Here is a 114,575-nt window from a genome sequence, read left to right as displayed (position 1 = left end):
CGCGGCTGCCGGATCCGGGTCACTCTTCCGGGAACGGAGTCCGGCCGGAGCTGACGGCCCGTGGCGTAGGGTCGGTGCCGGAAGCACACGAACGGCGGTGCACCGCCCTGATCAGGGGGGTGTCCCCGGTGCGAGTCGTACCCGCGAGCGGGCAAACCCCGTGTGTTTCCCGCCAAGTCATACCGCGAAACCCGTCGGCGAATGTGACGTGCGCTACCTGTAGCCCTCCCGGACTGCACCAAAGGTCACAAGAGGCGTAGCCTTTATTTCCGCTGTCCACCACCTTAGGAAGCGGAAGAGGGCGGTTGCCGCCGTGTCGCCACAGTCCCCCAACAGCTCGAACATCTCGACCGACCAGGACGGTCAGGGCAAGTCCCCTGCCGCCGCGTTCGGTGCGAATGAGTGGCTCGTTGACGAGATCTACCAGCAGTACCTCCAGGACCCGAACTCGGTAGACCGGGCCTGGTGGGACTTCTTCGCCGACTACAAGCCCGGCGCCACTGCCGCCCCGGGCCAGTCGACCGAGGCCCCCGCCCCCGTACCGCCCACCCAGGAGACGCCCGTGGCCACCCCGGCGCCCGCCCAGCCCGCGGCCCCGGCCGCCCCGGCGCAGCCCGCCGCGACCGCTCCGGCCCCCGCCAAGGCGGCCCCGGCGCCCGCGAAGGCCGCTCCCGCCGCGAAGCCGGCCGCCGCCAAGCCCGCCGCCGCGAAGGCCACCGAGGCCTCGGCCGGCCCGGAGCTGGTGACGCTGCGCGGCCCGTCGGCCGCCGTCGCGAAGAACATGAACGCCTCCCTGGAGCTGCCGACGGCCACGTCCGTCCGCGCGGTCCCGGTGAAGCTGCTGTTCGACAACCGCATCGTCATCAACAACCACCTCAAGCGCGCCCGGGGCGGGAAGGTCTCCTTCACCCACCTCATCGGGTACGCGATGGTGCAGGCCCTCAAGGCCATGCCGTCGATGAACTACTCCTTCCAGGAGAAGGACGGCAAGCCGACGCTGGTCAAGCCCGAGCACGTCAACCTCGGCCTCGCCATCGACCTGGTGAAGCCGAACGGTGACCGCCAGCTCGTCGTCGCCGCCATCAAGAAGGCCGAGACGCTCACCTTCTTCGAGTTCTGGCAGGCGTACGAGGACATCGTCCGCCGCGCCCGCAACAACAAGCTGACGATGGAGGACTTCACCGGAGTCACCGCGTCGCTGACGAACCCGGGCGGCATCGGCACCGTTCACTCCGTGCCGCGTCTGATGCCCGGCCAGGGTCTGATCATCGGCGTCGGCGCCATGGACTACCCCGCCGAGTTCCAGGGCACCTCGCAGGATGCCCTGAACAAGATGGGCATCTCCAAGGTCATGACGCTGACCAGCACCTATGACCACCGCGTGATCCAGGGCGCCGCCTCCGGCGAGTTCCTGCGGATCATGAGCCAGCTGCTGCTCGGCGAGAACGACTTCTTCGACGACATCTTCAAGTCGCTGCGGATCCCCTACGAGCCGGTCCGCTGGCTGCGCGACATCGACGTCTCCCACGACGACGACGTCACCAAGGCCGCCCGGGTCTTCGACCTGATCCACTCCTACCGGGTCCGCGGCCACGTCATGGCCGACACCGACCCGCTGGAGTACCACCAGCGCAAGCACCCCGACCTCGACATCATCGAGCACGGCCTCACCCTGTGGGACCTGGAGCGCGAGTTCGCGGTCGGCGGCTTCTCCGGCAAGTCGATGATGAAGCTGCGCGACATCCTCGGCGTGCTCCGCGACTCGTACTGCCGCACCACCGGCATCGAGTACATGCACATCCAGGACCCCAAGCAGCGCAAGTGGATCCAGGACCGTGTCGAGCGGCCGCACAACTCGCCCGAGCGCGAGGAGCAGCTGCGCATCCTGCGCCGGCTGAACTCCGCCGAGGCGTTCGAGACGTTCCTGCAGACCAAGTACGTCGGCCAGAAGCGCTTCTCGCTGGAGGGCGGCGAGTCCGTCATCCCGCTGCTGGACGCGGTCATCGACTCGGCCGCCGAGTCGCGGCTGGACGAGGTCGTCATCGGCATGGCCCACCGCGGCCGCCTCAACGTCCTCGCCAACATCGTCGGCAAGTCCTACGCGCAGCTCTTCCGGGAGTTCGAGGGCAACCTCGACCCGAAGTCGATGCACGGCTCCGGCGACGTGAAGTACCACCTGGGCCAGGAAGGCGTCTTCACCGGCCTGGACGGCGAGCAGATCAAGGTCACCCTCGCGGCGAACCCGTCCCACCTGGAGACGGTCGACCCGGTCATCGAGGGCATCTCCCGCGCCAAGCAGGACATCATCAACAAGGGCGGCACGGACTTCACGGTCCTGCCGGTCACCCTCCACGGTGACGCCGCCTTCGCCGGTCAGGGCGTGGTCGCCGAGACGCTCAACATGTCGCAGCTGCGCGGCTACCGCACCGGCGGCACGGTCCACATCGTCATCAACAACCAGGTCGGCTTCACCGCCGCCCCGGAGTCGTCGCGTTCGTCGATGTACGCGACCGATGTGGCCCGCATGATCGAGGCGCCGATCTTCCACGTCAACGGCGACGACCCCGAGGCCGTCGTCCGCGCGGGCCGGCTGGCCTTCGAGTTCCGGCAGGCGTTCAACAAGGACGTCGTCATCGACCTCATCTGCTACCGCCGCCGCGGTCACAACGAGACCGACAACCCGGGCTTCACGCAGCCGCTGATGTACGACCTGATCGACAAGAAGCGCTCGGTGCGCAAGCTCTACACCGAGTCCCTCATCGGTCGCGGCGACATCACGCTGGAAGAGGCCGAGCAGGCGCTCCAGGACTTCCAGGGCCAGCTGGAGAAGGTCTTCGCCGAGGTCCGCGAGGCCGTCGCGGCCCCGGGCGCGGCCGAGGTGCCGGACCCGCAGGCGGAGTTCCCGGTGGCGGTGAAGACCGCGATCTCCCAGGAGGTCGTCAAGCGCATCGCCGAGTCGCAGGTCAACATCCCCGACCGGGTCACCGTCCACCCGCGTCTGCTGCCGCAGCTGCAGCGCCGCGCGTCGATGATCGAGGACGGCACGATCGACTGGGGCATGGGCGAGACCCTCGCCATCGGCTCCCTGCTGCTGGAGGGCACCCCGGTCCGCCTGTCGGGCCAGGACAGCCGCCGCGGCACCTTCGGCCAGCGCCACGCGGTGCTGGTCGACCGGGAGACCGGCGAGGACTACACCCCGCTGCTGTACCTCTCGGACGACCAGGCGCGCTACAACGTCTACGACTCGCTGCTCTCGGAGTACGCGGTCATGGGCTTCGAGTACGGCTACTCCCTGGCCCGCCCCGAGGCGCTGGTCATGTGGGAGGCGCAGTTCGGTGACTTCGTCAACGGCGCGCAGACCGTCGTCGACGAGTACATCACCGCCGCCGAGCAGAAGTGGGGCCAGACCTCCGGCGTCACGCTGCTGCTGCCGCACGGCTACGAGGGCCAGGGCCCGGACCACTCCTCGGCCCGCATCGAGCGCTTCCTCCAGCTGTGCGCGCAGAACAACATGACGGTCGCCATGCCGACGCTGCCGTCGAACTACTTCCACCTGCTGCGCTGGCAGGTCCACAACCCGCACCACAAGCCGCTGGTCGTCTTCACCCCGAAGTCGATGCTGCGTCTGAAGGCCGCGGCGTCGAAGGCGGAGGAGTTCACCACCGGCGGTTTCCGTCCGGTGATCGGCGACGAGAAGGCCGACCCGCAGAAGGTCAGCAAGGTGCTGCTCTGCTCCGGCAAGGTCTACTACGACCTGGCCGCCGAGCGGGACAAGCGCGGTGCCGACGACGTCGCGATCATCCGGCTGGAGCGGCTGTACCCGCTGCCCGGCAAGGAGATCCAGGCCGAGATCGCCAAGTACCCGAACGCCGGCAAGTACCTGTGGGTGCAGGAGGAGCCGGCCAACCAGGGTGCGTGGCCGTTCATCGCGCTCAACCTCATCGACCACCTGGACCTGGCGGTCGGTGCGGACATCCCGCACGGTGAGCGTCTGCGCCGCATCTCGCGGCCGCACTCCTCGTCGCCCGCGGTCGGTTCCGCCAAGCGTCACCAGGCGGAGCAGGCCCAGCTGATCGCGGAGGCGTTCGACGCGTAGTCGACCGCCCCGGTGATCCGGGACATCGCGCAGGGCCCGTCCCCACGAGGGGGCGGGCCCTGTGCCGTACCTGTCCGCGGCGGCGTGCGGCGGGCCCGTCCCCGGGGCGGGCGGCTGCGCGGCGCCGTGTCCGGCCTGCCTATCCTGGCCGGGAACGTCCTACTGACCCCTGGTGGAGAACCCGTGTATTTCACTGACCGCGGCATCGAAGAGCTGGAGAGCCGGCGCGGCGAGGAGGAGGTCACCCTCGGCTGGGTGGCCGATCAGCTGCGTACGTTCGTCGATCTGAACCCGGACTTCGAGGTGCCGGTGGAGCGGCTGGCGACCTGGCTGGCGCGGCTGGACGACGAGGACGACGAGGAGTAGCCGCAGACGAGACGCGCCCGGCGGGGCGACGGGACCGGGGCCGGCGGCCGGGGGGACATCCCTCGGCCGCCGGCCCCGTCGCGTGGGCGTTCGACTTCTCTCTTGACTTCGCCCGAGCGCGATATATCGTGTGTAGCGAAGACGCGATATGTTGCGTCGTTGCGGCCATCTTGCCGCTGTCTTGCTGTTGTCGTGCGTCGTTGCCGTCGCGTGTCACCGCAGTCGTGCGTCGTTGTCGCCGTGCGTCGCTCTTGTCGTGCGTCGCTCTTGTCATGCGTTGTCATCCAGCCGGGGGGTCGGAATGTCCAACGAGTCGAGTTTCGGTACGTCGAGTTCTTCCGCGTCCGGGTCCGGTGCGCCGGGGCCCGAGGACGCGCAGGTGCGCTATCCGCTCCGGGTGGCCGAGCCGCGCACCCTGGAGATCGGTGAACCCGTCCGGGCCCTGGAGATCCGGGTCTGCGGCGGCGCGGTCAATGTCGTGGGGTCGGCCGAGGAGGGCCCGGCCCGGGTGGAGATCGGCGAGGTCAAAGGCCATCCGCTGACCGTCTCCGTCCAGGACGGCACCCTCTCCGTCGGCTATGACGACCCGCCGTGGAAGGGTCCCTGGAAGAGCCTGTTCACCTTCCTTCGCGGCAAGGGGTGGCGCGACCACCGGGCGGAGGTATCGGTGACCGTCCCGTCCGCCACCCGCGTCGACATCGGCTCGGTCGGCGCCTCGGCGGTCGTGACGGGCGTCGCGGGCCCCGCCCGGGTCCACACCGTCTCGGGCGACAGCACGCTCGTCGGGCTGACCGGCGAGGTGCGCGCGGAGACCGTCTCGGGCCGGGTCGAGGCGCAGGGCGTCACCGGCGGTCTGCGGTTCCACTCCGTCTCGGGCGATCTGACGGTGCTGGACGGCGGCGCGGCCACGGTGCAGGCGGAATCCGTCAGCGGTGACATGGTCCTCGACCTCGATCCGTCGGACCGCGGTGCGGACATCCAGCTGACCAGCGTCTCCGGCGAGGTGGCGATCCGGCTGCCGGAGCCGGCCGACACCCGGGTGGAGGCGGGCACCACCAGCGGCACGTTCTCCAACGCCTTCGACACCCTGCGGGTCGGCGGCGGGTGGGGGGCGAAGAACCTCAGCGGAACGCTCGGCTCCGGAGCGGGCAGGCTGAAGGTCACCACCGTCTCCGGCGGCCTCGCGCTGCTGCGCCGCCCGGTCTTCGAGTCCGGGGACGGCGGCCGACCGGGCGACGGCCCGGCCACCCCGTCCACCGAGAAGAAGGTGCTCTGACCATGCCTCCCGTCTTCGCCCACGGCCGCCTGCGCCTCTATCTCCTCAAGCTCCTCGACGAGAATCCGCGCCACGGCTACGAGGTCATCCGCCTGCTGGAGGAGCGTTTCCAGGGCCTGTACGCGCCGTCGGCCGGCACGGTCTATCCGCGGCTGGCCAAGCTGGAGGCCGAGGGCCTGGTCACCCACGCCACCGAGGGCGGCCGCAAGGTCTACTCCCTCACCGACGCGGGCCGTGCCGAGCTGGCCGGACGCGGCGGCGAACTGGCCGAGCTGGAGCTGGAGATACGCGACTCGGTGGCCGCGCTGGCCTCCGACATCCGGGCGGATGTGAGCGGTTCGGCGAGCGATCTGCGCCGCGAAATGCGCGAGGCCGCCCAGCAGGCGCGGGCCCAGGGCCGCTCGGGCGCCGACGGCGGGGGGCCGGAGTCCGCCGCCGACGGCCCGTTCGGCGACAACGAGGCGTGGCGGCAGGCGAAGGAGGAGTTCCGCCGCGCCAAGGAGGAGTGGAAGGAGCAGGCGCGCCGGGCGAAGGACGAGCGCCGCCGCGCCGAGCAGGAGGCCCGCCGCGCCCGCGAACAGGCCCGCGCGGCCCAGGCGTTCGCCCGGGAAGAGGTGCAGCAGGCGCTCCGCCGGGTCCAGGAGCAGGCGCAGGAGCGGGTGCGGTCCGGCGACTGGGCGGGCGCGGTCCGCGAGGCCCTCTCCGAGGTCTCCCGCGAGGTGGGCCGCTTCACGGGCGGGCCGCACGCCGAGGACCACACGGGCCGGGAGGGCACCGCCCGCCCTGCGGAGGACGGCACCCGCCCGAGCGGGGAGCGCCCGCACGGGGCGCCTGCGTCGGGCGCCGGTGCGCCGGATGCCGGTGCATCCGGTGCATCCGGTGCGTCCGGTGCGTCCGGTGCGTCCGGTGCGTCCGGTGCGTCCGGTGCGTCCGGTGCGTCCGGTGCGTCCGGTGCCGGTATATCCGACGACCGTGCGCAGGATGAGGGGCAGGCGGGTCCGGGCGCGGGCCGTGCGGCCGGGCGGGCGCGGGCCGGGGAGCCGCCGTTGCCGGAGTGGGCGGACGAGCCGCCGGGCCCCGATCCGGCCCGCGACTTCGACCGGCTGCTGGACCGCTTCCGCGACGACCTCCGGGACGCCGCCCGCGACCACGGCATCACCCCCGAGCAGGTACGCCGGGCCCGGCGCCGGCTCGCGGAGACCGCCACCGACATCGGCGGCCTGCTGCGGGGACCGGAGAAGTAGGGGGAAGGGAGAGGCGGAAGGGGCGGGGAGGGGGCGGGGGGCGGGGCCGGGGGAAGCGCAGGCGGAGCGGCTGAAGGAAGCGGCCCCCGGGGAGCCGCAGTTGGGCGCGGAAACGGGGGTGTGCAGAGCGTGCAGAGCGTGCGGGGTGTGCGGAGCGCGCGGAGTGTGCGGGGTACCCCTGCCCCATTCGCCTGCTCCCGCCCGCTCCCTCCGCCGACCCCGCCCTCCCGGCGCCCTCCCGGCACCTTCCGCCCCCGCTCCCCGTCCTCCGTACCTTCCGCCCTCGTCGCCCTCCCCGCTCCCCCTTCCCTCCCGATGCTCCGCGCCGCTCTCGGTCCCTCTCTCCTCCTCCCCACCTCCCCTCACGGAGAGTTAGTCATCGCGGCCAGGATTTACGGCACGTAATCGGGGAACGTCATGTGTCGCACGGTTTTTCGTCCGGTGCCGGTATGGGTTCCCGGATCGGCGTCCGGGCGGCGGCCGTGTGCGGAGCGGGACGCCTTGTGCGGCCCGCTGTCCGTGCGGGGCGCGAGTTCCGTACGGCATCCGCCGCCCCGTACCGGCACCACACGGTCCGCGGACGCGCCCGAGGCGTGGACCCCTGGCCCTCGCGGCGCGCGCCAACGGCCGTTTCCGCCCTGCACGCACGCATCTCCGCACGCACGCATCGTGAAGGCCATGAGGTACAGCGATGTCGGACTACCTTTCGGTCGCCCGCCGAATGTGGCGGCAGCTCGAACCGCTGCACGCCACCGCCTACTCCGCCCCCGAGGCCCAGCGGGTCGCGGCGGGTCTCGGTTACGACACCACGTCGTGGCGTCCCGGCTACTTCGCCTGGCGCACGGCTCCGTTGGGAGCCGCGGGTCCGGAGCTGGTGACGGCGACGTACTGCACCTTCGCGCCGCGGCTGGTGGCCCAGCACGTACCGCGGATCTGGGCGACGGCCCGGCCGGGTGCGGTGCTGGACGCACGGTTGCGCGCCGTGGACCGCGCGCTCTCCCGGCTGCTGGGCGACCTGCTGGCCGGCCCGGAGGTGGCCGAGGCCGCCCGGTTGGCGCGCCGTGCCGCGGAGAACGCCGACGCCGTGGCGCGGCCGCTCGCCGCCGCCAACCGTGATCTGCCGTGGCCCGGGCCGCCGCATCTGGTGTTGTGGCAGGCCGCGGCGGTGCTCCGGGAGCACCGCGGTGACGGCCATCTCGCGACCCTGCTGACCTGGGGTTTGGACCCGTGCGAGGCGCTGGTGTCGCATGCCGCGGCGGGCGGCGGGCACGGTCGTTGCGGCTGGGCCGCACCGGCGTCCGCCGCCGCCCGCGGGTGGAGCGCCCAGGAGTGGAGCGACGCCCATGACCGGCTCGCGGCGCGCGGCTGGATCGCGCCGGACGGCAGCGCCACACCGTTGGGGCTCCAGGAGCGGGAGGCGATCGAGCGGATGACGGACCAGCTGGCGGCCGGGCCCTGGCGCGCGCTCGGCCGGACGGGCGCCGAACGCCTGAGTCTGCTGCTGCGCCGGATGAACCACGTCCTGCGCGCGGCGGGCTTCCGGCCGCAGGAGGCGGGGCCGGCGTCCGTACCGCCGTGTCCCCGGCGGGAGATGCCGCCGGGGCGGGGCGCTGCGGGGGCCATGGGCGCTGCGGATTCCGTGCGCGCCGCGGTGGCGGCGCCGCGCACGCCGGCGCCGCGGTTCTCCGCGTTGCCCCCGTCGTCGCCGTCATCGCCTTCATCGTCGCCACCGTCCTTGGCGCCGCCTCCGGCGGACCGGTCGGCCGGCCCGTCCGCCCCGGCGGTGGCCGCCCTCGCGGCGCCCGGCGGTACGCCGTAGCCGCCACGGCCCCGGCCCGGCGTCCAAGACGGCGCCAGCCGGAAGACGCGCCCCGGACAACCAGACCCCCGGGTCTCCAAGCATCCGGGCATCCGGGCATCCGGGCACCGGACATGGGATGCCGGGCACCCAACCCCCTTGACCTCAACCGCACTTGAGGAAGCAGACTCCGGACGAAACGGCGGCGGACGGCGGGGCGCCATGAACCCGTCCCGTCGTACCGCCGCCCCATGACGAACGGAGCATGCGATGCCCAGGACCTCCGCCTTTTCCGATGTGCGGCGGGCCGATGCCGCGACCGCGCTGATCAGCAGCTGGATCGTGCCGGACCCGGCGGTTCAGGTCGCGGCCGCCGATGCCGTGCTCGACGCATGGGAGGCGCAGGAGCGGCCCGACGCGATGCTGTCGCTGACGGCGTTCCTCAGCCTCGACGGCACGGAGGTGCTGCACCACGCGCAGTGGACGGACGACGAGGCGCACCGGGAGTGGGCGCGGGCGCACCGGCCCGCCGCGCTGGCGCCCGTCGACGCGGCGATCCCGGGCATCCGGCGGCCCGGTCTGGTGCGCTACCGGCTCGGCGGCAGCCATGTGCCGGACGGGGTTCCGGCCAGTGCGCCGGAGTTGCTGGTCACGCCGGTCTTCACCACGACGGGGCCGGAGGCGCAGCACGCGCTGACGGACACCGTGCTCGACGCGCTGGCCGAGGCGCAGGTGCCGGGGTTGCTCGGTGCGTATCTGTTCCGGAGTCAGGACGGTTCCCGGGTGCTCAACCACGCGGAGTGGACGGATCTCGCGGCGTGGCAGGCGTTCGCCGACAGCCCGGCGCCGGCCCGGATCGCGGCCCGGATCGCCGCGCTGGACGGCGTCACCCCGGACTCCGGCGGCCCGGACGGCGTCCGCCGCTACCGCCTGCACGGCGGACTGGTCAACGTGGCGCCACCGGCCTGACCGGGTCCCGGGGGGCGCCGCCCGGAAGGCCGGTCCCGGAACGCCGCCTTTGGCACGCCGCCCGGGAGGCCGCCCCCGGAACAACTGGCCCTGGCGCACCACTCGGAACGCCGGTCCCGGAACGCCACCGGGAGGGCGGGCCCCGGTGCGCCCGCCCGAAGAGGCCCCCTCCCGGAACGCTGCCCGCGTGGCACCGGTCCCGGTGCGGGCCACCCGGAGAGGACCGCTCCCGGAACGCCACTCGCGCAACAGCAGCCCCGGTGCGGCCCCTCGTCCCCGCCCGGCAGCGGCCCGGTCAGCGTCCCCCGTCCGCCGTCCCCTCCCCCACCAGCGTGATCACCGCGGCGACCCCGCCGGTGCGCAGCTGGGCGGCGACCCCGCCCGGCAGCAACACCGCGTCGTAACAGCCGAGTTCGACCACCGCGCCACCCGAGGTCACGACCGCGGCCACCGAAGCCGTCGCACCCGTCACAGCCGTCGCCGTACGGTCCGGAACCGCAACCGCAGCCGTCGCCGTACCGCCCGGGACACCGGGCCCCTCCTCCGTACCGTCCGGGTCGCCGGGCCCCTCCCCCGTCCCGTCCGGCAGGGCCACCACCATCGTCCGGCCGGGCGCGGCCGACAGGGTGCAGCCGCCGCGTACGACGCCGACGTCGGCGCCCGCCCGGCCCTCCCGCGTCATGACGTTGAGGTTGACGACCGGCCCCGCCACCAGGCGGGAGTCGGTGGCGGCGGCGCCGGGGAAGGCGAAGGGGGTGTGGCGGGGCAGCGGTGGGTGGGTGGTGCCGTCGACGGTCAGGTGGAGTCCGGCGCCGTCGGCGACGGTGAGGATGCGGCGGATGCCGGGCAGCGGGGAGTAGGGGCCGTCGCGGGTGACGTCGGCCAGGCTGATCCGCCAGTCGAAGGCGTCCCAGCCCGCGCCGTCGGGGTGGGCGGCGATCTCGCGCGTCACCCCGCCGCCGTTGCTCCACGGCGCGGCGACCCGGTCCGCCGCCCGCAACACGCGCATTCCCTCACCCACGGGGCCCTCACTCTCCGCCGTCCCACTCGAACCACCAGGCCGGCAGCCCGTCAGCGCATCAGTCGAGCAATCTGTCACACCGTCACACCGTCAGGACGACCTTGCCGAACAGGTCGCCCTCCGCCATCTTCGTGAAGCCCTCGCGCGCCCGGTCCAGCGGCAGGGTGGAGTCGATGACGGGGCGGACGCCCTTGGCGGCGCAGAAGCTGAGCAGCGACGCCAGCTCCTCCTTGCTGCCCATCGTCGAGCCGACGACCTTCAGCTCCAGGAAGAAGATCCGGTTGAGTTCGGTGCGCTCGGGATGGAAACCGCTGGTGGCGCCCGAGATGACGAGGGTGCCGCCGGGGCGCAGCGACTTGACCGAGTGCGACCAGGTGGCGGCGCCGACCGTCTCGATGACCGCGTCCACCCGGTGCGGCAGCCGCTCCCCGCTGCCGAACGCCGCCTCGGCGCCCAGCTCCACGGCGCGGCGCCGCTTGGACTCGTCCCGGCTGGTGGCGAAGACCCGCAGCCCGGCGGCGGCGCCCAGCACGATCGCGGCGGTCGCCACGCCGCCGCCCGCGCCCTGGACGAGCACGCTGTCGCCGGGCTGCACCCCGGCGTTGGTGAAGAGCATGCGGTACGCGGTGAGCCAGGCGGTGGGCAGGCAGGCGGCCTCCGCGTAGGTCAGCTCCTTCGGCTTGGGCAGGACGTTCCAGCTCGGGACGGTGACCTGTTCGGCGAAGGTGCCCTGGTAGCGCTCGGTGAGGATGGAGCGGGGCTCGCCGGGGCCGACGCCGTGGCCGGTCTGGCCGATGACGGAGTGCAGGACGACGTCGTTGCCGTCGGCGTCCGTCCCGGCGGCGTCGCAGCCGAGGATCATCGGCAGCGCGTCCTCGGTGATGCCGACTCCGCGCAGCGTCCACAGATCGTGGTGGTTGAGGGAGGCGGCCTTGACGTTGACGGTGGTCCAGCCGGGGCGGCTCTCCGGAGCGGGGCGTTCGCCCAGTTCGAGGCCGTTGAGCGGCTGGTCGCGGTCGATGCGCGCGGCATAGGCAGCAAACATGAGGCCAACCTAGGCGGCGGACGGCCGTCACGGTACGGGGTGGAGCTGTGACGCGCGCCGCGTGGGCGGAGGGAGTACGGGAGCGGGCCGCGGTTCGGCCACCGGCCGCCGCGCCCGCGCGACGGACCGGCCCGCCCGCGCCACCGCCCGCAACGGGCCGGCCCCCACCCACGGCAGGGCCCCACCCGCAGCAGACCGGCCCCACCCGCAGCAGACCGGCCTCACCCGCAGCAGACCGGCTTCATCCGCAACGGGCCGGGCCCGCACCCCCCGTGGGAGGCGCGGGCCCGGCCCGTCGGCATCTGCGGCGGGGCGCCGCGGCGCGCGTCAGGCGCGGGCCACGCCCTCGGCCCGTGCGGCGGCGGCGACCGCGGCGGTGACCGCCGGGGCGACGCGCTCGTCGAACGGCGAGGGGATCACGCACTCGGCGCTCAGCTCGTCGGCGACGACGGAGGCCAGCGCCTCGGCCGCGGCGAGCTTCATGCCCTCGGTGATGCGCGAGGCCCGCACCTGCATCGCGCCGGCGAAGATGCCGGGGAAGGCGAGCACGTTGTTGATCTGGTTCGGGTAGTCGCTGCGGCCGGTGGCGACGACGGCCGCGTACTTGTGGGCGACGTCCGGGTGGATCTCCGGGTTCGGGTTGGCCATCGCGAAGATCAGGGAGTTCTTCGCCATGGTGGCCACCGCGGACTCGGGGACCGTGCCGCCGGAGACACCGATGAAGACGTCCGCGCCGTCGAGGGCGTCCTCCAGCGAACCGGACAGCCCGCCCTTGTTGGTGAAGCCGGCCACCTCGCGCTTGACCTCGGTGAGGTCGCCGCGGTCGGCGGAGACGATGCCCTTGCGGTCGCAGACCGCGACGTCGCCGATGCCCGCCTCGATAAGGATCTTGGCGATGGCCACACCGGCGGCGCCCGCGCCCGAGATGACGGCGCGCAGCTGGCCCAGCGTCCGGTCGGTCAGCTTGGCGGCGTTGCGCAGCGCCGCGAGCGTGACGACGGCGGTGCCGTGCTGGTCGTCGTGGAAGACCGGGATGTCCAGCCGCTCCTGGAGCTTGCGCTCGATCTCGAAGCACCGGGGCGCGGAGATGTCCTCCAGGTTGACGCCGCCGAAGGAGGGCGCCAGCCGAACGACGGTCTCGACGATCTCGTCGGCGTCGGTGGTCGAGAGCGCGAGCGGCACCGCGTCCACGCCGCCGAACTGCTTGAAGAGGATGGCCTTGCCCTCCATCACCGGGAGGGACGCCTCCGGGCCGATGTCGCCCAGGCCCAGCACCGCGGTGCCGTCCGTGACGACCGCGACGACCTGGGACTTCCAGGTGTAGTCGTGCACCAGCTCGGGCCGCTCGGCGATGGCGCTGCAGACCTTGGCCACGCCGGGCGTGTACGCGAGGGACAGGTCGTCCCGGTCGCGGACGGGGACGGTCGCCTGGATGGCCATCTTGCCGCCGCGGTGCAGCGCGAAGGCCGGGTCGAAGGAGGCACCGACGCCGTCGGCTCCCTCGTCGGTGCTGTCGCTGCGAGGATTGACGATCTCCGCTGCCACTTTATGGAACCCCTTTGTTCGTAAAAATGTTGAGGGTGGCCACCCCCGGTTGGGAGGTGGGCGGGCACCGCGTCCGTTCCCGGTGCGCCGGATGGCCGGTGCGCGGGGGGAGGTACGGACGCCGGGCGCGCCGCACACGCGCCCTGAGCCCCGGATGAGGGGTGTAACGCACCTTTCTACCGGACGGGCGTGGCGGGCGACGAGCCAGATCCGTCACCCCGGCCCCGGCATATCCGGCAATTGAGATCAACGGGACGGATCCCCGGAAGGGTTAGGGGTCGTCGTCCATATTCCGAGACGTCCGGCCGGGCGGGCCGGGCGGACCCCGGGCCGTCGATCCCGGTCACCGCACGGCAGCGGAGCAGGCCGGGCTGAACGCCTCTCGTCCGTTATCCGATTTTGACCTGAACGGCAGTCCGATTACCGGATCCCTGATGGCAGGATTCCGTCCATCGATCGAGGTCGAGGGGGCTGCGAGCCCTCCTTCCCGGCCGTTGCCCGCCGGCTTTTCCCCACCCGCAGGAGGATCAGCATGACCGCACGTCCCACCCGTCGCACGGCCTCCGGCAGGTCTCGGACAGCCGTGGCCGGGGCGACCGCGGTCGCGGCAGCGCTGCTGCTGACGGCCTGCGGGGACCAGACCGACGCGGCGATCGCCCGCCGTGAGGCGGTGAAGAATCGTGACACCAGCGCCCCGCTCTTCAAGCTGCTCCCCAAGGACATCCAGGAGAAGGCGCTCATCCAGGTCGGCTCGGACATCACCTACAAGCCGGTGGAGTTCCGCAGCGACGGCGCGGTCGAGGGCATCGACCCGGATCTCGCGGCCGTGCTCAGCAAGGAACTGGGCGTCAAGCTGAACTTCAACAACGCCACCTTCGACACCCTCATGGGCGGCATGAAGTCCAAGCGGTACGACATCGCGATGTCCGCGATGACGGACACCAAGGAGCGCCAGCAGGGCATCGACTCCAGCACCGGCAAGAAGATCGGTGAGGGCGTCGACTTCATCGACTACCTCGACGTCGGCGTCTCGATCTACACCCAGAAGGGCAAGACGCAGGGCATCGACGGCTGGGACGCCCTGTGCGGCAAGAAGATCGCGGTGCAGCGCGGCACCGTCTCGCACGACCTGGCCAAGGACCAGTCGAAGAAGTGCGAGAAGAACGGCGAGCAGCCGATAGCCATGGAGGCGTTCGACAACGACTCCGAGGCCCAGACCCGGCTGCGGACCGGCGGCGTGGACGCGGTCTCCAGCGACTACCCGGTCGCCGCGTACGCCGTGAAGGTCTCCGGCCACGGCAACGACTTCCAGATGGTCGGCGGCGCGCCGGTGAAGGCCGCGCCGTACGGCATCGCCGTGCCCAAGGGCAGCGAGAAGCTGCGCGACGCGCTCAAGGCGGCGCTGGAGCGCGCCATCACGTCCGGCGCCTACGCCAAGGTCCTCGACAAGTGGGACGTCAAGGAAGCGGCGGTGACGGAGGCGAAGCTCAACGGCGGTTCCTGACCGCCGCGCACCCGCCTTTGCACCCTCCCGCCGATCCGCTGAACCTCCGAAAGGCAGCATCCGTGTCAGTCGACGTCGAGAAGTCGGACCGGTCCCCGGCCGGCACCCCGTCCCCGCCAGAGTCCATCAAGGCCATCCCCGTCCGCCACTACGGCCGCTGGGTGGCGGTGGTCGTCGTCCTCGGAGTGATCGCGGCGCTCGTACGGGCCTTCGCCTCCGGGAACGTCAACTGGGGCGCCATCCCCGAATACCTCTTCAACGCGGACATCCTCAAGGGTCTGCGCAACACCCTGCTGATCACCGTGCTGTCGATGGTCATCGGCGTGGTGCTCGGCGTGATCCTCGCGGTGATGCGCCAGTCGAAGAACTGGGTGACCTCGTCCGTCTCGTGGTTCTACATCTGGTTCTTCCGCGGCACGCCGGTCTACGTCCAGCTCTTCCTCTGGTTCAACCTCGGCCTCGTCTTCCAGTACATCGACATCATGCCGATCTACAAGGACGAGTGGTCGGACTTCATGACGCCGTTCCTGTGCGCGCTGCTGGGCCTCGGGCTCAACGAGGCGGCGTACATGGCGGAGATCTGCCGCGCGGGCCTCAACGCCGTCGATGAGGGGCAGACCGAGGCGGCGCACGCGCTGGGCATGAGCCACGCGAAGACGCTGCGCCGGATCGTGGTGCCGCAGGCGATGCGGGTGATCGTCCCGCCGACCGGCAACGAGGTCATCAACATGCTGAAGACCTCCTCGCTGGTGATCGCCGTCCAGTACTACGACCTGTTGCAGGCGGCGCAGAACGTCGGCCGGGACTCCGGTGTCGTGGTGGAGATGCTGATCCTCGCCGCCGCCTGGTACCTGATCGCCACGACGGTGCTCAGCATCGGCCAGTACTACCTGGAGCGGTACTACGCCCGCGGCGCCAGCCGCCAGCTGCCGCCCACCCCGCTCCAGCGCGCCAGGGCGAAGCTGGCCGGGAGCTTCCACCGCGCCGGAGGTGCCGCATGACCGCCAGCAAGTCCGCCCCCGCCAAGGGCTCCGGGGCCCCGATGGTGAAGGCCGAGGGCGTCCACAAGTCCTTCGGCACCGCCCACATCCTCAAGGGCATCGACCTGGAGGTGGCGCCCAAGGAGGTCTTCTGCCTGATCGGCCCGTCCGGTTCCGGCAAGTCGACGTTCCTGCGCTGCATCAACCACCTGGAGAAGATCAACGCCGGGCGGCTGTCGGTCGACGGTGAGCTGGTCGGCTACCGCGAGCAGAACGGCAAGCTCTACGAGCTGCGCGACCGCGAGGTGGCCGCCCGCCGCCGCGACATCGGCATGGTCTTCCAGCGCTTCAACCTCTTTCCGCACATGACCGCGGTGGAGAACATCATGGAGGCGCCGGTGCAGGTCAAGGGCGAGTCGCGGGCATCGGCCCGGGAGCGCGCCACCAAGCTGCTGGACCGCGTCGGCCTGAAGGACAAGGCCGGCAACTACCCCTCGCAGCTCTCCGGCGGCCAGCAGCAGCGCGTCGCGATCGCCCGCGCGCTGGCGATGGAGCCGAAGCTGATGCTCTTCGACGAGCCGACCTCGGCGCTCGACCCGGAGCTGGTCGGCGACGTCCTCGACGTGATGAAGGACCTGGCCGCGGACGGTATGACGATGGTCGTGGTCACCCATGAGATGGGCTTCGCCCGCGAGGTCGGCGATTCGCTGGTCTTCATGGACGACGGCGTGGTCGTCGAGTCCGGCCACCCGCGCGACGTCCTCGGCAAGCCGCAGCACGAGCGCACCAAGTCGTTCCTGTCCAAGGTGCTGTGAGGTCCGAGGCGCCGTGAGGCCGGACCGGGACCCGCCCGGTGGATCTGCGGAGGCGGTACGGGCCCTGGGCGCGTACCGCCTCCGGTGCGTCCGGGGCCGGAGGCGGTGCGCGGGCGGGCTCAGTGCACCGAGAACCCGCCGTCGACGAAGAGGCTCTGCCCGGTGACGTAGCCGGAGGCCCGGCTCGCCAGGAACACGGCGGCGCCCGCGAAGTCCTCGGCCAGGCCGTTGCGGCCGGTCAGGGTGCGGGCGGCCAGCGCGGCCACCCGCTCCGGGTCGGACGACAGCCGGGCGTTGAGCGGGGTCATCACGAAGCCCGGGACCAGCGTGTTGCAGGTGACGCCGCGCGGGGACCAGGCCTCGGCCTGCGAGCGGGTCAGCGACTCCAGCGCGCCCTTGGAGACCCCGTAGGCGCCGCTCTGCACGAACGCCCGGTGTGCCTGCTGCGAGCTGACGTGGATGATCCGGCCGAAGCCCCGCTCGGCCATCCCGGGGCCGAACCGCCGCCCCAGCAGATGGGGCGCCTCCAGGTTGACCGCCATGGTGGCGTCCCAGACCTCGTCGGTCATCTCGCCCATCGGCGGCCGCAGGTTGATCCCGGCGCTGTTGACCAGGATGTCGGGCTCGCCGAAGACCGCGGCCGCCTCCTCCGCCCCGGCGCGCACTCCCTCGCGGCTGCCCAGATCACAGCTGACCGCGGCGGCCCGGCAGCCGTCGGCGGTCAGCTCGTCGACGGTGGCGGCCAGCTCCGCCTCCCGGCGCGCGACGACCACCACGCGCGCCCCGGCCCGCGCGAGCGCCCCGGCGATCGCCCGCCCGATACCGGAACTGCCGCCGGTCACCACGGCGTTCAGCCCCTCCAGCGAGAACAGTCCGGCGAGGTAGGCGGGGGGCGTCTGCGGCGCATGCGGCGTCTGAGGTGTCATGGACGCACCATATGCGCCGTCCGGCGCACGGCAGCGATCCGTCCCGGCCTCCGGACACCGGGTCGGCCGTACAGCAACGGGTCGGGCCCGGGGCAGCCGTACAGCAACGGGTCGGGCCCGGGGCGCCCCCCAAGAGCGCGCCCCGGGCCCCGCCCCGGCTCACTTCAGCCCGAGCACCAGCGCATCGCTCGGCGACCGCCACACCGTCCGCGCCTCGGCGAAGCCGGAATCGCGCAGGACCTGGGCGTGCCACTGCGCCGAGGGAGTGTCGCCGTCGGCGTGCTCCCCGTAGATCTCGAACCGCTCGGCGGTCGGCCCGGCCAGCAGCGGGTCGGCGGCGGCCAGCTTCCACCAGTCGGCCCAGTCGACCGCACCGGCGGCCTTGGCGCGGTCCATCCGGGCGTGGCGCTGGGCGCGGTCGGCGGCGTTGATCCGCGGGGTGGTCTCGTCCGGCATGTGGTCGGCGTTCATGAACACCCCGCCGTCGCGCACCACGCCGCCCAGCTGTCCGTAGAGCCCGCGCAGGTCCTCGGAGTAGAACCAGTGCAGCGCGGTGGCGGTGAGCACCGCGTCGTACGAGTCGTGCGGCAACTGCGCGGTCCAGGAGGGGTTCTTGAGATCGGCGCGGACGAACCGCACCCGCGCGTCACCGGCGAAGTACCCTTCGGCGATGGCCAGCAGCGCGGGATCCAGATCGACGCCGACGCTCTCGGCCTCCGGGAAGCGCTTGAGCAGCCGGTCGGAGATCGAGCCGGTGCCGCAGGCGAGGTCGAGCACCCTGGGAGCGGTGCCCACCAGCGCCTCGACCATGTCGAGCATCACCCGGAACCGCTCCTCGCGGTCCGGCATGTACCACTCCTGCTGCCGGTCCCAACTGTCCTGCCACGCCTGCCAGTCGGCCCCGGCCACGGTCTCGGTCATCACGAACCCCTTCCGCGTGTAATACCCTCGTAGCCACAACACCCATTACGGCTACCTGCCCGGAACGATAGCCCGCCCCCGTAAGGACTACAAGTGGAACTGGCCTATTACTCGGACTATGCCGTGCGGCTCGTCAACACCGAGGAGCCCGAGCGCGGCAGCGACAGCCTGACCTCCGTCGAGGCGGTCCGGGCGCTCTTCGGGCCCGCGCAGCAGATCGCCCGGCGCGCCACGGAGAGCGATGTCACCCGGCTGCGCACGGTCCGCGGCCGGCTGCGGACCGTCTTCGAGTCGGCGGCCGACGGGGACGAGGTCCGCGCCGTCGACCTGCTCAACGCGCTGATGATGGAGTTCCCGGTCAGCCCGCAGATCTCCGGCCACGAACTGCGGGACGCGGACGGCCGCCCCGACTGGCACCTGCACATCGCCGACCACGCGGCCAACGCGACCGCCGGCTACACCGCCACCGCCTGCATGGGCCTCGCCTTCCACCTCACCGAACTGGGCGTGGACCGACTGGGTGTCTGCGAGGCCCGCCCCTGCCGGAACGTCTACCTCGACACCTCCACCAACCGCTCGCGGCGCTACTGCTCCGACCGCTGCGCGACCCGCGCCAACGTCGCCGCCTACCGCGCCCGCAAGAGGCTGGAGAGCGAACGCGCCGCACGCAGCGGACGCACCGCCGACAGCGCCCAGGACACCACCGCCAGCGGCGAGCGCTGAGCCCCCAGCGGCCGCAGCCGCACCCGGGCACGCGCCACCACCAGCTCGTCCGGCACCGCCCCGAACTCCCGGCTGTCGTTGACCACCCGCGGGTTGTCGCCCCGCACCCACCAGCCGCCGCCGCGCCGCTCCACGGCCCGCTTGACGATCAGCAGGTCCTGCCGGAACGGGTGCCGGACCACCACCACGTCACCCGGCCGGACGGCCGCGCCGTAGTGCAGCAGCAGCCGGTCGCCGGGCCGGAGCGTCGGCAGCATCGACGGGTTGTACACCTCGGCCAGCCCGAACACCGGCCCCCCGCGCCGCGCCGGCCCGCCGCCGTCCGCCCCACCGCCGTCGCCGGGCCCGCGCCCGTCCACCCGCTCGGGCATCCCAGCCCACCTCCCGGTCCGGCCCGGTCCGGCGCCCACCGAACCATTCCTCCAGCTCACCGGTCCATCCTCCATCAGTCCCGGCGGCTGACCGGACTCCGGCCCGACGGGTGCCGGACTTTTGCCCTAAGACCCCCGGGCCGCCCGAGAAAACCGTTCCGGCACCGAGTAATCTCGCCCGTGAGAAGACGATCACGAGGAAGGACTGAACATGCTCTCGCGCCTGTTCGCCCCCAAGGTCAAGGTCAGCGCCCACTGCGACCTGCCCTGCGGTGTGTACGACCCGGCCCAGGCCCGTATCGAGGCCGAGTCGGTCAAGGCCGTCCAGGAGAAGTACCAGGCCAACGAGGACGCGGACTTCCGCACCCGCGCCGTCCTGATCAAGGAGCAGCGCGCCGAGCTGGCCAAGCACCACGTCTCGGTGCTGTGGAGCGACTACTTCAAGGCCCCGCACTTCGAGAAGTACCCGGAGCTGCACCAGCTGGTCAACGACACCCTCAAGGCCCTCTCGGCCGCCAAGGGCTCGAACGACCCGGCCACCGGCCAGAAGGCCCTGGACCTGATCGCCCAGATCGACAAGATCTTCTGGGAGACCAAGAAGGCCTGATCTTCGGATCGCCCCACGACGCCCTGCGGGTGGTGCACCTCCGCAGACCGGCGTCACCCCGAAGGGGCCCTGCGGTTTTCCGCCGGGCCCCTTCGGCATCGAGGGCGGGAACGGGGCAAGAGCGCCGTTCCGGCCCCTGCGGGTGCGGCCGGGCGATCCACCGGGCCGCACCTGTGCGCGTGACACGACGTCACGCAGCCGGCGTCACACTTCGTAGCGGCCGGTCTCCAGGAAGTACCGCAGCTCCTCCGGGGTGCCGTCGATGACCTTCTCGGCGGCGGCGCGCAGTGCGGGGCTGCTGGCCGGATCGGCCAGGATGCGGGCGACCGCCACGCGGTCGTCCTCGGCGCGGGCCAGGCGCAGGCCGGTCTCCAGGAAGGCCCGCAGCGCCTCCGGCGTACCGTCGTCCAGCGCCTCGTTGGCCTCGCGCACCACCGCCCGGCCGGAGTCCTCGGCGCCCAGGATGCGGGCGATCTCGACGCGGTCGTCCTCGGCGCGGGCGAGGCGATAGCCGGTCTTCAGGAAGGTGCGCAGGTCCTCGACGGTGCCGTCGAGGGCCTTGTTCGCCTCGCGGACGACCGCGCGGCCGCTCTCCTCGTCGCCCAGGATCCGCAGGACGGCGATCCGGAGGTCGTCGTCGGACATCTCGTCGACCGGCGTGCCGTCGGCCGGTGCGACGGACGCCGCCGCCACGGTGCCGGGCGCGGCCGACGGCGCCGCGGAGGCCGGGGACGCCAGGAGCAGGGCGGGCGCCAGGGCGGCGGACGCGAGGAGCAGGGCGGCGCGAGTGGGTCTCACGGGAGTGCCTCCAAGAGGGTCACGTGGGGGGCGCGGCCATTCTGACCTGGGGTGACACACACGGTCAATGGCCGAAATCCACCGGCATTCCGGGGTTTCGCACAGTCAGGGGCAGGGCCGGCGGCGGGTGTTGGGCGGTGTGGCGGTCGGGCCCCTACGCCGAAGCCAGCCTCCGCGGCAGCGCCCCGTCGCCCTTCCGTACCAGCCACGCCCGGTACGCGCTGCTGGACCAGGCGATTTCCGTGTACGAGGCGGTGAGGTCGGCGAAGAGGGCCTCGGGCGGGGCGGCGAGGGGGGTGTCGGAGCGGCAGGCCATGAAGAGGCGGACGGCGAGGGGGTCGCCGCGCAGGGGGCGGATGTCCATGCCGTGGCGGGGGCGGGAGGTCGGCTGGCAGGGGGTGACGACCTCGCCGGCGGCGACCAGATCGGCGGCGGTGAGGTAGTCGCCGTGCACGACGCGGGGGTTGACCCCGGCCGCCGCCCAGATGCGGCGCAGCCCGGCCCATTCGCCGTCCACGGTCGGGTCGACCATCCACGGGTCGCCCGCCAGGTCCGCGAGGTCGACGACCTCCTTGGCGGTGGCCGGGTGGGTGGCCGGCAGGGCGATGAACTGCGGTTCGCGGGCGATGAGTTCGTACTGGACGAGGTTGGCGGGGACCCGTAGCGGCGCGCCCTCGACCTCGTGGACGAAGGCGGCGTCGAGCTGGCCGGTGGCGACCATCTGGAGCAGCGCGTTGGCGGAGACGTCGATGCGCAGGGCGGGGTCGGTGGCGGGCAGGCGGGCGCGCAGGCGGCGCAGCCAGCCGGCGACGGCGCGGCTGCTGGTGCTGCCGATGCGCAGCCGGGCGCCCTGTTCGCTCACGGAGACGGCGGTGATCTCGTCCACCAGGGCGCGCATGTCGGCGACGATGGGGCGGGCGCGGGAGAGCACGACGTGGCCGAGCGGGGTGGGGCGGCTGCCGGTGGCGGCGCGGAAGAAGAGCTGGCCGCCGAGGGCCTTTTCGATGCGGTGCAGCTGTGTGGTCAGCGACGGCTGGGTCATGCCCAGCTGACGGGCCGCCTTCCGTACGCTGCCGGAGTCGGCGATGGCGCACAGGGCTCGAAGATGCCTCACCTCTAGCTCCACGCGGGGAGCATAGCCATGCGCGATGGCGTCACACCAGACTCCTGAACCGCCATGAACTGCCCGTTTTCCCTGGGGTATTGCGCCGTCCTATTGCCTCCTGGCATCTCCGTCCGGCGGGTGAACTGCGTCCAGACTCGGCGGCACCAAGAAATCCGGGGCCCCGGCCGCCGCCCCACACGGCGGCCGTAGCCCTCGGAAATTAAGGAGCCCCCACATGAGATCTCCCAAGACGGCGCTGTCGGCAGCGCTCGGCCTGGGCCTCGCCGCCGCCCTCACCGCGGCGGTCCCGGCGTCCGCGACGCCCTCCTCCCCCGCCTCCCACCGCTCCACGCCCGCCTCGGTGGCCGCGTACAACGGTTCGGCCGAGCAGAAGGCCGACACCAAGGCGTTCTTCGACGCCGTGGTGAAGTCGGCGGCGAAGAAGCTGAAGGCCAACCCGCACCTGCAGTCGGTCACGGTGACCTACGACGCGAGCGCCGCCCCGACCTTCGCGAGCCAGATATCCCAGGCCGCGCAGATCTGGAACAGCGCGGTCTCCAACGTCAAGCTCCAGTCGGGCAGCGGCGGCGACTTCCAGTACCGCGAGGGCAACGACCCGCGCGGTTCGTACGCCAGCACCGACGGCCACGGCAGCGGCTACGTCTTCCTGGACTACGCGCAGAACCAGCAGTACAACTCGACCCGCGTGGTGACCCACGAGACCGGCCACGTGCTCGGCCTGCCGGACCACTACGAGGGCCCGTGCAGCGAGCTGATGTCCGGCGGCGGCCCCGGCCCGTCCTGCCAGAACACGCAGCCGGACGCCAACGAGCGGGCGCAGGTCGACCAGTTGTGGGCGAACGGTCTGGCGGGGCTCCTTCCCAAGGCGTCCTGACCCGTCCGCCCGACGCACCGGTGGGCGGGCCGTCCTGACGCCCCGTTCGGCCACGCCTCCGGTGCGGCACCCCGGCACGGCGCCCCGGCGCCGTGCGGCTTCCGGCAGGGGTTCCCCACCCGCCTGCCGCGTCCGGCCCGCCGCGCCCCGGCCGCCCGCGCCCCCACCGGCGCGGGCCACCGGCGGACAGGGTCCGGACCCGGTGGCGGTCCCCGTTCCCGGACCACCGGGCGGCCTCGCGTACGGCCGCCTCGTGCCCGTCTTCCCCGTACGCGGCCCTGTGGCGGAGTCCTTCGCGGACTCCGCCGCAGGTGCGTGTGCGGCCGGTGTCTTTTGACAGCCGCAAACATGGGATGTTCCCATGACCGGAAGAATGCGGCGGGCCCCTGGACGGTCCGCCGTCCCGGTCCGAGGAGAGGACGCCGCGCCGATGCCGCTGCGCAGTACCGCCCGTACCAGCCTGGTCGGCCTCGTCATCGAGCAGCTGGAGGCGCTGATCGCGGGCGGTGAGTGGCCGGTGGGGACGAAGATCCCGCCGGAGCCCGCCCTCGTCGAGCAGTTGGACGTCGGCCGCAACACCGTCCGCGAGGCGGTCCGCGCGCTGGTCCACACCGGGCTGCTGGAGGCCCGGCAGGGCGACGGCACCTACGTCCGCGCCCGCAGCGACTTCGGCGCGGCGGTGCAGCGCCGGCTGCGCCGTGCGGAGAATCTGGAGGCCTACGAGGTCCGGGCCGCGCTGGAGCGGGACGCGGCGCGCCATGCGGCGGTGCGGCGGACGCCCGCGGATCTGGCGGCGCTGCGGGAGTCGCTGGCCGAGCGGGTGCGGACCTGGGAGTCCGGGGACACCGACGCGTTCGTGGCGGCGGACGTCCGCTTCCACCAGCTGATCGCGCAGGCCGCGCACAACGGCGTGCTGTCGGATCTGTACGCCCATCTCAGCGATGCGCTGCGCGCCACCTTGTACGCGGTGCTCGCCGCGCATGTGCCGGACGGGGTGCACCACCAGCTCGACGGGCACACCGCGGTCGTCGACGCCATCGAGGCGGGCGACGCGGACGCCGCCGAGCGCGCCGTGCTGGCGCATCTGACCGAAGCGAGGGACGCGCTGCGCGATGCCTCGGGCGACGGCGCCCGGGCCGGCGGGCGCCCGCACACCACCGGAGAACACCGTGCCTGACCCCGCAGCCACCGTCGCCGACGGCCCGATAACCACCGCGCCGCCGCGCCCCCGGGCCGAGGGGCCCGCGGCCGTCCCCACCGGGCGCCGCGCCCTGTACCTGGGGCTGGGCGTCGTTCTGCTGGCGCTGAATCTGCGGCCCGCGCTGGTCGCCGTGTCGCCGCTGGCCGGGACCATCCGGGACGACAGCGGGATGTCGGCGGCGGCGACGAGTCTGCTGACGGCGCTGCCGCTGCTCTGCTTCGGGCTGCTGGCGCCCCTCGCGCCGCGGCTGGGCCGGCGCCTGGGCACGGAGCGGGCGCTGCTCGGCACGATGGCGCTGATCGGCGCCGGGACCGCGCTGCGGCTGGTGGACTCGGTGGTGGCGCTGTTCGCCGGGACGGTCGTGATCGGCGCCGGGATCGCGGTCGCCAATGTGCTGCTGCCCGGCCTGATCAAGCGGGACTTCCCGGCCCGCGCCGGGCTGATGACCGGCCTGTACTCGATGTCGCTGTTCGGCGGCGCGGCGCTGGCCGCCGGGGTGACCGTCCCGGTGCAGCGGGCCGCCGGGCTGAGCTGGCAGGCGACGCTGGCGTGCTGGGGCGGCCTCGCGGTGGTGGCGCTGGTGTGCTGGCTGCCGCAGACGGGCGCCCGTGGCCGGGTTCCGGCCAGGGCGGCGGGCGCGGCGGCGCACCCGGTGCGCGGCCTGTGGCGCTCCCCGCTCGCCTGGCAGGTCACCGGCTACATGGGCCTGCAGTCGCTGAGCTACTACGCGGCCGCCGCCTGGCTGCCGACGGTGCTGGCGGACGCCGGGATGCCGGCGGGCGACGCCGGGTGGATGCTGTCGTACTCGTCGCTGCTGGGCATCGCGGGATCGTTCCTCGCCCCGGTGATCGTGGGGCGGCGGCTGCGCGCCGGGGCGCTCGCCGCGGTGAGCGCGCTGCTGTGCGCGGCGGCGTTCGCGGGGCTGCTGGCGGCGCCGGTGGGCGGCGCGTACGCGTGGATGACGCTGCTCGGGCTGGGGCAGGGCGGGGCGATCAGCCTGGCGCTGCTCTTCATCGTGGAGCGGTCCCCGGACGCCCGGCACACCGCGCAGCTGTCCAGCATGGCGCAGTGCTTCGGCTACATCCTGGCGGCGAGCGGCCCGGCGGTGCTGGGCGGGGTGCACGATGCGGCGGGCGGCTGGACGGTGCCGCTCACGGTGCTGCTGGCCCTGCTGGTGCCGCAGATCGCGGCGGGCTTCGGGGCGGGCCGGCCGCTCCATGTCGCAGGACGGCCGGAGTAGGGGCGGGACTTCGAGGTCACAGCCACCCGTTGCGCTTGAACCCTCGGTGGATCAGCCAACACAGGCCCAGGGTGATGGCCATGACCAGCGGATATCCGTACGTCCAGTCCCGCTCCGGCATGTACGTGAAGTTCATGCCGTAGACGCCGCAGACCATGGTGGGGACGGCGAGGATCGCGACCCAGGCGCTGATCCGGCGCATGCCTTCGTTCTGGGCGACGGTGACCTGCGCGAGGTGGGCCTGGAGTATCGAGTTGAGGAGGTCGTCGAAGGACGTGATCTGTTCGACGACCCGCTCCAGGTGGTCGGTGACGTCCCGGAAGTACGTCCGCAGCCGGGCGTCGACGTACGGCATCGGCCCCGTGACCAGCTTCTGCAGCGGGCGGTCGAGCGGGGCGACGGCGTGCTTCAGCTCAAGGAGTTCGCGTTTGAGCTGGTAGATGCGGCCGGCGCCGCCGCTGCCGCTGCCGCGGACCGAGAAGACCTCGCTCTCCACGTCGTCGATGTCGTTCCGGATCTCGGCGGCGACGTCGAGGTAGTCGTCCACCACGAGGTCGGCGATGGCGTGCAGGACGGCCGACGGGCCGATGGCCAGCTGTTCGGGGTCGCGCTCCAGCTGTTCGCGGAGCGGACCGAGGGAGCCGTGGCCGCCGTGCCGGACGGTGATCACGAAGTCGGCGCCGGTGAAGACCATCAGCTCACCGGTCTCGATGACCTCGCTGGTGTCGGTGAGCTGCTCGTGTTCGATGTAGCGGACGGTCCGGAAGACGGTGAACAGCGAACCGTCGTACAGCTCGATCTTCGGGCGCTGGTGGGCGAGGACGGCGTCCTCGACGGCGAGCGGGTGCAGTCCGAACAGCTCGACGATGCCGGCGAACTCGGTCTCCGTCGGCTCGTGCAGCCCGATCCACACGAATCCGGCGCCGGAGCGGCGCACCCGGCTCAGCGCCTCACCGGCCGGGTGATCGCCGGGCTGCCGTACGCCGTTCTCGTACACGGCGCAGTTGACGACGGCGGTGCCGAGCGGGGAGCGGGCGGGGTGGCTGAGGTCGACCCCGCGGGTGCGCGGCTGCGGCAGCCGGACGGCGCGGCGGAGGCTACGGATCATCGACACCGGCTCAGTATGGCGTCCCGGCCCGCCGGGCGGCAGGGACCGGGGACGCGGAACGGCGGGGCACGAACGCCACAGAAGCGGCCGCCACGCCGTGGTGGAATACCCCTGGGGGGTATACAGTTGGAGGCAGAGGGACGCCGGTGAAAGCCGCCGTCCCCACCCCGGGAGCGTTCGCGGTCCCCGGTTCCGGTATCCCTGTGAGGAGTACGGCATGAAGGCACCGACCACCCCGGTCCTGCTCGGCGGCTACGCACTGATCCTGCTGGTCGTGCTCGCCGCCGGGTTCGGAATCGGCCGCGCCACGGGCGCCCCGGCGCCACCCGCGCCTCCCGCGCCACACAGCGCCCCGCATACCCCCCACCCGTACGCACACCACGAGGAGCAGCCGTGATCACCGTGCCCGGAGAGCAGTACATCGAGCTGGAGATCGGCGGGATGACCTGCGCCTCGTGTGCGGCGCGCGTCGAGAAGAAGCTCAACCGCATGGACGGCGTCACCGCCTCGGTCAACTACGCCACCGAGAAGGCCCGGGTCTCCCTGGAGGAGGGCAGCGCGCTGGAGACCGCCGACCTCATCGCCACCGTCGAGAAGACCGGCTACACCGCCGCGGTCCCCGCGCCGCCGGAGCCGGAGGCCGCCGACGCCGAGGAGGAGAAGCCCGCGGACGACGGCCTCACCGCGCTGCGGCAGCGGCTGCTGACCGCGCTGGTGCTGTCCGTCCCGGTGATCCTCATGGCGATGGTCCCGGCGCTGCAGTTCACCAACTGGCAGTGGCTCTCGCTGACGCTCGCCGCCCCGGTGGTCGTCTACGCCGCCTGGCCCTTCCACCGCGCCGCCTGGACCAACCTGCGGCACGGCGCCGCCACCATGGACACCCTGATCTCCATGGGGACGCTCGCCGCGTTCGGCTGGTCCCTGTGGGCACTGTTCTTCGGTACGGCCGGGATGCCCGGCATGCGCCACCCCTTCGAGCTGACCCTCACCCGCGGTGACGGCGGCGGCTCGATCTATCTGGAGGCCGCGGCCGGGGTCACCACGTTCATCCTGGCGGGCCGCTACTTCGAGGCCCGCGCGAAGCGGAAGGCCGGGGCCGCGCTGCGCGCCCTGATGGAGCTGGGCGCCAAGGACGTCGCGGTGCTGCGCGACGGCCGGGAGGTCCGCATCCCCACGGCCGAGCTGGCCGTCGGCGACCGCTTCGTCGTCCGCCCCGGCGAGAAGATCGCCACCGACGGCAAGGTCACCGAGGGCTCGTCCGCCGTGGACGCCGCCCTGCTGACCGGCGAGTCCGTGCCCGTGGAGGTCGGCCCCGGCGACACCGTCACCGGCGCCACCGTCAACGCCGGCGGCCGCCTCGTCGTCGAGGCGACCCGGGTCGGCGCCGACACCCAGCTCGCCCGGATGGCGCGCATGGTGGAGGAGGCGCAGAACGGCAAGGCCGCGGCCCAGCGGCTGGCCGACCGGATCTCGGCGGTCTTCGTGCCGATCGTCATCGCGCTGGCCGTCGGCACCCTCGGCTACTGGCTCGGCACGGGCGCCGGGGCCACCGCCGCCTTCACCGCCGCCGTCGCGGTGCTGATCATCGCCTGCCCGTGCGCCCTGGGCCTGGCCACCCCGACCGCCCTGATGGTCGGCACCGGCCGCGGCGCCCAGCTGGGCATCCTGCTCAAGGGCCCGGAGGTGCTGGAGTCCACCCGCGCCGTCGACACCGTCGTCCTGGACAAGACCGGCACCGTCACCACCGGCGTGATGACGCTGACCGGCGTCCACCTCGCCGACGGCGTGGACCGCACCACCGCGCTGCGGCTGGCCGGCGCCCTGGAGCACGCCTCGGAGCACCCGATCGCCCGCGCCGTCGCCACCGCGGCCGAGGAGGCGGTGTCCGGTGCGCTGCCGGCGCCCGGGAAGTTCGAGAACGTCCCCGGGCTCGGCGTCCGCGGCGAGGTCGGCGGCCACACCGTGCTGGTCGGCCGGGAGCGGCTGCTGGCGGACGCCGGGCTGACGCTGACCGAGCCGCTGGCGACGGCGAAGCGGCAGGCCGAGGAGGCGGGCGCCACCGCCGTCGCGGTCGCCTGGGACGGCGCGCCCCGCGCGGTGCTGGTGATCGCCGACGCGGTCAAGGAGACCAGCGCCGAGGCGGTCCGCCGGCTGCGGGCGCTGGGGCTGACGCCGGTGCTGCTGACCGGCGACAACCGCGCGGTCGCCGAGGCGGTCGCCGCCGAGGTCGGCATCGACGAGGTCATCGCCGAGGTGCTGCCGCAGGACAAGGTCGCCGTGGTCGAGCGGCTGCGCGCCGAGGGCCGGACGGTCGCCATGGTCGGCGACGGCGTCAACGACGCGGCGGCGCTGGCCACCGCCGATCTGGGCCTGGCGATGGGCACCGGCACCGACGCCGCCATCGAGGCCGGGGACCTCACCCTGGTCCGCGGCGACCTGCGGGCCGCGGCGGACGCCATCCGGCTGGCCCGCGCCACCCTCGGCACCATCCGCACCAACCTCTTCTGGGCCTTCGGCTACAACGTCGCCGCCCTCCCGCTGGCCGCCGCGGGCCTGCTCAACCCGATGATCGCGGGCGCCGCGATGGCCTTCTCCTCGGTCTTCGTGGTCGGCAACAGCCTCCGCCTGCGCCGCTTCCGCGCGACGGCGGAGTGACGGATACGGAGCAGCCGTACGGAGGCGGGGCCCGGGCCGGGGAGGCCGGGGCCCCGCCTCCGTCGTACCGGACGGCGTACGAAGCGGCGTACGCAACCTCGTACCGAGCGGCGCACGGAACCGCGTACGGAATGCGGCCGGGTGCGCGTACCGGACACGTCCGGGCGCCGGGGGCGTGCACGATCGCCCCGCGCGCCCCCGGGCGACCGGACGACGCCTGCCGGGCCCGGCCCGGGAGGCGTCGGGTCCCTCCAGAGATGACGGCGGAAGATTGGCGGTTCTCGCAAGGGGCGCCCGGCCGCCGCGGGTCACACTGGTCGCACGACACCGCAGGTCCGAAGGGGATGAGATGCCGGGTTCACGCGTTCTCGCGGTCGGCCACCACCAGCCGCCGGGCGTCCTCACCAACGACGATCTCGCGTCGATGGTGGAGACCGACGACGCCTGGATCCGCAGCCGGGTCGGCATCCGCACCCGGCACATCGCCGGGCCCGACGAGACCGTCGACTCGATGGCGGCCCAGGCGGCGGCGAAGGCCCTCGCCTCCAGCGGCGTCCCGGCAGAAGAGATCGACCTCGTCCTCGTCGCGACCTGCACCGCGACCGACCGCAGCCCCAACACCGCGGCCCGCGTCGCGGCCGCCCTCCAGCTCGCGGCGCCCGCGACGATGGACATCAACGTCGTCTGCTCCGGCTTCACCCACGCCCTGGCCACCGCCGACCACGCCATCCGCGCCGGCTCCGCGCGGTCGGCGCTGGTGATCGGCGCCGAGAAGTTCAGCGCCGTGACCGACTGGACGGACCGGACGACCTGCGTGCTGGTCGGCGACGGCGCGGGCGCCGCCGTGGTCACCGCGTCCGAGGAGGAGATGATCGGCCCGGTGCTGTGGGGTTCGGTCCCCGGCATGGGCCACGCGGTCCGTATCGAGGGCGAGCCGGCCCGCTTCGCCCAGGAGGGCCAGACCGTCTACCGCTGGGCCACCACCCAGCTGCCGGCCATCGCCCGCCAGGTCTGCGAACGCTCCGGCATCGCCCCCGCCGACCTCGCCGGGATCGTCCTCCACCAGGCCAACCTGCGGATCATCGAGCCGGTCGCCCGGAAGATCGGCGCGGTCAACGCCGTCGTCGCCCGGGACGTCGTGGACTCCGGGAACACCTCGGCGGCGTCGGTGCCGCTGGCCCTGTCCAAGCTGGTCGAACGCGGCGAGATCACCACCGGCGACCCCGTCCTCCTCTTCGCCTTCGGCGGCAACCTCTCCTACGGCGGCCAGGTCATCCGCTGCCCCTGACCGGTCCGGACGCCGAAGGCGCAGCTCAGGGCACCTCGCGCAGATACACCGCACCGCACAGGAAGCAGAACGGCTCGCCCTCGGGCTCGCCCCAGCGGTCGGCCGGCTGGGTGGCGGCGGACTCGCTCAGCATCCGGCCGCACATCGCCTTGATCCCGTCGCGGCGGACCATGTGCCAGTTCTTGACCTCGGCGTCCGGCCCCGGCTCCACGCCTTCCTCGTACTCCGCCCGCATCTCGTGCTCCATGACGGTGCACCTCCTACGTCTCCTACGCCCACGATGCGCCAGGAAGATCGCCGCCACAACGCGACCGGAGCCGCGGGCGCCCGGCGGGCCCGCCCCGGGGGCTCAGAACACCGACCAGCCGGTGAGCGTCGTGAAGTGGTCGAGCGCCGCGGCACCGGCGACGGAGTTGCCCCGCCGGTCGAGCCCCGGGCTCCAGACGCACAGCGTGCAGCGGCCCGGCACGACGGCGAGGATCCCGCCGCCGACGCCGCTCTTGGCGGGCAGCCCCACCCGGTAGGCGAACTCCCCCGCCGCGTCATAGGTGCCGCAGGTCAGCATCACCGCGTTGATCCGCTTGGCCTCCCGCGCCTCCAGCAGCCGGCTGCCGTCCGTGCGCAGCCCGTGCCGGGCGAGGAAGCCGCCGGCGGTGGCCAGATCGCGGCAGCTCATCTCTATCGAGCACTGCCAGAAGTAGTGCTCGATGACGCTGGGGACCGGGTTCTCCAGATTGCCGAACGACGCCATGAAGTGCGCGAGCGCGGCGTTGCGGTCCCCGTGGTCGGCCTCCGAATCGGCCACCGCCTGGTCGAACGCCAGGTCCTCGTTGCCGCTCTCCTCCCGCAGGAAGTGCAGCATCGTCGTACTGGCGTCACCGGTGAGGGTCTGGAGGCGGTCGGTGACGACGAGCGCGCCCGCGTTGATGAACGGATTGCGCGGAATGCCGTTCTCCCACTCCAGCTGGACCAGGGAGTTGAACGGCGTGCCCGACGGCTCCCGGCCCACCCGGGACCAGATCTCGTCGTCGTGCGCATGCGCCATCACCAGCGCCAGCGAGAAGGTCTTCGAGATCGACTGCACCGAGAACGGCGTCTCCCAGTCGCCCGCCCCGTACACCGAGCCGTCGATGTCGACCAGCGCGATGCCGAAGCGGTCCGGGCTGACGCGTTCGAGCGCCGGTATGTAGTCGGCGACCTCGCCCTGCCTCACAAACGGCCGCGCATAGGCCGCTACCTCATCAAGAACGGCCTGGTAGTCCATATCGGACACGCTAACCCGGCCGTTCCCGCGCCCCGCGACGGGGCCCGCCTTCGCACACCCGCCACCGGGCCCGGCCCCCGGACGCACCACCGGCCACCGGCCTCCGGCCCGCCCAACGGCCCGCCCGCCTCGCGTCCTCCGCCCGGGTGGCCGAGCCTGACACGGGGAACCCGCCGACCGGACGGGCCGTTGATCCCCACAAGACCGATCGTTCACAGGAGGCAGTGATGGCAGGGTTTCTCGACCGCGCCAAGGAGCAGGCCCAAAGCGCCCTCAATCAGGGCAAGCAGAAGGTCGACGAGGTCCAGCAGCAGCGCGCCGGCAACGACCTCCTCAAGAAGCTCGGCGCCGCCTACTACGCCGAGCGGCGCGGCAGCGGCTCCCCGGACGCCACCCAGAGCGCCCTGAGCGCGCTGGAGGCCCACATCAGCGCGCACGGGGACGGATTCCTGCGGGCGTAGGGGCGGCGGCGGGCATCGGCCGGGCCGCCGCCACACTGGTAGGCGTGTTCGATGATGTCGCCGATCCCGACAGCCTGTGCCCCCGGCTTCCGTCACCGCTCCAGGAAGTGGCGGAGCCGGCGTTCGCACGGCACGGCGTGCGGCTGCTGCTCAAGCGGGACGATCTGATCCACCCGGCGCTGCCGGGCAACAAATGGCGGAAGCTGGCGCCCAACCTGCGTGCCGCGGCGGAAGCCGGCCGGCGCACCCTGCTGACGTTCGGCGGCGCGTACTCCAACCACCTGCGCGCCACCGCGGCCGCCGGCCGGCTGCTCGGTTACCGGACCATAGGCGTCGTCCGCGGCGAGGAGCTGGCCGCTGCGCCGCTCAACCCCTCGCTGGCCCGGTGCGCGGCCGACGGCATGCGCCTGCACTTCATCGACCGCGGCACCTATCGGCGGGCCGGCTCCCCGCAGGTGCTGAGCGCTCTCCGCGACCGGTTCGGCGACTGCTACGTGATACCGGAGGGCGGCAGCAACGCCCTCGCCGCGCAGGGCGCCGCGGAGCTGGGAGAGGAGCTGCGCGGCGAGGCCGACGTGGCGGCGGTGGCCTGCGGAACCGGCGGCACGCTCGCCGGTCTCGCGGCCGGACTCGGCGCCCGCGGCCGCGCCGTGGGCATCGCCGTCCTCAAGGGCGGCAGCCCCCACTTCCTCGGGGAGACGGTGGCCGGCCTGCAACGGGCCGCGTTCGGCGACCGGCGCGGCGACTGGCGCGTGGAGGCTCGCTTCACCTGCGGCGGCTACGCCCGGACCACCCCTGAGCTGGACTCCTTCGTGGCCGCGTTCGAGCAGCGCCACGGCATGGCGCTGGAGCGCGTCTACGTGGCCAAGCTGCTGCTCGGCCTCACGGAGCTGGCCGCGGAGGGCGCCTTCGCCCCGGGCGCCACGGTGGCCGCCGTGGTCACCGGCACCCCGTAGCCCCTCACCCCCGCTCCTCCCGATAGGCCGCCGCCTGCTCCAGATCGAGGCGGCGGAGCAGGGTGCGCAGCATCTCGTCGTCGATGCGGCGGGTGTCGCGGAGGCGGACGAAGACGCGGCGTTCGGCGTCGATCATCTCGCCGGCCAGCCGGCGGTACGTCTCGTCGGCGGATTCGCCGGTCGTCTCGTTGACGGCGCCCAGCCGCTCCCAGACGGAGTTGCGGCGGCGCTCCATCACGGTGCGCAGCCGGTCCTCCAGAGGTCCCGGCAGGGCGTTGCGTTCGTCGGCGAGCAGGGCATCGAGGCGTTCCTCGGCGGCACGCGAGGCCTCGTTCTGGGCCTGCGCCTCGGCGAGGGTCTCCGCCCGCGCGTCGCGGCCGGGCAGCTTCAGGGCGCGGATCAGCGGCGGCAGCGTCAGGCCCTGGACGACGAGGGTGGCGATGACGGTGGTGAACGTCAGGAAGAGCACCAGGTTGCGGGCGGGGAACGGCCCGCCGTCGTGCACCGTCGCCGGGATGGAGAAGGCGATGGCCAAGGACACCACGCCCCGCATCCCGGCCCAGCCGACGATCAGCGGCGCCGCGACGGTGACGTCCGGCTCCCGCTCCCGGATACGGGCCGAGGTCCGCGGCAGATAGGTCGCCGGGAAGACCCACACGAACCGCGCCACCACCACCGCCACGAAGACCAGCGCCGCGTACTGCGCCGCCTGCGCGCCGCTGAACTCCCCCAGCCCGCGCAGCACCACCGGCAGCTGGAGCCCGATCAGCGCGAAGACCGCGGACTCCAGCACGAACGACACCATCCGCCACACCGCCGCCTCCTGGAGCCGGGTCTCGAAGTCGACCTGCCAGGAGCGGTGCCCCAGGTGGACGGCGATCACGACCACGGCGAGCACCCCGGACGCCCCGATCTGCTCGGCGGTGGCGTACGCGACGAACGGGATGAGCAGCGAGAGGGTGTTCTCCAGCAGCGGCGACGTCCGCAGCCGCAGGCGCAGCCAGTGCAGCGGCACCATCAGGACGAGGCCGACGCCGATGCCGCCCAGGGAGGCGACGGCGAACTCCTCGAACCCGTCGGCCCAGGTGGCGCCCGCGCCGACCGCCGCGGCCAGGGCCACCTTGTAGGCGGTGATGGCGGTCGCGTCGTTCACCAGGGACTCGCCCTGGAGGATCGTGGTGATCCGGCCGGGCAGCCCCAGCCGGCGGGCGATGGCGGTGGCCGCGACGGCGTCCGGCGGCGCGACGACGGCGCCCAGGACGAGCGCGGCGGTCAGCGGCAGGTCCGGGATGGCCAGATGGGCGAGGAAGCCGACGGCGAGCGTGGCGAAGAGGACGTACCCGACGGAGAGCAGCGCCACCGGCCGCCAGTTGGCCCGCAGGTCCAGGTAGGAGCTCTCCAGGGCCGCGGTGTGCAGCAGAGGCGGCAGCACCAGCGGCAGCACGACGTGCGGGTCGAGGGTGTAGTCCGGCACCCCGGGGACGTACGAGGCGACGAGCCCGGCGGCGACCAGCAGCAGCGGCGCCGGGACGGGCGTGCGCCGGGCGAGCGCGGCGACGGCCGCGCTCCCGGCGATCAGCAACAGCAGCGGCATGACGTCCATCGGCCCGACCCGTCCGTCCCCTGAGGCACCCCGGCGACGGCCCGCCCGCGCCGCCGCCGTTCTAACCTGGCCATCATGAGCGAGTGTCCGCACGTCCGTGATCTGCCACGCGCCGAACCCGCCCCGCTGAGCGACACCTGCCCGGAGTGCCTGGAGGTGGGCAGCCACCCCGTCCAGCTGCGGCTGTGCCTGGCGTGCGGCCATGTCGGCTGCTGCGATTCGTCGCCGTTCCGGCACGCCACGGCGCACTTCGAGGCGACCGGCCACCCGGTGATGCGCTCCTTCGAGCCGGGCGAGTCCTGGCGGTGGTGCTTCGTCGACCAGCTCCTGGTGTGAGGGCGGCGGGGCCCGGCCCCGAAACGCACTGCGGCCGCCGCGCGCCGGCCCCGGCGCGCCCCCGGCCCGGCCACGGGGTCGGCCCGCTGCCCGCCCCGCCCGAGCGCGCCCGGTCCCCGTCCACCGGCCTCCCTGCCGGTCCGCCACCGGCGCGGTTTAGCCTGGCGGCATGATCCGCGAAGCAGCCGTCGCCGACGTCCCCGTCATCCTGGCCATGATCCGCGAACTCGCCACGTACGAACGCGCCCCCGAGGCGGCGCAGGCGACCGAGCCGCAGCTCACCGAGGCGCTCTTCGGGCCGCAGCCCGCGGCCTTCGCGCTGATGGCCGAGGAGGACGGCGAGCCGGTGGGCTTTGCCCTGTGGTTCCGGAACTTCTCGACGTGGACGGGCACGCACGGTGTCTATCTGGAGGACCTCTACGTCCGCCCCGAGGCGCGCGGCGCGGGCCACGGCAAGGCGCTGCTGGCGGCGCTCGCGGAGATCTGCGTCGCCCGCGGCTACGAGCGTTTCGAGTGGTCCGTCCTGGATTGGAACGAACCGTCCATCGGCTTTTACCGGTCGATCGGCGCGCAGCCCATGGACGGATGGACGGTCTTCCGGCTCACTGGAAAGGAACTGCACGCCCTCGCGGACACCACGAGGGTCAACGGAGCGTCACCGTCGAGGATTTGACACCCTCAACCCCCTAGCCACTGTGCGTACTGGTGTGTTTACAATCAGTGACGACAGCGGTTCCGGGAGCCCCCGGATCCGTTCGCATTCCGGACGACGGCCGTGCTCCGTCCGGGCGACACCGGCCCGCGGATCGCGGTAGCGTCACAGCCGAACCCTGTGCTGCGCCGCGCCACCGCCCCTTCCTCGGGAGGACCGGCCGGACGCCCGGCGCGGCGCAGTGGCCACGCACATCAGCTCAACTCGTATCAGCTCAATCCAGCTTGTGCCACCTTGGAGGTGAGGGTGTCCCAGATCGCAGGCGAGCCCGGGACCCAGGACTTCGTGGAAGTCCGGCTGCCCGCTGCGGGTGCCTACCTTTCCGTGCTGCGTACGGCCACTGCCGGACTCGCAGCCCGCTTGGACTTCACCCTCGACGAGATCGAGGACCTGCGCATCGCGGTGGACGAGGCGTGCGCGATCCTGCTCCAGCAGGCCGTCCCCGGCTCCGTGCTGAGCTGCGTCTTCCGTCTCATCGACGACGCGCTGCAGGTGACCGTCTCGGCGCCGACCACCGACGGCCGCGCACCCGAGCGCGACACCTTCGCCTGGACGGTGCTCTCCGCACTGGCCGGCAAGGTCGACTCCGCCGTCGCCGAGGACCGTACGGTCACCATCAGCCTCTACAAGGAGCGCGGCGCCGGTCCCGGACCGTCATGACCGAACAGGGGGCCCCGTGAAAGATCTCGAACGCGGCGCGGGGATCGCGCCGGGTGCGACCATCCCGGACCAGCAGGCCCGGCCGCACCCGACGGGCGCGGACGACCCCGGCAGCCGGCCGGACGCAGCGGAGCAGGCAGAGCGGGCGGACCACATGGACGACAGCGAGCAGCAGGGCGAGCGGGCGCAGCACACGCCGCGCCCGCCCCAGGAGACCCCGGAGGAGCCGCAGGGCGCCCCGGAGCCCCCGCACGCCCACGAACCGGCACACGCCCACGACCCGCACGACCGCAGCGGTGCCCGGGCGATGTTCCACGAGCTGCGAAAGCTCCCCGACGGCTCCCCGGAGCGCGCGGAACTGCGCAACACCCTGGTGCAGATGCACCTCCCGCTGGTCGAGCACCTGGCCCGCAGGTTCCGCAACCGCGGCGAGCCCCTGGACGACCTCACCCAGGTCGCGACCATCGGCCTGATCAAGTCCGTCGACCGCTTCGACCCGGACCGCGGTGTGGAGTTCTCCACGTACGCGACGCCCACCGTCGTCGGCGAGATCAAGCGGCACTTCCGGGACAAGGGCTGGGCGGTCCGGGTGCCGCGCCGCCTCCAGGAGCTGCGGCTGTCGCTGACGACGGCGACCGCCGAGCTGTCCCAGCGGCACGGCCGGGCGCCGACCGTCCATGAGCTGGCGGAGCATCTGTCGCTCTCCGAGGAGGAGGTCCTGGAGGGCCTGGAGTCGGCGAACGCCTACTCCACCCTCTCGCTCGACGTCCCGGACACCGACGACGAGTCCCCCGCGGTGGCCGACACCCTCGGCGCGGAGGACGAGGCGCTGGAGGGCGTGGAGTACCGCGAGTCCCTCAAGCCGCTGCTGGAGGATCTGCCGCCGCGCGAGAAGAAGATCCTGCTGCTGCGGTTCTTCGGCAACATGACCCAGTCGCAGATCGCCCAGGAGGTCGGCATCTCGCAGATGCACGTCTCCCGGCTGCTGGCCCGCACCCTGGCCCAGCTGCGCGACCGTCTCCTCGTCGAGGAGTGAGGCCCCGGCCGTGACGGCCGAAGGGGCGGGATCCGTGCGGATCCCGCCCCTTCGCCGTTCCCGTCCGCTACTCCCGCGGGCCGATGCCGAGCGCCACCGTCGCCGTCGGGTTGACCAGCAGCCCGAGGACGGTGAACGCGGCGACCGCCAGCGCGACACCGGCCGCGATCAGCGCACCGCCGGCGCTGATCAGCGTCCAGGCGACGGGCAGCGCCACGATCTGGGTGATCATCGAGGGGCCGCGGCTCCAGCGGCGCAGCAGCCACAGCCCGCGGGCCGCCGCCAGCGGCAACAACGCCAGCGCGAGCACGGTCACGGCGCCCGTGACGGCCTGCTGCGGACTGTCGGGCGAACCGGTGACGCCCTCGATCAGCAGGGAGACGCCGAGGGCCGCCAGCGCGACGCCCTCCACGGCGGTGAGCACCGCGGCGGCGCTCAGCCGGGCCGGGCGCGGTCCGGGCTGCTCGGGGGCCGCGGGCGCGGCGGCGGCCTGGCGTGCGGACTTCTTCTGCTGCTTACTGCTCACCCCAGCAGGGTAGCGCCGCCCCGCGGCCCGCCGGCCGCCCCCGGCCCACCGCACCGGACGGCGCCGCGCCCCCGCCCCCGGGGGAGGTGCGTCGCCGGAGCGGTACCTGCAGGTAGGTACGCTGGCGGTCATGCGCGCGCTTCTCGTGGTCAATCCCGCTGCCACCACCACCAGTGCCCGCACCCGTGACGTTCTGGCCCATGCGCTCGCCAGCGATCTCGATCTGACGGTCGCCGAGACCCGCTACCGCGGCCACGCCCGCGACCTCGCCCGGCAGGCCGCCGAGGACGGCAGGACCGAGCTGGTGGTGGCGCTCGGCGGCGACGGCACCGTCAACGAGGTCGTCAACGGCCTGCTGACGCACGGCCCCGACCCGGATTCCCACCCCCGCCTGGCCGTGGTGCCCGGCGGCTCCACCAACGTCTTCGCCCGCGCGCTCGGCCTGCCGAACGACGTCGTGGAGGCGACCGGCGCCCTGCTGGACGCGCTCCGGGACGGCAGCGAGCGCACGGTGGGCCTGGGGCACGCGGCGGGCACCCGCGGCAGCGAGGACGAAGGTGTCCCGGGGCGCTGGTTCACCTTCTGCGCCGGGTTCGGCTTCGACGCCGGGGTGGTCGGCCGCGTCGAACAGCAGCGCGAGCGCGGCAAGCGGTCGACGCACGCCCTCTACGTCCGTCAGGTCGTCCGGCAGTTCCTGGGCGACCAGAACCGCCGGGAGGGCACCATCACGCTGGAGCGCCCGGCCGCGGACGGCGGCGCCCCGGAGGTCACCGACGGCCTGGTGATGTCGATAATCTGCAACACCGCACCCTGGAGCTACCTGGGCAATCGCCCGCTCTACCCGCTCCCGGACGCCTCGTTCGACACCGCGCTGGACGTCTTCGCGCTGAGCCGCCTCTCGCCCGCCGCGGTGACCCGTTACGCGACCCAGCTGCTGACGTCCACCCCGGAGCGCGGCCCCCACGGCAAGCACGCACTGTCACTCCACGACCTGACGGCCTTCACCTTGCATTCACAGGCGCCACTGCCCTTTCAGATGGACGGAGACCACCTCGGACTGCGTACGAGTGTGACGTTCACAGGCGTACGCCGTGCACTGCGTGTGATTGTGTGAGCAGTAGGGCCTAAAGTCCTTTCACTCGAACGTTTAGGCTGACTTCCACCCCCTAGAAGTACGGCTGTGACCTAGGCGACACCAAGGAATCAAAAAAAAGTTTCCGGTAGGGGTTGTATCCGTCGCCGAGGTTTGCGAGTCTCTTCATGGCGATCGGGACGGCCACTTCATCCGGCCCCCTTGAGAGCCCGAATCCCCTCCTCATTCCACAGGACCGCACCAGTTTGTCGACTGGCATTCGGCCCTTCCCCTGCGGAGGGATTCGTGAAAGCGTTCACATTCACAAGCAACGTTCCCGTTATACGAGGAGATGGAGCAGCCATGGACTGGCGTCACCGCGCCGTTTGCCGCGAAGAAGACCCCGAGCTCTTCTTCCCCATCGGCAACACCGGTCCTGCGCTCCTGCAGATCGAGGAAGCCAAGGCCGTCTGCCGCCGCTGCCCCGTCATGGAGCAGTGCCTGCAGTGGGCGCTCGAGTCCGGCCAGGACTCCGGCGTCTGGGGTGGTCTGAGTGAGGACGAGCGCCGCGCGATGAAGCGCCGTGCAGCTCGCAACCGGGCGCGCAACGCCAGCGCCTGACACAGACTCCCCGTGGCCCCCGAGCCGCAGCGCGCAGTACCCCCGATGCGCAGAGCAACGTGAGCTTTGAGCCCCGGACCATCCGATGGTCCGGGGCTTACTGCTGTGCGGACCGCTTCCGCACGGGCCGCCGCGCCGCTCCCCCGGCGGCCGCGGGCCGCCCGCCCCGGTCAGCTCTTCTCGGGCCGGACCGGTACGTCGAGAAGCACCCGCGTCCCGCCCTCGGCGCCGCGCACCATGTCGAACGCGCCGCCCAACTCCCCTTCCACCAGGGTCCGTACGATCTGGAGCCCCAGGTTTCCGGCGCTGTGCGGGTCGAAGCCCTCGGGCAGCCCGCGGCCGTTGTCCTGGACGGTGACCAGCAGCCGGGGTTCGGTGCGGCTGCCGCCACGGACCGCGCCGACCTCGACCGCGCCCTGTTCCCCCTCGTCGAAGGCGTGCTCCAGGGCGTTCTGCAGGATCTCGGTCAGCACCATCGACAGCGGGGTGGCGACCTCCGCGTCGAGGATGCCGAAGCGGCCGGTGCGGCGGGTGGTGACCTTGCCGGGGGAGATCTCGGCGACCATCGCGAGGACCCGGTCCGCGATCTCGTCGAACTGGACGCGTTCGTCGAGGTTCTGCGACAGCGTCTCGTGGACGATCGCGATCGAGCCGACCCGGCGCACCGCCTCGTCCAGCGCCTCGCGGCCCTTGGCCGAGTCCATCCGGCGGGACTGGAGGCGCAGCAGCGCGGCGACGGTCTGGAGGTTGTTCTTCACCCGGTGGTGGATCTCCCGGATGGTGGCGTCCTTGGTGATCAATTCCCGTTCGCGGCGGCGGAGTTCGGTGACGTCGCGCAGCAGCACCAGCGAGCCGCTGTGGGTGCCCTTGGGCTTGAGCGGGATCGCCCGCAGCTGGATCACCCCCTCCTCGCCCTCCACCTCGAACTCCCTGGGCGCCCAGCCGCTGGCCAGCTTGACCAGCGCCTCGTCGACCGGGCCGCGGGCGGGCGCCAGCTCGGCGGTGGTGCGGCCGAGGTGGTGGCCCACCAGGTCGGCGGCGAGGCCCAGGCGGTGGTAGGCGGAGAGCGCGTTGGGGCTGGCGTACTGGACGACGCCGTCCGCATCGAGCCTGATCAGGCCGTCGCCGGCGCGTGGCGAGGCGTCCATGTCGACCTGCTGGGCCGGGAACGGAAACGTTCCGGCAGCGATCATCTGGGCGAGGTCGGAGGCGCTCTGGAGGTAGGTCAGCTCCAGGCGGCTGGGGGTGCGGACGGTGAGGAGGTTGGTGTTGCGGGCGATCACGCCCAGCACCCGGCCCTCGCGGCGCACCGGGATGGACTCGACGCGGACCGGCACCTCCTCGCGCCACTCCGGGTCGCCCTCGCGGACGATCCGCCCCTCGTCCAGCGCGGAGTCCAGCATCGGGCGCCGGCCCCGGGGCACGAGGTGGCCGACCATGTCGTCCTGGTAGGAGGTGGGCCCGGTGTTCGGGCGCATCTGGGCCACCGACACATAGCGGGTCCCGTCGAGGGTGGGCACCCACAGCACCAGGTCGGCGAAGGACAGATCGGACAGCAGCTGCCATTCCGAGACGAGCAGGTGCAGCCACTCGAGGTCGGAGTCGCTCAGAGCGGTGTGCTGGCGTACGAGATCGTTCATGGAGGGCACGCCAGCGAGCCTACCGGCGTACGGTGTCCCTGTTCTTCCCGTGTTCTCCGCAGGGAAGGCTTCCCGTGGGGCGACCGTCCCCCGGGCGGGGCGGCACGGATCTTTCGCCCCGCATGGGCATGGACAGATCAGAATGGTCTAGTCCACAATGTTTTCTGCTACAGACTTCCGCTCTCCCCGCACAGGAGGGCGGATCGAGACCGGCGCGTTCTCTGCCCTGACTACGCGGCGGTCTCCGATCGACCGGTTCCCCGGCGGGCGCCACCCCTACCGCACTCGGGGTGCCCGACCGCCCCGCGGAACCGGCCGATGAAGCTCCGGGCTGCGGTGCCGGACAGGTTGAGGGTCCTGTCCCGGCGCCGCGGCCCGCGGGTGTTTCCGGGCCCGGATGCGCCGGCGGACGGGCCCCGGACCTGCCGGGCGGGGCGGATCTGGCGTTGATCCCCCGTTGACGGCCTTTTGATTCCGCGCCCCCATGCTGGAAGCAGATCACCGAACGACCTCCTCCTCCCGGTCGCCCGCCTGCTTCCCCCCGGGCGACCGCCGGGTGCGTCGCCGGGCCACCCGTTCCCCGTCGGGCAAGCCCGGCGACGCACCCCTTTTTTCCGGGCGCGCGTATTCCCCGCCTCTTTTCCGGTGCCGCTCGGCGGCCCCCCATTCCCCCTTCCCCGTAAGGGAATTACGGAATTCCGTACGCCCGGGACCGGACGGCGCATAAACGCAGTGTGGAAGATTCGGTACGGAGAGTGGAATACGTGGGCGGGCGGGGAATTCGGGGCCGATTCACGGCGGGAGGAGGGCTTCCGGGAGCCGGGTCCGGGGGTGACCCCTCTGATAGATTGGTCTATACCACCAGACTCCATTCTTCAGAACGGCAGGCCACGCGTGGAAGTTGTCATCGTTCCGGACGCCACCGCAGGCGGCAGGCTCATCGCCGACGCCCTCGCCGCCCTGGTGCGCCGCAAGCCCGACGCGCTGCTCGGTGTCGCCACCGGCTCGACCCCGCTGCCCATCTACGAAGCGCTCGCCGCGCAGGTCGCGTCCGGTGCGGTGGACGCCTCGCGGCTCCGCGTCTGCCAGCTCGACGAGTACGTCGGGCTGCCCGCCGGGCACCCCGAGTCCTACCGTTCGGTGGTGCTGCGCGAGGTCGTCGAGCCGCTCGGGATCGACAAGGGGTCCTTCCTGGGGCCCGACGGCAGCACCGACGACATCCCGGCGGCGTGCGCGGCGTACGACGAGGCGCTGCGGGCGGCCGGCGGGGTGGACCTCCAGATCCTCGGGATCGGCACGGACGGTCACATCGGCTTCAACGAGCCGTGCTCCTCGCTCGCGTCGCGCACCCGGATCAAGACGCTGACGCAGCAGACCCGCGAGGACAACGCGCGGTTCTTCGACAGCCTCGACGAGGTGCCGCACCACGTCATCACGCAGGGCATCGGCACGATCCTGGAGGCCCGGCACCTGGTGCTGCTGGCGACCGGCGCGGGCAAGGCGCACGCCGTGGCGCAGGCGGTCGAGGGCCCGGTCGCCGCGGTGGTGCCGGCCTCCGCGCTCCAGCTGCACCCGCACGCCACGGTCGTCGTCGACGAGGCCGCCGCATCGGAGCTGAAGCTCGCGGACTACTTCCGGGCGACGTACGCGGCCAAGCCGGAGTGGCAGGGCCTGTAAACCAGCTGCTCACGGCGACGGCCGGGGCGCTCCCCCCACGCGGGAGCGTCCCGGCCGCCGGTCTGTGGCGGCGTCAGCCGTCGGCCGCCGTGCCCGTCAGCGCCTCGGCCGCGGCGCGGGCGCAGACCCGGGCGGCGCCGTGGGTGGCGAGGTGGAGCGCCCCGCACGGCTCCGCCTGCGGGACGCCCATCTCGACGACGACGGTGTCCGGGCGGGCGGCCACCAGCGCGCCGAGCGCCGCGGCCATCCAGGGGTGCCGGTGCGCATCGCGGACGACGGCGACCACCCGGCGCCGCCCGGCCCCGGTGAGCACCGCGGCGACCAGCCGGTCGGTGCCCTCGGCGGTGGCCCGCTCGGCGCCGTACGCGGTCGTGGTCGTGCCGGGCAGCAGCCGGGTCAGTTCGGCGGCGACGCCCCAGGGGGTCTCGTCGCCGACGGCGATGTTGGCGACGGGGGTGAACGCGGCGACGTGCACCGGCCCGGTGAGCGGGGTGAACGGCTCCCGGGCGGTGCGGCGCAGCGCGCGGCGGGCGGCCGACAGCCCGGGTGCGGGCGCGGCCCCCTCCACCGCGCCCGCACCCGGAGCCGGTGCGTTGGGGGTCGCCGTGCCCGGGGCGTCCGCGCCGCGGGCCTGCCGGACCCACCCCGCCAGGGCGCGCACCCGGGCCGCGGCGTCCGCCAGCCGTTCCTCCGGCAGATCGCCGTCGCGGACCGCCCGGACCAGCGCGTCGCGCAGCCGGTCCACGGTGGCCTCGTCACAGAGTCCGCCGCCCACGCAGAGCGCGTCGGCGCCGGCGGCGAGGGCCAGGACGCTGCCGCGTTCGATGCCGTACGCGGCGGAGATGGCGCGCATCTCGATGCCGTCGGTGACGATCAGCCCGTCGAAGCCGAGGCCGCCCTCGGCTTCGGGGGCGCGCAGCAGACCGTGCAGGGCGGCCGGGCTGAGGGTGGCCGGGCGGTGCGGGTCCAGGGCCGGCAGCAGGATGTGGGCGCTCATGACGGCCCGGGTGCCCGCGGCGACGGCGGCGCGGAACGGCACCAGCTCCCGCTCCCGCAGCGTGGCGAGGTCCACGCCGACGCGCGGCAGGTCGTGGTGGGAGTCGACGGCGGTGTCGCCGTGGCCGGGGAAGTGCTTGGTGCAGGCGGCGACCCCGGCGGACTGGAGGCCTTCGACGTAGGCGGCGGTGTGCCGGGCGACCAGCGCCGGGCTGTCGCCGAAGGAGCGGACGCCGATGACCGGGTTGCCCGGGTCGGAGTTGACGTCCGCGCAGGGCGCCCAGTTGAGGTTGATGCCGCAGGCGGCGAGGCGGGCGCCCAGGTCGCGGGCGACGGCGCGGGTGAGCGCCGGGTCGTCGACGGCGCCGAGCGCGAGGTTGCCCGGGTAGGAGGAGCCGGTGCGGACCTCCAGGCGGGTGACGTCGCCGCCCTCCTCGTCCACGGCGACCAGCACGTCGTCGCGGACCGCGCGCAGCTGGGCGGTGAGGGCGGCGAGCTGGTCCGGGCCCTCGACGTTGCGGCCGAAGACGGCGACGGCGGCGAGGCCCTCGTCGAGGCGGCGCAGCACCCAGTCGGGGGCGGTGGTGCCGCGGAAGCCGGGCTGGAGGACGGCGAGCGCGTCGCGGGTGAGGGCGTCGGTGGCCGCGCGGGTACGGGTGGTGCTCATGGGGTCCGCCTCATCCCTTCACGGCGCCGGAGGTGAGGCCGCCGACGGCCTTGCGCTGGAGGAAGAGGAAGAGGACCAGGATCGGCACGGCGAAGATCGACGCGGCGGCCATGGTGGCGCCCCAGTCGTCGCCGAACTGGCTCTGGAACTGCGACAGCCACAGCGGCAGGGTCCCCTTGGCCGGTTCCTTGTTGAGGACGAGGACCAGCGGGAACTCGTTCCAGGCGGTGATGAAGCCGAAGAGCGAGGTGGCCATCAGACCGGGGGCGAGCAGCGGGAAGACGACCTTGGTGAACGCCTGGCGGCGCGAGCAGCCGTCGACCATCGCCGACTCCTCCAGCTCCTTGGGCACGGCGGCGACGTAGCCGCGCAGCGTCAGGAGGGTGAAGGGCAGCACCATCAGCATGTAGAAGGCGGTCAGCGGGACGAGGCTGTTCAGCATGTCGGCGTCGCGGACGATCATGTAGATCGAGATGACCATGACCTCCCAGGGCGCCATCTGCGCGACCATGAAGACCAGCAGCGTCGCCTTGCGGCCCTTGAACCGCATGCGGGTCAGCGCGAAGGCGGCGCAGAGCGCGATGAGCAGCGAGAGGCCGACGGCGAGGGCGGTGACGAGGAGGGAGTTGCCCGCCAGCGTCCAGAAGTCGGGGGCGCCCACCGCGGTCGCGAAGTGCTGGAGGGTGCCGTGCAGCGGGAACCACACGGGGACGTCGCTGATGATGTCGCCGGTCGGCTTGAACGCCGTGTTGAACATCCAGTAGACGGGGAAGACGAAGCCGATGGCGAGGACGATCGCCGTCGCGTTGGGCCAGATCCGGCCGGCGAGCGAGCGCTTCACAGCTCGTCCTCCTCTTGCTTGAGCGTCAGACGCAGGTAGTACGCGGTCACGGCGAGCAGCACGGCGATGGTGAGCAGGGAGATCGCGGCGCCCATGCCGAAGTGGAGGTTGCCGACGCCCTCGGTGAACGCGTAGATCGGCAGGGTCTCGGTGAGCCGGTCCGGACCGCCCTTGTTGATGGCGAAGATCTGCGGGAACGCCTTGAAGACCCAGATGACCTCCAGGAACGTCGTGGCGAGGAAGAACGGCTTGAGGAAGGGGAAGGTCACGGTGGTGAAGACCTTCCAGGTCCCGGCGCCGTCCATCCGGGCCGCCTCGTACAGCTCCTTGGGGATGGTCGTGGTCGCGGCGTAGAGGTTGAGCGCCACGAAGGGCAGGGACTGCCAGACGATCAGCAGGGTGATGACGAAGAAGGTGGAGAGCTGGGTGCCGACCCAGTCGTAGTGGGCCATGGAGTGCCAGCCGAGCTGGTCCAGGACCCAGTTGACGACGCCGTAGCGGGAGTCGAAGAGCCACTGGAAGACGGTGGTGGCGGCGATGACCGGCATCGCCCAGGCCAGCACCAGCGCGACGGAGAGCACGAGGCGCATCTTCTTGCCGAGCCGGGCCAGGAGCAGTCCGACGAGGACGCCCAGCACCATGATCAGCACGACGTTGACGGCGGTGAAGACGAGGGTGCGGACGGTGACCCGCCAGAACTCCTCGTTGCCCAGGATCTCCTGGAAGTTGCCGGCGCCCCGCCAGACCGTCAGGTGCTGGATCAGCTCCTTCATGTTGAGGGTCTGGAAGGAGAGCAGGATGTTGCGGACCATCGGCCAGCCGAGGAAGACGGCGGTGGCCAGCAGGGCGGGGAGCAGCAGGAGATAGGGCGCGGCTCTGCCGGTGCGGCTTGACCTGGTGCCGGTGGCGCGGCCGGACGGCGGCGCACCGCCTTTGCCGATGCGCGGCGCCCTCTTGTCCACCGCGTCGTCGAGCTGCACTGCCATGGCCGTTCGCTCCCCTTCGTACCGATGTCGCGCGCGTTGCGGTGCCTGCGTACGGGCCGGGCGTACGGGCCGTACGGAGGCCGGGTCCGCGAAGGGGCGCCCCCGGGAATCGGGCGGCGCCCCCTCCGCGGCTGCTGCCCCTACTTCTGGGCGAGCCGCTTGTTGATCTCCGGCTCGACGGCCTTGGCGGCGTCGTCGGCGGTCTTACCGTTCAGCACGGCGGTCATGTAGTTCTTGATCGGGTTCGGGACGTTCTCGACGGCCGCCCACTCCGGGATGAGCGGGGTGGTGCCGCCGGACTTCGCGGCCGCGGGGGCCGCCGCCTCGGCCGCCGGGTTGCCCTTCGTGGCGCTCGCCAGGTCGGGGGACTTGGGGCTCCAGCCGACCTCCTTGACCATCTGCGCGTCGTTCTTCTTCGACAGCGCGATCTTGAGGAACTCCTTGGCGAGGTCCTGCTTGGTGCTGCCGCCGGCGACCGCGAGGTTGGAGCCGCCGAGGAAGACGCCCTCGGGCTTGTCGGCGGTCTCACCGGGGATGGTGAAGAAGCCGATGTCGTCCTTGATGTCCGGGTTGGCCTTGATCGCGGTGGCCGCCTCGTAGCCCATGGCGATGATGGCGCCGGTCTTGCCCTTGGCGAAGACCTCGGCCTGCTGCGGCGTCGCCTCGTCCTTGTTCTTGGGGGCGTCGCTGAAGGACTGGTAGGTCTTGTAGATGTCCATCGCCTTGGCGACCTTGGGGTCGGCGAGGTTGGAGACCCACTTGCCGCCGCTCTTCTTGACGAGGTCGGCGCCGGTGCCGATGGTCAGGCCGTCGAAGAAGTACCAGTTCTGGCCGGGCAGGTAGAGCGGTTCGGCGTCGGTCTTCTTGCCGATGGTGTCGAACGCCTTGAAGAGTTCGGTGCGCGTCGTGGGGAGGTCCTTGATCCCGGCCTTCGCCCAGATCTTCTTGTTGTACATCACGACGCGGTTGCCGGCGTACCACGGGAGGGCGTACTGCTTCCCGTCGGCCATCGCCGCCTTGTTGAAGGAGTCGCTCCAGTCGGCGCCGATCTGCTTCTTGAGGTCACCGAGTTCGAGCAGGGCGCCGGCCTTGGCGTAGGCGGCGGTCTGGGTGTTGCCGATCTCGACGACGTCGGGCGGGCTGTCCTCGGACAGCGCGGTGGTCAGCTTCTGCTGGATGCCTTCCCACTGCTGGACCTTGAAGTCGACGGTGGCGCCGGTCTTCTTCTCGAATTCCTTGGAGACCTGGGCCGTCCACTGTGACGGGTTGGAACCCGACATCACCCACACGGTCAGCTTCTGGCCCTTGAAGCCGTCCGCGCCGTTCCCGCTGCCGTCGCTGGACCCACAGGCAGCGACACTCATCAGCATTCCCGCGACCGCGGTCGCTGCTATGAGTCCACGCTTCATTGCGCTCTCCCCTAGAGGCCGGGTGTGGTCTTTAATGGTTTAGACCAGTGCCCGCAGCTTGGCCTAGACCTTTTGGGGTGTCAAGGGTGTATAAGAGTCGCTGTCGGCTCCGTTACCGGACCGACATCTGCCGGGTGCGGGCCCGCGGAAGGGCCCGGCGACCACGCCCGTGCCACGATGTGAGGCGCAAGGTACGGAGGAGCCGGTGACGGCAGCACGACAGAGGGCGGAAGGGCGGGTCATGCAGACCGACGGGGGCAGCGCGGAGAACGGCACCACGGCCACACGCAGCGCCCGCGTACCCAAGTATTACCGTCTCAAAAGGCACTTGCTGGAGATCACCGAAACCCTGCCGCCGGGCACGCCGGTGCCGCCGGAGCGGGCGCTGGCCGCGGAGTTCGACACCTCCCGCACCACGGTCCGCCAGGCCCTCCAGGAGCTGGTGGTCGAGGGCCGGCTGGAGCGCATCCAGGGCAAGGGCACCTTCGTCGCCAAGCCGAAGGTCTCCCAGGCGCTGCAACTGACCTCCTACACCGAGGACATGCGCGCCCAGGGGCTGGAGCCCACCTCGCAGCTGCTGGACATCGGCTACGTCACCGCCGACGACCGGCTGGCCGAACTGCTGGACATCGCCGCCGGCGGCCGGGTGCTGCGCATCGAGCGGCTGCGGCTGGCCAGCGGCGAGCCGATGGCCATCGAGATCACCCATCTGTCCGCCAAGCGCTTCCCGGCGCTGCGCCGCAACCTCGTCAAGTACACCTCGCTCTACACCGCGTTGGCCGAGGTCTACGACGTGCGGCCGGCCGAGGCGGAGGAGACCATCGAGACCTCGCTGGCCACCCCGCGCGAGGCGGGGCTGCTGGGCGCGGACGTCGGGCTGCCGATGCTGATGCTCTCCCGCCATTCGCGTGACGCCGAGGGCCGTCCGGTCGAGTGGGTCCGCTCGGTCTACCGCGGCGACCGCTACAAGTTCGTGGCCCGGCTGAGCCGTCCGGTGGAGTGACACGCCCGGCGCGTCGCACGGGCGCGCGGCGGCCTCCCACGCGCCCTCAAGGGCCGCTCCGATGGCCGCCGTTGCCGTACCGATATGCGGACACCTAGTGACGGCTGACGCGAACCTGCCATAGATTTCCAGCCCATCGCAGGAGATCGTCAGGGACGGAGCGGCCATGCCGGAGCACGACGGAACACCCCCTTCCAGACAGGTCGTCACACCGACGCGCGTGGTGGCCGGACTCTGCCTGATCGCCCCCTTCGTGGCGATGCTCTGGGTGGGCTCGTACGCGAAGATCGAGCCGACGCTCATCGGCATCCCGTTCTTCTACTGGTACCAGATGCTGTGGGTGCTGATCTCCACGGCGCTGACGATGGTCGCGTACAAGCTGGTCCAGCGGGAGAACCGCGCACGTAAGGGCGGTGCGGCCAAGTGACGCTCCCCTCCTCCGCGCTCGCCGCGGCCGGCGCCGAGGGCGTCAACGGCGTCGCCCTCACCGTCTTCGTCCTCTTCTTCATCGCCGTCACCGTCATGGGCTTCCTCGCGGCCCGCTGGCGCAAGGCCGAGCAGTCCGCCAACCTCGACGAATGGGGGCTGGGCGGCCGCAGCTTCGGCACCTGGGTGACGTGGTTCCTGCTCGGCGGCGACCTCTACACCGCGTACACCTTCGTGGCCGTCCCCGCCGCGATCTACGCGGCGGGCGCCTCCGGCTTCTTCGCGGTGCCGTACACGATCCTCGTGTACCCGCTGATCTTCACCTTCCTGCCCCGCCTCTGGTCCGTCTCACACAAGCACGGCTACGTCACCACCTCCGACTTCGTGCGCGGACGCTTCGGTTCGAAGGGCCTGTCGCTGGCCGTCGCGCTGACCGGCATCCTGGCGACGATGCCGTACATCGCCCTCCAACTCGTCGGAATCCAGGCGGTCCTGGACGTGATGGGCGTCGGTGGCGGCGAGGACACCAACTGGTTCGTCAAGGACCTGCCGCTGCTGATCGCCTTCGCGGTGCTCGCCGCGTACACCTACTCCTCCGGCCTGCGCGCCCCGGCGCTGATCGCGTTCGTCAAGGACGGGCTGATCTACCTGGTCATCGCCGTCGCGATCGTCTACATCCCGATCAAGCTCGGCGGGTTCGACGCGATCTTCCACGCGGCGGGCAAGGCGTTCGCCGAACCGGGCCCGACCGGCAAACCCCGCGGTGAGCTGGCCAGCGGCCCCAACAGTCAGTGGGCGTACGCCACGTTGGCGCTCGGCTCGGCGCTCGCGCTGTTCATGTATCCGCACTCGATCACCGCGACGCTCTCCTCCCGCAGCCGCAACGTGATCCGCCGCAACACCACGATCCTGCCGCTGTACTCGCTGATGCTGGGCTTCCTCGCGCTGCTCGGCTTCATGGCGATCAAGGCGGGCACCGAGACCCACGGCAACGCCCAACTCGCCATCCCGCAGCTCTTCGAGGACATGTTCCCGAGCTGGTTCACCGGCGTGGCGTTCGCCGCGATCGGCATCGGCGCGCTGGTGCCCGCCGCGATCATGTCCATCGCCGCGGCCAACCTCTTCACCCGCAACGTCTACAAGGACTTCGTCAAACCCGGCGCCACGCCCGAGCAGGAGCACAAGGTCGCGAAGCTGGTGTCGCTGCTGGTGAAGGTCGGTGCGCTGGTCTTCGTCCTGAGCATGGACAAGACCGTGGCGATCAACTTCCAGCTGCTGGGCGGCATCTGGATCCTGCAGACCATGCCGTCGCTGGTCGGCGGCCTGTTCACCCGCTGGTTCCACCGCTGGGCGCTGCTGGCCGGCTGGGCGGTCGGCATGGTCTACGGCACGCTCGCCGCCTACGGCGTGGCGAGCCCGACGCAGGCCCACTTCGGCGGCTCCAGCGCGGAGATCCCCGGCATCGGCCAGATCGGCTACATCGGCCTGACCGCGTTCGTCCTCAACGTCGTGGTGACGGTCGTCCTCACCGTCGTCCTGCGCGCCCTCAAGGCCCCCGAGGGCACCGACGAGACCAGCCCCGGCGACTACACCGCGGACGTCGGCGACGCAGGCGTCACCCCGGACCTCCCGCCCGCCACGGCGGACGTCCCGGCGGGCCGCTGAGCCCCGGACACGCCGCTTCCGCCGCAGGCCGCCGCATCCCTTTGGGGGTGCGGCGGCCTGTTGCTTCGAGCCGGGGTCAGCTCACCCAGTCCTTGAGCGGCTCGGTCTCCAGCGTGATGTTCACCGGGTCCGGCAGCTGGAGCGGCTTGCCGAACGGGACGGTGTGGGCGTCCTCGTAACGGGAGCCGTCCGGCTCGCTGAAGAGGGTCACCTCGCAGGTCTCCCGGTCGATCAGCAGGCAGAGCGGGATCCCGGACTCCGCGTAGGCGCGCGGCTTCTCCACCCGGTCGCGGCGGTCGGTGTCCCCGTCGTGGGAGGTGACCTCGACGACCATCAGCACGGGGTCGGGATCGGCCCACTCGCCCTGCCCGACGAACGCGTCACTGGCCGCGAGGGAACCGTCCGGGCGCGCTCGCCCACTGCGGTACGTCTCGACTTTGAGGCCCTGGTCGGGGTTGAGCCACAGCTCGGGCCGGTGCTGCATGCAGATGCGCGTCAGCCACTGGATGATCCGCCCGTGGTCCCCGTCCGGCACGGCCTTGCTCCTGATCTTCCCGTTGATGAGTTCCAACCGCGCGCCTTCTTCCGCCCGGTCGATTATCCGGGCGGCTTCCTCGAAGTAATCGGTGAGCGTGCCGTGCGGCCGGTCGATGAGCGCGGTCACGGGAGCCTCCTCGTGCGTCGCCAAGCCCTGCAGGGACTGCGGTACCGACGATATCCGAGACCGCTGACAGTCACCGCCCGCCGCCACACCGCACTAGATATGGGGGTGCGCTCAAGACCCCACCACCACATGTATGCTCGTCCTCGCTGTCGCCGCAGGGGAATCCGGTGTGAGTCCGGAACTGTCCCGCAACGGTGTACGAGAGCGCAGATATCCCATGATGTCGACCGGCCCGGCCGGTGTGCGCCCCGTGAGTCCGAAGACCTGCCGATGGTACGTCCGCGCCGCCTTGGCCGGACGTCGAGATGTCCGGGCCCCGAGGGATGGGCCGGTGGACGCCGCGCGGGTCGCCGCGCGCCCGCGCACCCCGAGTGCCGCCGGGCGCCGCCGCCTGCCGCGGCCGTCCGTCGCGCCTCCCTCCGGCCCCCGCCGAGTGAGGGAGAGCACCACGTGACCACCGCGCCACCGCAGTCCGCGACCGACGCCGAGGCCGCAGCGCTTGAGACGGCCACGTTCCCCGCCGGCGTCCCCGGCCAGGATCCGCCCGGCACCGCCCTGCTGCGCACCCTGACCGAGCTGACCGCCGACCTGACCGCCACCGACCCGGGCAAGGTCGCCGCCGCCGCGCTCCGCGGCCGCCACCCCGGCTCCGACGAGGCCGGGCTGCGGGAGCTGGCGATCGACGCCGCCGCCGGGCTGATCGGCGACGAGCCGCAGTACTCCAAGCTCGCCGCGCGCCTGCTGACCCTCGCCATCGCCGAGGAGGCCGCGGCCGAGGGCGCCGTCTCGTTCTCCGCGTCGGTCGCAACAGGCCACCGCGAGGGCCTGATCGCCGACTCCACCGCCGCGTTCGTCGCCACCCACGCCGCCGAGCTGGACGCCCTCGTCACCCGGGCGCTGGCCGACGGCGCCGACGACCGCTTCGGCTACTTCGGGCTGCGCACCGTCCACTCCCGCTACCTGCTGCGCCACCCCACCACCCGGCAGGTCATCGAGACCCCGCAGCACTTCCTGCTCCGGGTCGCCTGCGGGCTGGCCGAGGACGACTCGGCGCGGGCGCTGGCCGACGTCGCCGAGCTGTACCGCCTGACCAGCTCGCTGTCGTACCTGCCCTCCTCCCCCACCCTCTTCAACTCCGGCACCCGCCATCCGCAGATGTCGTCCTGCTATCTGCTGGACTCGCCGCTGGACGAGCTGGACTCGATCTACGACCGCTACCACCAGGTCGCCCGGCTCTCCAAGCACGCCGGCGGCATCGGCCTCTCGTACTCCCGTATCCGGGCCCGCGGTTCGCTGATCCGCGGCACCAACGGGCACTCCAACGGCATCGTGCCGTTCCTGCGGACGCTCGACGCCTCCGTCGCGGCGGTCAACCAGGGCGGCCGGCGCAAGGGCGCCGCCTGCGTCTACCTGGAGACCTGGCACGCGGACATCGAGGAGTTCCTGGAGCTGCGCGACAACACCGGCGAGGAGGCGCGGCGCACCCACAACCTCAACATCGCGCACTGGATCCCCGACGAGTTCATGCGCCGCGTCGAGGCCGACGCCGACTGGTCGCTGTTCTCCCCCTCGGACGCGCCGGAGCTGGTCGACCTGTGGGGCGAGGAGTTCGACGCCGCGTACCGCAGGGCGGAGGCCGAGGGCCGCGCCACCAAGCAGGTCCCGGCGCGGGTGCTGTACTCCCGGATGATGCGGACGCTGGCGCAGACCGGCAACGGCTGGATGACCTTCAAGGACCACGCCAACCGCACCGCCAACCAGACCGCCGAGCCCGGCAGGGTCGTCCACTCCTCCAACCTCTGCACCGAGATCCTGGAGGTCACCGACGACGGCGAGACCGCGGTCTGCAACCTCGGCTCCGTCAACCTCGCCGCCCACCTCGGCGATGTGGCGGCCGGCTGGGAGCACGCGATGGACTGGGAGCGCCTCGACGCCACCGTCCGCACCGCCGTGACCTTCCTCGACCGCGTGGTGGACATCAACTTCTACCCGACCGAGCAGGCGGCGGCCTCCAACTCCCGCTGGCGTCCGGTGGGTCTGGGCCTGATGGGCCTCCAGGACGTCTTCTTCCGGCTGCGGCTGCCGTTCGACTCGCCCGAGGCGCGCGCGCTGTCCACCCGGATCTCCGAGCGGATCATGCTCGCCGCGTACGAGGCGTCCGCGGACCTCGCCGAGCGGCACGGCCCGCACCAGGCGTGGCCGGCGACCCGTACCGCCCGCGGCGTGCTCCACCCCGACCACTACCCGGACGCCGAACCGCTCTGGGCGGACCGCTGGGCCGCGCTGCGCGCCCGCGTCGCCGCGACCGGTATGCGCAACTCGCTGCTGCTGGCGATCGCCCCGACCGCGACGATCGCCTCCATCGCGGGCGTCTACGAATGCATCGAGCCGCAGGTCTCCAACCTCTTCAAGCGCGAGACCCTGTCGGGCGAGTTCCTCCAGGTCAACGCGTACCTGATCGAGGAGCTGAAGGCGCTGGGGCTGTGGGACGCCCGCACCCGGGACGCGCTGCGCGACGCCAACGGCTCGGTCCAGGACGTCGCGTGGATCCCCGAGGAGACCCGTGCGCTGTACCGCACCGCCTGGGAGATCCCGCAGCGCGCCCTGATCGACATGGCCGCGGCCCGTACGCCGTACCTCGACCAGAGCCAGTCGCTGAACCTCTTCATGGCGTCGCCGACCATCGGCAAGCTCAGCTCGATGTACGCCTACGCCTGGAAGCGCGACATCAAGACCACGTACTACCTGCGCTCGCGTCCGGCGACCCGGATCGCGCAGTCCGCCCGCGCGGCCGTCCCCGCGCAGCTGCCGCAGGCCGACCCCGAGGCGGTCGCCTGCTCCCTGGAAAACCCCGAGTCCTGCGAGGCCTGCCAGTAATGACCGCCGTCCCCGAAACCCACGCCGCCGCCGCGCACACCGCCACCACCGGCACGAAGAACCTCCTCGACCCGGGCTTCGAGCTGACCCTGCGGCCCATGCGGTACCCGGACTTCTACGACCGCTACCGCGACGCGATCAAGAACACCTGGACCGTCGAGGAGGTCGACCTCCACTCCGACGTCGCCGACCTCGCCAAGCTCTCCCCGGGCGAGCAGCACCTGATCGGCCGTCTGGTGGCGTTCTTCGCCACCGGTGACTCGATCGTCGCCAACAACCTGGTGCTGACGCTGTACAAGCACATCAACTCCCCCGAGGCGCGGCTCTACCTGAGCCGGCAGCTCTTCGAGGAGGCCGTGCACGTCCAGTTCTATCTGACGCTGCTCGACACCTATCTGCCCGACCCGGACGACCGCGCCGCCGCGTTCGCCGCCGTCGAGAACATCCCGTCCATCCGGGAGAAGGCGGAGTTCTGCTTCCGCTGGATGGACTCCGTCGAGTCCCTCGACCGCCTGGAGTCCAAGGCCGACCGCCGCCGCTTCCTCCTCAACCTCATCTGCTTCGCCGCCTGCATCGAGGGCCTGTTCTTCTACGGCGCGTTCGCCTACGTGTACTGGTTCCGCTCCCGCGGCCTGCTGCACGGCCTGGCCACCGGCACCAACTGGGTGTTCCGCGACGAGACGATGCACATGGACTTCGCATTCTCGGTCGTCGACACCGTCCGCAGCGAGGAGCCGGACCTCTTCGACGCTGAGCTGGAGCAGCAGGTCACCGCGATGCTGAAGGAAGCCGTCGAGGCGGAGCTGCAGTTCGCGCACGACCTGTGCGGGGACGGCCTGCCGGGCATGAACACCGCGTCGATGCGCGAGTACCTGCAGTGCGTCGCCGACCAGCGCCTGCAGCGGCTGGGCTTCGCGCCGGTCTTCGGCTCGGAGAACCCGTTCTCCTTCATGGAGCTGCAGAACGTCCAGGAGCTGACGAACTTCTTCGAGCGCCGGGCATCGGCCTACCAGGTCGCCGTCGAGGGTTCGGTCTCGTTCGACGACGACTTCTGAGCCGGTAGCTCACCTACGACGAGCGGCCCGCGGACGGGGATTCCGTCCGCGGGCCGCTCGGCACATCCGGCAGGTCAGTCGTTGGCGACGACGGGGTAGCGCGGCTCCTGCTCGGCCATCTGCTTCAGCGCGCCCTTCCGCTCCCGCTTGGAGAGGCGGTCGATGTAGAGGTAGCCGTAGAGGTGGTCGGTCTCGTGCTGGAGGCAGCGCGCGAAGTAGCCGGTGCCCTCGACGGAGATCGGGTTGCCCTTGGCGTCCTGGCCGCGGACGACGGCGTAGTCGGGGCGGGCCAGCTCGGCGTAGGCGCCCGGCACCGACAGGCAGCCCTCGTTGGAGTCGTCCAGCACCCGGCGGGCGGCCGGGAGTTCGTCGAGGACGGGGTTGCAGACCGCGCCGACGTGGCGGACGCCGTTGTCGTCCGGGCAGTCGTAGACGAAGACCTTGAGGTCCACACCGATCTGGTTGGCGGCCAGGCCGACGCCCTCGGCGGTGCGCTGGCTGGCGAACATGTCGTCGATCAGCTGCGCCAGCTCGTCGCCGAACTCCGTGACGTCCTGGCACTCCTTGTGGAGCACGGGGTTGCCGACAACCGTGATCGGCCGGGACGTACCCCGCTCACGGTGCGCGAGCTCCCGCTCCGCCGCGTCCGTCGTGTCGTCGACGAACTCGTCCACGCGCTGCTCACCGTCTTGATCAAACACAGGCTGCTGGGCCATCTCCGCCGTACGCCTTCCTTGGAACCCTGATTAGTCGCCCTCCAGCCTACGGGGGCGCCGCGGCGGTCAGCAGACCTCTTCCAGATCACGCCACTCGCGGGTGTCCGGACTGTCCGCGACCCAGCCGTCCAGCAGCCCGCGCACCAGGGCGGCGGGCGCCGCTATGCCGCACTCCCGCTCGGGCACCCAGAGCGATCCGGAACCCGCGGTGCGGTGGCCGAGCGGCCCGGGGTGGCCGGGCTCGCTGTGGTCGTGCGGATCGAGGTGCTCGCCGTCGCCCTCGTCGCTGGGCATGCTCGACTCCGAACACGTACGGCACAGCAGCCGCACCGACGACGACCAGTCCTCGGCGGCGAACCCGGCGTCCGCCGCCAGCCGCTCCAGCGCGTCCCGGTCCGCCTCGGTGGCGGCCTCCAGCAGGACGACCCAGGTGGGGACGGGCGACGGCGCCCACAGCTCGATCTCGTCGAAGACCGGGTACGAAGGGCCCGCGGCGGTGGTGCGCTCGCCGTGCGGGACGCCGTCGTGCAGCACCACCTCGCCCCAGCGGCGGCCGGAGGACGGCAGCGGGATGGACAGCACCTCGATGCGGGCCGGGTCGAGGCGGCGGCCCCAGACGACCTCCGCCTCGCCCTCGGGCGACAGCCGCACGGCGGCGCTGCCCAGCGCCATCTGGGACGGCTCGCTCTGGGTGACACCGCTGCCGGGGACCTTCAGGCCGTACGCCTGCCAGGCGCGGCGGGCCAGCGGCCAGTCCTGGAGGGCGGTGGCGGCGATGCCGACGTTCCACCAGTCGGGCGCGCCCGGGGAGCGGTCCAGCAGGGCCACCGCGCGCAGCCCCGCGGCCCTGGCCTGCTCCCAGTCGTGCCGGAATTTGTGCAGCAGGGCGAGGTTGAACCAGGACTCCGAGAGCCAGGGCTCCATGTCGGCGGCGCGCGTCAGCAGCGCGCCCGCGTCGTCGTAACGGCCGTCGCCGATCAGCGTGAAAGCCCGGTCGGTCGCCTGCCGCCACGAGGCGGAGGGCCGGTGCCGTACCTTGCCGAAGATCTTCACGATTCCCGCCTGCTGGTTGCTCGATGCCGCTGGAGGTGGTGTCCCGAGCGGCGCCCGGGGCCACCCGGGCGCCCACTGGCAACCTGCCACAGAACGCCGTCGGCCTCAGCGTCTTCGCCGGGGCCCCTGCGGCTCCCTTGCCCTGCGTGCTCCCCCTGAATCCCCTTGGCGGGGCTTCCTTCGCATCCAACCATGCCCATCTCGGCAGGCGCTCATTACCCATGGGTTCCCCCCTGCGTTCACCAGGGGCGGAACTCTGGGGAAGGCTGCGGCACCACCGGCCTCACCCGGTGCTGCCGCCGCGGGCCAGGACCCGCGCGAGCGCCTCCACGACGCCCGGCTCGAAGTCCGGCCCGCCCGCCGACCGCAGCCGCTCCAGCGCCCGCGCCCCGCCGGCCCCGGCCGCCTGGCCCGCCCAGTCGTCGTACGCGTTGACGGTCCGCACGATGCGCGCGGTCACCGGCTGCTCACGGTACGGATCGGCCTGCCGCTCGACGATCACGGCGACCTCGGCGGGGACGCCGGTCTGCCGGACGACGGCGCCGCCGAGCAGGGCGATGCGGCGCTGCTCGGCGGGCGGCAGCGGCGCGGTCGCCCCCGACGGCACCGGGTCGACGAGCGACAGCTGCCCGATGTCGTGCATCAGCGCGGCGTGCTCCAGGAGGTCCAGCTCCGGCTCGCGCAGCCCCAGCTCCCCGCCGACCGCGCGGCTGAGGACGGCGACCCGGCGGACGTGGCCGGGCGGGGTGTACCCGGCGATCTCGGTGGCGCGGGCCAGGGAGGCGACGGTCTGGCGGCGGGTGGCCCGGGCGGCGGCGAACCGGCGCAGCGCGCACTGGGTCAGCAGCAGCGGCAGCGCGAACACCGGCAGCGCCCACAGCCCGGCGACCGCCGTGGCCGGCGCGATGGCCACGCCGGTGGCACCGACCGCCGCGCCGATCCCGCCGGAGGCCCGCAGCTCCCGGCGCAGCAGCGCCCCGTACGGGCGGCCGGTGCGGGCCCGGGCGGACGCGGCGGTGAGGAGCGCGTCGCCCAGCGTGGTGAGCGCCGGCAGCGCGAGCAGCACCAGGAGCGGCACCTGGCCCCGGCCGGCCCCGGCGGCGTACAGGGGCTGGACGCAGATCGCGACGCAGCCGCAGGTCAGCAGGTTCCGCGCCAGGCGGTCGCCGGCCGGTCCGCGGCCCGCCCGCGGCACCGTCCCCACCAGGCGGGCGAGGCCGACCACCACGACGGTCTGCGCCGCGCCGTGCGGGGCGGGCGCCCCGGCGACCTCGCCGAGCAGCGCGTACGCCAGCGCGCCGGCCGCCGCCAGGGGCGCGCGTGCGCTCTCCCCGGGCGCCCCGGCGGGCCGCTGCCGGACCAGTTCGCCCACCGCGATCAGCGCCCCGAAGGCCAGCGCGACGCCGGGCTGCGCGACACCGGCCCGCAGGGTGTGGACGAGGGCCCACAGGGCCAGCGCGGCCGCGGCCGTACGGATCGCCACGGCGAGGGCGGCGCCCGGGGCGGGCCGGGCCGCTCGCCCCGGGGCGTCCTCGGGGTGCGCCGCCCCGGGGGACGGCAGGGTGCCGGGGCCCGCGGCCGGGCCGCTCACGCGTCACCGGGCCGGGCGGAGTGGTGCCGGGCGCGGCCGCCGCGCCCGGCGGCGTGCCGGCCGTGCGGTGTGGCGCCGCCGCGGCGTGCGCCGGGCGCGGGCAGCTGCGGCAGCGGGGGCGGGCCGCACGGCAGATCGGGGGCGGGGTCGGCCGGCAGGGCCGGGTCCGGGTGCCAGCCGTGCCGTTCCAGGGCTGCGGCCAGCGCCCGCACCATCCGCGGGTCGAACTGCTTCCCGGCGCATTTGCGCAGCTCGGCGACTGCGGCCGGGACGGGTCGGGCGCGGCGGTAGGAGCGGGTGGAGGTCATCGCGTCGAAGGCGTCGGCGACGGCCACCACCCGGGCGCACTCGGGGATCTGCGCGCCCTTGAGGCCGTAGGGGTAGCCGCGGCCGTCGAGCCGCTCGTGGTGGTGGAGGATCGCGTCCCGCGCCTCCCCGAGGAAGCCGATGCCGCGGACGATCTCGTGGCCGTACTCGGGGTGGAGTTCGATCAGGGCGCGTTCCTGATCGGTGAGCGGGCCCTCCTTGCGGAGTAGCCGGGTGGGGACGCCGAGCTTGCCGACGTCGTGCAGGATCCCGGCGATCCGCAGCACTTCCGTACGGTCCGCGGGCAGGCCCAGCTCCCGGGCGATCATCACCGAGGCGCGGCCGACGCGTTCGCCGTGGCCGCGGGTGTAGCGGTCCTTGAGGTCGACGGCCTGCACCAGCGCGCGGACGGTGGCCCGGTGGGCGGCGCGCTCCCGGTGGTACTGGGCGAAGGCCCAACACGAGAGGTACATCGCCGGCAGCACCAGCAGCGCCGCCGACGGGCCGTACGCGCCGCGCCAGAGCACCGCCGTCATCAGTCCGGCCGGGCCGTGCACCAGATGCGGGCCCAGGGAGCCGCGCAGCAGTCCGCGCCAGGCGGTGCGCGGCCGCGCTCCCTCGGCGGTGATCCGTACCGCGCCGTCGAGGGCGGCGAGCACGGCGCAGAGGACGGTCGCGGCGGCGAGGGCGGGCAGCAGCACCCGGGGGGAGTGCGGGGACGCGAGGGCCCGGGGCCCGGCGGCGGCGTCGAAGAGGAGGGCGGCGGCCCAGCAGGCCAGGGCCAGTTCCGCGGCGTGCCAGAGGCGGCGGGCGGTGCGGGCCGGCTCCTCGGCCGGGGCGAGCAGCGCGCCCGGGACGGCGGCCAGCGCGGCCAGCGGCGGCGGCAGCAGGAACACCCCGGCCAGCAGCACGGGCAGCGCCGTGAGGAACGGTGCGGTGCCGGCCGGGATCCGCAGGCCCGGGAGCGGGCGGTGGCGCAGCGTCTCGCAGCCCGCGTGGAGGGCGGCCAGGGCCGCGGCGTCCGCCCAGGGGGCGCCGGGCCCGAGCCGGACGGCCGGGGCGGCGCAGGCCACCGCGGCCAGGACGGCTCCCGTGATGCAGCCGCGCGCGGCCGGCGGCAGTGCCCGCATCGCGCCCTCCTCCCCGAATACACGGCCCGGTTCCGCGCAGCGTCGTACGCGGTGTGGGGGGTGCGGCGAGGATAGAGGGGGCCAGGCGGACGCGTCGGCCCATTGCGGGCCAAGGGCGGAGAAAAACCCCGCCACTCATTCCTTCGGGTGATACGCGGCGTTATTCGGCGCGCGCTGCCTCGGTGCGTGCATCGGCGGAGTCCGCCGCTTCGGCGGGGGACGCGGCGGCATCGGCGGTGCCGTCCGCGCCCCGGGCGCCGGTGGAGTCGTCGCTGCGGGCCGCGTCGTGACGGGCCTGGTCGAGGACGCTGACCTCGGGGACGGTCTCGCCGGCCCGGATCAGGTCGATGCGGCCCATGACCTTGGACCGCAGGTCGCGCGGGACGTCGTCATGGCCGCAGCAGCGCTTGACGAGCTTCTTGACGGCCTGTTCGAGGCCGTACTTCTCCAGGCACGGCGAGCACTCGTCGATGTGCACCTGGAACTTCTCGCACTCCCCCTCCGGCATCTCACGGTCGAGATACTCGTAGAGGTGGTCGAGCACCTCGGAGCATTCCTTGTCGTGCGGATCTCCGCAGCTCATGATCCCGAGCCTTTCCGGTCGTGCGGCTGCGGTGCCTGCGCGGCAGCCCCTGCCCCGGCCGGGACCAGCCCGCGCTCGCGGGCGTAGTCCTCCAGCATGCCGCGCAGTTGGCGCCGGCCGCGGTGCAGACGGGACATCACCGTGCCGATGGGTGTCCCCATGATGTCCGCGATCTCCTTGTACGCAAAGCCCTCGACGTCCGCGAGATAGACCGCGATGCGGAATTCCTCCGGAATGGCCTGGAGTGCGGCCTTCACGTCGGAGTCGGGGAGGTGGTCGAGCGCCTGCGACTCGGCGGAGCGCAGTCCGGTGGACATGTGCGACTCGGCGCGCGCCAGCTGCCAGTCCTCGATCTCCTCCGCCGCGCTGCGCTGCGGCTCACGCTGCTTCTTGCGGTAGGAGTTGATGAAGGTGTTGGTCAGGATGCGGTACAGCCACGCCTTGAGGTTGGTGCCCTCCCGGAACTGATGGAAGGACGCGTACGCCTTGGCGTACGTCTCCTGCACCAGGTCCTCCGCGTCGGCCGGATTGCGCGTCATGCGCAGCGCGGCGGAGTACATCTGGTCCAGGAAGGTGAGGGCGTCGCGCTCGAAGCGGGCGTTGCGCTCGGCGTCGCTCTCCTTCCGGTCCGCGGTGTGCTCCTGTGCCGCGCCGTCGGTCCCTGCGTCGGTACCGGTGACCGGACCCACCTCCTCCAACACCGTGACGGACCCGGATGCGGATCCACTCGATTCGGAGAATAGACGACGATCCCGGACCGCCGCCGCTCCAGCCGGAGCGGCCGGCGGTACCTGCGTCTGGGGCCATCGCAGGTCGGCGGCGGGACGAGCGGGGCAGGCGATTCCCATGCGACGGGCTCCCATTTCCTCGTGCTGCGCAAGCGGTGTACGGACGTCCTACGCCACCCTCAACAGCCGTGCCCCGCGGCGCATTCCCGGCCCGACGCACCTTTTCGCGGCGCCTCACGGAACACCGAGTTTGACAAACCGCGTTGCCGCTTCGGCAATAGAGGTATGACGGATGACACGTACGAACGGGTGCTCGGCGAGGTCGGACCGCGGCTGCGGCGGCTGCGCCAGGAGCGCTCGGTGACCCTGTCCGCGCTGTCGGAGGTGACCGGCATCTCGGTCAGCACCCTCTCCCGCCTGGAGTCCGGCCGCCGCCGCGCCACCCTGGAGCTGCTGCTCCCGCTGGCCCGTGCCCACCAGGTCCCGCTGGACGAACTGGTCGGCGCCCCGGAGGTGGGCGATCCCCGGGTACGGGCGGTGCCGCAGCGCCGGGCGCACATGACGTTCGTGCCGCTGACCCGGCAGCCGGGCGGCCTCCAGGCGTTCAAGCTCGTCGTCGACCCGGTCCCGGGCCCGCCCGAGCAGCGCACGCACGAGGGGTACGAGTGGCTGTACGTCCTGTCGGGACGGCTGCGGCTGCTGCTGGCCGACCGCGATGTGGAGCTGAAGGCGGGCGAGGCGGCCGAGTTCGACACCCGGCTGCCCCATTGGTTCGGGCCCGTGGACGACAAGCCGGTCGAGCTGCTCAGCCTCTTCGGCCGGCAGGGCGAGCGGATGCACGTCCGCGCCCGGCCCCGGGGGCGGACGGAGTGAGACGGCGCGCCGGGGGCGAAGGCCGGTGGGCCGGGCCCGCGGGCCACCGGCCGGCGGGGCCGCGGGCCCGTGCGCCGCAGGTCAGCCGAAGAGCTGGTCGAGCCACTCCGCCACCGCGTCCGCCAGCGTCGCCATCGAGGCCTCCTCGCTGACCCCGGCCCGCTTGGGGACGGCGAACCCGTGGTCCCCGTGGGCCAGCTCCCGCAGCTCCGTACCGGGCGGGAACTCCTCGGGGCGCCCGAAGGGGTCCCGGCCGCCCTGGACGACGAGGGTCGGCACCCCGGCTGCGGTCAGCTCGTCGGCGCGGGACTTCTCCGGGCGGCCCGGCGGGTGCAGCGGGAAGCTGAGGGCGAGGACGGCGTGCGCGCCCAGTTCGCGCGCGGTGCGGCAGGCGACCCGCGCCCCCGCGCTGCGGCCGCCCGCGACGACCGGCAGCCCGGGCTTCTCCAGGGCCGGCCACAGCGCCGTCCACCCGGCGTCGAGGGTCTTGGGGGCCGGCGCCACCTTCTTCCCGGCGACCCGCCACGGCTGCTCCACGAGCGCGACGGTGTAGCCGCGGCCCGGCAGCGCGGCGGCCAGCGCCCGCAGGTCACGCGCCTCGATACCGCCCCCGGCGCCGTGGCCGACCGCCAGCACCGCCCGGGCCGGCACGGGCGCCCGGAACCAGGTGATCCGCGCCTCGCCCGCGGGCGTGGCGACCGTCTCGCTCTCGTGCACACCGGAAGTCATACGCCCATCCTGCCGCCCCGCGGACGCCCCGGCCGCACGGGCCCGCCACCGGGAGCGGCGGGCACCCGCCTTCCGAAGGGTGTCCTCCTCGGAGCGGCGGACCGGCGGCCCCTGGGGCGCGCCCCTCAGAACAGGGTGCCCACCTCGGGCCCGTCGAGTTCGGTGAGCAGCTCGGGGCCGTTGTTGCGGACGTTGCTGACGGCCGTCGGCACCGGGTACGCGCGCATCAGCCCGGCCGGGGGCGGGGCGAGCAGGGCGAGCAGCCCCTCGGGGTCGGCGGGGGACGGGTCGAGCCAGGCGTCCCAGCGGTCGGGCGTCATCACCAGCGGCATCCGGGGGTGGATGTCGGCCAGCGACTGCGGCCCCTCGCCGCCGTCCGCCCCGGCCAGCGGCGTGGTCTCGGCCGCCGTGGTGATGACCGCGCACGTCACCCACCAGGCCCGCGGGTGGTCGGCGGGGAGCGTGGCATCGCGCCAGAACTCGTACAGCCCGGCCATCGCCATCACCGAACCGTCGGCGGGCGTCACGAAGTACGGCTGCTTACGGGGGCGCTTCTTCACCCCGCGCTCCTCCAGCTCCCGTTCCTCGGGGGCGGTCACCCACTCGTAATAGCCGTCCCCGGGGAGCAGGCAGCGGCGGGCGGCGAACGCCTGGCGGAACGAGGGCTTCTCGTGGACCGTCTCGGCCCGCGCGTTGATCATCCGTGCGGCGCCGTCCGGCGAGTTCGACCACGACGGCACCAGCCCCCAGGTCAGCGTCCGCAGCTGCCGCACCGGCGCCCCCGGGGGGAACGCCCGCGCCGCGGCGCCCTTGAGGGGACGCTCCAGGACCGCCTGTACGGGGACGGTCGGGGCGATGTTGTAGTCCGGGGCGAGCGTCTCCTCGGGCACCAGGTGCCCGATCCCGAAGGTCGCCGTCAGCTCCTCGGGCCCACGACTCGCTGCATACCTGCCACACACGGCAATCCACCCCTTTGACCTGCTGACCCACCAGGGTAGGCCGCCGCGGCGGACACCGGGCGCCCCGGCCGCCGGCCCGGCGCGCGCCCGCCCGGACGCGCCCCCGCTCCCCCTCCGCGCCCCGGGCGCGCGACCCGCCGCGTACCGTCGGGCAGCCGTGCCACACTGCCAGGCCATACGAAGGGACGACAGGGACGCCATGGACACCGATCGCCTCACCGACATAGGCAGCCGCGTCTTCGGGGCCCAGCCCGACCCGCCGGTCTGGCTGGTGGTCGCGGCGGGGGTGCTGGCGCTGGCGGCCGTGCTGCCGCGCCCGGCCTGGCGGCTGACCCGGAACGCGGTGACCATCGCCCACGAGGGCGGCCACGGCCTGCTGGCGCTGCTCACCGGCCGCCGCCTGGAGGGCATACGGCTGCACTCCGACACCTCGGGTCTGACCGTCTCGCGCGGCAAACCGACCGGTCTCGGCATGATCCTGACCGCGGCGGCCGGGTACATCGCCCCGTCCCTGCTGGGCCTCGCCGGCGCCGCGCTGCTGGCCGCCGGCCACATCACGGCGCTCCTGTGGGGCGCGACGCTGCTGCTCCTGGTCATGCTGGTGATGATCCGCAACGCCTACGGGGTCCTCACGGTCGTCCTGACGGGCGCCGCCTTCCTCCTCGTCTCCTGGCTGACGCCCGCCGACGTCCAGGCGGCCTTCGCGTACGCGGCCGTGTGGTTCCTGCTGCTCGGCGGCGTCCGGCCGGTGTTCGAGCTGCAGCGCAAGCGCCGCCGCGGCCCCGCACTGCGACCGGGGTCGCCGAGCGGTGCGCCGGACTCCGACCCCGATCAGCTGGCCCGGCTGACGCACGCCCCGGCGTTCGTCTGGATCGGCCTGTTCCACGTGGTGACGCTCTGCTCGCTGTTCGGCGGCGGCCGCTGGCTGCTCGGCCTGTGACCCGCGCCCCGCGGCGGTCCGGCGGGCCGCCGCACCCCGCCGCTCCGGCTCAAGCCGCCGCGAAACCGGCCCTCCCCGGGCGCGCATCCCCCGATCGTGCGCATCGCGGACGCCGCGGGCGGCGGTGCGCCGGGACGGTTGCCTGATCAGCGCGGTGTGCGACGCAGGTACGTCGCAGTCGCACCGTTTTTGATCAGGATGGGCACCCTTGCCCAGCGATTAAAGTGAGGGCATGACCGAGAGCACCGCACTCCCCGCACTCTGGCCCGCCCCCGTCGCCTCGGGGGCGGTCGATGCGACCGTCACCGTGCCCGGCTCGAAATCGGTCACCAACCGCGGTCTGGTGCTCGCCGCCCTCGCCGCCGAGCCGGGCTGGCTGCGCCGCCCGCTCCGCTCCCGCGACACCCTCCTGATGGCCGAGGCGCTGCGCACCCTGGGCGTCGGCATCGAGGAGACCGCCTCCTCCAGCTCCGCCGAGCCCGGCGGCGGCGAGGCGTGGCGGATCATCCCGGCCGGTCTGCGCGGCCCGGCCACCGTCGACGTCGGCAACGCCGGCACGGTCATGCGCTTCCTGCCGCCGCTCGCCGCGCTCGCCGACGGCCCGGTCCGCTTCGACGGCGACCCGCGCTCGTACGAGCGTCCGCTGGGCGGGGTCATCGAGGCGCTGCGCGCCCTCGGCGCCCGGATCGAGGACGACGGCCGCGGCTCGCTCCCCATGACGGTGCACGGCACCGGCTCCCTCGACGGCGGCCCGGTCGCCGTCGACGCCTCCTCCTCGTCCCAGTTCGTCAGCGCGCTGCTGCTCTCCGCGCCCCGCTTCAACCAGGGCGTGGAGGTGCGGCACACCGGCACCGCGCTGCCGTCCATGCCGCACATCCGGATGACGGTCGACATGCTGCGCGCCGCCGGCGCCCAGGTCGACACCCCGGAGGCGGGCGGCGAGCCGAACGTCTGGCGGGTCACCCCGGGCGCCCTGCTCGGCCGGGATCTGGTCGTCGAGCCGGATCTCTCCAACGCCCAGCCGTTCCTGGCGGCGGCGCTGGTCACCGGCGGTCGCGTCACCGTTCCGGACTGGCCGGCGCACACCACGCAGCCCGGTGACGCGCTGCGCGAGATCTTCACGGCGATGGGCGGCTCCTGCGAGCTGACCGAGGCGGGGCTGACGTTCACCGGCGGCGGCGCGATCCACGGCATCGACGTCGATCTCGGCGAGGTCGGCGAGCTGACCCCCGGCATCGCCGCCGTCGCGGCCCTCGCCGACTCCCCGTCCACGCTCCGCGGCGTCGCCCATCTGCGGCTCCACGAGACGGACCGCCTCGCCGCGCTCACCAAGGAGCTGAACAACCTCGGCGGCGATGTCACCGAGACCGCCGACGGCCTGCACATCCGCCCGCGCCCGCTGCACGGCGGCGTCTTCCACACCTACGAGGACCACCGGCTGGCGACCGCCGCGGCGCTCATCGGCCTCGTCGTCGAGGGGGTGGAGGTGGAGAACGTCGCGACGACCGCGAAGACCCTCCCGGACTTCCCCGCCCTGTGGCACGCCATGCTCGACCCGGCCGCACCGGCCGCCCGGAGAGGCTGAGGGTTCCGCGTCATGCGCCGCTACGGCAAGAATCCCGATGAGGACGACGTCCGGGTCCGTCCCAACCGCAAGGGCAACCGCCCGCGTACCAACATCCGCCCCAAGCACGAGGACGCCAGCGAGGGCCTGGTCCTGACCGTCGACCGGGGGCGGCTGACGGTCCTCATCGACGACCGCACGGTCACCGCGATGAAGGCCCGTGAGCTGGGCCGCAAGAGCGCCGTCGTCGGCGACCGGGTCGCGGTGGTCGGCGACCTCAGCGGCGCCAAGGACACCCTGGCCCGCATCGTGCGCGTCGAGCCGCGCACCTCCACGCTGCGCCGGACGGCCGACGACGACGATCCCTACGAGCGCGTCGTCGTCGCCAACGCCGATCAGCTCGCCATCGTCACCGCCCTCGCCGACCCGGAGCCGCGCCCCCGGCTGATCGACCGCTGTCTGGTGGCGGCGTACGACGCGGGGCTCGATCCGCTGCTGGTGCTCACCAAGTCCGATCTCGCCCCGGCCGACACCCTGCTCGCGTCGTACGGCGCGCTCGGCGTCCCCTATCTCGTCACCAACCGCGACGAGCTGGCCGACGGTTCCGCCGCCGACCGGGTCCGCGAGCGGCTGGCCGGCCGGATGACCGCCTTCGTCGGCCACTCCGGCGTCGGCAAGACCACGCTGGTCAACGCCCTGGTGCCGGACCGCCGCCGGGCCACCGGCCATGTCAACGCGCACACCGGCCGCGGCCGCCACACCACCACCTCGGCGCTGGCGCTGCCGCTGCCCGGCGACGACGGCTGGGTGATCGACACACCGGGCGTCCGCTCGTTCGGGCTGCACCACGTCGATCCCTCGCGGGTGGTGCTGGCCTTCCCCGATCTGGTGCCGGGCACCGACGGCTGCCCGCGGGCGTGCAGCCACGACGAGCCGGACTGCGCGCTGGACGACTGGGTCGCCGAGGGGCACGCCGATCCGGCGCGGCTCTACTCGCTGCGCCGGCTGCTGGCGACCCGCGAGCGACGCGAGGGCGACTGAGCGGCGCAATCCCCTGCCCACCGTCCGGGGTAACTGCATAATCACACCGAGACGGACGTAGCGGTCACCGACAGACGGAGGCATGGGACATGGCATGGCTGCTCGTCGTGGTGGCGGGGCTCCTGGAGACCGGGTTCGCGGTCTGTCTCAAGCTGTCGCACGGCTTCACCCGCCTCTGGCCGACCATCGCGTTCGCCGCGTTCGCGCTCGGCAGCTTCGGCCTGCTGACGCTGTCGCTGCGGAAGCTGGACGTCGGCCCGGCGTACGCGGTGTGGACGGGCATCGGCGCCGCCGGCACCGCCGTCTACGGCATGGTCTTCCTCGGCGACCTGACCTCCACGCTCAAGATCGTCTCCATCTGCCTCGTCATCGCCGGCGTCATCGGCCTGCAGCTGTCGGGCTCGGCGCACTGACCCACGGCGCGCCGCCCCTGGGCCGCGCCCCGGCCGTCCGCGCAGGTCAGCCGCCCGACTCCGCGCGCCCGGTCCGCCCCGGCGCCCGGGCGAACGCCCCGCGCACCAGCCGCGCCACCGCCTCGCTCTCCGCGTCCCGCCCCGCATCGGCCGTACGGGCACCGCCACCGGGCGGCTCCGGCCGGGCGGGCGCGACGACACAGGAGAGGGTGAGCCGGGCGGCCGCCTCGCACGCGGTGTCCAGCGCGGGCAGCTCCTCGTCCGGCCAGTGCGGCGCCAGCGCGGCCACCGCACGCTCCCGGAACCGGCCGACGAGATCGGTGGGCCCGGGCGGCGTCCCCTCCCCCGCGCCCTGCCGCTGCGCCGGGACGGCCCGCCGGGCGCCGCGGGGCCGCACCGGCGGCGGTCCGGCCGCGCACCGGGGCGGCAACCGGTCGCCCCAGCAGCCGGTCAACGCGGCCCTGACCAGCGGATTGGTGCGCGCCACGCGCAGCGTCCAGGCGGCGGCAGCGGCGACCCGGGCCGCCGCGTCACCGGCCGGAGCGGGCGGGCCGACGGTCCGGCCGGCCGGCGCTCCGGACCGTACGGGCGGGCCGCCGCGCTCCCCCGAAGTCTCCGTCAGGGCCCGCTCGACACCGGCCAGATACGCCTCCATCTCCCGGCGCACCAGCGCGCGGGCCAGCCCGGACTTGCTGCCGAACTCGTTGTAGAGGGTCTGCCGGGAGACCCGGGCGGCGGCCGCCACATCGACCATCCGGACCGCCGTCCAGGGCCGGTCCGCGAGCGCCGCGTAGGCCGCGTCGAGCAGGGCTTCCCGCACTGTCGGCATCGTCGCCTCCCGCCTGCCCGGTCCCATATGACCGGTGTGCGCACAGAATTGAGGCGCCGTCGGGGACTGTCAAGGGGCGCCGCGTGCGGCCGTCCGGGGCGTATCCGCCCGGCGGGGCCCGATCATGTGGCTGTCCGTGCATACCAGTAGATACTGTTCGTACATGCCCGACTATCACGATGATCTCCGTCTCGGACACGTCCTCGCGGATGCCGCGGACGCCGCCACCATGGAGCGGTTCAAGGCGCTCGACCTCAAGGTGGAGACCAAACCGGACATGACCCCGGTCAGCGAGGCGGACAAGGCCGCCGAGGAGTTGATCCGCGGTCATCTCCAGCGGGCCCGGCCGCGCGATTCCGTCCTCGGCGAGGAGTTCGGCTCCACCGAGGGCACCGGCCCGCGCCGCTGGATCATCGACCCGATCGACGGCACCAAGAACTACGTGCGCGGCGTCCCGGTCTGGGCCACGCTGATCGCGCTGATGGAGCGGAGCGAGGGCCGCGACCGCCCGGTCGTCGGCATCGTCTCCGCCCCGGCGCTGGGCCGTCGCTGGTGGGCGGCCGAGGGTCTGGGCGCCTTCACCGGCCGCAGCCTGACCTCCGCCAGCCGGCTGCGCGTCTCCGAGGTCGGCAGCATCCGGGACGCCTCGTTCGCGTACTCCTCGCTGACCGGCTGGGAGGAGCGCGACAAGCTCCCGGGCTTCCTCGCCCTGAGCCGCGACTGCTGGCGCACGCGCGCGTACGGCGACTTCTGGCCGTACATGATGGTCGCCGAGGGCGCCGTGGACATCTGCGCGGAGCCGGAGCTGTCGCTGTGGGACATGGCGGCGTGCGCCGTCGTGGTACAGGAAGCCGGCGGCCGCTTCACCGGGCTGGACGGCAGGCCGGGCCCGCACAGCGGCAACGCCGCGGCCTCCAACGGCCTGCTCCACGACGATCTGCTGGCGTACGTGGGCGACGCCCGCAGCTGACGCCGCATCCGCGGGAGACCGCACGAAGAGGCCGGAGCCCCATGGCATCCGGCCTCTTCGGCTGGTACGGCAAGCGGGTGGCCGCCCGCGGCCGGACCGCCCCCAAGGGGGACGGCCCGGTGCGCGAGGTGCCGGTCAGCCGCGCAGGGCCTGGACCGCGGCGTCGAGCCGCTTGCCGTAGTCCGCGTCCGCCTTGCGGAAGTTCTCGATCGCGCGCTGGGCGATGTCGTCGCGGGAGACCTTGGCGATGAAGCCCGCGAGGTTGCTGATCAGGCGCTCCTTCTCGTCCTCCGACATCAGGCGGTAGAGGTTGCCCGCCTGTACGAAGTCGTCGTCCTCGGCGTGCGAGGGCGCCGCGCTCTCGCCGGTGACGCCACCGGAGAGCTGGAAGGGCTCCCACAGCGGCCGGCCGGTCTGGACGGGACCGCCGAAGCTGTTCGGCTCGTAGTTCTTCGCCCCCGCGTGCCGGCCGTCGTACATCACGCCGTCCCGGCCGTGGGTACGCGCCTCGGTGGCGTGCGGGCGGTTGACCGGCAGGTGGTCGGCGTTGATGCCGACGCGGTAGCGGTGCGCGTCGCCGTACGAGAAGAGGCGGCCCTGGAGCATCTTGTCGGGCGAGGGGCCGATGCCCGGCACGAAGTGGTGCGGGGAGAAGACCGACTGCTCGACCTCGGCGAAGATGTTCTGCGGGTTGCGGTTCAGCTCCATCTTGCCGAAGTTGATGACCGGGTAGTCCTCGTGCGGCCACACCTTGGTGAGGTCGAACGGGTTGAAGCGGTAGTTCGCGGCCTCGGCGGCGGGCATGATCTGCACGCCGACCGTCCAGCTCGGGAAGTCGCCGCGCTCGATGGACTCGCGCAGGTCACGCTGGTGGCTGTCCGGGTCCTCACCGGCGACCTTGGCGGCCTCCTCGCTGGTGAGGTTCTTGATCCCCTGGTCGGTCTTGAAGTGGTACTTGACCCAGAAGACCTCGCCCGCCTCGTTGCTCCACTGGAAGGTGTGCGAGCTGAAGCCGTCCATGTGGCGGTAGGACGCGGGGATGCCGCGGTCGCCGAAGAGCCAGGTCACCTGGTGCGTCGCCTCGGGCGACAGCCCCCAGAAGTCCCAGACGTTGTCCGCCTCCTGCGAGCCGGTGTACGGGTCGCGCTTCTGGGTGTGGATGAAGTCGGGGAACTTGATGGCGTCCTTGATGAAGAAGATCGGGGTGTTGTTGCCGACGAGGTCGTAGTTGCCCTCCTCGGTGTAGAACTTCAGCGCGAAGCCGCGCGGGTCACGCACCGCGTCGGCCGCGCCGAGGTTGCCCGCGACGGTCGAGAAGCGGGCGAACATCTCGGTCTGCTTGCCGACCTCGGAGAGGAACTTCGCCCGGGTGTACTTGGTGACATCCGCGGTGACGGTGAAGGTGCCGTACGCTCCGGCGCCCCGGGCGTGGACGATGCGCTCCGGAATCCGCTCGCGGTTGAAGTGGGCGAGCTTCTCGATCAGGAGCTGGTCCTGGATCAGTCCGGGTCCGCCCAGGCCGGCCGTCTCGCTGTTCTGGTTGTCCGCAACCGGAGCTCCGGACTCCGTCGTCAGCGGTCCCGTGGTGCTCTCTACCGACACGTGCGCCTCCTGAAGTCTGCTACCTGCCCTTGGCTTGCGCCGCTGCCGATCCTACATTGGACATTGTCTAAGTCAAGAAGGGTCCGAAAGTCGTACCCGATCCGGTGATGGACGGTGCACTGTTACCCTGGGCGTATCTGACTGATAGGTGAATGGCATGAGTGACCTGCTGGAACGGCTTCGGGACCGCGGCTGGCGACTGACCGCACAGCGGCGCGTGGTCGCCGAGGTGCTCGACGGCGACCACGTCCACTACACCGCCGACGAGGTGCACGCCCGCGCGACCGAACGACTCCCCGAGATCTCCCGCGCCACCGTCTACAACACCCTCGGCGAGCTGGTCTCGCTCGGTGAGGTGCTGGAGGTCAGCACGGACGGCCGCGCCAAGCGCTACGACCCCAACGCCCACCACGACCACCAGCACCTGGTGTGCTCGCGCTGCGGCACCATCCGGGACGTCCACCTCCACGGCGACCCGCTCTCCGCCCTCCCCGAGCCCGAGCGGTACGGCTTCCAGGTCTCCGAGGTGTCGGTCACCTACCGGGGCCTGTGCCCCACCTGCGCCGCCACGTCCTGAATCCGCGGGCCACGCCCCCGTCCGGGCCGCCCCGCCGTCTTGATCGGCTCGCACCCACCGGGTGCGGGCCCGTTGCCATGCCCGCATCCCTCGCGCGAAAGCGGTCGCGCATACGACGAAGGCCCGGATCCTCGAAAGAATCCGGGCCTTCGTCTTGAGTAGCGGGGACAGGATTTGAACCTGCGACCTCTGGGTTATGAGCCCAGCGAGCTACCGAGCTGCTCCACCCCGCGTCGTTGTGGTGTTCACTGTAGACCCACGCCGACGACCAGCGCAAATCCGTTCCCCGGGAGCGGCGGCGGACCGCCCCCGAGGCAACGCCGTCAGGCGCTCAGCTCCTCCTGGAGCGCCTCCTGCAGCCGGGCCGCCCGCTCGGCGACCTCCGGCGGCCCCAGCTCCACGGCGCGGGCACACCACGAACCGGCCTCGGTCAGCGCCCCGCGCCGCGCGGCCAGCAGCGCCAGCCGGAGCGCGGCCCGGCCGTGGCCATCGCGAGCCGCCCGCTGCCACCACAGGGCGGCCTCGGGCAGGCTGCCCTCGCGGGCCAGGAGCAGGCCGAGGTTGAAGGCGCCGTTACGGCTCCCGGCCTCGGCGGCCGCGCGGTACCAGCGGGCCGCCTCGGCCGTCTCACCCCGGGCCGCCGCGAACATGCCGACCCTCACCTGGGCGTGGCGGTGCCCCTGGGCGGCCGCCTTCTCGTACCAGCTCAGGGACTCGGCGTCCGGCTTCCGCGCCTGGCCCGTGGGCCAGGGGTCGTCGGACTTCGCCACCTCCGCGGACCGGCGGTCCAGCAGATCGGCGAGGCGGAACGCCGCCTCCGCGCTGCCGCCCTCCGCCGCACAGCGCAGATGGTGTTCGGCGGCCTCGTCCGCGCCGTCGCGCTGCTGGGCGATGGCGACCTGGAGCGCCGCCTCGGTGTGCCCGGCCGCGGCCGCCCGCTCGTACCAGATCCGGGCGGCGCGCTCGCTGCCCCGCCCGGCGAACAGGATGCCGAGGTTGAACGCCGCGTCCACGCTGCCGGCCTCGGCCGCCTTGGAGAACCACGGCTCGGCGCCGGCCGCGTCGCCGCGCTGGAGCAGCAGGATGGCCAGCGCGTTGGCGGCCTCGCGGTGCCCGGCGTACGCGGCGCGGCGGTACCACTGCTCACCGCGCCCGGCCCGGCCCTGCTCGGCGCAGAGCAGGCCGAGGTTGTAGGCGCCGTTGATGTCGCCCGCGTCGAGCGCCGCGCGGTACCAGCGCTCCGCGGTCTGCAGCTCCCCGCGGTCGGCGTGGAGCGCGCCCAGTGCGTTGGCGGCGTTGCCGTCGCCCTCCTGGGCAGCGCGGCGCCACCACTCGGCGGCGCTCTCGGTGTCCCCGGCGTCGCGCAGCAGGAAGGCCAGCGCGCAGGCGGCCTTCGGCTCGCCGTCCCTGGCGGCGGAGAGATACCAGCGCCCCGCCTCCTGGACGTCGCCGCGCTCCTCCAGCAACGTGCCGAGCTGGAGCGCCGCGCGCCGGTGTCCGCGCGCGGCGGCCTGGCGGTACCACTGCTCGGCCTCGGCCTCCCGGCTCAGCTCGCCGTAGGCGGGCGCCGTGCGGCGGTCCGCGCCGCGCCCCTCCTCGATCAGCCGGGCGAGGCGGTAGGCCGCCTCCCGGTGCCCGCGCTCGGCGGCGGTGCGAAACCACCGCTCGGCGCCGCTGTCCCCGCGGTGTTCGAGCAGGTCGGCGAGGGCGTACGCGCCCAGGCAGTGGCCCGACTCGGCGGACTGGCGCAGCCAGTACTCAGCGGCGGGCTCGTCACCGCGCTCGCGTTGATGGCGCCCGAGGGCGTGTGCGGCGGCGGCGGACCCGGCGACCGCGGCGATCCGCCACCAGCCCGCCGCCTCGTCCGCGTAGCCCCGCTGGTGCAGCAGTACGCCGAGATTGTTCGCGGCCGCGCGGTCGCCCGCGACGGTCGCGGAGCGCAGGTACGGCTCGGCGCCGTCGAGATCCCCGCGGCGCAGCAGCAGCGCGCCCAGTGCGCTCATGGCCGCGGTGTCGCCGGCCTCCGCGGCGCGGCGGTGACCGGTCTCGGTCACGGCGTCCGACGCCTCGGACGCCTCCGCGGCGTCCATGTCGTCCATCGGCAACTCGGATGTGCGCCCTTCGTCAGGCGCATGCACAAACCGGTCCGTCTCCAACAACCTTGCCTTGTCCCCCATAAGAGCCATCGTCGCACCACCCGTAACCCTCGTACACCTGGTATACAGCACCGGGCGAGGTCACTTCAGCGGTTTGTCGACTTCCCGACACAACGACTTGTCAAACTCAAGCACACAGGTTCCCCACATCGCTTGTTCGACGTGGCTGTACGCAGGAAGAACGCGACCGACCGGTCGGGTACCCGGTGCGGGCGCGCTCATGACGAAGGCCCGGATTCTCGAAGAATCCGGGCCCTCGTCGTCAGTAGCGGGGACAGGATTTGAACCTGCGACCTCTGGGTTATGAGCCCAGCGAGCTACCGAGCTGCTCCACCCCGCGTCGTTGTGTCCTCAACTTACCACGGCACGGGGCGGGGTCCGCGCAGGCCCCGCCCCGGCTCATGGTGCCCGGTGGCCGCCGGACTGCCCGGCGGCCACCGCAGACGGCCCGGCGGTCAGCCGCCGGAGCCGCCGCCCTTCTTCCCGCCCGCCTTCTTCTCGGCGGCCGCGGCGCGGTCCAGCGCCTCCTTGAGCTTCTTCTGGGCGTCGCCGTACGCGCTCCAGTCGCCGTCGACCCGGGCCTTCTCGCCCGCCTCGTACGCCTTCTGCGCGTCGGTCAGCGCCTCCTGCACCGTCTGGTCCGACGGCGGCTGGGTCGTCTCCCCGCCGGCGGGCGGTTCCTCGCCCGGTGCGGTGCTGCTCGGCGCCTTCTTGCCGAAGACGACATCCAGCGCGTCCTTGAGGGAGTTCTCCAGGACGGGCTTGTTGTCGCCGTAGCTCACCAGCACCTTCTTCAGGAGCGGGTAGTTGGTGTTGGCGCCGCGCAGATAGACCGGCTCGACGTAGAGCAGACCGCCGTCCAGCGGCACGGTCAGCAGATTGCCGTACTCGATCTCCGAGTCACCGAACTTCTTGAGGATGTTCAGTTCGTTGGCGATCTGCGGATCGGAGTTGAACTTCGACTGCACCAGCTGCGGGCCCGGCACCGGCGTCTCCGACGGCAGCTTCAGGATTCTGATCTTGCCGTAGTCGCCGCTGGTGGCGTTCGCGTCGACGGCCATGAACGCGCCGAGGTTGTCCCTCTTGTTGGGCGTGAACGTCGTCGTCAGCGAGAACGTCTGATCCTTCTGGTCCGGCATCTTCATGCTCAGGTAGTACGGCGGCACGGAGTTGCCCGACTTGTTGGTCGGATCGTTGGGGATCTGCCAGCGCTCCGAGCCGGTGTAGAAGGTGCCCGGGTCCGTGACGTGGTACGTCGTCAGCAGCTGCCGCTGGACCTTGAAGAGGTCCTGCGGGTAGCGCAGGTGCTCCATCAGCTGCGGGCTGATCTTGCCGCGCGGCTCGACCGTCCCGGGGAAGGACTTCATCCAGGTCTTGAGGACCGGGTCGGCCTTGTCCCACTGGTAGAGCTTGACGGAGCCGTCGTAGGCGTCGACCGTCGCCTTCACGGAGTTGCGGATGTAGTTGACCTGATTCTGCTGGGCCATCACCGCCCGCTGTCCGTTGGTGAGCGAATCGGCGGTGGTGTCGCCGAGCGTGGTCCGCGAGGCGTACGGGTAGCCGTTGCTCGTGGTGTACGCGTCGACGATCCACTGGACGCGGCCGTTGATCACCGCCGGGTAGGCGTCGCCGTCGATGGTCAGCCACGGCGCGACCGCCTCGACGCGCTCCTTGGGCGTGCGGTTGTAGAGGATCTTCGAACCGTCGCCGATTGCCCCGGAGTAGAGGATCTGCGGCTCACCGAACGCCACCGCGTAGGCGGCGCGGTTCACCGGGTTGGCGAGGCTGACACCGCTCTTGCCCTGGTAGGTGTAGCTCTTCTCGCCGCTGTCGTCGGAGTAGTCCAACTCCTTCTGCGGACCGCCGACGATGGAGTACTGCGTGGTCTTCTCGCCGTAGTAGATCCGCTGCTCGTACGTGGGCAGCTTGCCCTTGGACGGCAGGTCGGACTCGGTGTACTTCGGGCCGCCGCCCTCCGCGGTCTCGGTGCCCTTCGCCGCCACGGCGCCGTAGCCGTGGGTGTACTTGAAGTGGTCGTTGATCCAGTTGCGCTCGGGGATGCCGGCGATGTTCAGCTCACGCAGACCGATGACGGTGTCCTGCTCGACGCCGTCCTTGTCCTTGTACCGGTCGACGTCGAGGGTCGAGGGGAACTGGTAGTAGCCGCGCACCTGCTGCTGTTGCTGGAACGCCGGGGAGACGACGTTCGGGTCGAGCAGCCGCATGCTGGCGGTGGTGTCGGCGTTGTCCCGGAGCTTTTGGCTCTCGGCCTTGCTGCCGGGCTGGTAGTCGCCCTTGTAGCCGGTGACCTTCGAGTCCTGGATGTCGTACGCGTCCCGCGTCGCCTTGATGTTCTGCTTGATGTACGGCGCTTCCTTGGCCTGCTCGTTCGGCTGGACCTGGAACTTCTGCACGATCGCCGGGTACAGCCCGCCGATCAGCACCGCCGAGAGGACCATCAGACCGAAGCCGATGACCGGCAGCTGCCAGGTGCGGCGCCACAGGGTGGCGAAGAACAGCACCGCGCAGATCGCCGCGATGAAGAACAGGATGGTTTTCGCCGGGAGGTAGGCGTTGGCGTCGACGTACCGCAGGCCCGTCCAGCCGTCGGCGGACCGCAGCCCGCTCGACTTCACGGCCAGGCCGTAGCGGTCGAGCCAGTACGCGACGGCCTTGAGCGAGACGAAGATGCCCAGCAGCACCGACAGATGGCCGGTGGCGGCGGCGGTCGCGCGGGAGCCGGGGCTGGTGAGCCGCAGCCCGCCGTAGAGGTAGTGGGTGAGCGCGGCGGCGACCAGGCAGAGCACCGCGGCGGCGAAGCCGAAGCTCAGCAGGAAGCGGTACCAGGGCAGGTCGAAGGCGTAGAACGCGACGTCCTTGCCGAACTGCGGGTCCTTCTGGCCGAACGGCACGCCGTTGATCCACTGGAGCCAGGTGCGCCACTCACCGGACGCGGAGGCTCCGGCGACCAGCCCGACGACGACGGAGATCGCCGGCAGCACCCACTTCTTGAAGGGCGCCAGGCTCATGCGGTAGCGGTCCAGGCTCTGCTGCTCCATGGACATCGCGCTGAGCGGCGGCCGCAGGCGGTGGGCCAGCCAGATGTTGACGCCGACGACCACGGCCATCAGCACGCCGAAGACGGCGAAAAGGCCGATCTTCGTCCACAGGGTCGTGGTGAAGACGGAGGCGTACTTCACCGAGCGGTACCAGAGCCAGTCGGTCCAGAACCCGGAGAACATCACAAAGAGCATGGCCAGGACGGCCAGTACGCCCACCGTCATGAAAAGGGTCCGGGCCCGCCGCGACGGCCGGCCGACTCTCATCCGTGGCCCGGAGGGGCCTCCGCCGCGGTCCGGCATCTGGAAAGCCAAGGTGCGCACCTCGAAGATCGCTGTCGTGTGGAACAGGCCCGGAGATAGTAGGACCCACTGAACCAACTTACGAAGGCTTTACCCGGTTCCCGATTTCCGGGGTTCACAGGGCACGATGTGAAACATGACGAACAACCCCGTGGACGGCACCCCGCTCGCCGCCTCTCCGCTGACCCGCGCGGTACTCGAGATCGACGAGTACAGCGCCGGACTGGGCTGGGACCAGCCCGCCCGCCTCTTCGCCCTCGTGGACTCCGCCAAGCTGCGGGAACAGGAGCCCGCACTCGCCTCCCAGCTGGGCATCGACGACGACGCGGCCGCGTCGCTGACCCCCGTCGAGCAGGACGAGATCCCCGCCGGGACCCCGCTCGACGAATTCCTCGCCACCATCGCCTGGCCCGATGCCGTCGCCGGCTGCGCGCTGACCGTGGAGCGGCTGATGCTGCCGCCGTCGGCCGAGGACTCGGTGCCCGCGGGGCTGGACGAGAAGCAGCTCGCCAAGTGGGTGGCCGAGCACCCGGACCGTCAGGAGGTCCGGATGACGGTGGCGGTGCTGCGCGACGGCTCCCGCGAGTCGGCGCTGCGGCTGCGCGAGAAGGACGCGACGTCCGAGGTGCTCACCGGCGCCTCGCTGGTGCCGGGCCTCGCGGACGCGCTGGCGGCGACGTTCGAGGCGTGACCGGTGGCGGGCGGCGTACGGGGCGGCTTCCCGTACGCCGGACGCGGCCCCGGGGCGCGCCCAGCTCCCGTGCGGTGCGCGACGCGCCCTAGTGGGATATGGAGCAGCTGGGCAGGCCCTCGGTGTGCCCGCTGCTGATCTTCTTCAGCGCCTGGACGGCGTCGCCTATGGTGTCGACCTTCACGAGGGTGAGCCCCTCGGGGGTGTCCTTCGCCGCGGAGGCGCAGTTGTCCTTCGGCGTGAGGAAGTACTGGGCGCCCTTGGCCCGGGCGCCGACCGTCTTCATCGAGATGCCGCCGATCGGGCCGACCTTGCCCTGGTCGTCGATGGTGCCGGTGCCGGCGATGAACTTGCCGCCGGTCAGGCTCTGCGGGCTGAGCTTGTCGACGATGCCGAGGGCGAACATCAGCCCGGCGCTGGGGCCGCCGACGTCGGCGAGCTTGACGTCGATGCTGAACGGGAAGATGTGGTCGACGCCCGCCTGGATTCCGACCAGGGCGCGGCCGCCGTCGGCCTTCACCGTGGGCACCGTGATGTCCTTGCGGCCGCTCTCGGGCCGCTGCCCCTTCTTCTCGGCCGCCGCCGCGCTCTTGGCGGGGATGACGGTGAAGACGACCTTCTCGCCCGGCTCGTGACGGGTGACGAGCTTGGTGACGTCGTCCTTCGCCTTCACCGGCGTACCGTCCACCGCCTTGATCACATCGCCGGCGTGCAGCAGTCCGTCGGCCGGCTTGCCCTTGAGCACGGAGGCGACGACGGTCTGCGTGGCGACGGGGATGTGCAGCTGCTTCAACGCCGCGACCTTGGCGCTCTCCTGGGACTGGGAGAACTCCTCGGCGTTCTCCTGGTCGGCCTGCTCGGCGGTCTGCCCCTCGGGGTAGAGCGTCTTGTGCGGGACGACGGCGCTGTCGGGGTCGAGCCAGCCGTAGACCGCCTCCAGGAGGTTCATGGAGTAGTCGGGGCCGGTGACGCGGACGGTGGTCATGTTGAGGTGACCGTTGGTCGGGTACGTCTTGCGGCCGGAGATCCGCAGCACCGGCTGCCCCTCGTGGTCGCCGAGGGTGTTGACGGTGGGGCCCGGCGACATCTCGGAGTACGGCACGGGAATGAGCACCCCGGCGCAGAGCAGCGCGATCAGCATCAGTGTCGAGGCGAGCAGCGTCGCGGTGCGGCGTGGCATGGAACGACAGTACGGGACGGGTATGACAACCGGCTCGCGGGGCCGTCCGTACGAGGCGAGCGGCCGGTCCGGCGTCCGCCCGCCGCCCGGTGTGTTCCGGTGCGGCGGGCGGACGCCGGGTCAGACCAGATCGGATCCGGAGTGCTCGCGCTCCATCGCGGCCCGGAAGCGTTCGTATCCGGCGAGCTCCGCGATGTCGCCGCCGCTTCTGCGGTTGCGTTGTGCCCAGGTGCTCCACAGCATGGCGGCGAGCGCGGCGAGGACCGGAATCAACAGCCAGAGGAGCGCACCCATAGTGGCCTCCAGAAAGTGTCCCACCGCTATCGACGAATAAGCAGATTAACCATCTGCCACGTCAACGCTCACGCCCGGGGGCAGGTTACGCAACCGGAACCCACCCACCCGGTTGGCTCCGTGCGCGGGGGCCGACCGGGCGGCGCGGTGGGGCCGGGCGCGTGAGCGGACGGCGCGTCGTCAGGCGCCGACCCATTCCTCCGTGCCGTCGGAGAAGGTCTGGTGCTTCCAGATCGGGACCGTCGCCTTGAGGTCGTCGATCAGCCGGCGGCAGGCGGCGAACGCCTCGGCGCGGTGCGGGCAGGAGACCGCGACGACGACGGCGAGGTCGCCGACGGCGAGATCGCCGACGCGGTGGACGGCGGCCAGTGCGCGCACCGGGAAATCGGCGGCGACCTTCTCGGCGACCTGCCGCAGCTCCGCCTCGGCCGTCGGGTGCGCGGAGTAGCCCAGCCCCTCGACGTCGGTGCCGCCGTCGTGCGAGCGGACCGTGCCGACGAACAGCGCGGTGCCGCCCGCCGCGGCGTCGCCGACGGCCGCGAACACCTCGTCGACGGAGAGCGGCGTCTCGCGGATCGCCAGCAGCCGGACGGGATCGGCCGCGGCCCGCTCTCCGGGGTGGTCACGGCCTGGGGTCGGGGTGACGTGCGTGCCAGACATGCCGCCATCGTGCCGCACCGCACCCCGGAAGGGGAATGCCCGTTTCCCCCGGGCGCGGGGCGCGCCGCCCGGCGGATCGTCCGGGCGCGGCCCCGTGCCCGCCGCGCCCGGTGATCCTCGTCAGATGCGGCGGCGGGCCTTGCGGGCGCGGCGGACCAGGGCGGCGGTGCCCAGGAGGGCGACGGTCGCACCGGCGGCGCCGGCGGCGGTGGCGTCCTTGCGGCCGAGGCGGCGTCCGGCGACGGTGTGCCGCCCGGCGACCTCCTCCAGCAGTTCGGCGAGGACCTCCTCGTTGCTCCACCGGGGCCGCCAGCCCGCCTCGTGCAGCCGGCTGCCGCTGACCACCCAGGGGTGCATGGTGTACGCGAGGTCCCCGGCGGGCGAGGGCGTCAGGCCGATGCGGTGCAGCCGGGCCGCGGCGCCCAGGGCCACCGAGGACGGCAGCTCCATGCGCCGGATGCCGGACAGTTCCTCGACCTCTTCCTGATCCAGCCAGCCGTCGCAGCCGACCGCCAGCTCGCCCTCGACCTTCTCCAGAGCCGCGTACTCCAGGGCGCTGACCAGGTCCTCGACGTGGCAGAACTGCCAGGCGGGGCGGGAGCCGGCGACGACCAGGAGGCGCGGCGACTCGAAGTAGCGGGTCAGCGCGGTGTCGGTGCCGCCCACCAGGACGGCGGGCCGTACGACGGTGCAGTTCAGGCCGGGGTGGGCGCGGGGCGCCCGCTGGGCGAGGCGTTCGATCTCCAGGAGGTCGCCGACCCCGGTGGCGTCGGCGGTGGCCCGCAGCTCGGCGTCCTCGGCGAGCGGGATGTCGTTGTCGGGCAGCGCGCCGTAGACCATCGCGGAGGTGCAGAGCACGACCCGGTGCACCCCGGCGGCGGCCGCGGCGGTGAGGACGGTCTGGGTGCCGCGGACGTTGTAGGCGGTGCGGGCGGCGGCGTCGGACTCCAGGTCGAGGTCGAGCGCGAGGTGGACGACGACGTCGGCGCCCTGCAGCTTCTCGGCGATCGCCGGGTCCCGGATGTCCAGGACGTGCCAGTGGGCCTCGGGGACGTCGCCGCGCCGCTCGTCGATGGCGATGACCCGCTTGACCTCGTCGGATGCGGCCAGGGCGCGGGTCAGCAGCGCGCCGACGCCGGTGGCGGCTCCGGTGACGGCGATCACAGGACGGCGGCCGGGCCGCGGGGCCGGTTCTTCGGTACCGCGTCCGGTCTGCGGGGTCGGGGCGTCAGCGTTTCGCGCTGCGCGAACGGTCGGATCTGGGGAACTCACCGGGCGTCTCCAGCGGTTGTCTTCAGTACGTATGCGTACCGCCGCGTACGTACAGGTGGCGTCCATCCTGCCGCAGGCGTCCCGACAGCGGAGCACCGAGCCCCGATGCTCTGAGGGTGTCTACGCTGGAGGGTGATGTCGGGCAGCCGCCGTCGGCCGAGGGCCGGCGGCCCTACGAGCCGAGGAAACCCGTGAGTGACACCCCATTTGGATTCGGCCTTCCGCCGGAGGAGCCGGAGGACGGCGACAACGGCAAGAAGAAGGGCGGCCAGGGAGGTAGCCAGGGCCCCGCGGACCCGTTCGGGTTCGGCAGCGGGAGCGGTGGCGCGGACAACCCGTTCGCGGCGCTCTTCGGCGGCATGGGCGGCCCGGAGGGCCAGATGAGCCCCGGCGACCTCGGCGCCGCCTTCCAGAAGCTGGGCCAGATGCTCTCGTACGAGGGCGGGCCGGTGAACTGGGAGATGGCCAAGGACATCGCGCGCCAGACGGTGGCGCAGGGCACCGAGGCGGGCGGCAAGGACGCGTCCGTCGCGCCCGGTGAGCGCACCGCGGTCCAGGAGGCGGTCCGCCTGGCCGACCTGTGGCTGGACGGCGTGACGTCGCTGCCGTCGGGCGCCGGGACGGTCGTGGCGTGGAGCCGGGCGGAGTGGGTCGAGGAGACCCTGCCGGTCTGGAAGGACCTGGTGAATCCGCTGGCGGAGCGCGTCGGGTCGGCGATGGGCGATGTGCTGCCCGGTGAGATGCAGGCCATGGCCGGTCCGCTGCTGGGCATGATGCGCTCCATGGGCGGCGCGATGTTCGGCACCCAGATCGGGCAGGCGCTGGGCGTCCTGGCGGGCGAGGTCGTCGGCTCGACGGACGTGGGGCTGCCGCTGGGCCCGGCCGGCAAGGCGGCGCTGCTGCCCGGGAACATCGCGACGTTCGGCTCCGGTCTCGGCGTGCCCGAGGAGGAGGTGCGGCTCTACCTGGCGCTGCGGGAGGCCGCCCACCAGCGGCTGTTCGCGCATGTGCCGTGGCTGCGCTCGCATCTGTTCGGGGCCGTGGAGGGCTACGCCCGCGGCATCAAGGTCGACACCTCGAAGCTGGAGGACGTCGTCGGCCAGATCGACCCGCAGCACCCCGAGGAGCTGCAGAACGCCCTGCAGTCCGGCATGTTCCAGCCGGAGGACACCCCGGAGCAGAAGGCCGCGCTGGCGCGGCTGGAGACGGCGTTGGCGCTGGTCGAGGGCTGGGTGGACGCGGTCGTGCACGCCGCCGCGTCGCCGCATCTGCCGTCGGCGGACGCGCTGCGGGAGACGCTGCGGCGGCGCCGGGCGACCGGTGGCCCGGCGGAGCAGACGTTCTCCACGCTGATCGGGCTGCAGCTGCGGCCGCGGCGGCTGCGGGACGCCTCGCGGCTGTGGGCGTCGCTGACGGACGCGCGGGGCCTGGAGGGCCGCGACGCCCTGTGGGCGCACCCGGACATGCTGCCGACCGCCGCCGATCTCGACGACCCGGACGGCTTCGTCCACCACGAGCAGATGGACTTCTCCGAGCTGGACAAGATGCTGGGTGACGCGGCGAGCGGCGGCAAGGACCCGCAGAAGCCGCAGGCGGACGGCGGCTCCGGTGCGGACGGCGAGAGCGGCGGGAGCGGCTCCAGGGGTGACGGCGACCGGTGAGCCTGCACGACGAGGCGGCGCGGGCGCTCAAGGAGTGGCCCGCGCCGTCGTCCGCCCAGGAAGAGCTGCGGCTGGCGTATCTGGAGCATCTGTCCGCACACCCCGACGGCATGTGGAAGCCCTGCGCGGCGGGCCATCTGACGGCGAGCGCGCTGGTGATCGACCCGGCGGGCGGGCGGGTGCTGCTGACGTTGCACCGGAAGCTGAAGATGTGGCTGCAGATGGGCGGCCACTGCGAGCCCGGGGACGCCACGCTGGCGGACGCGGCGCTGCGCGAGGCGCGTGAGGAGTCCGGCATCGCGCGGGGGCTGGAGCTGCTGCCCGGCGGCCCGGTGCGGCTGGATCGCCATCACACGCCGTGTGCCTGGCATCTGGATGTGCAGTTCGCGGCGGTGGCGCCCGAGGGTGCGGTGGAGCGGATCAGCGACGAGTCGCTGGATCTGCGGTGGTTCCGGTACGACGAGGTCGACGCCGTGGCCGACGATTCGGTGGTGCGGCTGGTCGAGGGCGCGCGGGCGCTGCTTTAGACGCCGGTCGCAGGGCCGGGCCCGGGTGGTTTCGCCTCCGGGCCCGGCCCTGTGCCGTCAGTTGGTGAAGATGTTGCCCTGGTTGTAGCCGCGGGCGCCCTGCTGGCCCATGCCGAACTGTGCGGCGAGGCCGGAGCCGATGACGGCGTTCTGCGGCGGGAGCAGCTCGCTGGGCTGGACCAGGGCGTATCCCTGGCCGAGGAAGCTCAGCTCCCAGCCCTCGCCGGTGTTGCCGCGGCGCCGCCAGACGCCGGAGGAGTGCGTCTGGGCCTGCATCTGGACCCGCAGCGACGCGGACCAGGCGACGACCGCGTCGGCGTCGGCGTTGACGTAGGTCTCGGGGGTGACCGGCAGCATCAGCGGCTGGCCCGAGGTCATCAGGACGACCTTGCCCTGACCTGCGATGTTGAGCTGGTACTTGCCGGTGCCGGAGATGCCGTACCGGCTGTCGACGGAGACGGCGTCCCAGTGGAGCCCGGAGTCGAGCGCCAGGACGTAGCTGCTGTCGACGGTCAGGCCCTGGTGGTCCACGTCGAGGATGTGGACGTACTGGGCGAGGTTGGCGAGGTAGACGGTGCCCTGGCCGGAGATGCGCATCAGGTCCAGGCCCTCGCCGGTGACGGCGCGGGCGTAGTGCTGGCCCTGGGTCTGGTAGTCCCCCTCGAATTCGAGGAGTCCCTGGTAGGCGACCATGGCGCCCTTGCGGGCGAGGAGGTCCTCGTGTCCTTCGAGGGCGACGCGCAGCAGCTGGGAGTTCTGCAGGGCGTAGCGGTCGTGGGTCTGTGCCTCGGTGTGGGCGAAAAGCGGGCTCTGCATGTTCCTCGGTCCCCCTTCAGCCCCGGGCCCGGAGCCGGTCGGTGCTGTCCTCGCTGGGCTGGACGACGACGAAGCCCTGGCCGGAGAAGCCGAGCTGGTACGCCTCGCCGCTGCCGCGTCCGATCATCGAGGACGCCTTGAAGCTGCGCTTGCCCTTCATCTTCAGGTTGGCCGACCAGGCCACGAGGGCGTCGGGGTCGACGTACGTCTCGTCCTCACCGCGCCCGCAGTCGACGACGATGGGGGTGCCGCGGGAGGTGAGGGCGACCCAGCCGGTGCCGGATATACCGACGTTGAACAGTCCCTGACCTGCGAATTTGGCCATGCCCTTGACGCGTTGGACGCCCCACTGGAGCTGGGCGTCGAGGGCGAGGAGGTTGGTGCCGCTGACGGACAGCGACTCACCGTTGAGGTGGATGCAGACGACGTCGGCGCCGTAGTCGGCGAGGTAGAGGATGCCGTCGCCGCTGCACTTCATCAGCGGGGCGCCCTCGCCGGTGATCCACTGGGAGGCCATCTGGCGGACGGCGGGCGGGTTGGGCTCGTACTGGATGAAGCCTTCGTAGGCGACCATCGATCCGGTGCGGGCGAAGACGTCGTGTCCGCTCTGCATGGCGATCTTGACCATGGCGCTGCCGTGGTTCTCCATGCGGGCGGCGGGCGGGGTCGGGGCGTAGCCCGACAGCTGCTGCTGGGTCATGGTGACGGGCTCCCTCAGACCTCGTAGGGCTGGACGACGATGAAGTTGCCGGGCGCGCCGCGGAATTGGAGGTTCACGGACTCGCCGGAGTGGCCGGGGTAGGCGTGGCGGCGCATGCTCACCTGGCTGGAGACGATCACCTGCGCGGCGGCGGACCAGGCCACGACGGCGTTGGCGTCGGCGAAGGTGGTGGGGGTGACGGGCAGGACGACGGGCGTGCCGTGGGTCTTGATGACGACGGTGCCGGTGCCCTGGAACTGCAGGGTGAACAGGGCGCCCCCGGGTATGCCGTGGCCTTCGACCCGGCGGACCTCGTGCTGGAGCGACTCGTCGAAGGCGAGGACGCTGTCGGCGGAGACGCACAGGGCGTCACCCTGCAGCTCGACGGGGTGGATGTGGGTGCTGTCCTCGGCGAAGAAGACCTGGCCCTGGCCGGTGCAGCGCATCAGCTGCATCTCCTGGCCGGTGGCGTTGCCGACGAGCCGGCCGCGGAGACCCGCGCCCTTGTAGTTGAAGTCGACCTTGCCCTGGTAGAGCACCATGCTGCCCTGGCGGGCGAGGACCGGCTGGCCGTCGACGCCGAGGTCGACGCGGACCAGCTTGCTGTTCTGGAGCGTCCAGCGCTGCCCGGTGGGGGCTTCCTTGTACTTCTCCAGGACGACGCCGAGTCCGGGCCCGCCGTCCTGGGGCACGACCGGTGCCTGACCGGGGTGGGGCGCACCGGGGGCCTGCCCGTACGGGCCCGGGGCCTGCGGCGGGAACTGTCCGGGCGGCGCTCCCTGGGGCGCGCCGTGGCCGCCGGGTGCGGCGCCGTGGGGGGCTTGCCCCGGGGTGCCGTAGGGGGCCTGGCCGGGCGCCGGCTGTCCGTACGGGGCCGGGTGCTGTCCACCGGGCATGCCGGGGGCCGCGGGCGGCGGTACGGGTGCGGCGGGCGGCGTCATCGGGGCGCCGGGCGGGGCGAGGGGCGCGGCCATGGTGGGCGCGCTGTGCATCTGAGGCGCGGCGGGCTGTTGGGGTGCGGCCGGTTGCGGGGCGGCGGGCGGGGTGCCCTGGGGCGCTCCGAAGCCGGGGTCCGCCTGCTGCGGGGGCACGGGCTGCTGTGCGGGCGCCGGGGTCTGCGGAGCGGCGGGCGCGGTGGGGGCCGTGGGGGCCGCGAAGGCCGGGGCCGGGCCTGCGGGCGGGGCGAAGGCGGGGGCGGCCTGCGCGGGCTCGGCCGCGGCGGGCTCGGGCGCCGCCTCCTCTTCGAGGACCTCGCCGCCGAAGTTCTTGAGCAGCGCCTCCAGACCGCCGTCGAAGCCCTGGCCGACGGCGGCGAACCGCCAGACGTCCTTGAGGTAGAAGTCGCCGAGCATGACGGCGCGTTCGGTGCTGAACTCGGAGCCGTTGAAGGAGTAGCGGGCGACCTCTTCGCCGCCTGCGACGATGCGGAGGTAGCCGGGGCCGATCTGGGAGACCTGGCCGGCGCCGTCGAGGGCGGCGGTGAAGGACAGCTTCCGGATGTGCGACGGGATGCGGTCGAGCGTGACCCGGAACGACTGGGTGTCACCGGCCTGTTCGCCGAGCTGCTGGATGGCCTGCTCGGGCGAGGCGGGTTGGTTGAAGAAGATGAAGTACCGGTCGTCGGAGAGCCGTTCGTCGGCGTCCAGGCCGAAACAGCTGATGTCGAAGGTGAGCCCCGGCCCGCCGATCTGCACGCCGACGTACAGGTCGGTCCCTGCCGTCAGGTCACCGATCCTGGCCTTGTGGCCCCGCTGGAATTCCCTGGCCATAGGTAACGCCTGTCCCCCCGCTCCGGCTGTGAGTTGGTACTGCGGTCAGGCTATCCGCTGCCACCGACAGCGCGGGATGCCGGGGCGTGACCGGTGCCGGTCCGAGGTCACCCGGCCGGTTCGGCGGGGTGCGGCAGCCTGTCTGCGGCGGCGACGCCTTCGAGGTAGCCCCGGGCCCGTTCGGTGCGCGGGTAGGCGTCGAGCAGCTTCCAGAACCGCGGGCCGTGCCCGGGCACGAGGAGATGGGCGAGTTCGTGCAGCAGTACGTAGTCGACGACGTATTCGGGCATGCCCTGGAGTCGGTGGGAGAGGCGGATGGTGCCCTCGGCCGGGGTGCACGAGCCCCAGCGGCTGTTCTGGTTGGTGACCCAGCGCACCGACGCGGGCCGGGCCTCACCGCCCAGGAACCGGGCGGAGAGTTCGGCGGCCCGCTCGGTCAGCTCGGCGTCGCCGGGACGCCGCCTGCCGTCCTTCGCGGCGAGCCGCTCCAGCATCACGGCGACCCAGCGTTCCTCCTCCGCCCGGGACATCCGGTCCGGTATGAGGACGACGGTGCGGTCGCCTTCCCGGCGGGCGGAGACGGTGCTGCGCCGACGCGCGCTGCGCCGCACCTCTACGGGGCCGGGCGGGGTGCCGGGGGTGGAGCCACGGGGGTCGGGGGTGGCGGGTCGCAGGGGGTGCTCCTTCTCCGCGGTGGACGGGTGGGCAGGTGCCGGTGTGCCGCGCCCGAGGCTACTCGCGGCCACTGACATCCGGTCCCGGCCGGGGAAGGTCCACCACAGACGGATCGGTTGTCCACAGCCCGCCGCATTCGTACGACCGCTCGCTGCGGGCCTGTGGACAACTCGGGGGGTGCGCCGGCCGCCGGCGCATGCTGGGTCCACACATCGCGGGAGGACCGCGGACGGACCGGGGAACGGGGGCGGATGCGATGCGTCCGATGATCAAGCCGGCGCTGCGGCGCGGCTGGCGGGACAACGCAACGGTGCAGTACGGCGTGGCGCCGGCGCACGCGGTGGTGGTGGGGCCTCTCGACATCGCGACGGGCTACTTCCTCGACATGATCGACGGCACCCGCACGATGGAGGAGTTGATCGCGCAGGCCCATGCGCTGGATCTGCCGCCCGCCCGCGCGCGGGGTGTGGTGGAGCGGCTGGGCGCCGCGGGCCTGCTGGAGGTGGCGTCCGGCGGCGGTCCCGGGGCCGACGCGGTCCGGGCGGACGGTGCGGCCTGTGCCCGGCTGCGGCCGGATCTGGGGTCGCTGTCGGTGCGTCATCCGGAGGCCACCGGCGCGTGGGGACGCATAGGGGCGCGGCGGGCGGTCCGCGCGCGGGTGCGGGGCGCGGGTCGGGTGGGTGCGGCCGTCGCCGCGCTGCTGTCCGCGTCGGGCATCGGCCGGGTGGAGGTACTGGACGGCGGGAAGATCGAGCCGTGGGACGTGCTGCCCGGCGGGTATCGCGCGGATCAGATCGGTGAGCGGCGGGACGCGGCCGCGCGGCGGCTGGTGCGGGAGACGTCGCCGTGGGGGCGCGTGCCGCGGCCGGTGGTCCCGGTGAGCGAGTCGGGCGAGCCGGGTCTGTCCCTGGTGGTCCTCACCCCGCGGGACGGTCTGGGCGCGTACACCCCCGATCCGCTGCTGTCCGAGCCGCTGTTGACGGCCGGCATCCCTCATCTGTACGCGGGAGTGGTCGAGGGCACGGGCGTGGTGGGGCCGCTGGTGGTGCCGGGTCTCTCCGCGTGCGCGGGCTGCGATGAGCTGCGGCGTACGGAGGCGGATCCGGCGTGGCCGAAGCTGCTGGCCCAGTGGCGGTCGGGCCGGCGCTCGGCCGCGGTCCCGGCGTGTGACGCGTCGCTGGCGACCATGGTCGCGGGGCAGGCGGCGGCGCAGGCGTTGATCTTCCTCGACGGGACGTTGCCGCCGTGCACGGGCGCCCGGTGGGAGTTCGCACTGCCGGGTGCGGGCATGCGCACCTCAGCGATCGCGCCGCATCCGGAGTGCGGGTGCGGCGCCGCGCGGTCGACGGCGTCCGACGAGCCCTCGGATCCACGGCGGCGGCACGCCACAATGACGGAGTAACCCCGCTTGGGGACAGTGTGAGTTGGAGGGGCGCATGTCTGATCTTCCCCGCAAGGCGGTCACCCGCACCGCCAAGCTGGCCGCGCTGCCCCTGGGGTTCGCCGGTCGCGCCACCTGGGGTCTGGGCAAGCGGATCGGCGGCCGGTCTGCCGAGATCGTCGGCCGCGAGCTGCAGCAACGCACCGCCGAACAGCTCTTCAAGGTGTTGGGAGAGTTGAAGGGCGGGGCGATGAAATTCGGGCAGGCGCTGTCCGTCTTCGAATCGGCGCTGCCGGAGGAGGTGGCCGGCCCCTACCGCGCGGCGCTGACCAAACTTCAGGAGGCGGCACCGCCGATGCCGACCGGCACCGTGCACACCGTCCTCGCCGAACGGCTGGGCGAGGAGTGGCGGGAGCTGTTCCAGGAGTTCGAGGACAAGCCGTCGGCCGCCGCATCGATCGGTCAGGTGCACCGGGCCGTGTGGCACGACGGCCGTCCCGTAGCGGTGAAGGTGCAGTATCCGGGCGCCGGTGCGGCGCTGCTGTCGGACCTCGCCCAACTGAGCCGCTTCGCCCGTCTGCTGGGCCCGCTGATCCCCGGCATGGACGTCAAACCGCTGATCGCCGAGTTGCGGGACCGGGTGGCGGAGGAGTTGGACTACGCGCTGGAGGCGGAGGCCCAGCAGGCACACGCCGCGGAGTTCGACGGCGACGAGGACGTCCGGGTCCCCGCCGTGGTGCACCAGAGCGATCAGGTCCTGGTCACCGAGTGGCTGGAGGGCATACCGCTGGCGGAGGTCATCGCCGACGGCACCCCGGAGCAGCGGGACCGTGCGGGGCAGTTGCTGGCACGGTTCCTGTTCTCCGGCCCGGCGCGTACGGGGCTGCTGCACGCCGATCCGCATCCGGGCAACTTCCGGCTGCTGGCCGACGACGGGCCGGTGAGCGGGTGGCGGCTCGGTGTTCTGGACTTCGGGACGGTGGACCGGCTGCCCGAGGGCCTGCCGCCGACGATCGGCACCGCGCTGCGGATGACGCTGGAGGGCCACGCCGAGGTCGTCCACCAGCAGCTGTGCGACGAGGGGTTCGTGAAGGACTCCATCGAGCTGGACCCGGAGGAGGTGCTGGAGTATCTGCTGCCGATCATCGAGCCGGCGCAGGTGGAGGAGTTCACCTTCACCCGGGAATGGATGCGGCGTCAGGCCACCCGCATCGGCGACCCCCGCTCCCCCGCCCACCAGCTGGGCAAGCAGCTCAACCTTCCCCCGTCCTACCTGCTGATACACCGGGTGACGCTGAGCACGATCGGGGTGCTGTGCCAGCTGGGGGCACAGGTCAGGCTGCGCGACGAACTCACCGACTGGCTACCGGGCTTCGTCGCCCCGGACGAGCCCGCCGACGAGCCGGGCGAGGAGGAGACGACGGAGCCTGACGGCCGGGTGACGGCGGAGGAGCCCATCGGCTGACACCGGGGCGCCGGGGCCACCGCCGTGCAGCACGGAGATCACCAGTGGGCGGAGTCCAGGCGCCCTTCGATGGAACGGAGGTTCTCCCGCGCGCAGCCGTCGCAGAAATAGCGGCGGACTCCGTGCTCCACCGAGCAGGTCCACAACGGCGGGCTTCCCTCGGCGACGGCGCCGCAGCGGGCGCAGGAGATGCCGGGGGCGGCGCCTTCCCGGCTGCCCGCGGTCGTTCCGGGGCGCTCCCCGGCGTCGATGTCGGTCTCGGCCGTCGGCTGCTGCGCCGTGCCGTGCGTCGTGCGGTCCACCGTACGACGATATCCCCGCAACCCCCGCCACGCCGGAAACACGCGCCCGGGGCCCGCCCAACCGGACGGGCCCCGGGCCCACAGCGCACGGACCGTGTCCGCCACCTCGCCTCCCCCGTGGCCGACCGGCCTGGCAGAGGTGTGCGGCACGCCCAGTAATCCTGTTACCGCGTCACTGCATCACGGCCATGGCCAGGGCGCGGCGGGCGCGGAGCGACGCGCGTTCCGCGCGCCGCTGCATCCGCCGCGCGGCGGCGAGCCGATGCCCCCTGCGTTCGGACTCGGCTTGGTGCAGGCGTTCGTGCATATGGGCACGCGCCAAAGCTTCTGGGATGAGTTGCATTTCGAGGTTCCTGTTCTGACGCGACTCGATCGCACCGGAGTTCACGGGTGCGGGCATTTCGGTGATGGTGGGGTTCATCGCTGGGTCCTGCTTCCGGGGGTCCCGCGTACCGGGACGGTCGATCGTTCCTGTGCCGGGGGTGTTCATGCCGCGACCGGGTTCTTGCGCGGGCGGCCTCGCGGGCGCTTCCGCGCCACGACGACTCCCTGGACGAACAGCTCACCGCCCCAGACGCCCCACGGCTCACGGCGGTCCTTGGCACCCGCCAGACACGCCTCACGGACGGGGCAGGTCCGGCACAGCGACTTGGCGTACTCGACGTCCGCCGGGGACTCGGCGAAGAAGACCTCGGGGTCGTAGGTGCGGCACGGCACGGCGGCGCCGAGACGGTCGATTTCGTTGTCCAGCTCGGTGAGGGGAAGCAAGGAGTTCTCCTGGGGATCAGGCGGGGGGATCAGGTCGGTCGCAACGGACGGGGTGTGCGTCTGCAGTTGCACGGTGTGTGTTCCTCGTCTGTGTGGCCCGGCGGTGGCCGGGCGCTGGGCAAACAAAAGGGCCGCGGATCCCGGTGGGGGTTCCGCGGCCCTGGAAGGCGCCGACCTGATCATGCCGATCAGGCTGGATCTCTCCAGGGTTCAAGGCCGCGGTAGGCCCACGTTTCGTGCTGGCGGTACTGCTGCTGGGATCCGGCACCATTGGCTGCCGCGGGAGCAAAGGCATTCGCCACTGCTGCCACTGCCACTACCGCAGGTGCCTGCGCCGGTCGCGCACTGCGCTCCTCCGCCACGAGGGACAGAAGGGACTCGGGACGCTTGACCTCGACGCCGGAGAGGCGGCCGAAGCCGGACATACCGGTGCCCGGGAGCGAGGAGCCGAGAGAGCAGGGGGCGACGACCGAACGATCGGTCATTTTGTTCATCTCGATGAAGCTGATCACTGGGCTCGCCTCCTCTCGGCGTCTCGGTGGACCGGGGATCCCGTTCCAAACATGTTCAAGTACAACACGGATACTTCCGGACCCGGAAGCCCGTCATCACCGTGCTTCCGAAGGCTATGGGGATGCCGTCCGCGCGCGCAAACTATTTTTCCGACGAGTTTTCCGCGGCGTCCTCACGGACCTCGCCGCTGCCTTCCCCCAGACCGTCCGTCCCACCCTCGCCAAGCTCCTGACCTGCACAGAGCGCCAACACCTCGACCCCGAAACGGTCCAGCTTCCGCCGCCCGACACCGGAGATCTGCGCCAGCTCCCCCGCCGACTCCGGCACCGCCTCCGCAATCGCCATCAACGTCTTGTCGGTGAACACGCAGTACGCCGGCTGCGACAGCCGCGCCGCCTGCTCCGCCCGCCAGTCACGCAACCGCTCGTACAGCCCCTCGTCCAGCTCCGACGGGCAGTCCTCGCACCGCATCAGCTTCATCTCGCCCGCGTCCGTCAGCGTCCGCCCGCACACCCGGCACCGGGCCGGCTTGCGGTCCCGGCGCCGGAAGCCACCGGACGCCCCGCCCGCGCCCCGCTCCACACCACCCGCGGCAGCACCCGCCGCGCGGCGCGCCACGCCGCCGCCACCGGGCCGCAGACCGTTCAGGAACCGGCTGGGGCGCCGCGACGCCCGGCCCCCCGGCGAACGCGCCAACGACCACGACAGCCCCAGATGCTCCCGCGCCCGCGTCACGCCCACATACAGCAGCCGCCGCTCCTCCTCGACCTCCGCGTCGGACGTCGCGTGCGAGATCGGCATCATGCCCTCGGTCAGCCCCACCAGGAACACCGCGTCCCACTCCAGGCCCTTCGCGGCATGCAGCGACGCCAGCGTCACCCCCTCGACCGTCGGCGCGTGCTGCGCCCGCGCCCGCTCGTCCAGCTCCGCCACCAGATCCGCGAGCGACGCCCCCGGACGTGCCCGCGCGAAATCCTCCGCCAACCGCATCAGCGCCGCCAACGACTCCCAGCGGTCCCGCACCGCCCCCGAACCCTCCGGCGGACGGCTCGTCCAGCCCTTCGTGCTCAGCACCGCCCGCACCTGCGACGGCACATCCACCGCATCGTCCAGCAGTGCGTCGTTCCCCCCGAAGCGGGCGGCGCTGCGCAGCGCCACACCCGCCTCCCGCACCTCCGGCCGCTCGAAGAACCGCTCGGCCCCCCGCAGCAGATACGGCACGCCCGCATCCGCCAGCGCCTGCTCGTACACCTCGGACTGCGCATTGATGCGGAACAACACCGCTATCTCACCCGCCGACACCCCCGACGCGATCAGCTCCCGGACCCGCCGGGCCACCCCCTCCGCCTCCGCGGGCTCATCGGCGTACTCCACGAACACCGGCTCCGGACCCGGCGCCCGCTGCGACACCAGCTCCAGACGGTGCTCCGCCGCCCGGCCGCTCGCCTGCGCCAGCACACCGTTCGCGAGATGCACCACCTGAGGCGTCGAACGGTAATCCCGCACCAGCTTCACGAGCGTCGCCCCCGGATGACGCGTGCGGAAATTCAGCAGATGATCGGGGGTCGCGCCGGTGAAGCTGTAAATCGTCTGCCCCGGGTCACCCACCACGCACAGGGAATCCCGCTCCCCCAGCCACAGCTCCAGAAGGCGCTGCTGCAACGGGCTGACGTCCTGGTACTCGTCGACGACGAAATGCTGATACTGCGCCCTGACCTGCTCCGCGATGTCGTGCCGATCCTGCAGCACCCCCACCGTCAGCAGCAGCACGTCCTCGAAATCGATGACGCCGCGCTCCCGCTTCAGCTGCTCGTACATCGTGTAGATCTGCCCGACCTCGGCCGCATCACGAGGCGCCGCCCGGCCCGCCTTCACCAGCGCCGCCGGATAATCCGCCGGAACCGTCTGCGTCACCTTCGACCACTCGATCTCCCCCGTGACCTCCCGCAGCTCCGCGCGGTCCAACCGCACCCGGCACCGCGCCGCCGCCTCCGCGACCACCTGCACCTTCCGCTCCAGCAGCCGCGGCACCTCACCGCCCACCGCCTTCGGCCAGAAGAACTGCAGCTGCCGCAACGCCGCCGAGTGGAACGTCCGTGCCTGCACGCCGCCCGCACCGAGCTGCCGCAGCCGGCCCCGCATCTCCCCCGCCGCCCGCGCCGTGAACGTCACCGCCAGCACACTCGCCGGCTGCATCACCCCCGACCGCACGCCGTACGCGATCCGATGCGTGATCGCCCGGGTCTTGCCCGTGCCCGCACCCGCCAGCACACACACCGGACCCCGCAGCGCCGTCGCCACCTCGCGCTGCTCCGGGTCGAGCCCGTCGAGCACCGCATCGGCCGAGTCCGGGACCTGCGGGAAAAGAGAGGAATCCGATGCTGCAGTCACCCGCCCATGCTGCCAGGTCCACCACCGGACACCCCAAAACTGTCCACAGGACATCTCGGCCCGGTATGACCGCAACCGCCTTCTGTGGACAGCCGCCGACGCCCCGCGCCGAAATCTGCTGAAGTGGGAGCAGACAGCGAGGACGACCGGCCGTACGGCTGCTGGGCGCTCGACGTTGCGGTGGCCGGGTGCGGCGGGGCGGCCTTCGGGGCTGCTGGGGCGCGGTGGGGGGGGGTGGAGGAGGGGTGGGGTGGGGGCGGGCCCCCCGGGGGCAGGGCGGGGGGAAGGGGGAAGGGGGGCGGGGAGTCCCCCGGGAATGCTCCAGCCCCCCAAATCGTTCCCCTACCGTCGCCACCCCGGCCGAGCCTCTGGGCACCGAGCCCGCAGGTACCGGTCGGGGCCGTTCGGGACGTGGGTCCGGTTCGGTGTGGCGGCTTCTGTTCGAGAGTCTTACCGAAGGAGCGCGGGACGCATGGCGGGCACTGTGACGATGTACAGCACGACCTGGTGCGGTTACTGCCGTCGGCTGAAGGGCCAGATGGACCGCGAGGGCATCGCGTACACGGAGATCAACATCGAGCACGACGCCGAGTCCGCGGCGTTCGTGGAGAAGGCGAACGGCGGCAACCAGACGGTGCCGACCGTGCTGGTGGTCCCCCCGTCCGGCGGCGAGAACATCGTCATGACGAACCCGAGCCTCAACCAGGTCAAGCAGGCGCTGGCCGTCTGAGGCACCGCGCACGACTGTGCCCTCCCCGGAGTTCCCCGGGGAGGGCACAGTCGTGTCCGGGCGGCCCCGGCCGCCACACGTCGGCAGAAGGCCGCTCCGGACGCCCCGCGCACGTAACCGCCCCCGCCGCATGGCACACACGCCGCAGCGGCGCTCCCCGTCCCCCGCGGGAAGCACCGCTGGGGTGCGCTGCGTCGCTCGTGCGGCGTCGGTCAGGGCTTGGGCAGCGGCTTGCCGTACCAGGTTTCGATGAGGCGGGCGGCGATGGAGATGCCGTACGGGGGCAGGACCTCGCCGGAGGCGAAGGCGGCGGTGAGGTCGTCGCGGGAGAACCAGCGGGCCTCCTCGATCTCCTCGCCGTCGACGTGTATGTCGGAGGAGGTGGCGCGGGCCATGAAGCCGAGCATCAGGCTGGAGGGGAACGGCCAGGGCTGGCTGGCGACGTATTCGACGTCGCCGACGACGACGCCGGCTTCCTCGAAGACCTCGCGGGCCACGGACTGCTCGATGGACTCGCCCGGTTCGACGAAGCCGGCGAGGGTGGAGAAGCGTCCTTCGGGCCAGTGGACCTGGCGGCCGAGGAGGGCGCGGTCCTGGTCGTCGGTGACGAGCATGATGACGGCGGGGTCGGTGCGGGGGTAGTGCTCGGCGCCGCAGGCGGGGCAGCGGCGGATGTGCCCGGCGGCGGCGATGACGGTGCGTTCGCCGCAGCGGGAGCAGAAGCGGTGCAGGCGCTGCCAGTTCTCCAGGGCGACGGCGTGGACGAGGAGTCCGGCGTCGCGCGGGGAGAGGAGCAGGCCGGCTTCGCGCAGGCCGGCGGCGCGGGCGGACTGGTCGAGGCGGCCGGGGAGGACGTCCTTCTGGAGGGCGAAGTAGCTGATGCCGTCGTCGTCGGTGCCGAGGTAGTAGCGGTGGGCCTCGGTCAGGGGCGCCTCGAAGGAGGGCGTCATGATGAGTTCGGTGCGGCCGTCGGGGGTGTCGTCGATGAGGGCCTGACCGCCGGAGACCACGAAGACGCGCGTGGAGGGGTGGCTCCAGGCCGCGGCGAGCCATGCCTCGTCGAGGCGGTGGTGGGCGGAGCGGTCGATGCCGCTCGGTGCGCTGAAGGTGATCGGCCGGTCTGCGCCGTGGTCGGTCCAGGTGGTCACTGCTGTCTCCAACTCCCCCTGTGACGTGGGTGGTTGCTGCGTGTGGGGCGGTGGGCGGGGTGGCGGGTCAGGTGGTGTGCCAGTGCTCCGCGAGGTCGCCCCAGAGGTGTGCGGTGGTTTCGGCGCCCTTGAGGAGGAGGTCGAGTTCGACCTTTTCGTTGGGGGCGTGCCAGCCGTCGGAGGGGATGGAGATGCCGAGGAAGAGGACGGGTACGCCGAGAACGTCCTGGAGGTCGGCTGCGGGTCCGGAGCCGCCTTCGCGGGTGAAGCGGATCTTCTGGCCGAAGGCGCGGCCCATGGCGCGGACGACGGACTGGAGCGCGGGGTGGTCGAGGGGGGTGAGGCAGGGGCGGGTGGCGCCCCAGAAGGTGAGGGTGTGGCGGATGCCGTCGGGGAGCTGGGCGGCGACCCAGTCGCGTACGGCCTGCTGGACGGTGTCGGTGTCCTGGCCCGCGACGAGGCGGAAGGAGAGCTTCAGCTGGGCGGTGGCGGGGACGATGGTCTTGCCGCCGGGGCCCTGGTAGCCGCCGGAGATGCCGTTGACCTCGGCGGTGGGGCGGGCCCAGATGCGTTCCAGGGTGGTGTGGTCCGCCTCGCCGAGGGTGGCGTGGGAGTGGGCGGTGCCGAGCCAGGCGGCTTCGTCGAAGGGCAGCTCGGCGAAGAGGGCGCGTTCCTGGTCGGTGAGGGGGATGACGCCGTCGTAGAAACCGGGGACGGTGACGCGGCGGTCGCTGTCGTGGAGGGCGGCGGCCAGGCGGGCGGCTTCGGTGGCGGGGTTGGGGACGGCGCCGCCGAAGGAGCCGGAGTGGATGTCCTGGTCGGGGCCGTGGAGGTCGATCTGGCAGTCGGTGAGGCCGCGCATGCCGGTGCAGACGGTGGGGGTGTCCTTGGACCACATGCCGGTGTCGGAGACGATCACGGCGTCGCAGGCCAGGCGGTCGGCGTGGCGGGCGATGAGGTCGGGGAAGTGCGGGGAGCCGGATTCCTCTTCTCCTTCGATGAGGAGTTTGAGGTGGACGGCGGGGGTGGTGCGGCCGGTGGCGGCGAGGTGGGCGCGGACGCCGAGGGTGTGGAAGAAGACCTGGCCCTTGTCGTCGGCGGCGCCGCGGGCGTAGAGCTTGCCGTCGGCGGTGTGCGGCTCGAAGGGGTCGGTGTGCCAGCCGTCCTCGCGGGTGGCGGGCTGGACGTCGTGGTGGCCGTAGACGAGGACGGTGGGGGCGTCGGGGTCGTCGCTGGGCCAGTGGGCGAAGACGGCGGGGTGGCCGTCGGTCTCCCAGATCTCGGCGGTGGGGAAGCCGGTGTCGGTGAGCTTGGCGGCGAGCCATTCGGCGCTGCGGCGCACGTCGGGGGTGTGGCCGGGGTCGGCCGACACGGAGGGGATGCGCAGCCAGTCGGCGAGGTCGGCGAGGAAGGTCTCGCGGTGGGCCGTGAGGTACGCGTGGACGGCGCTGTCCGGGGTGGTGCTCATGGGTCCGAGCCTATCGGCCTTCCGGGTGAGGGCGGTCGGCGGTCTCGCCGCGGAGGATGCGTTCGAGTTCGGGGCGCCCGGGGAGGTGGGTGGGGCGGATGAGGGTGCCGGTGCGGACGTGGAGGAAGGCGGCGTCGACGGCGTTGGGGGGCAGGTGGTGGCGTTCGGCCCAGGCGAGGCGGTAGATGGCGAGTTGGAGGGGGTCGGCGTCCTGGGTGTGGCCGGTCTTCCAGTCGATGATCTCGAAGCGGTCGTCGCCGTCGGGGCCGGGTGTGGTGTAGACGGCGTCGATGCGGCCGCTGATGACGCGTCCGGCGAGGGTCATACGGAACGGTGCCTCGACGCGGTGCGGGGTGCGGTGGGCGTAGGGGGTGCGGGCGAAGGCTTCCTTGAGGGCTTCGAGGTCGCTTTCGTCGGCGATGTCGGGGTGGGCGTCGGGGTCGGCGCCGGGGAGGTCGTCGGGGTCGTGGAGGGGGAGGGGGAGCTCTTCGTGGCGGGAGGCGACCCAGGCGTGGAAACGGGTGCCGCGGCGGGCGGCGGGCTGGGGCGGGCGGGGCATGGGGCGGGCGAGTTCGCGGGCGAAGGCGTCGGGGGCGGCGGCGAGGCGCATCAGCTGGGTGGCGCTGAGGGCGTGCGGGAGGGGGACGTCGCGGACGGTGGCGCGGGCGCGGCGGAGTTCGGCGGTGAGGGCGTCGAGGTCGCGGTCCCAGGAGGCGAGGGTGCGGCGGTCCTCGGGGAGGAGGGGCGCGTCGGGGGTGGTGGGGGCGGGGCCGGTGCCGTCCTGGGCGGTGCCGGTGTGATCCGGGGTGCCGGCCGCGGGGTGGCGCGGTCCGGGGACGGCGGGGCGGTGCGGGGCGCGGGCCGGGACGAGGTCCTCCTCGCCGGCGAAGAGGTCGTGGTCGTCGGCGGCGTTGGGGCGCGGTGAGGCGGGGGCGGGGGCGCTGCCGGGGCGGCGGGCGGGGGCAGCCGCCGGGGCGCTCCCGCTCTCCGCAGGGGTGTCCGTCACGCCGTGGGCGGGGGCGTCCGTCATGCCGTGGGCAGGGCCGTCCCGGCGCTCCGCAGGGCCGTCCGCATCGTCGGGGCGGGCGGATTCGGCTTCGTACGGCTCGGAGGGGGCGTACTCGGGTTCCCCATACAGGTCGGCATCCCCGTACGGCTCGGCCTCCTCGTAAGGGTCGGGCGCGTCGAGCGGATCGGGGTCCCCGTAGGGGTCGTACCGCTCGGGCTCCTCGTACGGGTCGTGCGGCGTCCCGGCCCGTGCGCGGTCGCCGTCGTGGCGCGGGGCGGGGACCTCGCCGGGCGGGGTGGCGGGTTCCTGTGGGAGGCGGGCGAGGTGGGCGCGGACGGTGGCGGCGGCGGTGCGGCGGTGGGTGGCGGCGGTGGGGTCGAGGGGCAGGGGCCAGTCGTGGGTGGTGGCTTCTTCGGTGAGGGTGGGGTTCTCGGCGTCGTCCTCGGGCGGGTCGGTCCAGGTCTCGATCTCGCCGTGGCCGGCCTCGCAGTAGGTGCGGAGGGCTTCGAGGAAGGCGGACGGGCCGCGGGGGCGCTTTTGCTGGGGGCCCCACCAGTGGCCGGAGCCGAGGAGGAGGGAGCGGGGGCGGGTGAAGGTGACGTAGCCGAGGCGGAGTTCCTCGGTGGCCTGGTGGTCCTTCATCGCCTCCTTGAACGTCTTGAGGCCGCGGGCGTCGAAGGTGTCGACGTCGGGGAGGGTGGCGGCGTCGCCGCGCAGGGTGTGCGGGAGGACCTTGGGGCGGGTGGTCCAGGAGTCGCGGGGCTGCTGGCTGGGGAACTGCTTGGCGACGAGGCCGGGGACGGCGACGACGTCCCATTCGAGGCCCTTGGACTTGTGGGCGGTGAGGATCTTGATGGTGTTGTCGCCGCCGGGCAGGGAGCTGTCGAGGCCCTTTTCGTGGCGGGCGGCGGTGCGGAGGAAGCCGAGGAAGGCGGCGAGGGTGGCGTCGCCGTCGAGGGCGGCGCCGCCCTGTTTGGCGGCGAACCCGGCGGCGGTGTCGAGGAAGGTGGTGAGGGTTTCGCGGCGGCGGGCGGCGAGGGCGTGCGGGGAGGCGGCCAGTTCGACGTCGAGGCCGGTGGTGGCAAGGACGCGGTGGAGGACGTCCATGAGGGGGTCGCCGGTGCAGCGGCGCAGTTCGCGGAGTTCGGTGGCGAGGTAGGCGAAGCGGACGCGGGCCTCGGGTGAGAAGGGGAGGCCGTCGTCGGGGCCGTCGGCTTCGAGGAAGGTGTCGAGGGCGTCGGCGAGGGAGAGGGTTTCGGCCGGGTCGGTGCCTTCGACGGCTTGGGCGAGGCGGCGCTCGGGGTCGTCGGGGGGGCCGGTGTGGTGGACGAGGGTGCGGGCGCGGCGGCCGAGGAGGGCGAGGTCGCGGGGGCCGATGCGCCAGCGGGGGCCGATGAGGAGGCGGACGAGGGCGGCGTTGGCGGTGGGGTCCTGGAGGACTTCGCAGACGGCGACGAGGTCGGCGATCTCGGGGAGGTGGAGGAGGCCGGAGAGGCCGACGACCTCGACGGGCAGGTCGCGGTCGACCAGTTCGCCCTGGATGCGGGCGAAGTCGGTGGCGGTGCGGCACAGGACGGCGATCTCGCCGGGCGGGGTGCCGGTGGCGACGAGGTGGGCGAGGTGGTCGGCGAGCCAGGTCAGCTCTTCGGCGTGGGTGGGCAGCAGGGCGCAGCGGACGGTGCCGTCGCGTTCGGCGCCGGGGGCGGGACGGAGGGCTTCGACGCCGGTGTGGCGGGCGCGGAGGGGGGCGGCGAGGGTGTTGGCGAGGTCGAGGAGGCGGCCGCCGCTGCGGCGGTTCTCGCTGAGGGAGTGGCGGCGGGCGGGGGCGCCGTCGGGGAACGGGAAGTGTTCGGGGAAGTCGTCGAGGTTGGCGACGGAGGCGCCGCGCCAGCCGTAGATGGCCTGGCAGGGGTCGCCGACGGCGGTGACGGCGTGGCCGGTGCCGGGCCCCGCGTGGGGTCCTGATCCGGCGCCGAAGAGGCCGGAGAGGAGGAGGCGCTGGGCGACGGAGGTGTCCTGGTACTCGTCGAGGAGGACGACGCGGAATTCGTCGCGGAGGAGGGCGCCGACCTCGGGGCGGGTGGTGGCGAGGGTGGCGGAGAGGGCGATCTGGTCGCCGAAGTCGAGGAGGTCGCGGCGGCGTTTGGCGTCGCGGTAGGCGGCGACGAGGGTGGTCAGCTCGCGGCGGGCGCGGGCGGTCTCGGGGACTTTGCGCAGGTCCGCGTTTGTCAGCGGGCGGTTTTCGAGGGTGGCGAGCAGCTCGGTGTCGTATGCCTGGAGGCGTTCGGGGGTGACGAGGTGTTCGGCCAGCTCGGAGTCGAGGGCGAGGAGGTCGTCGACGAGGGTGGGGAGGGAGGTGGTGAGCGCCGGGAAGGGGCCCTGGGCGGTGCGCAGGACGCGGGCGGCGAGCTGGAAGCGGGTGGCGTCGGCGAGGAGGTGGGCGCCGGGCTCGATGCCGATGCGCAGGCCGTGGTCCTTGAGGAGGGTGCCGGCGAAGGCGTGGTAGGTGGAGATGCGGGGTTCGCCGGGGTGGCCGTCCGGGTCGCCGGGGTCGTCGGCGGGGGTGGTGACGCCGGCGGCGTGGAGGGCGGTGCGGACGCGGTCGGCGAGCTCGCCTGCGGCTTTGTTGGTGAAGGTGAGGCCGAGGACCTGTTCGGGGGCGACCTGGCCGGTGCCGACGAGCCAGACGACGCGGGCGGCCATGACGGTGGTCTTGCCGGATCCGGCTCCGGCCACGATGACCTGCGGGGCGGGCGGCGCGGTGATGCAGGCCGTCTGCTCCGGGGTGAACGGGATGCCGAGGAGTTCTTTGAGCTGCTCGGGGTCGGTGAGTGGCGCGGGCACATCGAAAACGGTAACGGGCCGGACTGACATTCCGGGCCGGCTGGCGGCCGTACCGGTGGTGACCTGCGGGGATGCCGTGACGACGGGCTGCGTGCGGAGGGCGGCTGCGGCTCGGTGCGCCGCCCGTCGCCCGGTGGCGGGCCCGGCAGCCGTCGGCGTCGGCCGTCGGCGGCCGTCGGCGTCTCGTCACTCGATGATCTGGCGGCCCTCCGGCTGGGCGCTGCAGGAGGCGCGGAAGGCGCAGTGGGTGCAGTGGGTGCCGGTGGTGGGGGTGAACCGTTCGTCGAGGACGCGGCCGGCGGCTTCGGCGAGGAGGCCGCCGATCCAGGTGTCGTCCGGGGGCGGCTGGGTCTGGACGGCGGGCAGGGCGTCGCCGCCCTCCTTGCGGGGGGCGCCGAGCCGGAGGTGGACGAGCTGGGCGCCGGCGGTGTCGGGCGTGTGCCCGCCGAAGGCGTCGTCGAGGGCGCCCTGGCGGACGGCGAGCTGGTAGACGGCGAGCTGGGGGTGGTGGGCGACCTCGGGTCCGGTGGGTTTCTGCTTGCCGGTCTTGAAGTCGACGACGTAGGCACGGCCCTGGTCGTCGCGTTGGACGCGGTCCATGGTGCCGCGGATGCGGATCTGGTGGGGGCCCGCGTCGAGGGTGACGTCGAAGTCGTGCTCGGAGGCGGCGGTGGTGGCGCCGCGCAGGTCGCGTTCGTCGGTGTGCCAGCGCAGGAAGCGTTCCAGGGCGGCGCGGGCGTTCTCCTTCTCCTGGCGGGATTTCCAGGGGGCGTCGAAGGCGAGGGTGTCCCAGACGGAGTCGAGGCGTTCCATGAGGACGGCGAGGTCGGCGGGGGTGCGGCCGGAGGCGACCTCGTCGGCGAGGACGTGGACGACGTTGCCGAAGCCCTGGGCGGCGGTGGCGGGGGCGTCGGCCTTGACCTCGCGGCCGAGGAACCACTGGAGGGCGCAGGTGCGGGCGAGTTGGTCGAGGGCGCTGCCGGAGAGGACGACGGGCTGGTCGCGGTCGCGGAGCGGGGTGGTGTTGTGGGTGGGTTCGGCCAGGCCCCACCAGTTGTCGGGGTGGGCGGCGGGGACGAGGGGGCGGCCGTCGTCGTCGCGGAGGGCGGCGAGGCGGGCGAGGCGGTGGGCGGCGGCGTCGCGCAGGGCCGGGGTGGCTGCGGGGTCGACGGTGGTGGCGCGGAGTTCGGCGACGAGGGCGGCGACGGCCAGCGGGCGGCGGGGGCGGGCGGTGACGTCCTGGGGGGTGGTGCCGAGTTCGGCGAGGAAGCGGGAGGGCTGGTCGCCGTCGTCGGCGGCGGCTTTCACGGCGGTGACGACGAGGCGGTCGCGGGCGCGGGTGGCGGCGACGTAGAAGAGGCGGCGTTCCTCGGCGAGGAGGGCGCCGGGGGTGAGGGGTTCGGCGAGGCCGTCGCGGCCGATGCGGTCGGCTTCGAGGAGGGAGCCGCGGCGGCGCAGGTCGGGCCAGAGCCCTTCCTGGACCCCGGCGACGACGACGAGGCGCCATTCGAGGCCCTTGGCGCGGTGGGCGGTCATCAGGCGGACGGCGTCGTGGGTGGGGACGCGGCGGGTGAGGGTGTCGGCGGCGATGTCCTGGGCGTCGAGTTCTTCGAGGAAGTTGAGGGCGCCGCGGCCGCCGGTGCGTTCCTCGGCGCGGGCGGCGGTCTCGAAGAGGGCGACGACGGCGTCGAGGTCGCGGTCGGCGTTGCGGCCGGCGGCGCCGCCGCGGTGGGCGGCGCGTTCCAGGCGCTGCGGCCAGGGGGTGCCGTCCCACAGTTCCCACAGGGCGGCCTCGGCGGTGCCGCCGGTGGCGAGGAGTTCCTCGGCGGTGCGCAGGAGGAGGCCGAGGCGCTGGGCGCCGCGGGCGTAGGCGGGGTCGTGGGCGACGAGGCGTTCGGGTTCGGCGAGGGCGCGGGCGAGCAGTTCGTCGGAGGGCCGGGGCAGCGCGGCGCCCGCGGCCCGCTCCTCCTCCCGCAGTGCCCGCCCCAGCCGCCGCAGGTCAGCGGCGTCCATCCCGCCGAGCGGCGAGGTGAGCAGGTCGAGGGCGGTCTCGGGGGTGAGGTGGGCGGGGGCGGCGGAGGGTGCGGCGCCCGGGGTGGTCTCCTCCGGGGTGTCCGTGGCGGGTCCGGCGCCGGGCCCCGGGGCGTCCGGTACGGGTGCGGGCCCGTCGTCCGCTGCGGGTGCGGCGGGCTCGGCCGGCACCGGGGTGTCCGGTACGGCGGTGTCCGACGGGTCGTCCGCGACGGGTCGGGGCTCGGCCACCGGGGCGTCCGCGACGGGCTCGGCCACCGGGGCGTCCGGTGCGGGCTCGGCCGCTGTGGCCTCCGGCCCGGGCCCCTCCCCCGGGGCGTCCGGCACCGGCGTGCGCCCCGACGTGCCGCCGCGCGCCAGGGCCCCGTGGGCGGCCACCCGCAGCGCGGTGAGCAGCGGTGCCACGGCGGGCTCGTCGCGGAGCGGGAGGTCGTCGCCGTCGATGTCGAGGGGCACGCCCGCCGAGGTGAGGGCGCGGCGGATGCCGGGCAGGGAGCGGGCGCCGGCGCGGACGAGGACGGCCATGTCGTGCCAGGGGACGCCGTCCTCCAGGTGGGCGCGGCGCAGCAGGTCGGCGATGTTGTCGAGTTCGGCGCCGGGGGTGGGGTACGTGAGGACGTCGATGCGGCCGCCGGGGCGGACGGCGGCGGGCTCGCGGTGGGCGCGGACGGTGGCGGCGGGCAGCCGGGTGAGCGGCATCCGGCGGGCCAGTTCGCGGGTGGCGGCCAGCAGGGCGGCGCGGGGGCGGCGGGCGGTGGTGAGCACCTTGACGGGTGCGGGGGTGCCGTCGCCGCGGGGGAAGGCGGTGGGGAAGTCGAGGATGCCGTTCACGTCGGAGCCGCGGAAGGCGTAGATCGACTGGTCGGGGTCGCCGAAGGCGATCAGGGTGCGGCCGGGGGTGCCGGGTGCGCCGCGGGTGGTGCCGGGGCCGGCGAGGGCGCGCAGCAGGCGGAGCTGGGCGGGGTCGGTGTCCTGGTACTCGTCGACGTAGACGGCGTCGTAGGCGGTGGCCAGGCGGGCGGCGACGCCGGTGTCGCCGTCCTCGGCGAGGAGGACGGCGCGGTGGACGAGTTCGGCGTAGTCGAGGACGCCCTGGGCGTCGAGGACGTCGAGGTATTCGGCGAGGAAGGCGGCGGCGGCGCCCCAGTCGGGGCGGCCGGTGCGGCGGGCGAAGGCGGCGAGGGCGTCGGGGCCCAGGCCCAGTTCGCGGCTGCGGGCGAGGACGGCGCGGACCTCGTCGGCGAAGCCGCGGGTGGTCAGGCAGGCGCGGAGTTCGTCGGGCCAGGTGACGCGGGCGCGTCCGGCGGCGGCGAGGCCGGCCTGTCCGGCGAGGAGTTCGCGGACGACGAGGTCCTGTTCGGGGCCGGAGAGCAGGCGGAGCGGGTCGGCGAAGAGGTCGGCGTCCTGGTGGGCGCGGACCAGGGCGTAGCAGAAGGAGTGGAAGGTGGTGGCCTGCGGGAGGGCGGTGGTGCCGAGGCGGGCGGCGAGGCGGTCGCGGAGGGCGACGGCTGCCTTGCGGCTGAAGGTGAGGACGAGGATCCGCTCGGGGTCGGTGCCGCGGCTCACCCGGGCGGCGACGGACTCGACGAGGGTGGTGGTCTTGCCGGTGCCGGGCCCGGCGAGGACGAGGAGCGGTCCGCCGTCGTGCTGAACCACCGCGCGCTGCGCCGCGTCCAAGGCAGGAGGCTCCACGGTCGCCACGTCGGTCCGCACCAGGCGGTACGGGCCGGGGGCGTCCCGCCGCGACGCGCGGGGGTGCGGGCGTCGCGGTGTGTCGGAGAAGGAGGAGCTCACGTGGATCGCCGGTTCTGGTGGAGGAACGAGTCGTGACGGGGTCGACGGGGTGGACGGGGGCGGACGGGGTGCCGGGCGGCGTCCTGCCGGGGCCGGGCGGCCGCCGCGGGCGCGCCGCGTCGGCTCCCGACGCTACGCCAGGCGGCGGGCGGGGCGGCGGTTGTCCACAGGGCGCCTTCGGGCGTCGGGGGCGCGCGGGTTCAGGAGTGCGCCGCCGGGCCGCGGCCGCGCCGCCGGGCCCGCGGGGCCGGGCCGTCGGGGGCCGTGCGGCCGCCGCCGCGGCCGCGACCTGCGGCGGGGGCGCCGGGCGGGGGGCCGTCACCGCTGTCGTGGCCGGCCGCTCCGGTCGGGAGGGCGCCCTCCGGGATGCCGGGGAGGTGGGTGAGGTCGACGACGTGGCGGGCGCCGGGGGCGGTGTCGGAAACCTCACAGTCGGCGGCGGGTCCGAGGGGGCCGTCCCAGCGGGCGCGGCGCATGTCGAGGCGGGCGGCCGAGCCGTCGGCGGCGGTGCGCAGCGGTGTGCCCTCGGCGCGGTAGTGGGCGAGGGCGCGGCGTTCGCTGCCGGGCAGCAGGGCGCCGTCCGCGCGGACCACGCGCCACCAGGGGACGGCGCCGCCGTAGAGGGCCATGGCGCGGCCGACCTGGCGGGGGCCGCCGCCGCGGCCGTCGCGGTCCTCGGCGGCGAGGCGGGCGGCGACGTCGCCGTAGGTCAGGACGTGTCCCGGCGGGATGCGTTCGGCCATGCCGAGGACGCGTTCGGCGTAGTCGGGCAGCTCGGGTGCGGGGCGGGCGCCCTGCGGGGCCGGGCCGTCGTCCTCGGAGGTGTCAGGTGCGGTGCCGTCGCGGTGGCCACTCATTCGGTCCATCCTGCCGTACCCCGCCGACATCGGCGCGGGACGCGCGGCGGGGGCCGTGCGCCGGCGGTGTGCGGGCCGCGCGGGGGCCCGGGATGCGGGAGGCTCGGGGCGGGTCGCGGGGCGGTCCCCGGGCCGGTAGCGGGGGCTCGGCTTCCGCTTCTCGCGGCCGCGAAAAGCACCCTGATCCCCCCGGCCCCCGTGCGGCCGTGCCACCATCTTCCGGGCGGTGACTGGTGAGACGTGAGCGAAAAGCGACGTCCGGACGGCAGGGCGCGGCGCCTTCGCGGGTGACGGATGCCCCTGGCGCCCGGCAGCCGGGAGCCGCCGCCACCGTCCCGGGAGGCACGGCGCGAAGGCGCCGGACCGACCGTCCGGCGGCGGACCAGGGGAAGCAGCAACGGAGGCCGTCCGCGGTCTCCGCGACCGAAAAGGCGAGCACGATCGAGAAGGCCGAACGACCCGGGGCGTCCGAGAGACCCGACGGGCCCGCGCACGGCGCGGGCGACGACGGGCGGCGGGCGCCGCAGGGGCACGAGACGGGAGCCGGCGCGCCGCCGGACGTGGAGCACGCGGGGCCCGAGCGGCCCGCGGGCGCCGCGCGCGCGGCCTGTGGCGGGGACGCTGACGTGCCCCGGACCGGTTCGCACCTGGCGACGTGTGACGGCGCGGGGTGCGCGGGCGGTGCGGAGCACGCGGACCGGGTGTCCGGCGACGAGCCGCTGCTGCCGGCGCGGGTGCACCGCCCGGCCGATCTGCTGCGGCTGCTGCTCGGTATCGCGGGGATCGCGCTGGTCCTGGCGCTGGCGGCGTTCGCGCACGCCACGACGCAGGGGCTGGCCGACGACATCGGCAAGGGCGCGGGCCAGGCCCCGCGGCTGCTGATCAACTTCGCGGGTCTGGCGTCGAGCGTGGCGGTGCTGATCGTCCCGGTGGCGTTCGCCGTCGAGCGGCTGATCAAACGCGACGGGCTGCGCATCGCCGACGGCGTGCTGGCGGCGGTGCTGGCGCACGGGGTGTCGCTGGCGACGGACCTGTGGGTCGCGGAGGCGGCGCCCGAGTCGATCCGGGCGGCGCTGACCCAGCGGATGCACGACGGGTCGCTGACCACGCCCGTCCACAGCTATCTCGCGCCGGTCATCGCGTACATGACGGCGGTGGGGATGGCGCGGCGCCCGCGGTGGCGGGTGGCGATGTGGTGCGTGCTGCTGCTGGACGCGTTCGCGGTGCTGGTCGGCCGGTACACCACACCGTTCGCGATCGTCACGACGGTGCTGATCGGCTGGACGGTGGCGTACGGCACGCTGTACGCCGTCGGCACGCCCAATGTGCGGCCCACCGGGCAGCATCTGCTGGCGGGGCTGCGGCGGGTCGGCTTCCGCCCGGTGAGCGCGCTGCGCGCCGAGGACGTCGCCAACCCGGACCATCCCGAGCACTCCGACCGCGGGCGCCGCTATCTGGTGACGCGGGAGGACGGGCCGCCCATCGATGTGACGGTCGTCGACCGCGAGCAGCAGGCGCAGGGCTTCTTCTACCGGGTGTGGCGGCGGCTGTCGCTGCGCGGCATCAACCAGCGCCGCAGCCTGCAGTCGCTGCGGCAGGCGCTGGAGCAGGAGGCGCTGCTGGCGTACGCCGCGATCGCCGCGGGCGCCCGCGCGCCGCGGCTGATCGCCACGTCGGAGCTGGGCCCGGACGCGGTGATGCTGGTCTACGAGCACATCGGCGGGCGGCGGCTGGACGCGCTGGACGACGAGGAGATCACCGATGCGGTGATGCGCAGCGCGTGGGAGCAGGTCGCGGCGTTGCAGTCGCGGCGGATCGCGCACCGGCGGCTGGTCGGGGACGCGTTGCTGGTGGATCGTTCCGGCAAGGTGACGCTGACGGAGCTGCGCGGCGGTGAGATCGCCGCGGGCGATCTGGTGCTGCGGATGGACGTCGCGCAGCTGCTGACGACGCTGGGCCTGCGGGTCGGCGCGGAGCGGTCGGTGGCGGTCGCGGTGGAGGTGCTGGGCCCGGACGCGGTGGCGGACAGCCTGCCGCTGCTCCAGCCGATCGCGCTGAGCCGCACGACGCGGGCGACGCTGCGGCAGCGGGCCCGGGAGCGGTCGGCGCGGGAGCGGGAGGCGGTGCTGGAGGCGTCGCGGTCCGCGAAGGAGGCGCGCGAGGAGCTGGCGGCGTCCGAGCCCGCGGACCGCAAGCGGCTGCGGGCGATGCGCGCGCAGGCGAAGGCGGACGAGAAGCGGGCGCTGGACGAGGCGTCGGAGGAGGCGCGCGAGGAGGATCTGCTGGCGCAGATCCGGCGTCAGGTGCTGCTGATCCGGCCGACGGCGGTGATCGAACCGGCGAAGCTGGAGCGGCTGAGCCCGCGGATCCTGATCAGCTGGATCGCCGGTGCGTTCGCCGCGTATCTGCTGCTGTCGCAGCTGATGTCGCAGGTCGCCCACTTCAACCTGCTCGATGTGATCAAGGAAGCCCAGTGGGTGTGGGTGCTGGTCGCGATGGTGTTCTCCGGGACGACGTACATCGCGGCGGCCATGAGCCTGCTGGGCTTCGTCACCGAGAAGGTGTCGTTCCTGCGGACGGTGATCGCGCAGATCGCGGGGAACTTCGTGAAGCTGGTGGCGCCCGCCGCGATCGGCGGCGTCGCGCTGAACACGCGGTTCCTGCAGCGGGCCGGGGTGCGGCCGGGTCTTGCGGTGGCGAGCGTCGGCGCCTCGCAGCTGTTCGGTCTCGGCGCGCACGTCCTGCTGCTGCTGACGTTCGGCTATCTGACGGGGACGGAGAGCGGCGACGATCAGCTGTCGCCGTCCCGGACGGTCATCGCCGGGCTGCTGACGGTCGCGGTGCTGGTGCTGGTGGTGACGGCGGTGCCGGCGCTGCGGAAGTTCGTGGTGACACGGGTGCGGTCGCTGTTCGCCGGGGTGGTGCCGCGGATGCTGGACATCCTCCAGCGCCCCGGGAAGCTGGTGACCGGCATCGGCGGGATGCTGCTGCTGACCGCGGCCAACGTGATGTGCCTGGACGCGTCCATCCGCGCCTTCGGCGGCGGCGACACGCTCAGTTACGCGAGCATCGCGGTGGCGTTCCTCGCCGGCAACGCACTGGGCTCGGCGGCGCCGACGCCGGGCGGTGTGGGCGCGGTCGAGGGCGCGCTGATCACGGCGCTGACGCTGGCGGGGCTCGGCGGTGACGTCGCCTTCCCGGCGGTGCTGCTGTTCCGGCTGATGACGTTCTGGCTGCCGGTGCTGCCGGGCTGGCTGGCGTTCACGCACCTGACGCGCAAGGGCGAGATCTGAGGAACGGTGGCTGTGGCCACGGCGAAGGCGCCGTCCCGCGCGGTGCGGGGCGGCGCCTTCGGTGTGCGGGGGGGGCGGCCGCGGCGAACGGCCCCGGTGGCCCGGTCAGTAGACGGGCTTGTCCGGCTCGATCTGGTTGACCCAGCCGATGACGCCGCCGCCGACGTGGACCGCGTCGGCGAAGCCGGCGGACTTGAGGACGGCGAGGACCTCGGCGGAGCGGACACCGGTCTTGCAGTGCAGGACGATCTTCTTGTCCTGCGGGAGGTCCTGGAGGGCGTTGCCCATCAGGAACTCGTTCTTCGGGATCAGCCGGGCGCCGGGGATCGAGACGATCTCGTACTCGTTCGGCTCGCGGACGTCGATGATCTCGATCTTCTCGTCGGCGTCGATCCACTCCTTGAGCTGCTTGGGCGTGATCGTCGCGCCCATCGCCGCCTCCTGCGCCTCCTCGGAGACGACGCCGCAGAAGGCCTCGTAGTCGATCAGCTCGGTGACGGTGGGGTTCTCGCCGCAGACCGCGCAGTTGGGGTCCTTGCGGACCTTGACCTGACGGTACGTCATCTCCAGCGCGTCGTAGATCATCAGGCGGCCGACGAGCGGGTCGCCGATGCCGGCCAGGACCTTGATGGCCTCGTTGACCTGGATGGAGCCGATGGAGGCGCAGAGCACGCCGAGGACGCCGCCCTCGGCGCAGGAGGGCACCATGCCGGGGGGCGGGGGCTCCGGGTAGAGGCAGCGGTAGCAGGGGCCGTGCTCGCTCCAGAAGACGGACGCCTGGCCGTCGAAGCGGTAGATGGAGCCCCAGACGTACGGCTTGTTCAGCAGCACGCAGGCGTCGTTGACGAGATAGCGGGTGGCGAAGTTGTCCGTGCCGTCCACGATCAGGTCGTACTGGCGGAAGATGTCCATCACGTTCTCGGCTTCGAGCCGCTCTTCGTGAAGGATCACGTTCACGTACGGGTTGATGCCGAGCACCGAGTCCTTGGCGGACGCGGCCTTGGAACGGCCGATGTCCGCCTGGCTGTGGATGATCTGGCGCTGCAGGTTCGACTCGTCGACCTCGTCGAACTCCACGATGCCCAGGGTGCCCACGCCGGCCGCGGCCAGGTACATCAGGGCGGGCGAACCCAGGCCGCCGGCGCCGACGCACAGCACCTTGGCGTTCTTCAGCCGCTTCTGCCCGTCCATCCCCACATCGGGGATGATCAGGTGGCGGGAGTACCTGCGGACCTCGTCGACGGTGAGCTCCGAAGCGGGCTCGACCAGGGGTGGCAGCGACACGGCAGACCTCAACAAGGGGGTTGGTCGGTGTGGGTCAGTACGGTTGTTCTGTCCGTAACACTGCCACGCCCGTCTTCATTCCAAGACACCCGTTCCGATGCGCGAGACGAAATCGTCCCAGTAGCCGGGCAGCGCCTCCCAGGCGTCGCCGTCGCGGTCGCGCCGGTCGGTGAAGAAGACCGTGCCGGCGCCCTGCCAGCGGGCGATCCGCAGCGCCTCGTCGAGATGGCTGCGCGGGACGCCGTGGACGAGGTGGCAAAACCGCTCCGGAGGGTGGTCGGCGGTCCACAGCGCCACCTGTGACCAGCGGTATTCACTCCACGGTCCGGCGAAGGTGAGGAGCTGGTCGGCGGATTCGGCGTACCCCGGGTGCGGGTGGGTGCCGTGTCCGAACACGAGGTGGGCGCCGTCCGCGAGGCCGCGCAGCGCGGCGGCGGTGCGGCGGGTGGCGGGCAGCTCCTCCCGGTCGGCAGGGGCGCGGCAGAGCAGGAAACCGTCGACGCGGTACCACTCCAGGAAGCGGTGGGCGTCGGCGATCAGGTCACCGAAGGGCCGGGTGCCGTACCGCAGGTCGAGATGTCCCAACAGGCGGACACCCGTCTCACGCAGCCGGGCCGCGGCGGGCAGGCAGTGCGGGTCGGGGCGCTCCCCGGGCCCCGCGGCGACGTCGAGGACCGCCCAGTGGACCGGGGCGACCGGGGAGTAGCCGGGCACCGTGCCCGCCACGCCCCGGGGGGCCTCCCGGGGGGTGACGAACCCCCGGGAGACCCGCAGCAGTTCGTCCCATGCGGTGGGCGCGAGCAGCGGGTGGGCGATGCCCGGGACGCCGACCCCGAAGGGCCCGGCGCCGGTGGGGGTGCGGGTCGTGCCCGCGGTGGTCAGATGCGGCATGCGGCCTCCATCCAGATGTCGGCGAGGGATTCCTCCAGTCCGATCCGCGGCCGCCAGCCGAGCCGGTCACGCGCGGTGCGCACATCGGCCTGCTGCCAGGTGCCGCAGCCGTCCGGGTAGGGGTAGGTGGGCGGCGCGACGCCGTGCTCCGGGGACGGGCCCGGGATGATCAACCGGGCGGGCGGCGAGTCCAGTTCGTGCAGCGCGCCGCCGAATCCGGCGACCCGGGCGAGGACGGACGCGGCCTCCCGCAGCCGCACCGCGCGGCCGGTGCCGATGTTGACCACGCCCTGCGCGGCGGAGAGCGATGCGGCGTGCACCGCGCGCGCCACGTCGCGGACGTCGACGAAGTCCCGCTGCACACCGAGACCGCCGAGCTTCAGCTCGCCGTCGCCGGACTGCATGGCGCGGCGCATCGCCTCGGCGAGCCGCCCGAGCGGGGAACCGGCGGGGGTGCCGGGCCCGACGGGTGAGAAGACCCGCAGCACGACCGCGTCCAGACCGGAGCCGAGGACGAGTTCGGTGGCGGCGAGCTTGCTGACGCCGTAGGGGCCGCCGGGGCGGGGCACGGCGTCCTCGGCGGTGGACGAACCGGGCTGCGAGGGGCCGTACTCGGAGGCGCAGCCGAGGTGGACGAGTCGGGCGCCGCAGCCGCTGCGGCGCAGCGCCTCGCAGACGGTGGCGACGGCGACGGTGTTGTGCCGGGTGAGTTCGCGGGCGCCGCCGCGGGTGGCGCCGGAGCAGTTGACGACGACGCCGGGGTGGACGGCGTCCAGGAAGCGGGTGAGCGCGCCGGGGCTGCCGGAGGCGAGGTCGAAGCGGACGTCGGCGTCGTCGCCGCGGCCCAGCACGGTCAGCTGGACGGCGGGGTCGGCGAGCAGGCGGTCGGCGACGTAGCGGCCGAGGTAGCCGTTGGCGCCGATGAGCAGAACCCTCATCGGGCGACCCCCTGGTGCTCATGGCGTGCGGTCGGGTGGACGTTCATGTGTCGTGCTCCTCGTCGGACGGGTCGGTGGTGGTGGTTCGGCCGCGGGCGGGCGGCCGCCGCGGGACGGCGGCCCGGAGGGGGTCGTGGTCCGCGCCGATGCCACGGGTGGGGCCCGGGAGGCCGGCGGGCGGGCTATTCGCCGGATCATGGTCGGGCCGCCTCCGGCTCCGCGAGGACGGGATGGGCCCGCGCGCCGGTGAGGGTGCGCAGGGCGTGGCCCAGGAGGACGAGGGCGGCGGCGCTGCAGGCGAGGGCCGGTACGGCGGCCGGGCCCGCGGCGGCGGTCAGCGCCTCCACCGGCCGGGCCAGCGCCCCCGCGCCCGGCAGCCGGGCGGCGCGCACCAGGGCCGGGGCGAGGGCTTCGAGGGCGGCGGCCGCCACGGGCCCGGCGGTCGCCGCGGCGGGGAAGCCGTGGACGGCGAGCAGCCGGGCGAGGAAGAGCAGCGTGCCCAGGGCGGTGACGGCGACGAGGGCGGCGGGCGGATCGGCCGGGCCACCGGTGAGCCGGCGGGCGCCGAGCAGCAGGGCGAGCTGGGCGGCGGCGTACAGCAGGGTGGCAACGAGCAGCAACGGGCGGATGAGGGAGGCGAATTCGTCCAGTCCGCGGCTGACGGCGAGGCCGCGCCGGGCGCGCCGTCCGAACCACCGGGCGAGCACCGCGGCGGGCGCGACGGCGCAGGTCAGGGCGAGCGCGATGGCGGCGTCGGGGTGCGGCCACGGCGGCGGGAGGCCGGGGCCGCCGGCCAGGAGCGCGGTCAGCGGTGCGTCGCCGGGGAGGGCGTGGCAGACGGTCCAGGCGACGGCGAGCGGGGCGGCGACCGGGGGCCGCCCGGTCCGGCGGACGCCCAGCGGGCCGGTGCGCAGGGCGAGCCGGAGCGCGAGGAGGACGAGGGCGGCGCCCGCGGCTGCGGTGGCGGGCCGGGCCAGGGGGTGCCCCGGGTGGACGGCGGCGAGCGCGGCGAGGGTGGCGGCGCAGACCGCGCCCGGCAGCAGCTGGAGCCCGGCCCGTACGGCGGTTCCGCGCCGGGCGGGCTCCGGTGGCGGCACGGTGGCGGTCCGGGCGCGGGGCACCCGGGCGTACAGCTCCTCGGCGAGCGAGAAGACGTCGCGGTGGCGGAAGCGGGCGGCGGTGCGGTCGGTGAGGCCGTGCGCCTCCAGACCTGCGGCGATCTCCAACGGGTCGACGGCGTGCGCGCACAGCCGGCGGTGGTGGTGGATCAGCGTGCCGACCGGGTCGGCGGGCGGGGAGGCCGCGGCCTCGCGGGGCGGGGAGACCTCCCGGAGCGGGGGCGCGACGGCGGCCGGCTCCGGGGGCTCGGCGGCGGGCGCGTCCCAGGGCGGATGCGCGGCGGATTCCCCGTGGGCCGGGCGCCCGGTGGGAGGCACCTGCCGGCGCGGATC

General features: G+C 73.1%; 98 protein-coding genes, 2 tRNA genes, 1 pseudogene and 1 riboswitch (2 of these 102 only partly in view). Of the genes and pseudogenes, 46 read left to right on the top strand and 55 right to left on the bottom strand.

The window, feature by feature from the left end:
• From ABT345_RS11205 to ABT345_RS11175, 7 genes and pseudogenes are all read left to right on the top strand, one after another.
• A protein-coding gene (locus ABT345_RS11205; protein ID WP_345086287.1) for a HAMP domain-containing sensor histidine kinase crosses the window boundary here: on the top strand, window positions 1–54 show its final stretch. 1,071 nt of this gene lie to the left of the window's left edge; only the last 54 of its 1,125 coding nucleotides appear in the window; the start codon falls outside the window, past its left edge; its stop codon occupies window positions 52–54.
• 259 nt (window positions 55–313) lie between these two features.
• A complete protein-coding gene (locus ABT345_RS11200; RefSeq protein WP_345086289.1) occupies window positions 314–4,096 on the top strand; it encodes a multifunctional oxoglutarate decarboxylase/oxoglutarate dehydrogenase thiamine pyrophosphate-binding subunit/dihydrolipoyllysine-residue succinyltransferase subunit in 3,783 nt (1,260 codons plus the stop codon).
• Window positions 4,097–4,279: 183 nt separating this feature from the next.
• Complete coding sequence (locus ABT345_RS11195) at window positions 4,280–4,462, top strand: DUF6104 family protein (protein ID WP_345086291.1); 183 nt, start codon at window positions 4,280–4,282, stop codon at window positions 4,460–4,462.
• A 301-nt stretch (window positions 4,463–4,763) separates the two neighbouring features.
• The gene (locus ABT345_RS11190) at window positions 4,764–5,738 is read left to right on the top strand and encodes a DUF4097 family beta strand repeat-containing protein (RefSeq protein WP_345086293.1); all 975 of its coding nucleotides are present in this window, start codon (window positions 4,764–4,766) and stop codon (window positions 5,736–5,738) included.
• Window positions 5,739–5,740: 2 nt separating this feature from the next.
• Complete coding sequence (locus ABT345_RS11185) at window positions 5,741–6,982, top strand: PadR family transcriptional regulator (RefSeq protein ID WP_345086295.1); 1,242 nt, start codon at window positions 5,741–5,743, stop codon at window positions 6,980–6,982.
• Window positions 6,983–7,673: 691 nt separating this feature from the next.
• Window positions 7,674–8,534, top strand: a pseudogene (locus tag ABT345_RS11180) (SCO6745 family protein); the annotation flags it as partial.
• Window positions 8,535–9,050: 516 nt separating this feature from the next.
• Window positions 9,051–9,749, top strand: coding sequence for an antibiotic biosynthesis monooxygenase (locus ABT345_RS11175; protein WP_345086299.1), 699 nt, complete (start codon window positions 9,051–9,053; stop codon window positions 9,747–9,749).
• A gap of 295 nt (window positions 9,750–10,044) precedes the next feature.
• Here the strand turns inward: ABT345_RS11175 and ABT345_RS11170 are convergent, their stop codons facing one another.
• The 3 genes from ABT345_RS11170 to ABT345_RS11160 all read right to left on the bottom strand — a co-directional run bounded on the left by ABT345_RS11170 (window position 10,045) and on the right by ABT345_RS11160 (window position 13,360).
• Window positions 10,045–10,770, bottom strand: a complete 726-nt coding sequence (locus ABT345_RS11170; protein ID WP_351321736.1) for a HutD/Ves family protein — start codon at window positions 10,768–10,770, stop codon at window positions 10,045–10,047.
• A gap of 82 nt (window positions 10,771–10,852) precedes the next feature.
• Entirely contained in the window at window positions 10,853–11,815 is a 963-nt protein-coding gene (locus tag ABT345_RS11165; protein WP_345086301.1) for a zinc-binding dehydrogenase, read from the bottom strand.
• A 327-nt stretch (window positions 11,816–12,142) separates the two neighbouring features.
• A complete protein-coding gene (locus ABT345_RS11160; protein WP_345086303.1) occupies window positions 12,143–13,360 on the bottom strand; it encodes an NAD(P)-dependent malic enzyme in 1,218 nt (405 codons plus the stop codon).
• A 532-nt stretch (window positions 13,361–13,892) separates the two neighbouring features.
• On the opposite strand from ABT345_RS11160, the gene ABT345_RS11155 reads away from it, so the two are divergent.
• The 3 genes from ABT345_RS11155 (at window position 13,893) to ABT345_RS11145 (ending at window position 16,659) form a co-directional block, all read left to right on the top strand.
• The gene (locus ABT345_RS11155) at window positions 13,893–14,864 is read left to right on the top strand and encodes an ABC transporter substrate-binding protein (RefSeq protein WP_345086305.1); all 972 of its coding nucleotides are present in this window, start codon (window positions 13,893–13,895) and stop codon (window positions 14,862–14,864) included.
• A gap of 62 nt (window positions 14,865–14,926) precedes the next feature.
• Window positions 14,927–15,865 carry an amino acid ABC transporter permease gene (locus tag ABT345_RS11150; RefSeq protein ID WP_345086307.1) on the top strand — a complete coding sequence of 313 codons (939 nt, stop codon included), beginning with the start codon at window positions 14,927–14,929 and terminating at the stop codon, window positions 15,863–15,865.
• Between the two features lie 41 nt (window positions 15,866–15,906).
• Window positions 15,907–16,659, top strand: a complete 753-nt coding sequence (locus ABT345_RS11145) for an amino acid ABC transporter ATP-binding protein (RefSeq protein ID WP_345086664.1) — start codon at window positions 15,907–15,909, stop codon at window positions 16,657–16,659.
• A gap of 119 nt (window positions 16,660–16,778) precedes the next feature.
• On the opposite strand, the gene ABT345_RS11140 is transcribed toward ABT345_RS11145, so the two are convergent.
• A complete protein-coding gene (locus tag ABT345_RS11140; protein ID WP_345086309.1) occupies window positions 16,779–17,585 on the bottom strand; it encodes an SDR family NAD(P)-dependent oxidoreductase in 807 nt (268 codons plus the stop codon).
• A gap of 159 nt (window positions 17,586–17,744) precedes the next feature.
• Entirely contained in the window at window positions 17,745–18,506 is a 762-nt protein-coding gene (locus ABT345_RS11135; protein ID WP_345086311.1) for a class I SAM-dependent methyltransferase, read from the bottom strand.
• Window positions 18,507–18,599: 93 nt separating this feature from the next.
• On the opposite strand from ABT345_RS11135, the gene ABT345_RS11130 reads away from it, so the two are divergent.
• Window positions 18,600–19,229 (top strand): CGNR zinc finger domain-containing protein, encoded by a 630-nt coding sequence (locus tag ABT345_RS11130; RefSeq protein WP_345086313.1) that lies wholly within the window; start codon window positions 18,600–18,602, stop codon window positions 19,227–19,229.
• On the opposite strand, the gene sodX is transcribed toward ABT345_RS11130, so the two are convergent.
• On the bottom strand, window positions 19,133–19,600 hold the full coding sequence (gene sodX / locus ABT345_RS11125) for a nickel-type superoxide dismutase maturation protease (RefSeq protein ID WP_345086315.1): 468 nt from the start codon (window positions 19,598–19,600) through the stop codon (window positions 19,133–19,135). The genes ABT345_RS11130 and sodX overlap by 97 nt on opposite strands.
• Before the next feature lie 211 nt (window positions 19,601–19,811).
• On the opposite strand from sodX, the gene sodN reads away from it, so the two are divergent.
• Window positions 19,812–20,207 carry a superoxide dismutase, Ni gene (gene sodN / locus ABT345_RS11120; protein ID WP_345086317.1) on the top strand — a complete coding sequence of 132 codons (396 nt, stop codon included), beginning with the start codon at window positions 19,812–19,814 and terminating at the stop codon, window positions 20,205–20,207.
• A 204-nt stretch (window positions 20,208–20,411) separates the two neighbouring features.
• Here sodN and ABT345_RS11115 read toward each other — a convergent pair whose 3' ends face one another.
• Window positions 20,412–21,005 carry an ALF repeat-containing protein gene (locus ABT345_RS11115; RefSeq protein ID WP_345086320.1) on the bottom strand — a complete coding sequence of 198 codons (594 nt, stop codon included), beginning with the start codon at window positions 21,003–21,005 and terminating at the stop codon, window positions 20,412–20,414.
• Between the two features lie 154 nt (window positions 21,006–21,159).
• The gene (locus ABT345_RS11110; RefSeq protein ID WP_345086322.1) at window positions 21,160–22,131 is read right to left on the bottom strand and encodes a LysR family transcriptional regulator; all 972 of its coding nucleotides are present in this window, start codon (window positions 22,129–22,131) and stop codon (window positions 21,160–21,162) included.
• A gap of 214 nt (window positions 22,132–22,345) precedes the next feature.
• Between ABT345_RS11110 and snpA the strand changes: the two genes are divergently transcribed.
• The 3 genes from snpA (at window position 22,346) to ABT345_RS11095 (ending at window position 25,446) form a co-directional block, all read left to right on the top strand.
• Window positions 22,346–23,005: a snapalysin gene (snpA, locus tag ABT345_RS11105; RefSeq protein ID WP_345086324.1), complete on the top strand. Its 660-nt coding sequence runs from the start codon at window positions 22,346–22,348 to the stop codon at window positions 23,003–23,005.
• Between the two features lie 430 nt (window positions 23,006–23,435).
• Window positions 23,436–24,182 (top strand): FadR/GntR family transcriptional regulator, encoded by a 747-nt coding sequence (locus ABT345_RS11100; protein WP_345086326.1) that lies wholly within the window; start codon window positions 23,436–23,438, stop codon window positions 24,180–24,182.
• Window positions 24,175–25,446 (top strand): CynX/NimT family MFS transporter, encoded by a 1,272-nt coding sequence (locus tag ABT345_RS11095; RefSeq protein ID WP_386459236.1) that lies wholly within the window; start codon window positions 24,175–24,177, stop codon window positions 25,444–25,446. Before ABT345_RS11100 ends, ABT345_RS11095 begins: the two co-directional genes overlap by 8 nt.
• A gap of 16 nt (window positions 25,447–25,462) precedes the next feature.
• On the opposite strand, the gene ABT345_RS11090 is transcribed toward ABT345_RS11095, so the two are convergent.
• The gene (locus ABT345_RS11090; protein ID WP_345086668.1) at window positions 25,463–26,554 is read right to left on the bottom strand and encodes a magnesium and cobalt transport protein CorA; all 1,092 of its coding nucleotides are present in this window, start codon (window positions 26,552–26,554) and stop codon (window positions 25,463–25,465) included.
• A gap of 217 nt (window positions 26,555–26,771) precedes the next feature.
• On the opposite strand from ABT345_RS11090, the gene ABT345_RS11085 reads away from it, so the two are divergent.
• From ABT345_RS11085 to ABT345_RS11075, 3 genes are all read left to right on the top strand, one after another.
• Window positions 26,772–26,951, top strand: coding sequence for a hypothetical protein (locus ABT345_RS11085; RefSeq protein WP_345086328.1), 180 nt, complete (start codon window positions 26,772–26,774; stop codon window positions 26,949–26,951).
• Window positions 26,948–29,209, top strand: a complete 2,262-nt coding sequence (locus tag ABT345_RS11080; RefSeq protein WP_345086330.1) for a heavy metal translocating P-type ATPase — start codon at window positions 26,948–26,950, stop codon at window positions 29,207–29,209. The genes ABT345_RS11085 and ABT345_RS11080 overlap by 4 nt, the downstream gene beginning before the upstream one ends.
• A gap of 349 nt (window positions 29,210–29,558) precedes the next feature.
• Window positions 29,559–30,497, top strand: a complete 939-nt coding sequence (locus ABT345_RS11075) for a beta-ketoacyl-ACP synthase III (RefSeq protein WP_345086332.1) — start codon at window positions 29,559–29,561, stop codon at window positions 30,495–30,497.
• A gap of 25 nt (window positions 30,498–30,522) precedes the next feature.
• Here the strand turns inward: ABT345_RS11075 and ABT345_RS11070 are convergent, their stop codons facing one another.
• Window positions 30,523–30,744: a hypothetical protein gene (locus ABT345_RS11070; RefSeq protein ID WP_345086334.1), complete on the bottom strand. Its 222-nt coding sequence runs from the start codon at window positions 30,742–30,744 to the stop codon at window positions 30,523–30,525.
• 102 nt (window positions 30,745–30,846) lie between these two features.
• The gene (locus ABT345_RS11065) at window positions 30,847–31,761 is read right to left on the bottom strand and encodes a glutaminase (protein WP_345086336.1); all 915 of its coding nucleotides are present in this window, start codon (window positions 31,759–31,761) and stop codon (window positions 30,847–30,849) included.
• A 227-nt stretch (window positions 31,762–31,988) separates the two neighbouring features.
• Here ABT345_RS11065 and ABT345_RS11060 point away from each other — a divergent pair, with 227 nt between their 5' ends.
• Complete coding sequence (locus ABT345_RS11060) at window positions 31,989–32,222, top strand: hypothetical protein (protein ID WP_345086338.1); 234 nt, start codon at window positions 31,989–31,991, stop codon at window positions 32,220–32,222.
• Window positions 32,223–32,266: 44 nt separating this feature from the next.
• Complete coding sequence (locus ABT345_RS11055; RefSeq protein WP_345086340.1) at window positions 32,267–33,178, top strand: 1-aminocyclopropane-1-carboxylate deaminase/D-cysteine desulfhydrase; 912 nt, start codon at window positions 32,267–32,269, stop codon at window positions 33,176–33,178.
• 4 nt (window positions 33,179–33,182) lie between these two features.
• Here the strand turns inward: ABT345_RS11055 and ABT345_RS11050 are convergent, their stop codons facing one another.
• Window positions 33,183–34,781 (bottom strand): Na+/H+ antiporter, encoded by a 1,599-nt coding sequence (locus tag ABT345_RS11050; RefSeq protein ID WP_345086342.1) that lies wholly within the window; start codon window positions 34,779–34,781, stop codon window positions 33,183–33,185.
• Between the two features lie 75 nt (window positions 34,782–34,856).
• Between ABT345_RS11050 and ABT345_RS11045 the strand changes: the two genes are divergently transcribed.
• From ABT345_RS11045 to ABT345_RS11030, 4 genes are all read left to right on the top strand, one after another.
• Window positions 34,857–35,117: a UBP-type zinc finger domain-containing protein gene (locus tag ABT345_RS11045; protein WP_345086344.1), complete on the top strand. Its 261-nt coding sequence runs from the start codon at window positions 34,857–34,859 to the stop codon at window positions 35,115–35,117.
• A gap of 169 nt (window positions 35,118–35,286) precedes the next feature.
• Entirely contained in the window at window positions 35,287–35,790 is a 504-nt protein-coding gene (locus ABT345_RS11040; protein ID WP_345086346.1) for a GNAT family N-acetyltransferase, read from the top strand.
• A 285-nt stretch (window positions 35,791–36,075) separates the two neighbouring features.
• A complete protein-coding gene (locus ABT345_RS11035) occupies window positions 36,076–36,489 on the top strand; it encodes an ATP-binding protein (RefSeq protein WP_143940718.1) in 414 nt (137 codons plus the stop codon).
• A 43-nt stretch (window positions 36,490–36,532) separates the two neighbouring features.
• The gene (locus ABT345_RS11030) at window positions 36,533–37,525 is read left to right on the top strand and encodes an RNA polymerase sigma factor SigF (protein ID WP_345086670.1); all 993 of its coding nucleotides are present in this window, start codon (window positions 36,533–36,535) and stop codon (window positions 37,523–37,525) included.
• Window positions 37,526–37,592: 67 nt separating this feature from the next.
• Here ABT345_RS11030 and ABT345_RS11025 read toward each other — a convergent pair whose 3' ends face one another.
• Window positions 37,593–38,051: a hypothetical protein gene (locus tag ABT345_RS11025; protein WP_345086349.1), complete on the bottom strand. Its 459-nt coding sequence runs from the start codon at window positions 38,049–38,051 to the stop codon at window positions 37,593–37,595.
• A gap of 130 nt (window positions 38,052–38,181) precedes the next feature.
• Between ABT345_RS11025 and ABT345_RS11020 the strand changes: the two genes are divergently transcribed.
• Window positions 38,182–39,165 (top strand): diacylglycerol/lipid kinase family protein, encoded by a 984-nt coding sequence (locus ABT345_RS11020; RefSeq protein ID WP_345086351.1) that lies wholly within the window; start codon window positions 38,182–38,184, stop codon window positions 39,163–39,165.
• A 321-nt stretch (window positions 39,166–39,486) separates the two neighbouring features.
• Complete coding sequence (locus tag ABT345_RS11015; RefSeq protein ID WP_003983230.1) at window positions 39,487–39,744, top strand: WhiB family transcriptional regulator; 258 nt, start codon at window positions 39,487–39,489, stop codon at window positions 39,742–39,744.
• Between the two features lie 170 nt (window positions 39,745–39,914).
• On the opposite strand, the gene ABT345_RS11010 is transcribed toward ABT345_RS11015, so the two are convergent.
• On the bottom strand, window positions 39,915–41,384 hold the full coding sequence (locus ABT345_RS11010) for a sensor histidine kinase (protein ID WP_345086672.1): 1,470 nt from the start codon (window positions 41,382–41,384) through the stop codon (window positions 39,915–39,917).
• Window positions 41,385–42,278: 894 nt separating this feature from the next.
• Here ABT345_RS11010 and nagB point away from each other — a divergent pair.
• The gene (nagB, locus tag ABT345_RS11005; RefSeq protein WP_345086354.1) at window positions 42,279–43,061 is read left to right on the top strand and encodes a glucosamine-6-phosphate deaminase; all 783 of its coding nucleotides are present in this window, start codon (window positions 42,279–42,281) and stop codon (window positions 43,059–43,061) included.
• A gap of 73 nt (window positions 43,062–43,134) precedes the next feature.
• On the opposite strand, the gene ABT345_RS11000 is transcribed toward nagB, so the two are convergent.
• From ABT345_RS11000 to ABT345_RS10985, 4 genes are all read right to left on the bottom strand, one after another.
• Window positions 43,135–44,724, bottom strand: coding sequence for a glycoside hydrolase family 3 protein (locus tag ABT345_RS11000; RefSeq protein WP_345086356.1), 1,590 nt, complete (start codon window positions 44,722–44,724; stop codon window positions 43,135–43,137).
• A gap of 10 nt (window positions 44,725–44,734) precedes the next feature.
• The gene (locus ABT345_RS10995) at window positions 44,735–45,565 is read right to left on the bottom strand and encodes a carbohydrate ABC transporter permease (protein WP_345086358.1); all 831 of its coding nucleotides are present in this window, start codon (window positions 45,563–45,565) and stop codon (window positions 44,735–44,737) included.
• Window positions 45,562–46,551, bottom strand: coding sequence for a carbohydrate ABC transporter permease (locus ABT345_RS10990; RefSeq protein WP_345086360.1), 990 nt, complete (start codon window positions 46,549–46,551; stop codon window positions 45,562–45,564). Before ABT345_RS10990 ends, ABT345_RS10995 begins: the two co-directional genes overlap by 4 nt.
• A gap of 140 nt (window positions 46,552–46,691) precedes the next feature.
• A complete protein-coding gene (locus tag ABT345_RS10985) occupies window positions 46,692–47,960 on the bottom strand; it encodes an extracellular solute-binding protein (RefSeq protein ID WP_465270453.1) in 1,269 nt (422 codons plus the stop codon).
• Window positions 47,961–48,201: 241 nt separating this feature from the next.
• On the opposite strand from ABT345_RS10985, the gene ABT345_RS10980 reads away from it, so the two are divergent.
• The 3 genes from ABT345_RS10980 to mctP all read left to right on the top strand — a co-directional run bounded on the left by ABT345_RS10980 (window position 48,202) and on the right by mctP (window position 51,054).
• Window positions 48,202–48,963, top strand: a complete 762-nt coding sequence (locus tag ABT345_RS10980) for a GntR family transcriptional regulator (RefSeq protein ID WP_345086362.1) — start codon at window positions 48,202–48,204, stop codon at window positions 48,961–48,963.
• Between the two features lie 166 nt (window positions 48,964–49,129).
• Window positions 49,130–49,390 (top strand): DUF3311 domain-containing protein, encoded by a 261-nt coding sequence (locus ABT345_RS10975; RefSeq protein WP_345086364.1) that lies wholly within the window; start codon window positions 49,130–49,132, stop codon window positions 49,388–49,390.
• A complete protein-coding gene (gene mctP, locus ABT345_RS10970) occupies window positions 49,387–51,054 on the top strand; it encodes a monocarboxylate uptake permease MctP (protein WP_386459251.1) in 1,668 nt (555 codons plus the stop codon). Before ABT345_RS10975 ends, mctP begins: the two co-directional genes overlap by 4 nt.
• A 76-nt stretch (window positions 51,055–51,130) precedes the next feature.
• Here mctP and ABT345_RS10965 read toward each other — a convergent pair whose 3' ends face one another.
• Entirely contained in the window at window positions 51,131–51,718 is a 588-nt protein-coding gene (locus ABT345_RS10965; protein ID WP_345086366.1) for a Uma2 family endonuclease, read from the bottom strand.
• Window positions 51,719–51,847: 129 nt separating this feature from the next.
• A riboswitch (cobalamin riboswitch) is annotated at window positions 51,848–52,004 on the top strand.
• Between the two features lie 164 nt (window positions 52,005–52,168).
• On the opposite strand from ABT345_RS10965, the gene ABT345_RS10960 reads away from it, so the two are divergent.
• Window positions 52,169–54,595 (top strand): ribonucleoside-diphosphate reductase subunit alpha, encoded by a 2,427-nt coding sequence (locus ABT345_RS10960; protein ID WP_386459254.1) that lies wholly within the window; start codon window positions 52,169–52,171, stop codon window positions 54,593–54,595.
• Entirely contained in the window at window positions 54,595–55,650 is a 1,056-nt protein-coding gene (locus ABT345_RS10955) for a ribonucleotide-diphosphate reductase subunit beta (RefSeq protein ID WP_345086368.1), read from the top strand. Before ABT345_RS10960 ends, ABT345_RS10955 begins: the two co-directional genes overlap by 1 nt.
• Window positions 55,651–55,724: 74 nt before the next feature.
• On the opposite strand, the gene def is transcribed toward ABT345_RS10955, so the two are convergent.
• From def to ABT345_RS10925, 6 genes are all read right to left on the bottom strand, one after another.
• Entirely contained in the window at window positions 55,725–56,366 is a 642-nt protein-coding gene (gene def / locus ABT345_RS10950) for a peptide deformylase (protein ID WP_345086371.1), read from the bottom strand.
• A gap of 66 nt (window positions 56,367–56,432) precedes the next feature.
• Complete coding sequence (locus tag ABT345_RS10945; RefSeq protein WP_345086374.1) at window positions 56,433–57,419, bottom strand: tetratricopeptide repeat protein; 987 nt, start codon at window positions 57,417–57,419, stop codon at window positions 56,433–56,435.
• Between the two features lie 283 nt (window positions 57,420–57,702).
• Window positions 57,703–59,010: an HD-GYP domain-containing protein gene (locus tag ABT345_RS10940; protein ID WP_386459259.1), complete on the bottom strand. Its 1,308-nt coding sequence runs from the start codon at window positions 59,008–59,010 to the stop codon at window positions 57,703–57,705.
• Entirely contained in the window at window positions 59,007–60,446 is a 1,440-nt protein-coding gene (locus ABT345_RS10935; protein WP_345086376.1) for an HD domain-containing phosphohydrolase, read from the bottom strand. The genes ABT345_RS10940 and ABT345_RS10935 overlap by 4 nt, the downstream gene beginning before the upstream one ends.
• 160 nt (window positions 60,447–60,606) lie before the next feature.
• Complete coding sequence (rsrA, locus tag ABT345_RS10930) at window positions 60,607–61,029, bottom strand: mycothiol system anti-sigma-R factor (protein WP_345086378.1); 423 nt, start codon at window positions 61,027–61,029, stop codon at window positions 60,607–60,609.
• Window positions 61,026–61,718 carry a sigma-70 family RNA polymerase sigma factor gene (locus tag ABT345_RS10925; RefSeq protein WP_345086682.1) on the bottom strand — a complete coding sequence of 231 codons (693 nt, stop codon included), beginning with the start codon at window positions 61,716–61,718 and terminating at the stop codon, window positions 61,026–61,028. The genes rsrA and ABT345_RS10925 overlap by 4 nt, the downstream gene beginning before the upstream one ends.
• 324 nt (window positions 61,719–62,042) lie before the next feature.
• On the opposite strand from ABT345_RS10925, the gene ABT345_RS10920 reads away from it, so the two are divergent.
• A complete protein-coding gene (locus tag ABT345_RS10920; protein WP_345086381.1) occupies window positions 62,043–62,630 on the top strand; it encodes a helix-turn-helix domain-containing protein in 588 nt (195 codons plus the stop codon).
• An 81-nt stretch (window positions 62,631–62,711) separates the two neighbouring features.
• On the opposite strand, the gene ABT345_RS10915 is transcribed toward ABT345_RS10920, so the two are convergent.
• Both ABT345_RS10915 and ABT345_RS10910 read right to left on the bottom strand, forming a co-directional pair.
• Window positions 62,712–63,359 carry an alpha/beta hydrolase family protein gene (locus ABT345_RS10915; RefSeq protein ID WP_345086383.1) on the bottom strand — a complete coding sequence of 216 codons (648 nt, stop codon included), beginning with the start codon at window positions 63,357–63,359 and terminating at the stop codon, window positions 62,712–62,714.
• Window positions 63,360–63,484: 125 nt separating this feature from the next.
• Window positions 63,485–64,318: an SOS response-associated peptidase gene (locus tag ABT345_RS10910; protein WP_345086385.1), complete on the bottom strand. Its 834-nt coding sequence runs from the start codon at window positions 64,316–64,318 to the stop codon at window positions 63,485–63,487.
• A 199-nt stretch (window positions 64,319–64,517) separates the two neighbouring features.
• On the opposite strand from ABT345_RS10910, the gene ABT345_RS10905 reads away from it, so the two are divergent.
• The 4 genes from ABT345_RS10905 to ABT345_RS10890 all read left to right on the top strand — a co-directional run bounded on the left by ABT345_RS10905 (window position 64,518) and on the right by ABT345_RS10890 (window position 68,276).
• A complete protein-coding gene (locus ABT345_RS10905; protein ID WP_345086387.1) occupies window positions 64,518–65,258 on the top strand; it encodes a M50 family metallopeptidase in 741 nt (246 codons plus the stop codon).
• Between the two features lie 232 nt (window positions 65,259–65,490).
• A complete protein-coding gene (gene aroA, locus ABT345_RS10900) occupies window positions 65,491–66,843 on the top strand; it encodes a 3-phosphoshikimate 1-carboxyvinyltransferase (protein ID WP_345086389.1) in 1,353 nt (450 codons plus the stop codon).
• A 12-nt stretch (window positions 66,844–66,855) separates the two neighbouring features.
• On the top strand, window positions 66,856–67,863 hold the full coding sequence (gene rsgA / locus ABT345_RS10895; RefSeq protein WP_345086392.1) for a ribosome small subunit-dependent GTPase A: 1,008 nt from the start codon (window positions 66,856–66,858) through the stop codon (window positions 67,861–67,863).
• Window positions 67,864–67,952: 89 nt separating this feature from the next.
• Entirely contained in the window at window positions 67,953–68,276 is a 324-nt protein-coding gene (locus ABT345_RS10890; RefSeq protein ID WP_345086394.1) for a DMT family transporter, read from the top strand.
• Window positions 68,277–68,322: 46 nt separating this feature from the next.
• Here the strand turns inward: ABT345_RS10890 and ABT345_RS10885 are convergent, their stop codons facing one another.
• Window positions 68,323–69,105 (bottom strand): TetR/AcrR family transcriptional regulator, encoded by a 783-nt coding sequence (locus tag ABT345_RS10885; RefSeq protein ID WP_345086396.1) that lies wholly within the window; start codon window positions 69,103–69,105, stop codon window positions 68,323–68,325.
• 163 nt (window positions 69,106–69,268) lie between these two features.
• On the opposite strand from ABT345_RS10885, the gene hisN reads away from it, so the two are divergent.
• Window positions 69,269–70,075 carry a histidinol-phosphatase gene (hisN, locus tag ABT345_RS10880; protein WP_345086398.1) on the top strand — a complete coding sequence of 269 codons (807 nt, stop codon included), beginning with the start codon at window positions 69,269–69,271 and terminating at the stop codon, window positions 70,073–70,075.
• 135 nt (window positions 70,076–70,210) lie between these two features.
• Here hisN and ABT345_RS10875 read toward each other — a convergent pair whose 3' ends face one another.
• Window positions 70,211–71,677, bottom strand: coding sequence for a catalase (locus ABT345_RS10875; RefSeq protein ID WP_345086400.1), 1,467 nt, complete (start codon window positions 71,675–71,677; stop codon window positions 70,211–70,213).
• Window positions 71,678–71,834: 157 nt separating this feature from the next.
• Between ABT345_RS10875 and ABT345_RS10870 the strand changes: the two genes are divergently transcribed.
• Window positions 71,835–72,254 (top strand): Fur family transcriptional regulator, encoded by a 420-nt coding sequence (locus tag ABT345_RS10870; protein ID WP_345086403.1) that lies wholly within the window; start codon window positions 71,835–71,837, stop codon window positions 72,252–72,254.
• A gap of 159 nt (window positions 72,255–72,413) precedes the next feature.
• On the opposite strand, the gene ABT345_RS10865 is transcribed toward ABT345_RS10870, so the two are convergent.
• The 4 genes from ABT345_RS10865 to ABT345_RS10850 all read right to left on the bottom strand — a co-directional run bounded on the left by ABT345_RS10865 (window position 72,414) and on the right by ABT345_RS10850 (window position 77,694).
• Window positions 72,414–72,487, bottom strand: a tRNA-Met gene (locus ABT345_RS10865).
• 90 nt (window positions 72,488–72,577) lie between these two features.
• The gene (locus ABT345_RS10860) at window positions 72,578–74,440 is read right to left on the bottom strand and encodes a tetratricopeptide repeat protein (RefSeq protein ID WP_345086406.1); all 1,863 of its coding nucleotides are present in this window, start codon (window positions 74,438–74,440) and stop codon (window positions 72,578–72,580) included.
• Between the two features lie 236 nt (window positions 74,441–74,676).
• A tRNA-Met gene (locus ABT345_RS10855) sits at window positions 74,677–74,750 on the bottom strand.
• Between the two features lie 115 nt (window positions 74,751–74,865).
• The gene (locus ABT345_RS10850) at window positions 74,866–77,694 is read right to left on the bottom strand and encodes a UPF0182 family membrane protein (protein ID WP_345086408.1); all 2,829 of its coding nucleotides are present in this window, start codon (window positions 77,692–77,694) and stop codon (window positions 74,866–74,868) included.
• Window positions 77,695–77,908: 214 nt separating this feature from the next.
• Between ABT345_RS10850 and ABT345_RS10845 the strand changes: the two genes are divergently transcribed.
• Window positions 77,909–78,463, top strand: coding sequence for a PPA1309 family protein (locus ABT345_RS10845; protein WP_345086410.1), 555 nt, complete (start codon window positions 77,909–77,911; stop codon window positions 78,461–78,463).
• An 88-nt stretch (window positions 78,464–78,551) separates the two neighbouring features.
• On the opposite strand, the gene ABT345_RS10840 is transcribed toward ABT345_RS10845, so the two are convergent.
• The 4 genes from ABT345_RS10840 to ABT345_RS10825 all read right to left on the bottom strand — a co-directional run bounded on the left by ABT345_RS10840 (window position 78,552) and on the right by ABT345_RS10825 (window position 81,869).
• Window positions 78,552–79,643, bottom strand: a complete 1,092-nt coding sequence (locus ABT345_RS10840; RefSeq protein ID WP_345086412.1) for a YlbL family protein — start codon at window positions 79,641–79,643, stop codon at window positions 78,552–78,554.
• Window positions 79,644–79,763: 120 nt separating this feature from the next.
• On the bottom strand, window positions 79,764–79,937 hold the full coding sequence (locus tag ABT345_RS10835; protein WP_185993890.1) for a hypothetical protein: 174 nt from the start codon (window positions 79,935–79,937) through the stop codon (window positions 79,764–79,766).
• Between the two features lie 180 nt (window positions 79,938–80,117).
• The gene (locus ABT345_RS10830) at window positions 80,118–80,597 is read right to left on the bottom strand and encodes a molybdenum cofactor biosynthesis protein MoaE (protein ID WP_345086415.1); all 480 of its coding nucleotides are present in this window, start codon (window positions 80,595–80,597) and stop codon (window positions 80,118–80,120) included.
• A gap of 120 nt (window positions 80,598–80,717) precedes the next feature.
• Window positions 80,718–81,869, bottom strand: coding sequence for an SDR family oxidoreductase (locus ABT345_RS10825; RefSeq protein ID WP_345086417.1), 1,152 nt, complete (start codon window positions 81,867–81,869; stop codon window positions 80,718–80,720).
• Window positions 81,870–82,060: 191 nt separating this feature from the next.
• Here ABT345_RS10825 and ABT345_RS10820 point away from each other — a divergent pair, with 191 nt between their 5' ends.
• Both ABT345_RS10820 and ABT345_RS10815 read left to right on the top strand, forming a co-directional pair.
• Entirely contained in the window at window positions 82,061–83,530 is a 1,470-nt protein-coding gene (locus ABT345_RS10820) for a zinc-dependent metalloprotease (RefSeq protein WP_345086419.1), read from the top strand.
• Window positions 83,527–84,057, top strand: coding sequence for an NUDIX hydrolase (locus ABT345_RS10815; protein WP_345086421.1), 531 nt, complete (start codon window positions 83,527–83,529; stop codon window positions 84,055–84,057). Before ABT345_RS10820 ends, ABT345_RS10815 begins: the two co-directional genes overlap by 4 nt.
• Window positions 84,058–84,114: 57 nt before the next feature.
• Here ABT345_RS10815 and ABT345_RS10810 read toward each other — a convergent pair whose 3' ends face one another.
• From ABT345_RS10810 to ABT345_RS10795, 4 genes are all read right to left on the bottom strand, one after another.
• Window positions 84,115–84,873 carry an AIM24 family protein gene (locus ABT345_RS10810; protein ID WP_345086423.1) on the bottom strand — a complete coding sequence of 253 codons (759 nt, stop codon included), beginning with the start codon at window positions 84,871–84,873 and terminating at the stop codon, window positions 84,115–84,117.
• A gap of 16 nt (window positions 84,874–84,889) precedes the next feature.
• Window positions 84,890–85,573, bottom strand: a complete 684-nt coding sequence (locus ABT345_RS10805) for an AIM24 family protein (protein WP_345086425.1) — start codon at window positions 85,571–85,573, stop codon at window positions 84,890–84,892.
• Window positions 85,574–85,587: 14 nt separating this feature from the next.
• Window positions 85,588–87,342: a TerD family protein gene (locus tag ABT345_RS10800; RefSeq protein WP_345086427.1), complete on the bottom strand. Its 1,755-nt coding sequence runs from the start codon at window positions 87,340–87,342 to the stop codon at window positions 85,588–85,590.
• A gap of 107 nt (window positions 87,343–87,449) precedes the next feature.
• On the bottom strand, window positions 87,450–88,016 hold the full coding sequence (locus ABT345_RS10795) for a M48 metallopeptidase family protein (protein ID WP_345086684.1): 567 nt from the start codon (window positions 88,014–88,016) through the stop codon (window positions 87,450–87,452).
• Between the two features lie 257 nt (window positions 88,017–88,273).
• Here ABT345_RS10795 and ABT345_RS10790 point away from each other — a divergent pair, with 257 nt between their 5' ends.
• Both ABT345_RS10790 and ABT345_RS10785 read left to right on the top strand, forming a co-directional pair.
• Window positions 88,274–89,419: a ThiF family adenylyltransferase gene (locus tag ABT345_RS10790; RefSeq protein ID WP_386459271.1), complete on the top strand. Its 1,146-nt coding sequence runs from the start codon at window positions 88,274–88,276 to the stop codon at window positions 89,417–89,419.
• Between the two features lie 34 nt (window positions 89,420–89,453).
• Window positions 89,454–90,863 (top strand): ABC1 kinase family protein, encoded by a 1,410-nt coding sequence (locus ABT345_RS10785; protein ID WP_345086431.1) that lies wholly within the window; start codon window positions 89,454–89,456, stop codon window positions 90,861–90,863.
• A gap of 38 nt (window positions 90,864–90,901) precedes the next feature.
• Here ABT345_RS10785 and ABT345_RS10780 read toward each other — a convergent pair whose 3' ends face one another.
• The 5 genes from ABT345_RS10780 to ABT345_RS10760 all read right to left on the bottom strand — a co-directional run bounded on the left by ABT345_RS10780 (window position 90,902) and on the right by ABT345_RS10760 (window position 94,837).
• The gene (locus ABT345_RS10780; RefSeq protein ID WP_345086705.1) at window positions 90,902–91,165 is read right to left on the bottom strand and encodes a hypothetical protein; all 264 of its coding nucleotides are present in this window, start codon (window positions 91,163–91,165) and stop codon (window positions 90,902–90,904) included.
• A 172-nt stretch (window positions 91,166–91,337) separates the two neighbouring features.
• Window positions 91,338–91,655, bottom strand: a complete 318-nt coding sequence (locus ABT345_RS10775; RefSeq protein WP_345086433.1) for a putative WhiB-interacting protein — start codon at window positions 91,653–91,655, stop codon at window positions 91,338–91,340.
• Window positions 91,652–92,005: a WhiB family transcriptional regulator gene (locus ABT345_RS10770; protein WP_030280963.1), complete on the bottom strand. Its 354-nt coding sequence runs from the start codon at window positions 92,003–92,005 to the stop codon at window positions 91,652–91,654. Before ABT345_RS10770 ends, ABT345_RS10775 begins: the two co-directional genes overlap by 4 nt.
• Window positions 92,006–92,121: 116 nt before the next feature.
• Window positions 92,122–92,445 carry a hypothetical protein gene (locus ABT345_RS10765; RefSeq protein ID WP_345086439.1) on the bottom strand — a complete coding sequence of 108 codons (324 nt, stop codon included), beginning with the start codon at window positions 92,443–92,445 and terminating at the stop codon, window positions 92,122–92,124.
• 142 nt (window positions 92,446–92,587) lie between these two features.
• Window positions 92,588–94,837: an ATP-dependent DNA helicase UvrD2 gene (locus ABT345_RS10760; protein ID WP_386459277.1), complete on the bottom strand. Its 2,250-nt coding sequence runs from the start codon at window positions 94,835–94,837 to the stop codon at window positions 92,588–92,590.
• Window positions 94,838–95,309: 472 nt separating this feature from the next.
• Here ABT345_RS10760 and ABT345_RS10755 point away from each other — a divergent pair, with 472 nt between their 5' ends.
• Window positions 95,310–95,567 (top strand): glutaredoxin family protein, encoded by a 258-nt coding sequence (locus ABT345_RS10755; protein ID WP_030289565.1) that lies wholly within the window; start codon window positions 95,310–95,312, stop codon window positions 95,565–95,567.
• Window positions 95,568–95,779: 212 nt separating this feature from the next.
• Here the strand turns inward: ABT345_RS10755 and nudC are convergent, their stop codons facing one another.
• The 5 genes from nudC to ABT345_RS10730 form a co-directional block, all read right to left on the bottom strand.
• A complete protein-coding gene (gene nudC, locus ABT345_RS10750; protein ID WP_345086444.1) occupies window positions 95,780–96,715 on the bottom strand; it encodes an NAD(+) diphosphatase in 936 nt (311 codons plus the stop codon).
• 67 nt (window positions 96,716–96,782) lie between these two features.
• A complete protein-coding gene (locus ABT345_RS10745) occupies window positions 96,783–98,183 on the bottom strand; it encodes a dipeptidase (RefSeq protein ID WP_345086446.1) in 1,401 nt (466 codons plus the stop codon).
• A gap of 10 nt (window positions 98,184–98,193) precedes the next feature.
• Window positions 98,194–102,036 (bottom strand): UvrD-helicase domain-containing protein, encoded by a 3,843-nt coding sequence (locus ABT345_RS10740; RefSeq protein WP_345086448.1) that lies wholly within the window; start codon window positions 102,034–102,036, stop codon window positions 98,194–98,196.
• A gap of 186 nt (window positions 102,037–102,222) precedes the next feature.
• Window positions 102,223–105,861, bottom strand: coding sequence for a UvrD-helicase domain-containing protein (locus ABT345_RS10735; protein WP_386459285.1), 3,639 nt, complete (start codon window positions 105,859–105,861; stop codon window positions 102,223–102,225).
• A gap of 200 nt (window positions 105,862–106,061) precedes the next feature.
• Complete coding sequence (locus ABT345_RS10730) at window positions 106,062–106,718, bottom strand: MGMT family protein (protein WP_425584427.1); 657 nt, start codon at window positions 106,716–106,718, stop codon at window positions 106,062–106,064.
• A gap of 440 nt (window positions 106,719–107,158) precedes the next feature.
• Here ABT345_RS10730 and ABT345_RS10725 point away from each other — a divergent pair, with 440 nt between their 5' ends.
• Entirely contained in the window at window positions 107,159–110,011 is a 2,853-nt protein-coding gene (locus ABT345_RS10725; RefSeq protein ID WP_386459355.1) for a lysylphosphatidylglycerol synthase domain-containing protein, read from the top strand.
• 105 nt (window positions 110,012–110,116) lie between these two features.
• Here ABT345_RS10725 and moeZ read toward each other — a convergent pair whose 3' ends face one another.
• From moeZ to ABT345_RS10705, 4 genes are all read right to left on the bottom strand, one after another.
• A complete protein-coding gene (gene moeZ, locus ABT345_RS10720; protein WP_345086454.1) occupies window positions 110,117–111,295 on the bottom strand; it encodes an adenylyltransferase/sulfurtransferase MoeZ in 1,179 nt (392 codons plus the stop codon).
• A gap of 75 nt (window positions 111,296–111,370) precedes the next feature.
• On the bottom strand, window positions 111,371–112,186 hold the full coding sequence (locus ABT345_RS10715; protein WP_345086456.1) for a spherulation-specific family 4 protein: 816 nt from the start codon (window positions 112,184–112,186) through the stop codon (window positions 111,371–111,373).
• On the bottom strand, window positions 112,174–113,124 hold the full coding sequence (locus ABT345_RS10710) for an NAD-dependent epimerase/dehydratase family protein (RefSeq protein ID WP_345086458.1): 951 nt from the start codon (window positions 113,122–113,124) through the stop codon (window positions 112,174–112,176). Before ABT345_RS10710 ends, ABT345_RS10715 begins: the two co-directional genes overlap by 13 nt.
• A gap of 194 nt (window positions 113,125–113,318) precedes the next feature.
• Window positions 113,319–114,575: the 3' portion of a hypothetical protein gene (locus tag ABT345_RS10705; RefSeq protein WP_345086460.1), read on the bottom strand. The gene runs 345 nt beyond the window's last position; only the last 1,257 of its 1,602 coding nucleotides appear in the window; its start codon lies beyond the right edge, outside the window — the gene reads right to left on this strand; it ends in the stop codon at window positions 113,319–113,321.

This window comes from Streptomyces sp. NPDC000404, assembly GCF_040300365.1.
GTDB classification, from domain to species: Bacteria; Actinomycetota; Actinomycetes; order Streptomycetales; family Streptomycetaceae; genus Streptomyces; species Streptomyces ramulosus.
The sequence above is the reverse complement of the archived record's forward strand: the minus strand, read 5'-3'. Positions and strand labels throughout refer to the sequence as shown.

Coding starts and splice junctions, on each gene's coding strand:
- ABT345_RS11190 (WP_345086293.1), top strand. CDS start 4,764: ATGTCCAACGAGTCGAGTTTCGGTACGTCGAGTTCTTCCGCGTCCGGG.
- ABT345_RS11185 (WP_345086295.1), top strand. CDS start 5,741: ATGCCTCCCGTCTTCGCCCACGGCCGCCTGCGCCTCTATCTCCTCAAG.
- ABT345_RS11175 (WP_345086299.1), top strand. CDS start 9,051: ATGCCCAGGACCTCCGCCTTTTCCGATGTGCGGCGGGCCGATGCCGCG.
- ABT345_RS11165 (WP_345086301.1), bottom strand. CDS start 11,815: ATGTTTGCTGCCTATGCCGCGCGCATCGACCGCGACCAGCCGCTCAAC.
- ABT345_RS11155 (WP_345086305.1), top strand. CDS start 13,893: ATGACCGCACGTCCCACCCGTCGCACGGCCTCCGGCAGGTCTCGGACA.
- ABT345_RS11145 (WP_345086664.1), top strand. CDS start 15,907: ATGGTGAAGGCCGAGGGCGTCCACAAGTCCTTCGGCACCGCCCACATC.
- ABT345_RS11140 (WP_345086309.1), bottom strand. CDS start 17,585: ATGACACCTCAGACGCCGCATGCGCCGCAGACGCCCCCCGCCTACCTC.
- ABT345_RS11135 (WP_345086311.1), bottom strand. CDS start 18,506: ATGACCGAGACCGTGGCCGGGGCCGACTGGCAGGCGTGGCAGGACAGT.
- sodX (WP_345086315.1), bottom strand. CDS start 19,600: ATGCCCGAGCGGGTGGACGGGCGCGGGCCCGGCGACGGCGGTGGGGCG.
- sodN (WP_345086317.1), top strand. CDS start 19,812: ATGCTCTCGCGCCTGTTCGCCCCCAAGGTCAAGGTCAGCGCCCACTGC.
- snpA (WP_345086324.1), top strand. CDS start 22,346: ATGAGATCTCCCAAGACGGCGCTGTCGGCAGCGCTCGGCCTGGGCCTC.
- ABT345_RS11100 (WP_345086326.1), top strand. CDS start 23,436: ATGCCGCTGCGCAGTACCGCCCGTACCAGCCTGGTCGGCCTCGTCATC.
- ABT345_RS11090 (WP_345086668.1), bottom strand. CDS start 26,554: ATGATCCGTAGCCTCCGCCGCGCCGTCCGGCTGCCGCAGCCGCGCACC.
- ABT345_RS11085 (WP_345086328.1), top strand. CDS start 26,772: ATGAAGGCACCGACCACCCCGGTCCTGCTCGGCGGCTACGCACTGATC.
- ABT345_RS11075 (WP_345086332.1), top strand. CDS start 29,559: ATGCCGGGTTCACGCGTTCTCGCGGTCGGCCACCACCAGCCGCCGGGC.
- ABT345_RS11070 (WP_345086334.1), bottom strand. CDS start 30,744: ATGGAGCACGAGATGCGGGCGGAGTACGAGGAAGGCGTGGAGCCGGGG.
- ABT345_RS11065 (WP_345086336.1), bottom strand. CDS start 31,761: ATGGACTACCAGGCCGTTCTTGATGAGGTAGCGGCCTATGCGCGGCCG.
- ABT345_RS11060 (WP_345086338.1), top strand. CDS start 31,989: ATGGCAGGGTTTCTCGACCGCGCCAAGGAGCAGGCCCAAAGCGCCCTC.
- ABT345_RS11050 (WP_345086342.1), bottom strand. CDS start 34,781: ATGGACGTCATGCCGCTGCTGTTGCTGATCGCCGGGAGCGCGGCCGTC.
- ABT345_RS11045 (WP_345086344.1), top strand. CDS start 34,857: ATGAGCGAGTGTCCGCACGTCCGTGATCTGCCACGCGCCGAACCCGCC.
- ABT345_RS11040 (WP_345086346.1), top strand. CDS start 35,287: ATGATCCGCGAAGCAGCCGTCGCCGACGTCCCCGTCATCCTGGCCATG.
- ABT345_RS11020 (WP_345086351.1), top strand. CDS start 38,182: ATGCGCGCGCTTCTCGTGGTCAATCCCGCTGCCACCACCACCAGTGCC.
- ABT345_RS11015 (WP_003983230.1), top strand. CDS start 39,487: ATGGACTGGCGTCACCGCGCCGTTTGCCGCGAAGAAGACCCCGAGCTC.
- ABT345_RS11010 (WP_345086672.1), bottom strand. CDS start 41,384: ATGAACGATCTCGTACGCCAGCACACCGCTCTGAGCGACTCCGACCTC.
- ABT345_RS11000 (WP_345086356.1), bottom strand. CDS start 44,724: ATGAGCACCACCCGTACCCGCGCGGCCACCGACGCCCTCACCCGCGAC.
- ABT345_RS10990 (WP_345086360.1), bottom strand. CDS start 46,551: ATGGCAGTGCAGCTCGACGACGCGGTGGACAAGAGGGCGCCGCGCATC.
- ABT345_RS10985 (WP_465270453.1), bottom strand. CDS start 47,960: ATGAAGCGTGGACTCATAGCAGCGACCGCGGTCGCGGGAATGCTGATG.
- ABT345_RS10980 (WP_345086362.1), top strand. CDS start 48,202: ATGCAGACCGACGGGGGCAGCGCGGAGAACGGCACCACGGCCACACGC.
- ABT345_RS10975 (WP_345086364.1), top strand. CDS start 49,130: ATGCCGGAGCACGACGGAACACCCCCTTCCAGACAGGTCGTCACACCG.
- ABT345_RS10955 (WP_345086368.1), top strand. CDS start 54,595: ATGACCGCCGTCCCCGAAACCCACGCCGCCGCCGCGCACACCGCCACC.
- def (WP_345086371.1), bottom strand. CDS start 56,366: ATGGCCCAGCAGCCTGTGTTTGATCAAGACGGTGAGCAGCGCGTGGAC.
- ABT345_RS10935 (WP_345086376.1), bottom strand. CDS start 60,446: ATGCGGGCACTGCCGCCGGCCGCGCGCGGCTGCATCACGGGAGCCGTC.
- rsrA (WP_345086378.1), bottom strand. CDS start 61,029: ATGAGCTGCGGAGATCCGCACGACAAGGAATGCTCCGAGGTGCTCGAC.
- ABT345_RS10920 (WP_345086381.1), top strand. CDS start 62,043: ATGACGGATGACACGTACGAACGGGTGCTCGGCGAGGTCGGACCGCGG.
- ABT345_RS10915 (WP_345086383.1), bottom strand. CDS start 63,359: ATGACTTCCGGTGTGCACGAGAGCGAGACGGTCGCCACGCCCGCGGGC.
- ABT345_RS10905 (WP_345086387.1), top strand. CDS start 64,518: ATGGACACCGATCGCCTCACCGACATAGGCAGCCGCGTCTTCGGGGCC.
- aroA (WP_345086389.1), top strand. CDS start 65,491: ATGACCGAGAGCACCGCACTCCCCGCACTCTGGCCCGCCCCCGTCGCC.
- rsgA (WP_345086392.1), top strand. CDS start 66,856: ATGCGCCGCTACGGCAAGAATCCCGATGAGGACGACGTCCGGGTCCGT.
- ABT345_RS10890 (WP_345086394.1), top strand. CDS start 67,953: ATGGCATGGCTGCTCGTCGTGGTGGCGGGGCTCCTGGAGACCGGGTTC.
- ABT345_RS10885 (WP_345086396.1), bottom strand. CDS start 69,105: ATGCCGACAGTGCGGGAAGCCCTGCTCGACGCGGCCTACGCGGCGCTC.
- hisN (WP_345086398.1), top strand. CDS start 69,269: ATGCCCGACTATCACGATGATCTCCGTCTCGGACACGTCCTCGCGGAT.
- ABT345_RS10870 (WP_345086403.1), top strand. CDS start 71,835: ATGAGTGACCTGCTGGAACGGCTTCGGGACCGCGGCTGGCGACTGACC.
- ABT345_RS10860 (WP_345086406.1), bottom strand. CDS start 74,440: ATGGCTCTTATGGGGGACAAGGCAAGGTTGTTGGAGACGGACCGGTTT.
- ABT345_RS10850 (WP_345086408.1), bottom strand. CDS start 77,694: ATGACGGTGGGCGTACTGGCCGTCCTGGCCATGCTCTTTGTGATGTTC.
- ABT345_RS10845 (WP_345086410.1), top strand. CDS start 77,909: ATGACGAACAACCCCGTGGACGGCACCCCGCTCGCCGCCTCTCCGCTG.
- ABT345_RS10840 (WP_345086412.1), bottom strand. CDS start 79,643: ATGCCACGCCGCACCGCGACGCTGCTCGCCTCGACACTGATGCTGATC.
- ABT345_RS10835 (WP_185993890.1), bottom strand. CDS start 79,937: ATGGGTGCGCTCCTCTGGCTGTTGATTCCGGTCCTCGCCGCGCTCGCC.
- ABT345_RS10830 (WP_345086415.1), bottom strand. CDS start 80,597: ATGTCTGGCACGCACGTCACCCCGACCCCAGGCCGTGACCACCCCGGA.
- ABT345_RS10810 (WP_345086423.1), bottom strand. CDS start 84,873: ATGCAGAGCCCGCTTTTCGCCCACACCGAGGCACAGACCCACGACCGC.
- ABT345_RS10805 (WP_345086425.1), bottom strand. CDS start 85,573: ATGACCCAGCAGCAGCTGTCGGGCTACGCCCCGACCCCGCCCGCCGCC.
- ABT345_RS10800 (WP_345086427.1), bottom strand. CDS start 87,342: ATGGCCAGGGAATTCCAGCGGGGCCACAAGGCCAGGATCGGTGACCTG.
- ABT345_RS10790 (WP_386459271.1), top strand. CDS start 88,274: ATGCGTCCGATGATCAAGCCGGCGCTGCGGCGCGGCTGGCGGGACAAC.
- ABT345_RS10785 (WP_345086431.1), top strand. CDS start 89,454: ATGTCTGATCTTCCCCGCAAGGCGGTCACCCGCACCGCCAAGCTGGCC.
- ABT345_RS10775 (WP_345086433.1), bottom strand. CDS start 91,655: ATGAACACCCCCGGCACAGGAACGATCGACCGTCCCGGTACGCGGGAC.
- ABT345_RS10755 (WP_030289565.1), top strand. CDS start 95,310: ATGGCGGGCACTGTGACGATGTACAGCACGACCTGGTGCGGTTACTGC.
- ABT345_RS10745 (WP_345086446.1), bottom strand. CDS start 98,183: ATGAGCACCACCCCGGACAGCGCCGTCCACGCGTACCTCACGGCCCAC.
- ABT345_RS10730 (WP_425584427.1), bottom strand. CDS start 106,718: ATGAGTGGCCACCGCGACGGCACCGCACCTGACACCTCCGAGGACGAC.
- ABT345_RS10715 (WP_345086456.1), bottom strand. CDS start 112,186: ATGCCGCATCTGACCACCGCGGGCACGACCCGCACCCCCACCGGCGCC.
- ABT345_RS10710 (WP_345086458.1), bottom strand. CDS start 113,124: ATGAGGGTTCTGCTCATCGGCGCCAACGGCTACCTCGGCCGCTACGTC.